The organism is Pseudomonas sp. KCJK8993, from assembly GCF_046230915.1.
Classification (GTDB): domain Bacteria; phylum Pseudomonadota; class Gammaproteobacteria; order Pseudomonadales; family Pseudomonadaceae; genus Aquipseudomonas; species Aquipseudomonas piscis.
The window spans coordinates 1-101208 of record NZ_JBJJLO010000008.1; the positions used below are offsets into that span (position 1 = coordinate 1).

General features: G+C 63.0%; 99 protein-coding genes and 3 pseudogenes. 42 read left to right on the forward strand and 60 right to left on the reverse strand.

Annotation, left to right across the window (positions count from 1 at the left end; translation table 11 throughout):
* The coding region (locus ACK6AU_RS04425; RefSeq protein WP_409297936.1) for a methyl-accepting chemotaxis protein at window positions 1-1650 on the reverse strand (1650 nt) is incomplete at its 3' end.
* Between the two features lie 440 nt (window positions 1651-2090).
* On the opposite strand from ACK6AU_RS04425, the gene ACK6AU_RS04430 reads away from it, so the two are divergent.
* Window positions 2091-2612, forward strand: coding sequence for a hypothetical protein (locus ACK6AU_RS04430; protein ID WP_185700935.1), 522 nt, complete (start codon window positions 2091-2093; stop codon window positions 2610-2612).
* A gap of 54 nt (window positions 2613-2666) precedes the next feature.
* On the opposite strand, the gene ACK6AU_RS04435 is transcribed toward ACK6AU_RS04430, so the two are convergent.
* Window positions 2667-3662, reverse strand: coding sequence for an aldo/keto reductase (locus tag ACK6AU_RS04435; RefSeq protein WP_409297939.1), 996 nt, complete (start codon window positions 3660-3662; stop codon window positions 2667-2669).
* A gap of 115 nt (window positions 3663-3777) precedes the next feature.
* On the opposite strand from ACK6AU_RS04435, the gene ACK6AU_RS04440 reads away from it, so the two are divergent.
* Complete coding sequence (locus tag ACK6AU_RS04440) at window positions 3778-4695, forward strand: LysR family transcriptional regulator (protein ID WP_185700933.1); 918 nt, start codon at window positions 3778-3780, stop codon at window positions 4693-4695.
* Between the two features lie 103 nt (window positions 4696-4798).
* Here ACK6AU_RS04440 and ACK6AU_RS04445 read toward each other — a convergent pair whose 3' ends face one another.
* Entirely contained in the window at window positions 4799-4930 is a 132-nt protein-coding gene (locus ACK6AU_RS04445) for a hypothetical protein (RefSeq protein WP_409297941.1), read from the reverse strand.
* A gap of 171 nt (window positions 4931-5101) precedes the next feature.
* On the opposite strand from ACK6AU_RS04445, the gene ACK6AU_RS04450 reads away from it, so the two are divergent.
* Window positions 5102-5290, forward strand: a complete 189-nt coding sequence (locus ACK6AU_RS04450; RefSeq protein ID WP_022644278.1) for a hypothetical protein — start codon at window positions 5102-5104, stop codon at window positions 5288-5290.
* A 14-nt stretch (window positions 5291-5304) separates the two neighbouring features.
* On the opposite strand, the gene ACK6AU_RS04455 is transcribed toward ACK6AU_RS04450, so the two are convergent.
* The gene (locus ACK6AU_RS04455) at window positions 5305-5685 is read right to left on the reverse strand and encodes a fe2+ zn2+ uptake regulation protein (protein ID WP_185700932.1); all 381 of its coding nucleotides are present in this window, start codon (window positions 5683-5685) and stop codon (window positions 5305-5307) included.
* A gap of 301 nt (window positions 5686-5986) precedes the next feature.
* On the opposite strand from ACK6AU_RS04455, the gene ACK6AU_RS04460 reads away from it, so the two are divergent.
* A complete protein-coding gene (locus ACK6AU_RS04460; RefSeq protein WP_409297944.1) occupies window positions 5987-8311 on the forward strand; it encodes an acylase in 2325 nt (774 codons plus the stop codon).
* A gap of 49 nt (window positions 8312-8360) precedes the next feature.
* Here the strand turns inward: ACK6AU_RS04460 and ACK6AU_RS04465 are convergent, their stop codons facing one another.
* Window positions 8361-9359 (reverse strand): FecR family protein, encoded by a 999-nt coding sequence (locus ACK6AU_RS04465; RefSeq protein WP_409297946.1) that lies wholly within the window; start codon window positions 9357-9359, stop codon window positions 8361-8363.
* 151 nt (window positions 9360-9510) lie between these two features.
* Between ACK6AU_RS04465 and ACK6AU_RS04470 the strand changes: the two genes are divergently transcribed.
* The gene (locus ACK6AU_RS04470; protein ID WP_022644282.1) at window positions 9511-9780 is read left to right on the forward strand and encodes a PepSY domain-containing protein; all 270 of its coding nucleotides are present in this window, start codon (window positions 9511-9513) and stop codon (window positions 9778-9780) included.
* Window positions 9781-9961: 181 nt separating this feature from the next.
* Complete coding sequence (locus ACK6AU_RS04475; RefSeq protein WP_185700929.1) at window positions 9962-11002, forward strand: Ldh family oxidoreductase; 1041 nt, start codon at window positions 9962-9964, stop codon at window positions 11000-11002.
* A gap of 50 nt (window positions 11003-11052) precedes the next feature.
* On the opposite strand, the gene ACK6AU_RS04480 is transcribed toward ACK6AU_RS04475, so the two are convergent.
* A complete protein-coding gene (locus tag ACK6AU_RS04480; RefSeq protein WP_185700928.1) occupies window positions 11053-11373 on the reverse strand; it encodes a YqjD family protein in 321 nt (106 codons plus the stop codon).
* Window positions 11374-11611: 238 nt separating this feature from the next.
* On the opposite strand from ACK6AU_RS04480, the gene ACK6AU_RS04485 reads away from it, so the two are divergent.
* A complete protein-coding gene (locus ACK6AU_RS04485) occupies window positions 11612-11866 on the forward strand; it encodes a hypothetical protein (RefSeq protein WP_185700927.1) in 255 nt (84 codons plus the stop codon).
* Here ACK6AU_RS04485 and ACK6AU_RS04490 read toward each other — a convergent pair.
* On the reverse strand, window positions 11838-12773 hold the full coding sequence (locus tag ACK6AU_RS04490; protein WP_185700926.1) for a LysR family transcriptional regulator: 936 nt from the start codon (window positions 12771-12773) through the stop codon (window positions 11838-11840). The genes ACK6AU_RS04485 and ACK6AU_RS04490 overlap by 29 nt on opposite strands.
* An 84-nt stretch (window positions 12774-12857) precedes the next feature.
* On the opposite strand from ACK6AU_RS04490, the gene ACK6AU_RS04495 reads away from it, so the two are divergent.
* On the forward strand, window positions 12858-13778 hold the full coding sequence (locus tag ACK6AU_RS04495; RefSeq protein ID WP_409297949.1) for a carbon-nitrogen hydrolase family protein: 921 nt from the start codon (window positions 12858-12860) through the stop codon (window positions 13776-13778).
* Here ACK6AU_RS04495 and ACK6AU_RS04500 read toward each other — a convergent pair.
* Both ACK6AU_RS04500 and ACK6AU_RS04505 read right to left on the reverse strand, forming a co-directional pair.
* Window positions 13771-14337: a GNAT family N-acetyltransferase gene (locus ACK6AU_RS04500; RefSeq protein WP_185700924.1), complete on the reverse strand. Its 567-nt coding sequence runs from the start codon at window positions 14335-14337 to the stop codon at window positions 13771-13773. The two genes, ACK6AU_RS04495 and ACK6AU_RS04500, sit on opposite strands and share 8 nt — an antisense overlap.
* A gap of 2 nt (window positions 14338-14339) precedes the next feature.
* Window positions 14340-15248 (reverse strand): LysR family transcriptional regulator, encoded by a 909-nt coding sequence (locus ACK6AU_RS04505; protein ID WP_185700923.1) that lies wholly within the window; start codon window positions 15246-15248, stop codon window positions 14340-14342.
* Between the two features lie 123 nt (window positions 15249-15371).
* On the opposite strand from ACK6AU_RS04505, the gene ACK6AU_RS04510 reads away from it, so the two are divergent.
* Window positions 15372-16898 carry an MFS transporter gene (locus tag ACK6AU_RS04510; RefSeq protein WP_409298035.1) on the forward strand — a complete coding sequence of 509 codons (1527 nt, stop codon included), beginning with the start codon at window positions 15372-15374 and terminating at the stop codon, window positions 16896-16898.
* Here ACK6AU_RS04510 and ACK6AU_RS04515 read toward each other — a convergent pair whose 3' ends face one another.
* Window positions 16899-18152 carry a ferric reductase-like transmembrane domain-containing protein gene (locus ACK6AU_RS04515; protein WP_185700921.1) on the reverse strand — a complete coding sequence of 418 codons (1254 nt, stop codon included), beginning with the start codon at window positions 18150-18152 and terminating at the stop codon, window positions 16899-16901.
* A 334-nt stretch (window positions 18153-18486) separates the two neighbouring features.
* Here ACK6AU_RS04515 and glsB point away from each other — a divergent pair, with 334 nt between their 5' ends.
* Entirely contained in the window at window positions 18487-19395 is a 909-nt protein-coding gene (gene glsB / locus ACK6AU_RS04520; protein WP_185700964.1) for a glutaminase B, read from the forward strand.
* Between the two features lie 6 nt (window positions 19396-19401).
* Here the strand turns inward: glsB and ACK6AU_RS04525 are convergent, their stop codons facing one another.
* Window positions 19402-19866, reverse strand: a complete 465-nt coding sequence (locus tag ACK6AU_RS04525; RefSeq protein WP_185700920.1) for an LEA type 2 family protein — start codon at window positions 19864-19866, stop codon at window positions 19402-19404.
* Window positions 19867-19998: 132 nt separating this feature from the next.
* Complete coding sequence (locus ACK6AU_RS04530) at window positions 19999-21438, reverse strand: nucleobase:cation symporter-2 family protein (RefSeq protein WP_409297953.1); 1440 nt, start codon at window positions 21436-21438, stop codon at window positions 19999-20001.
* 257 nt (window positions 21439-21695) lie between these two features.
* On the opposite strand from ACK6AU_RS04530, the gene ACK6AU_RS04535 reads away from it, so the two are divergent.
* The 7 genes from ACK6AU_RS04535 (at window position 21696) to ACK6AU_RS04565 (ending at window position 28887) form a co-directional block, all read left to right on the forward strand.
* Window positions 21696-22208, forward strand: coding sequence for an RNA polymerase sigma factor (locus tag ACK6AU_RS04535; RefSeq protein WP_409297955.1), 513 nt, complete (start codon window positions 21696-21698; stop codon window positions 22206-22208).
* Window positions 22201-23160, forward strand: coding sequence for a FecR family protein (locus ACK6AU_RS04540; RefSeq protein ID WP_260498071.1), 960 nt, complete (start codon window positions 22201-22203; stop codon window positions 23158-23160). Before ACK6AU_RS04535 ends, ACK6AU_RS04540 begins: the two co-directional genes overlap by 8 nt.
* Before the next feature lie 118 nt (window positions 23161-23278).
* Window positions 23279-25720 (forward strand): TonB-dependent siderophore receptor, encoded by a 2442-nt coding sequence (locus tag ACK6AU_RS04545; protein WP_409298037.1) that lies wholly within the window; start codon window positions 23279-23281, stop codon window positions 25718-25720.
* A gap of 165 nt (window positions 25721-25885) precedes the next feature.
* On the forward strand, window positions 25886-26602 hold the full coding sequence (locus ACK6AU_RS04550) for a YafY family protein (protein ID WP_185700917.1): 717 nt from the start codon (window positions 25886-25888) through the stop codon (window positions 26600-26602).
* 52 nt (window positions 26603-26654) lie between these two features.
* Complete coding sequence (locus ACK6AU_RS04555; protein ID WP_409297957.1) at window positions 26655-27014, forward strand: nuclear transport factor 2 family protein; 360 nt, start codon at window positions 26655-26657, stop codon at window positions 27012-27014.
* 104 nt (window positions 27015-27118) lie between these two features.
* The gene (gene zapE, locus ACK6AU_RS04560; protein ID WP_409297959.1) at window positions 27119-28237 is read left to right on the forward strand and encodes a cell division protein ZapE; all 1119 of its coding nucleotides are present in this window, start codon (window positions 27119-27121) and stop codon (window positions 28235-28237) included.
* A 158-nt stretch (window positions 28238-28395) separates the two neighbouring features.
* Complete coding sequence (locus tag ACK6AU_RS04565; RefSeq protein WP_185700914.1) at window positions 28396-28887, forward strand: GNAT family N-acetyltransferase; 492 nt, start codon at window positions 28396-28398, stop codon at window positions 28885-28887.
* 75 nt (window positions 28888-28962) lie between these two features.
* On the opposite strand, the gene ACK6AU_RS04570 is transcribed toward ACK6AU_RS04565, so the two are convergent.
* The 5 genes from ACK6AU_RS04570 to ACK6AU_RS04590 form a co-directional block, all read right to left on the reverse strand.
* Window positions 28963-30387 (reverse strand): heavy metal sensor histidine kinase, encoded by a 1425-nt coding sequence (locus ACK6AU_RS04570; protein WP_185700913.1) that lies wholly within the window; start codon window positions 30385-30387, stop codon window positions 28963-28965.
* The gene (locus ACK6AU_RS04575; protein WP_185700912.1) at window positions 30384-31058 is read right to left on the reverse strand and encodes a heavy metal response regulator transcription factor; all 675 of its coding nucleotides are present in this window, start codon (window positions 31056-31058) and stop codon (window positions 30384-30386) included. The genes ACK6AU_RS04570 and ACK6AU_RS04575 overlap by 4 nt, the downstream gene beginning before the upstream one ends.
* Before the next feature lie 427 nt (window positions 31059-31485).
* Window positions 31486-31725 (reverse strand): hypothetical protein, encoded by a 240-nt coding sequence (locus ACK6AU_RS04580; protein WP_185700911.1) that lies wholly within the window; start codon window positions 31723-31725, stop codon window positions 31486-31488.
* Window positions 31726-32001: 276 nt separating this feature from the next.
* Entirely contained in the window at window positions 32002-33744 is a 1743-nt protein-coding gene (locus ACK6AU_RS04585; RefSeq protein WP_409297963.1) for a phosphoethanolamine transferase CptA, read from the reverse strand.
* A 239-nt stretch (window positions 33745-33983) separates the two neighbouring features.
* The gene (locus ACK6AU_RS04590; protein WP_185700909.1) at window positions 33984-34163 is read right to left on the reverse strand and encodes a DUF6026 family protein; all 180 of its coding nucleotides are present in this window, start codon (window positions 34161-34163) and stop codon (window positions 33984-33986) included.
* 452 nt (window positions 34164-34615) lie between these two features.
* Between ACK6AU_RS04590 and gnd the strand changes: the two genes are divergently transcribed.
* The 3 genes from gnd to ACK6AU_RS04605 are packed head-to-tail and all read left to right on the forward strand — an operon-like array spanning window position 34616 to window position 37925.
* Window positions 34616-35596 (forward strand): phosphogluconate dehydrogenase (NAD(+)-dependent, decarboxylating), encoded by a 981-nt coding sequence (gene gnd / locus ACK6AU_RS04595; RefSeq protein ID WP_185700908.1) that lies wholly within the window; start codon window positions 34616-34618, stop codon window positions 35594-35596.
* Window positions 35593-37107 (forward strand): glucose-6-phosphate dehydrogenase, encoded by a 1515-nt coding sequence (gene zwf / locus ACK6AU_RS04600; protein ID WP_409297966.1) that lies wholly within the window; start codon window positions 35593-35595, stop codon window positions 37105-37107. The genes gnd and zwf overlap by 4 nt, the downstream gene beginning before the upstream one ends.
* Window positions 37104-37925, forward strand: a complete 822-nt coding sequence (locus tag ACK6AU_RS04605) for a Cof-type HAD-IIB family hydrolase (protein ID WP_409297968.1) — start codon at window positions 37104-37106, stop codon at window positions 37923-37925. The genes zwf and ACK6AU_RS04605 overlap by 4 nt, the downstream gene beginning before the upstream one ends.
* Before the next feature lie 46 nt (window positions 37926-37971).
* On the opposite strand, the gene nhaB is transcribed toward ACK6AU_RS04605, so the two are convergent.
* Window positions 37972-39474, reverse strand: a complete 1503-nt coding sequence (gene nhaB / locus ACK6AU_RS04610) for a sodium/proton antiporter NhaB (protein ID WP_409297970.1) — start codon at window positions 39472-39474, stop codon at window positions 37972-37974.
* A gap of 347 nt (window positions 39475-39821) precedes the next feature.
* Between nhaB and ACK6AU_RS04615 the strand changes: the two genes are divergently transcribed.
* Together ACK6AU_RS04615 and ACK6AU_RS04620 are read left to right on the forward strand one after the other, a co-directional pair.
* Window positions 39822-40808 (forward strand): adenylate cyclase, encoded by a 987-nt coding sequence (locus tag ACK6AU_RS04615; protein WP_409297972.1) that lies wholly within the window; start codon window positions 39822-39824, stop codon window positions 40806-40808.
* A 318-nt stretch (window positions 40809-41126) separates the two neighbouring features.
* A complete protein-coding gene (locus ACK6AU_RS04620; RefSeq protein WP_409297974.1) occupies window positions 41127-43274 on the forward strand; it encodes a phosphocholine-specific phospholipase C in 2148 nt (715 codons plus the stop codon).
* A gap of 206 nt (window positions 43275-43480) precedes the next feature.
* On the opposite strand, the gene ACK6AU_RS04625 is transcribed toward ACK6AU_RS04620, so the two are convergent.
* Window positions 43481-43747 (reverse strand): hypothetical protein, encoded by a 267-nt coding sequence (locus ACK6AU_RS04625; RefSeq protein ID WP_185700902.1) that lies wholly within the window; start codon window positions 43745-43747, stop codon window positions 43481-43483.
* Window positions 43748-44102: 355 nt separating this feature from the next.
* On the opposite strand from ACK6AU_RS04625, the gene ACK6AU_RS04630 reads away from it, so the two are divergent.
* Entirely contained in the window at window positions 44103-45428 is a 1326-nt protein-coding gene (locus ACK6AU_RS04630; RefSeq protein ID WP_185700901.1) for a sigma-54 dependent transcriptional regulator, read from the forward strand.
* Window positions 45429-45492: 64 nt separating this feature from the next.
* Here ACK6AU_RS04630 and ACK6AU_RS04635 read toward each other — a convergent pair whose 3' ends face one another.
* The 9 genes from ACK6AU_RS04635 to ACK6AU_RS04675 form a co-directional block, all read right to left on the reverse strand.
* Window positions 45493-46788, reverse strand: a complete 1296-nt coding sequence (locus ACK6AU_RS04635; protein ID WP_185700900.1) for a hypothetical protein — start codon at window positions 46786-46788, stop codon at window positions 45493-45495.
* A 47-nt stretch (window positions 46789-46835) separates the two neighbouring features.
* Complete coding sequence (locus tag ACK6AU_RS04640) at window positions 46836-47576, reverse strand: hypothetical protein (protein WP_185700899.1); 741 nt, start codon at window positions 47574-47576, stop codon at window positions 46836-46838.
* Window positions 47577-47621: 45 nt separating this feature from the next.
* Entirely contained in the window at window positions 47622-48308 is a 687-nt protein-coding gene (locus ACK6AU_RS04645; protein ID WP_185700898.1) for a C39 family peptidase, read from the reverse strand.
* A 63-nt stretch (window positions 48309-48371) separates the two neighbouring features.
* Window positions 48372-49340 carry a heme utilization protein gene (locus ACK6AU_RS04650; protein WP_185700897.1) on the reverse strand — a complete coding sequence of 323 codons (969 nt, stop codon included), beginning with the start codon at window positions 49338-49340 and terminating at the stop codon, window positions 48372-48374.
* Between the two features lie 63 nt (window positions 49341-49403).
* Window positions 49404-49982: an adhesin gene (locus ACK6AU_RS04655; RefSeq protein WP_409297978.1), complete on the reverse strand. Its 579-nt coding sequence runs from the start codon at window positions 49980-49982 to the stop codon at window positions 49404-49406.
* 1 nt (window position 49983) lies between these two features.
* Complete coding sequence (locus tag ACK6AU_RS04660; protein WP_185700895.1) at window positions 49984-50427, reverse strand: hypothetical protein; 444 nt, start codon at window positions 50425-50427, stop codon at window positions 49984-49986.
* Between the two features lie 321 nt (window positions 50428-50748).
* Window positions 50749-51273 (reverse strand): AAA family ATPase, encoded by a 525-nt coding sequence (locus tag ACK6AU_RS04665; protein ID WP_185700894.1) that lies wholly within the window; start codon window positions 51271-51273, stop codon window positions 50749-50751.
* Window positions 51270-51833: a nicotinamide riboside transporter PnuC gene (gene pnuC, locus ACK6AU_RS04670; protein ID WP_185700893.1), complete on the reverse strand. Its 564-nt coding sequence runs from the start codon at window positions 51831-51833 to the stop codon at window positions 51270-51272. The genes ACK6AU_RS04665 and pnuC overlap by 4 nt, the downstream gene beginning before the upstream one ends.
* Before the next feature lie 118 nt (window positions 51834-51951).
* On the reverse strand, window positions 51952-53586 hold the full coding sequence (locus ACK6AU_RS04675; RefSeq protein ID WP_185700892.1) for a methyl-accepting chemotaxis protein: 1635 nt from the start codon (window positions 53584-53586) through the stop codon (window positions 51952-51954).
* Window positions 53587-53870: 284 nt separating this feature from the next.
* On the opposite strand from ACK6AU_RS04675, the gene ACK6AU_RS04680 reads away from it, so the two are divergent.
* Together ACK6AU_RS04680 and ACK6AU_RS04685 are read left to right on the forward strand one after the other, a co-directional pair.
* Window positions 53871-54701 (forward strand): undecaprenyl-diphosphate phosphatase, encoded by an 831-nt coding sequence (locus ACK6AU_RS04680; protein WP_185700891.1) that lies wholly within the window; start codon window positions 53871-53873, stop codon window positions 54699-54701.
* Window positions 54698-55120 carry a DUF1294 domain-containing protein gene (locus ACK6AU_RS04685; protein ID WP_185700890.1) on the forward strand — a complete coding sequence of 141 codons (423 nt, stop codon included), beginning with the start codon at window positions 54698-54700 and terminating at the stop codon, window positions 55118-55120. Before ACK6AU_RS04680 ends, ACK6AU_RS04685 begins: the two co-directional genes overlap by 4 nt.
* Here ACK6AU_RS04685 and ACK6AU_RS04690 read toward each other — a convergent pair.
* Together ACK6AU_RS04690 and ACK6AU_RS04695 are read right to left on the reverse strand one after the other, a co-directional pair.
* Complete coding sequence (locus ACK6AU_RS04690; protein WP_185700961.1) at window positions 55117-55461, reverse strand: MmcQ/YjbR family DNA-binding protein; 345 nt, start codon at window positions 55459-55461, stop codon at window positions 55117-55119. The two genes, ACK6AU_RS04685 and ACK6AU_RS04690, sit on opposite strands and share 4 nt — an antisense overlap.
* Window positions 55462-55475: 14 nt before the next feature.
* Window positions 55476-56384 carry a LysR substrate-binding domain-containing protein gene (locus ACK6AU_RS04695; RefSeq protein WP_185700889.1) on the reverse strand — a complete coding sequence of 303 codons (909 nt, stop codon included), beginning with the start codon at window positions 56382-56384 and terminating at the stop codon, window positions 55476-55478.
* Between the two features lie 129 nt (window positions 56385-56513).
* Between ACK6AU_RS04695 and ACK6AU_RS04700 the strand changes: the two genes are divergently transcribed.
* Together ACK6AU_RS04700 and ACK6AU_RS04705 are read left to right on the forward strand one after the other, a co-directional pair.
* Entirely contained in the window at window positions 56514-57125 is a 612-nt protein-coding gene (locus tag ACK6AU_RS04700) for an FMN-dependent NADH-azoreductase (RefSeq protein ID WP_085597559.1), read from the forward strand.
* A gap of 253 nt (window positions 57126-57378) precedes the next feature.
* Window positions 57379-58410 carry a dienelactone hydrolase gene (locus ACK6AU_RS04705; protein ID WP_185700888.1) on the forward strand — a complete coding sequence of 344 codons (1032 nt, stop codon included), beginning with the start codon at window positions 57379-57381 and terminating at the stop codon, window positions 58408-58410.
* Between the two features lies 1 nt (window position 58411).
* Here the strand turns inward: ACK6AU_RS04705 and ACK6AU_RS04710 are convergent, their stop codons facing one another.
* From ACK6AU_RS04710 to ACK6AU_RS04720, 3 genes are all read right to left on the reverse strand, one after another.
* On the reverse strand, window positions 58412-59599 hold the full coding sequence (locus tag ACK6AU_RS04710) for an MFS transporter (RefSeq protein WP_409297983.1): 1188 nt from the start codon (window positions 59597-59599) through the stop codon (window positions 58412-58414).
* A gap of 177 nt (window positions 59600-59776) precedes the next feature.
* Complete coding sequence (locus tag ACK6AU_RS04715) at window positions 59777-61363, reverse strand: ABC-F family ATPase (RefSeq protein WP_409297985.1); 1587 nt, start codon at window positions 61361-61363, stop codon at window positions 59777-59779.
* A 12-nt stretch (window positions 61364-61375) separates the two neighbouring features.
* Complete coding sequence (locus tag ACK6AU_RS04720; protein ID WP_409297987.1) at window positions 61376-61837, reverse strand: tyrosine-type recombinase/integrase; 462 nt, start codon at window positions 61835-61837, stop codon at window positions 61376-61378.
* A 168-nt stretch (window positions 61838-62005) separates the two neighbouring features.
* On the opposite strand from ACK6AU_RS04720, the pseudogene ACK6AU_RS04725 reads away from it, so the two are divergent.
* Window positions 62006-62191 (forward strand): annotated as a pseudogene (locus ACK6AU_RS04725) (tautomerase family protein); the annotation flags it as partial.
* A 123-nt stretch (window positions 62192-62314) separates the two neighbouring features.
* Here ACK6AU_RS04725 and ACK6AU_RS04730 read toward each other — a convergent pair.
* Window positions 62315-62593 (reverse strand): annotated as a pseudogene (locus ACK6AU_RS04730) (winged helix-turn-helix transcriptional regulator); the annotation flags it as partial.
* A 334-nt stretch (window positions 62594-62927) separates the two neighbouring features.
* Between ACK6AU_RS04730 and ACK6AU_RS04735 the strand changes: the two are divergent.
* From ACK6AU_RS04735 to ACK6AU_RS04745, 3 genes are all read left to right on the forward strand, one after another.
* Window positions 62928-63533: a glutathione S-transferase family protein gene (locus tag ACK6AU_RS04735; protein ID WP_409297989.1), complete on the forward strand. Its 606-nt coding sequence runs from the start codon at window positions 62928-62930 to the stop codon at window positions 63531-63533.
* 217 nt (window positions 63534-63750) lie between these two features.
* Window positions 63751-64980 (forward strand): benzoate/H(+) symporter BenE family transporter, encoded by a 1230-nt coding sequence (locus ACK6AU_RS04740; RefSeq protein WP_409297991.1) that lies wholly within the window; start codon window positions 63751-63753, stop codon window positions 64978-64980.
* A gap of 851 nt (window positions 64981-65831) precedes the next feature.
* A complete protein-coding gene (locus ACK6AU_RS04745; protein ID WP_185699960.1) occupies window positions 65832-66143 on the forward strand; it encodes a hypothetical protein in 312 nt (103 codons plus the stop codon).
* Between the two features lie 248 nt (window positions 66144-66391).
* On the opposite strand, the gene ACK6AU_RS04750 is transcribed toward ACK6AU_RS04745, so the two are convergent.
* Both ACK6AU_RS04750 and ACK6AU_RS04755 read right to left on the reverse strand, forming a co-directional pair.
* On the reverse strand, window positions 66392-67024 hold the full coding sequence (locus tag ACK6AU_RS04750; protein ID WP_409297993.1) for a polysaccharide lyase family 7 protein: 633 nt from the start codon (window positions 67022-67024) through the stop codon (window positions 66392-66394).
* Window positions 67025-67405: 381 nt separating this feature from the next.
* The gene (locus tag ACK6AU_RS04755) at window positions 67406-68134 is read right to left on the reverse strand and encodes an XRE family transcriptional regulator (protein WP_409297995.1); all 729 of its coding nucleotides are present in this window, start codon (window positions 68132-68134) and stop codon (window positions 67406-67408) included.
* A gap of 96 nt (window positions 68135-68230) precedes the next feature.
* Between ACK6AU_RS04755 and ACK6AU_RS04760 the strand changes: the two genes are divergently transcribed.
* Window positions 68231-68476, forward strand: a complete 246-nt coding sequence (locus ACK6AU_RS04760; RefSeq protein ID WP_409298040.1) for a GNAT family N-acetyltransferase — start codon at window positions 68231-68233, stop codon at window positions 68474-68476.
* 89 nt (window positions 68477-68565) lie between these two features.
* On the opposite strand, the gene ACK6AU_RS04765 is transcribed toward ACK6AU_RS04760, so the two are convergent.
* The gene (locus ACK6AU_RS04765) at window positions 68566-68877 is read right to left on the reverse strand and encodes a hypothetical protein (RefSeq protein ID WP_185699957.1); all 312 of its coding nucleotides are present in this window, start codon (window positions 68875-68877) and stop codon (window positions 68566-68568) included.
* 170 nt (window positions 68878-69047) lie between these two features.
* Here ACK6AU_RS04765 and ACK6AU_RS04770 point away from each other — a divergent pair, with 170 nt between their 5' ends.
* Entirely contained in the window at window positions 69048-69671 is a 624-nt protein-coding gene (locus ACK6AU_RS04770; RefSeq protein ID WP_185699956.1) for a hypothetical protein, read from the forward strand.
* 24 nt (window positions 69672-69695) lie between these two features.
* Here the strand turns inward: ACK6AU_RS04770 and ACK6AU_RS04775 are convergent, their stop codons facing one another.
* Complete coding sequence (locus tag ACK6AU_RS04775; RefSeq protein WP_409297998.1) at window positions 69696-70262, reverse strand: GNAT family N-acetyltransferase; 567 nt, start codon at window positions 70260-70262, stop codon at window positions 69696-69698.
* A gap of 118 nt (window positions 70263-70380) precedes the next feature.
* Here ACK6AU_RS04775 and ACK6AU_RS04780 point away from each other — a divergent pair, with 118 nt between their 5' ends.
* Both ACK6AU_RS04780 and ACK6AU_RS04785 read left to right on the forward strand, forming a co-directional pair.
* Complete coding sequence (locus ACK6AU_RS04780) at window positions 70381-71217, forward strand: helix-turn-helix domain-containing protein (protein WP_221775294.1); 837 nt, start codon at window positions 70381-70383, stop codon at window positions 71215-71217.
* Window positions 71218-71374: 157 nt separating this feature from the next.
* A complete protein-coding gene (locus tag ACK6AU_RS04785) occupies window positions 71375-71800 on the forward strand; it encodes a hypothetical protein (RefSeq protein ID WP_409298000.1) in 426 nt (141 codons plus the stop codon).
* A gap of 245 nt (window positions 71801-72045) precedes the next feature.
* On the opposite strand, the gene ACK6AU_RS04790 is transcribed toward ACK6AU_RS04785, so the two are convergent.
* Entirely contained in the window at window positions 72046-72753 is a 708-nt protein-coding gene (locus tag ACK6AU_RS04790) for an alpha/beta fold hydrolase (protein ID WP_409298002.1), read from the reverse strand.
* 359 nt (window positions 72754-73112) lie between these two features.
* Here ACK6AU_RS04790 and lpxO point away from each other — a divergent pair, with 359 nt between their 5' ends.
* The 3 genes from lpxO (at window position 73113) to ACK6AU_RS04805 (ending at window position 75802) form a co-directional block, all read left to right on the forward strand.
* Window positions 73113-74012 carry a lipid A hydroxylase LpxO gene (lpxO, locus tag ACK6AU_RS04795; RefSeq protein WP_409298004.1) on the forward strand — a complete coding sequence of 300 codons (900 nt, stop codon included), beginning with the start codon at window positions 73113-73115 and terminating at the stop codon, window positions 74010-74012.
* A 195-nt stretch (window positions 74013-74207) separates the two neighbouring features.
* The gene (locus ACK6AU_RS04800; RefSeq protein ID WP_409298006.1) at window positions 74208-74573 is read left to right on the forward strand and encodes a hypothetical protein; all 366 of its coding nucleotides are present in this window, start codon (window positions 74208-74210) and stop codon (window positions 74571-74573) included.
* A gap of 77 nt (window positions 74574-74650) precedes the next feature.
* Window positions 74651-75802, forward strand: a complete 1152-nt coding sequence (locus ACK6AU_RS04805; protein WP_185699950.1) for a PQQ-dependent sugar dehydrogenase — start codon at window positions 74651-74653, stop codon at window positions 75800-75802.
* Between the two features lie 3 nt (window positions 75803-75805).
* On the opposite strand, the gene rimI is transcribed toward ACK6AU_RS04805, so the two are convergent.
* Window positions 75806-76918, reverse strand: a complete 1113-nt coding sequence (gene rimI / locus ACK6AU_RS04810) for a ribosomal protein S18-alanine N-acetyltransferase (RefSeq protein WP_185699949.1) — start codon at window positions 76916-76918, stop codon at window positions 75806-75808.
* A 94-nt stretch (window positions 76919-77012) separates the two neighbouring features.
* Between rimI and ACK6AU_RS04815 the strand changes: the two genes are divergently transcribed.
* Together ACK6AU_RS04815 and ACK6AU_RS04820 are read left to right on the forward strand one after the other, a co-directional pair.
* Window positions 77013-78599 carry a RimK family protein gene (locus ACK6AU_RS04815; protein ID WP_409298009.1) on the forward strand — a complete coding sequence of 529 codons (1587 nt, stop codon included), beginning with the start codon at window positions 77013-77015 and terminating at the stop codon, window positions 78597-78599.
* Window positions 78600-78606: 7 nt separating this feature from the next.
* The gene (locus tag ACK6AU_RS04820; RefSeq protein ID WP_185699948.1) at window positions 78607-79548 is read left to right on the forward strand and encodes a magnesium transporter CorA family protein; all 942 of its coding nucleotides are present in this window, start codon (window positions 78607-78609) and stop codon (window positions 79546-79548) included.
* Window positions 79549-79551: 3 nt separating this feature from the next.
* Here ACK6AU_RS04820 and map read toward each other — a convergent pair whose 3' ends face one another.
* Both map and ACK6AU_RS04830 read right to left on the reverse strand, forming a co-directional pair.
* A complete protein-coding gene (map, locus tag ACK6AU_RS04825) occupies window positions 79552-80316 on the reverse strand; it encodes a type I methionyl aminopeptidase (protein WP_185699947.1) in 765 nt (254 codons plus the stop codon).
* The gene (locus ACK6AU_RS04830) at window positions 80313-80513 is read right to left on the reverse strand and encodes a ParD-like family protein (RefSeq protein WP_011061386.1); all 201 of its coding nucleotides are present in this window, start codon (window positions 80511-80513) and stop codon (window positions 80313-80315) included. The genes map and ACK6AU_RS04830 overlap by 4 nt, the downstream gene beginning before the upstream one ends.
* 275 nt (window positions 80514-80788) lie before the next feature.
* Here ACK6AU_RS04830 and ilvA point away from each other — a divergent pair.
* A pseudogene (gene ilvA, locus ACK6AU_RS04835) lies at window positions 80789-81802 on the forward strand (threonine ammonia-lyase, biosynthetic); the annotation flags it as partial.
* Between the two features lie 42 nt (window positions 81803-81844).
* Here ilvA and ACK6AU_RS04840 read toward each other — a convergent pair.
* Window positions 81845-82150: an NIPSNAP family protein gene (locus tag ACK6AU_RS04840; protein ID WP_185699946.1), complete on the reverse strand. Its 306-nt coding sequence runs from the start codon at window positions 82148-82150 to the stop codon at window positions 81845-81847.
* Window positions 82151-82373: 223 nt separating this feature from the next.
* Between ACK6AU_RS04840 and ACK6AU_RS04845 the strand changes: the two genes are divergently transcribed.
* Window positions 82374-82640: a DUF1652 domain-containing protein gene (locus tag ACK6AU_RS04845; RefSeq protein WP_185699945.1), complete on the forward strand. Its 267-nt coding sequence runs from the start codon at window positions 82374-82376 to the stop codon at window positions 82638-82640.
* Between the two features lie 28 nt (window positions 82641-82668).
* Here the strand turns inward: ACK6AU_RS04845 and ACK6AU_RS04850 are convergent, their stop codons facing one another.
* The 17 genes from ACK6AU_RS04850 to ACK6AU_RS04930 all read right to left on the reverse strand — a co-directional run bounded on the left by ACK6AU_RS04850 (window position 82669) and on the right by ACK6AU_RS04930 (window position 101081).
* A complete protein-coding gene (locus ACK6AU_RS04850; RefSeq protein WP_409298013.1) occupies window positions 82669-83043 on the reverse strand; it encodes a hypothetical protein in 375 nt (124 codons plus the stop codon).
* A gap of 94 nt (window positions 83044-83137) precedes the next feature.
* The gene (locus ACK6AU_RS04855) at window positions 83138-83911 is read right to left on the reverse strand and encodes a carbohydrate deacetylase (RefSeq protein ID WP_409298015.1); all 774 of its coding nucleotides are present in this window, start codon (window positions 83909-83911) and stop codon (window positions 83138-83140) included.
* Window positions 83908-85035: a GNAT family N-acetyltransferase gene (locus tag ACK6AU_RS04860; protein ID WP_409298017.1), complete on the reverse strand. Its 1128-nt coding sequence runs from the start codon at window positions 85033-85035 to the stop codon at window positions 83908-83910. The genes ACK6AU_RS04855 and ACK6AU_RS04860 overlap by 4 nt, the downstream gene beginning before the upstream one ends.
* Window positions 85032-85733 carry an N-acetyltransferase gene (locus ACK6AU_RS04865; RefSeq protein ID WP_185699941.1) on the reverse strand — a complete coding sequence of 234 codons (702 nt, stop codon included), beginning with the start codon at window positions 85731-85733 and terminating at the stop codon, window positions 85032-85034. Before ACK6AU_RS04865 ends, ACK6AU_RS04860 begins: the two co-directional genes overlap by 4 nt.
* The gene (locus ACK6AU_RS04870) at window positions 85730-87655 is read right to left on the reverse strand and encodes a hypothetical protein (RefSeq protein WP_409298019.1); all 1926 of its coding nucleotides are present in this window, start codon (window positions 87653-87655) and stop codon (window positions 85730-85732) included. Before ACK6AU_RS04870 ends, ACK6AU_RS04865 begins: the two co-directional genes overlap by 4 nt.
* Window positions 87655-88962 carry an oligosaccharide flippase family protein gene (locus ACK6AU_RS04875; protein WP_409298021.1) on the reverse strand — a complete coding sequence of 436 codons (1308 nt, stop codon included), beginning with the start codon at window positions 88960-88962 and terminating at the stop codon, window positions 87655-87657. Before ACK6AU_RS04875 ends, ACK6AU_RS04870 begins: the two co-directional genes overlap by 1 nt.
* Window positions 88959-89957 (reverse strand): polysaccharide deacetylase family protein, encoded by a 999-nt coding sequence (locus tag ACK6AU_RS04880; protein WP_409298023.1) that lies wholly within the window; start codon window positions 89955-89957, stop codon window positions 88959-88961. Before ACK6AU_RS04880 ends, ACK6AU_RS04875 begins: the two co-directional genes overlap by 4 nt.
* A 1-nt stretch (window position 89958) precedes the next feature.
* Window positions 89959-91095: a glycosyltransferase family 2 protein gene (locus ACK6AU_RS04885; protein ID WP_185699937.1), complete on the reverse strand. Its 1137-nt coding sequence runs from the start codon at window positions 91093-91095 to the stop codon at window positions 89959-89961.
* Window positions 91088-92053 carry a glycosyltransferase family 2 protein gene (locus ACK6AU_RS04890; RefSeq protein WP_185699936.1) on the reverse strand — a complete coding sequence of 322 codons (966 nt, stop codon included), beginning with the start codon at window positions 92051-92053 and terminating at the stop codon, window positions 91088-91090. Before ACK6AU_RS04890 ends, ACK6AU_RS04885 begins: the two co-directional genes overlap by 8 nt.
* 107 nt (window positions 92054-92160) lie before the next feature.
* Entirely contained in the window at window positions 92161-93510 is a 1350-nt protein-coding gene (locus ACK6AU_RS04895; RefSeq protein ID WP_409298026.1) for an O-antigen ligase family protein, read from the reverse strand.
* Window positions 93507-94607: a glycosyltransferase family 4 protein gene (locus tag ACK6AU_RS04900; RefSeq protein WP_185699972.1), complete on the reverse strand. Its 1101-nt coding sequence runs from the start codon at window positions 94605-94607 to the stop codon at window positions 93507-93509. Before ACK6AU_RS04900 ends, ACK6AU_RS04895 begins: the two co-directional genes overlap by 4 nt.
* An 11-nt stretch (window positions 94608-94618) precedes the next feature.
* Entirely contained in the window at window positions 94619-96211 is a 1593-nt protein-coding gene (locus ACK6AU_RS04905) for a GumC family protein (RefSeq protein ID WP_409298028.1), read from the reverse strand.
* A gap of 10 nt (window positions 96212-96221) precedes the next feature.
* The gene (locus tag ACK6AU_RS04910; RefSeq protein WP_409298030.1) at window positions 96222-97250 is read right to left on the reverse strand and encodes a polysaccharide biosynthesis/export family protein; all 1029 of its coding nucleotides are present in this window, start codon (window positions 97248-97250) and stop codon (window positions 96222-96224) included.
* Between the two features lie 22 nt (window positions 97251-97272).
* Window positions 97273-97917 (reverse strand): CpsD/CapB family tyrosine-protein kinase, encoded by a 645-nt coding sequence (locus tag ACK6AU_RS04915; RefSeq protein WP_409298032.1) that lies wholly within the window; start codon window positions 97915-97917, stop codon window positions 97273-97275.
* A gap of 1 nt (window position 97918) precedes the next feature.
* Window positions 97919-98665 (reverse strand): sugar transferase, encoded by a 747-nt coding sequence (locus tag ACK6AU_RS04920; RefSeq protein WP_185699971.1) that lies wholly within the window; start codon window positions 98663-98665, stop codon window positions 97919-97921.
* Window positions 98666-98715: 50 nt separating this feature from the next.
* Window positions 98716-99732 carry an NAD-dependent epimerase gene (locus ACK6AU_RS04925; RefSeq protein ID WP_185699931.1) on the reverse strand — a complete coding sequence of 339 codons (1017 nt, stop codon included), beginning with the start codon at window positions 99730-99732 and terminating at the stop codon, window positions 98716-98718.
* Complete coding sequence (locus tag ACK6AU_RS04930; protein ID WP_185699930.1) at window positions 99729-101081, reverse strand: UDP-glucose/GDP-mannose dehydrogenase family protein; 1353 nt, start codon at window positions 101079-101081, stop codon at window positions 99729-99731. The genes ACK6AU_RS04925 and ACK6AU_RS04930 overlap by 4 nt, the downstream gene beginning before the upstream one ends.
* Window positions 101082-101208: the final 127 nt, after the last annotated feature.

A 101208-nucleotide genomic window follows, 5' to 3' on the forward strand; every position in this document is an offset into this window, starting at 1 on the left:
CGGATCACCCCCAGCGGGGTTTTGGTGCGTGCTGGCCGTGGCCCGTGCTGCATCGGCCACCACGGCGAATCCACGCCCCTGCTCGCCGGCCCGGGCCGCCTCGATGGCGGCGTTGAGCGCCAGCAGGTTGGTCTGCCCGGCGATGGCGCCGATCACCCCGAGGATCTCGGTGATGCGCTGGGCATCTTGCTGCATGGCCTCGACCTTGTGGGTGGCGCTGGCCACTTCGTCGATCAGGGCGATCACGCTGCTGGACGCTTCGCCCACCACCACCCGCGAGCGCTCGGCATGCTCGTTGGCGCGCTGGGTGAATGCCGCGGTTTCGGCGGCATTGGCCGCCACGCCGTCGGCGGTGGAGCTCATCTGGTTGATGGCGGTGACGGTCTGGTCGGTTTCCGAAGCGTGCCGGGCCAGGATCTGTCCGCTCTGCTCGCTGGTGCGTTGCAGCTGTTGCAGGCTGCCGGCCATGGCCTCGGTGGCCTGGGTCACCTCGCCGATCATGTCCTGCAGATAGATGATGAAGCGGTTGACCGAGTGGCCGATGGCCCCCAGCTCATCCTCGGCGCGGATGGTGATGCGCCGGGTCAGGTCGGCGTCGCCGGTGGCCAGGGTGTCGATGTTGGCCTTGAGGGCCTTCATGCGCTGCACCAGCTGGCCGATGGCATAGACCTGCAGCAGCACCAGCAGGATCACCATGGGCAGTTGCAGCAGGCCCAGGGTGCTCAGCACATCGTCGCGCTGGGCGGTGATCAGGCGGTTGGGCAGGGCACTGGCGAGGAACCAGGGGGTGCCTTCGATCGGCTGCATGAAGAAGGTGCTGGGTTCCCCGGCGTTGTCGAACTCCAGGCGCTGCAGGCCGCTGCCGCGATTGCCCAGGGCCTGCTGCACCTGGGCGACGAAGGCCGAGCTGCTGGCCAGTTCGGCGATGTTCTTCAGGACGATGGGGCCGTTGATCCGCGAACTGTTGCTGATGATCTTGCCGTCGGCCTCGACGATCAGCATCTGTGCGCCCAGGGCCTTTTCCCGGGCGGCCACCAGGTCATTGAAGAAGCCCAGGGTCACGTCGATGGTGGCCACGCCATAGGGCACGCCGTCGCGGCTGATGGCCATGGCGCAGTTGGTGCGCGGTTCGGCGCTGGCGTCGTCCTTGTAGGCGGCGGCCCAGGCACATTGGCCCGGGGCGGTGCGCATGCCGCCCTTGTACCAGGGCTGGTCGTAGTAGTTGGGCGCCGCATCGCTGTTCCAGAAGGTATTGGCCTTGAGCTGGCCCGAGGCATCGCGGTGCCAGAAGCTGCTGTGCTTGGCGCGGCCGGGAGTACGCTGGCCGGGCAAGGGCCAGATGCCGCCGCCGAAGACCTTCTGCTCTGCATACTGGTCCACCAGGCCTGGCAGGACCCGATCGATGCTGTCGCTGTCGAGCAGGGCGACGGTCTGGGTAATGCTGCGTTGCTGGGCCTGGACCTTGCTCAACTCGCCCTGAATGCGCTGCGCCACTTCGGCGATGCGGTCCAGGGCGACCTGTTCTTCGGTCTGGCGCAACTTGGGGGCCACCAGCTGGCCGATACCCAGCACCGTGAGTATCAGCATCACGGCTATGAACAGGACCAGAAAGAGCGTGTAGCGGGCTTGAATCGTGCGCAAAGCGGGCATGGGACCGGTCCTTACCGAGCGTTTCTTATTCTTTGGGAGAGCTGCGCCTTATGCAGGGCATTAAGAAGGTATCGGCGCCGGACATGCGCTCTTTAGGACGTTCGTCCAGAAAAATCGATTTTGTTTGCAAGGAGTTTGCCGAAGTGCCAGCGACGTCGGGAGCGGTAACCGGCAAGGCCCGCAGAAATGCTCCGAGAGTAGCCTTGAATATTGGTCAGGCCCTTTAAATCAGGGGCTCTTGGCGAATTTGTCGGAAATGTATAAAAAATGTAAATTTCCGAAATAATTCGTTGGCGCCAATTGTTTCGGCGTTGATACTTGCCCCCATTCAGATGTTTCACCATGGCTTGCGACCTGTTTCAGAGGTCTGCCCGGAGCTTTGCGAAGCTCCTATGGAGCAGGACAGGGGAATCGACAAGCCGGACTACAGGAGTTGCAGTATGGCAATCGGATACGTTGGCGGCAGCAGCATGGCAGGCCTGTTGCAGGGAGGCGGCGACGTCAAGAAGGCCCCGCAGAGCGCCAAGGTGCGCCAGATCCTGACCATGGTGGGGCAGAACGCCGCCGTGCTCGACGTGCGCAAAATGGATCAGTTGAAGTTGCACAAGCAGATCAAGGGCTTCGATCCGACGAATGTCACCATCAAGTCCTTGGGTGGCATGAGCACTTTCCTCAAGAACAACGGCTTGATCTCCGATGTCACTGCGCTGAACCTGCTCAATGCCGGTGACAAGTTCGACCGTTTCGGCATTCCGAAAAACCCCGAGGAGCCTTTCAACGCGCTGGAATACTTCGCGATGAAGATCGACGATATCCAGAACAACAACCTCAAGGGCAACAAGTACGCCAACTACCTGATTCCCGAATACAAGAAAGCCATCTACGTCCTGCAGAGCCTGCAAAGCTACGGCAAGGGCAACGGCACCACGGTGACCGACAAGAACACCGTCGCCAAGGCTTGATCCAGGCTTCGAGCCAGGGCCGGGGCGCTTTCCAGCGACCCCGGCCTTGTCGTTTCAGCGATCCAGCAGGGCCAGCACCTCTTCGCTGTAGCGAGTGCCGGCGGTGGCATGGGGGCTGAAAATGCGGTCCAGCGACGCCAGGTCATCGGCGCTCAGGCGCACGTCCAGGGCCGCTACGTTCTCCTCCAGATAACGCCGTTGCTTGGTGCCGGGGATGGGTATCAGGTATTCGCCCTGGGCCAGGACCCAGGCCAGGGCCAGTTGCCCAGCGCTGACCTCCTTCTGTATTGCCAGCTGTTGCACCTGTTCCACCAGGCGCAGGTTGTGCTGGAAGTTCTCTCCTTGAAAGCGCGGGTTGAAACGCCGGTAGTCATCGGCCGCGAAGTCGTCCGGGCTCTTCAGGGCGCCGGTGAGAAAACCCCGGCCCAGCGGGCTGTAGGGAACAAAAGCGATGCCCAGGCGCTGGCAGGTGGCAAGGCAGCCGTTTTCCTCGGGGTCGCGGCTCCACAATGAGTATTCGCTTTGCAAGGCGCTGATGGGGTGGACCTTGTGCGCCCGCTCCAGGGTCGCCGCCGAGGCTTCGCTCAAGCCCAGGTAGCGCACCTTGCCGGCCTTGACCAATTCGGCCATGGCGCCGACGGTTTCCTCGATGGGCACCTCTGGGTCGACCCGGTGCTGGTAATAGAGGTCCAGGGTATCCACGCCCAAGCGTCGCAGGCTGCCATCGATAGCGGCGTGCACATACTCCGGACGACCATCGACGCCACGGGCCGAGGCATTGGCGGGGTCGCGGACAATGCCGAACTTACTGGCCAGCACCAGCTGTTCGCGCTTGCCACGGATGGCCTGGCCGATCAGTGCTTCGTTGCTGTGGGGACCGTACATGTCGGCGGTATCCAGCAGGGTCACGCCCAAGTCCAGTGCCCGGTGCAGGGTGGCGATGGATTCCCGGGAATCGCTGCCGGTGGTGTAGAAGTCGCTCATGCCCATGCAGCCCAGGCCAATGGCGGAAACCTGTGGACCGTGCTGGCCCAGTTGTCGAGTGTGCATCGCTGGCTACTCCAGAGGTGGTGAGGCGCTCATTGTGCTGCTCGACAAAACACCGATAAACCGGCTAAAGACGCTATCACTATTAAGATTTTCCAAATAATCAAGGGCGCTTTCCATGGATCGTTTCAACGCGATGCGCGTGTTCACCCGGATCGTCGAGCTTGGCGGTTTTGCCCGGGCGGCCGATAGCCTGCAATTGCCCAGGGCTTCGGTGACCATCCTGATCAAGCAACTGGAGGCGCATCTGGGGGTGCAGTTGCTGCACCGCACCACCCGCCAGGTCAGCCCGACCCTGGACGGAGCTGCTTATTACCAGCGTTGTATACGCCTGCTGGCAGATCTGGAGGAGGCCGAGGCGGCCTTTTCCCAGGGACGGCACAATCCCCGGGGCATCTTGCGCATCGACATGCCGGCCGGTATCGGCCATCTGATCGTGATGCCGGCATTGCCGGAGTTCTGCGCGCGTTATCCATTGCTCGAGCTGGAGATCGGTCTCAACGACCGCCCGGTGGACCTGATTCGCGAGGGCGTGGACTGTGCCTTGCGTGGCGGTCCGCTACTGGACGAGAGCCTGGTGGCCCGCCCCCTGGCATGGCTGACCCAGGTGACTTGCGCCAGCCCCGGCTATTTGCGTGAGCACGGTGTTCCGACCTCCGTGGCGCAGTTGCAGGGGCATCGGATGGTGGAGTACTTCTCTGCCGTCTCCGGCAAGCGCTATGGCCTGGAGTTCCTGGTTGACGGGCAACTGCATGAGATCACTTTGCCCAAGCAGGTCGCCGTCAACAGTGCCGAAGGCTACCTGGCGGCCTGCGAGGCGGGCTACGGCTTGGTCCAGACCCCGTACTACCATGCCGCCCGGCAATTGCGGGCCGGTCTCCTGCAGGAGGTACTGGCGGCTCATGCACCGCCGCCCATGCCTCTGACGGCGCTGTATCCACCCCAGCGCCACCTTTCGACTCGTGTTCGAGTGTTCATCGATTGGCTGGTGGAACTGTTCGCCCGGCCGGACGAACTCATCCGGGGTCGCAATTGAGGTCGGCCCGGACAACAAAACGCCCGCGGCAGGGCGGGCGTGGGTGGTGGGGTGGTGCGTGAAGGCCGGTGGACTGGCCGGATGGTTCAATGCTGGCAGTCGCTCAACGGTGGTAGTAGTAGCCCGGGCCGCTGTCATGGTAGCGGTGATGCCAGCCATCGTGGGGCATGATGATACAGCCTGACAGGGTCAGCATGGCCAGCAGGGGAATCAACAACGTGATTCGACGGAACATTTATCAATCCTCAAGGACTTGGGGAACACGGCAGGGCGACAACGAAGAAAAAACTCCTTTGCGCCTGTACCATATGACCCCGATTCGACCCGCGCATCCCCGAATCCGGGTATGTGCTTGGCATCGGCCTCGATACACGGCGGATACAATTTCAGCTTCAGGATTCCCGCAATGACTCAGTCACAACGTTTGAAATATTCGATTCTGATTTCCCTGGCGGTCCTGGGAATCATGCTTGGCCTTTCCTACCTGCAGAACAGCGGTGTCATCGATGAAAAGACCTTCCAGTACATCGCCATCGCCGTGGCGGTCATCGTCGTGGTGCTCAACGGCGTGATGCGGCGCAAGGTCAAGCCCTGAGCCCGTGGGCGGCTTCAGGCCAGGCCGTCCAGCACCGCTGCAGCCTGTTGATGCAGGCTGTAGCTCTTGTCTGCGTTGAGGGTGATGACCCCTTCGCTGCACAAGCGCTTCAACACTTCGCGCACGCTGAGGAACGACAATGGGGTGTCCAGCTCCAGCAGTTGGCTGTGGATGCCTCGTACTCCCAGGGGGCGGCCGCTCTGGGCCGCGACCAGCAGGGCGTCGATGACCTTCAGGCGAATCAGGCTGGTACGCAGGCCGAAGCTCTTGAGCATCTGCTTGATCCGGTCGTTGCTGTTGCGTTCGACTTGCTTGCCGAAGACACCGGCGCCGGCGTTGAGGGAGGGCGTGCTGTTCACGATATTGCCGTCCGTTGGCAGTGGCTGGTTGTACATGCAGAAACTCCTTAATCAGAGCCTGACCAGGAAAAGAATGATGGGTGCTCTAGTGACTAGACGAACGAGCACGGCAAATCATGAGTCTCAGGATGTAGAAAATTTGTCGGTATCAAGTCGCTGACATGTGATGGTTCCAGCTGGCGGGCTACGCGCCGGTTAATTTTATTTCATCGATTTCGTCTGTATGGGCAGGCAAGCGCCGGTTCACTCGTGCGCGGCCGGACACCCAGGCTGGCGATCTTGCCAATTCCTTGCAGCTCTCCAGTCCTGGTTCTGTGTTTTCGTATCAGGAGTCGGCGTGATCATTTCCAGGCAGTTATCGAACGTTTGCCTTGCAGCCCTGTTTCTGAGTATCAGCTGCGGCGCCCAGGCGGAGCAGACCCGCGCCGAAATTCGCCGCACCAGCTTCGGCGTACCGCATATCCGCGCAACCGATGAGCGAGGCCTGGGCTATGGCATTGGTTATGCCTACGCCCAGGACAACCTGTGCCTGCTGGCCAATGAAGTACTGACCGTCAACGGCCAGCGTTCGCGCTACTTCGGTCCCGGGGGCCAGACCCTGGAGCAGCGGGACAACCTGAGTAGCGACGTGTTTTTCAGTTGGTTGAACACCCCCCAGGCGGTGGAGGCATTCTGGCAGGCGCAACCCGTGGCGATGCGCGAGCGCATGCAGGGTTATGTCGAGGGCTACAACCGCCAGTTGGCGGAGCGCCGTCCCCAGGGGCTGCCCGAACAATGCAAGGGCGAGTGGGTACGCCCGTTGACCCCGGCGGACCTGGTAAAGCTGACCCGACGCCTGCTGGTGGAGGGTGGGGCCGGTCAGTTCGCCGAGGCCCTGGCTGGCGCTACGCCGCCGGGGAGCCTGGCGCAGGCCGGGCTGTCGGCGCAGGCCTGGCAGCTGGCGGTCGCGCGCCAGCAACGCTTTGCCCTGGACCGGGGCAGCAATGCGGTGGCGATCGGCAGCGAGCGTTCGTTCAACGGCCGTGGCATGTTGCTGGCCAACCCGCACTTCCCCTGGGTTGGCGGCATGCGCTTCTACCAGATGCACCTGACCATTCCCGGTCAGCTGGATGTGATGGGCGCGGCCTTGCCCGGCCTGCCGCTGATCAATATCGGCTTCAACCAGCACCTGGCCTGGACCCACACGGTCGATACCTCCAAGCACTTCACCCTGTATCGCCTGAAGCTGGACCCGAAGGACCCGACCCGTTACCTGCTCGACGGTCGTTCGCTGCCCCTGGAACGGCAGGTGGTGACGGTGCAGGGCAAGGGCGCGGACGGTCAGTTGCAGGAACACTCGCGCACTCTGTACCGCTCGGTCTTCGGCCCGGTGGTGCAGTGGCCGGGCGAGCTGGACTGGGACCGCCAGCATGCCTACAGCCTGCGCGACGCCAACCTGGAAAATACCCGGGTGCTGGCCCAGTGGGCGGCGATGAACCAGGCCTCCAGCGTCGTAGCTCTTCAGGACAGCGTGCACCGCTGGCAGGGCATTCCCTGGGTCAATACCTTGGCGGTGGATGACCAGGGCCGGGCGTTGTACATGAACCAGTCGGTGGTGCCCAACGTTACCCAGGCCAAGCTGGCGCAATGCAGCGATCCACGGGCCGCTACCCAACTCATCGTCCTCGACGGCTCGCGCCGGGCTTGCGCCTGGGACATCGATCCGGCGGCGGCCCAGCCGGGTATCTTCGCCGCCGGCCAATTGCCGCAACTGGCACGCAACGATTATCTGCAGCACTCCAACGACTCGGCCTGGATGGTCAACCCGGCCAAGCCGCTGGAGGGCTTTTCGCCGGTCATCAGCCAGCAGGATGTGCCTCTGAAAATGCGCGCGCGCTTTGCCCTGGATCGCCTGAGTCGACTGCACCAGGCTCGGCCCAGCGACTTGCAGCATCTGGTCAGCGACGACCAGGTGTACCTGGCGGGCCAGGTCATGCCGGATCTGTTGCAGTTCTGCGCGCAGGAGTTGGGGGCGGATGCCCAGCGCCTGGATGCGCTGTGCCGGAGCTTGAAGACCTGGGATCGCAGCGCGGGCCTCCAGGCGGGCCTGGGGTTCGTGCATTTCCAGGGCATCATGCAGGCCCTGTTGCAAGAGCCCGATGCCTGGCGCGTGGCGTTCGATTCCCAGGACCCACTGCACACCCCGCGCGGGCTGGCCATTGGTCGCCCGGCGGTGGCCCAGGCCTTGCGCAAGGCGATGCTGGCCTCGGCGCAGCAGGTACAGGAATCCGGGCTGGCTGCTGATGTCCGCTGGGGCGATATCCAGCAGGTCAGCCAGGGCGGCCAGCCGACCCCGGTGCCCGGTGGGCCGGAGAGCCTGGGGATCTACAATGCCATGCAAAGCGTGCCCAGTGCCGCTGGCAAGCGCGAGGTGGTCAGCGGCACCAGTTATTTGAACGTCGTCAGTTTCGATGAGCAGGGGCCACGGGCCCGGGGGCTGTTGGCATTTTCCCTGTCCAGCGATCCGGCCTCGAAGCATTTTCGCGACCAGACCGAGGCCTTCTCCCGCAATCAGTGGAGTGAATTGCCCTTTACCGAAGCGCAGATCCGCGCCGATGGGCAGTACCAGGTGCAGGTGATCGAGCAAGCGCGCAAGGAGCCGGCGGCATTGGTCCACCGCTGAGTTCAAGCGTGGGGAAAAGCTGAAGGCCGCGCCGGCAACGGCGCGGCCTTCAGCTTTTTGGCGGGGACTGCGGCAGCGAGTTGATCACTGGATTGCCGTCACGGTTGCGGGTCAGGTACACCGGCAGGACCTTGGGCAGCGAGGTCAGCAGGCTCTTGATCTCGCGCGTGTCGTAGATGCCGCCGACGCGGATCTGGCCGGTGCGGCTGTCGGCCACCTGCGCGGGCATTTCCAGGTAGCGATTGATCAGCGGCAGGGCTTCGTTGAGGGGCAGGTTGTCCAGTACCAGCTTACCGTTGCGCCAGGCCAGGGAACTGTCGTTGCTGTGGGTCTGGCTGATCCGCGGTTCGTAGTCGCCACCCTTGTAGCGCGCCTGCATGCCTGGCTCCAGACGGAAACCCTCGCCGGGCAGGGCGGTGTTGCTACTCACCAGGACCGATCCCTGGAGCAGGGTGACCCGAACCTGGTCCTCGTACATCCACACGTTGAACTGAGTGCCCGTGACCTTGACCTGGCCATTGGCGGCCTTGACCACGAAGGGATGGTGGCTGTCATGGCTGACCTTGAAGAAGGCCTCACCCTTTTTCAGGGTTACCCGGCGCTGGTCCTTGTAGTTGCTGTAGACCAGGCTGCTGCCCAAGTTCAGTTCCACCTCGCTGCCATCGGCCAGGGTCACGCTGCGCAGGCTGTCGCCAGCTTCGAAGCGCTCATAGGATGACGGTAGCCAGCCCAGCTCCCAGCCGCTGTAGGCGGCCAGGGGCAGGGCGCACAGGGCAATGGCCGCCGCTACGCCGTAACGTTGCCAGGCCCGCCGGGTACCTTGGAATGGGGCTGGTGCGAGGGTGGTGGTCGGCAACTGGTCGGCCACCTCCCAGATTTCGCGCATGGCCTGGTATTCGAGGGCATGCAAGGGGTCGGCGTCATGCCATCGCTGGAAAGCCAGACGCTCGGCATCGCTGCAGTCCGGTTCATGCAGGCGCATGCACCATTGGGCGGCAGCTTGGGTGATGGCGTCGTATTCGGCTTCCGAGAGGATCTGTTCGCTCATTGACTCTTCCTGATTTCGCGCATTCTACCCTCCAGGGCAAGCCTTGTAGAACAGTCGTCATGGCGATTGAGCATCAAAGTGAACTTATTTTCATCCATCGCACCCTAAAAACACGTTGTGTATCGAAAGTTTCTACAAATGGAGATGGAACATGCTGAAGCACACTTTTGCCGCACTGTTTGCCTGCGCCACCCTGTTCGGCGCCTCTGCCGCGCTGGCCGATCATCCGCAGGCAGGCTGGATCACGATCGAGAAAGCCATTGAAACGGCGAAGACCAAGGCTGGCTACGTGGCCATCTACAAGATCGAGGCGGACAACGACGGTTACTGGGAAGGCGAGGGTCGCAAGTCCGATGGCAGCGTCTACGAGTTCCGCATCGACGGCACCTCCGGCAACATCCTGCGCGACCAGAAGGACTGACGACCGGCTCGGGAGGCAACTTGCCTCCCCTGCTTGCTTGGCGCCGCTGGCGGGGCCGCGCTGATTCGTGGGCGGGCGCACAAAGCGTCTGTGCTCGCGGTTGACAGGCCCGGGCTGCGCCGTTGTTTAATCTCCAGGTCATGCGCTGTAGCCCCCTCCAATAACTACACTGGAGCTTCAGATGTCTGCATCGTCCCTGGTTGCCGAGCCCCCTCGCGAATACCTGTCCCTGCCAGCCCTGGTGGAGTTGTTGGAGACCATTTTCCTGCGTCATGGATGCAGTGCCGAAGTGGCCCGCAGCCTGGCAGAAAACTGCGCCCTGGCCGAGTGCGATGGCGCCCAGAGCCATGGCGTGTTCCGTATTCCCGGCTATCTCTCGACCCTGGACAGCGGCTGGGTCGATGGCAAGGCCGTGCCGGTGGTGGAAGACGTGGCCCCGGCGTTCGTCCGGGTCGATGCCGCCAACGGTTTCGCCCAGCCGGCCCTGGCCGCCGGCCGGGCGCTGTTGGTGGACAAGGCCCGGCACGCCGGAGTCGCGTTACTGGCGATTCGTAATTCCCATCATTTCGCGGCGCTCTGGCCGGATGTCGAGCCCTTTGCCGAAGAAGGGCTAGTGGCCCTGAGCGTGGTCAACAGCATGACCTGCGTGGTGCCCCATGGCGCCGACAGGCCACTGTTCGGCACCAATCCGATCGCTTTCGCCGCGCCCCAGGCCCAGGGGCACCCCATCGTCTTCGACCTGGCCACCAGCACCATCGCCCATGGCGACGTACAGATCGCCGCAGCCAAGGGCGAGCGCCTGCCGCCGGGGGTCGGCGTCGACAGCCTGGGGCAGCCGACCCAGGATCCCAGGGCGATCCTCGAGGGTGGGGCCTTGCTGCCTTTTGGCGGCCATAAGGGCTCGGCGCTGTCGATGATGGTCGAACTGCTCTGTGCCGGGCTGACCGGTGGCAACTTCTCGTTCGAGTTCGATTGGTCCAACCATCCGGGAGCCAAGACTCCCCGCACCGGCCAGTTGTTGATCGTCATCGATCCGGGCAAGGGCGCCGGGCAAGGTTTTGCCGAACGTAGCCAGGAGCTGGTGCGGCAAATGCACGCGGTGGGTCTCAAGCGCCTGCCAGGGGATCGTCGTCACTGGCAACGCGAGCGGTCCCGGGAACAGGGTATCGCCATCGCCTGCCAGCAGCTGGAACAGCTACGGGAGCTGGCGCGCAAGGAATGAAACGGGGGCGGTCAAGGCCAGGCAGCCGGAGCCTGGCCTAGAGGGGGCACTCAGGAGCGCCGGCCGAGCAACAGGCCGACTACCAGGCCGACGCCGGCGGAGATGGCCACGGTCTGCCATGGGTGGCCGCCGATGTACTGCTCGGTGGCATCGACCACCGGCTTGCTGCGCTCGCGCACGTTGCTCACCGAATTCAATGCCTGCTTGAGCTTCTGGCTCACCTGGCGGCGCAGGCTTTCGCCTTCTTCGCCTACCAGGGCGGCGCTGCCCTTGAGCAGTTTTTCCGATTCTTCGATCAGCGCCTGCAGCTCGCTGAATGCCTGGTCCTTGATTTGATCGTTGTCCGCTTGCGCGGCGGTTTTACGAGCCATGAAGTGGTTCCTTGTCGATGTGGCCTGGTAGTGCAGTGTGCCATGGGCGCCCTCGAAGAGCGCCTGTGCTTCTTTGTCGCTCGCCCCTTGTGGTGGCAGGCGACTGGGCTGGCGAACAATGGAGTACGGCGCCGGGGCAAAAGTTGCAGCTGTTTTACCGCCCGACGGCCTTCGCAGGTAAAACCTGCCAGCCCCTACAGTGTAAGATGTCGCCTATTTTACGCAGCAGGAATTTCCCATGAGCTTCAACCTGGCTAACAAGACCCTGGCCGAGCGCGCCGCCATCGAGGACGAGAAGTCCCGCCTGTTCGAGCTGTGGCAGAGCAACCTGGGCAAGGCCAAGAGCGAGGCCGCACGCCTGTTCGGCGAGCGCGGCAAGCGCAAGGGCAAGTGGGCCGAATGGGTCCGCGCCGAGCTCGACGGCATGTCGCCACCGGAGTACTCCAATATGGTGCGCAGTGAAGTCAATCGCCTGATGGCGGCGAACAGGTAACGGCAAAACTCTCGACGATCGCTTCGCGGACTTTAACCAGCAACGGGTCGATCTGTGGCGTGGTGCGCCAGCCCAGCTCGATGGGATAGCGTGGCAATGCCAGGGGGCAGGGCAGCAACTGCAAGCCGGTGAACTCGGCGATGCGCCGGGCGGCATGGGCCGGGATGGTAGCCACCGCCTGGCTGCCCTTGAGCAGGAACGCCAGCGCGGCGAAATGCGTAGTCGAGGCGCATACCTGGCGGCTCAAGCCCAGGTTCGCCAGCCCCTCGTCGGTGATGCCGATGAACCCTTGCGAGGACACCAGCAGGTGTTCGCGTTCGACGAACTCCTGGATATCGATCCGTTGTTGCCCGGGAGCCAGGCTCGCCGGATCGGCCAGGCACAAATAGTCACCTTCCCCCAGTACCTGGCGGCTGAGCATGCGCTGGGCGAACCCGCCGGCGCTGATGGCCAGGTCGACGCTGCGCTGCAATAGCGCTTCGGCGACGATCTGGCTGTGGGTCTGGCGAAAGATCAGCCGCAGCTTGGGCGCCCGCCGGGCCACGGCCTCGATCAATTGCCGGCCATAGGCGATCTCGAAATCATCCGACAACCCCACGGTGACCGCCCGGCCCTGATAGTCGGCGCTGTCTGGCGCGACCATGGCCAGGCTCTGCCGGCACTTGTTCAAGGCCTCGCTGACCACCGGCTTCAACTGGTTGGCCTTGAGCGTCGGGGCCAGGCCGCGCCCGGTACGCACGAACAGCTGGTCGCCATACAACTCGCGCAGCCGCCGCAGGGCCGCGCTCATGGCCGATTGGGTAACCCCCAGGCGCAGGGCGGCGCGGCTGGCGCTGGATTCGTCATGCAGCGCTTCGAAGGCCTTGAGCAAGTTGAGATCGATGTCGGCGATATTCATCTGGTTCATATCATTAAGCACTGAGTTGGGGTTTATCGATGATCAACGGCGGCAGGAGAATGCACAACACTCGATCGCCGAAGGAGTCATCCCATGCCCAGATCCATAGTCGCTGCCCTGCAAATCGGTGCCTTGCCAGGCGGCAAGGCCGAAACCCTGGAACAGATCCTGCCCTACGAGGACGCCATCATCGAAGCCGGCGCCCAGCTGGTGGTGATGCCCGAAGCCCTGCTCGGGGGGTATCCCAAGGGCGAGGGCTTCGGCACCCAGCTGGGCTACCGCCTGCCCGAGGGGCGTGAGGCCTTCGCCCGCTACTTCGCCAACGCCATCGATGTACCCGGGATGGAGACCGAGGCCCTGGCCGGGCTATCGGCCCGTACTGGGGCCAACCTGGTGCTGGGGGTGATCGAGCGCAGCGGCAGCAGCCTGTATTGCACCGCGCTGTATTTCGACCCACAGCAGGGCCTGGTGGGCAAGCACCGCAAATTGATGCCCACCGGCACCGAGCGGCTGATCTGGGGCAAGGGCGACGGTTCCACCTTGCCGGTGCTGGACACCCAGGTCGGACGGGTCGGCGCGGTGATCTGCTGGGAAAACATGATGCCGCTGCTACGTACCGCCATGTATGCCCAGGGCATCGAGGTCTGGTGCGCACCGACGGTGGATGAGCGCGAAATGTGGCAGGTGAGCATGCGTCATGTGGCCCACGAAGGTCGGTGTTTCGTGGTCAGCGCCTGCCAGGTGCAGGCTTCGCCCGAGGCGTTGGGCCTGCAGGTCGCCAACTGGCCGGCGCAACGGCCGCTGATCGCCGGTGGCAGTGTCATCGTCGGCCCCATGGGCGATGTACTGGCCGGCCCGCTGGTGGGACGTGCCGGGTTGATCTGCGCGCAGATCGATACCGACGACCTGGTGAAGGCCCGCTATGACTACGATGTGGTGGGTCACTATGCGCGCCCGGACGTGTTCGAACTGACGGTGGACCAGCGCCCGCGTCCTGGCGTGCGCTTTACCTGACAGGTGCTTGCGGGCCGAGGCGGCGCCACTCTTCGCGGGTGATTTCCCAGATGTCCAGGGCAAAACGGCCGCTGACGAACTCCCCGGCCTCGGAACGCACCAGGCGCATCCCGCCGCGCTCGGAAATCCGCCGCGACCCCTGGTTGGGGGCGGCCTTGGGCACCCGCATCAGCGGCTGTTCCAGGACTTCGAACCAGTAGTGGTCCACCGCCTGGCAGGCCTCGCTCATGTAGCCGTGGCCCTGCCACTGCGGAGCCAGCCAGAAACCACGGTTGTTATCGGGCTCGCGCATCAGGCTGATGCTGCCGATCATTTGCCCTGGCTCTTCGCGCAGGCGAATGGTCCAGTGCCATTCCTCGCCGCGGGCCATGGCCGGCAAGGCCAGGTCACGGACAAAGCTCAGGGCGCCATCGGCCGGGTAGGGCCAGGGCACGTTGGCGTTGAGGTAGCGCACCACTTCCCACTGCGGGAACAGGTTCTGGATGGCACCGGCGTCCGCCAGTTCCAGCGGGCGCAGCAGCAGGCGCGGGGTGGTGAGCGGCGGTACGTGGCCGGTCATGGTCATGGCTCCTTGTGGGGTTTGCCGAGCACCAGGTGTTCGCTGAGGAAGTCGACGAAGACTCGCAATTTTGGCAGCAGCTGTCGACTGCCAGGCCAGAGGATCGAGAACTTGCCGCGCTCGTCTTGGTAGTCGTCCAGTACCGAGACCAGGCTGCCGTCGGCCAGGGCCCCGGCGACCACGAACTCCGGTACGTAGGCGATGCCCAGGCCCTGGGTCGCGGCGTGGATCAGCGCTTCGAGGTTGTTGCTGGTCAGGGCCTTGCCCAGCGCCAATGGCGGCGCGCCTTCGGGCAGGCGCAGGCGCCAGGCCTGTATCTGGGTGCCGGCGGGGAACCTGTAGCGCAGGCAGGCATGCTGCTCCAGGTCCTGTGGGGCCTGCGGCATGCCGCGTTGCACGAAGTAGCCCGGGGCGCCAACCAGCACGAAACCGAACGGTCCGAGGCTACGCGAGCGCAATTGCGAATCCGCCAACTCGCCACTGCGGATCACTGCGTCGAGGCCTTCGGCGATCACGTCGACCATCCGGTCGTTGAAATCCAGGTCCAGTTCGATGTCCGGGTAGCGCGCGGAGAACTCCGGGAGGATCGGCAGCAGCATGCGATAGCCGATCGCCGGCAGGCTGACCCGCAGCCGCCCCCGGGGTTTGTCGCTGATCCGCGCCAGCTCGGCTTCGGCTTCCTGCACCTCATCGACGATGCGCTGGCCGCGTTCGTAGAACAGCGTGCCTTCATCGGTCAGGCTGATCCGCCGGGTGCTGCGGTTCAGCAGGCGCACACCGAGCCGTTGTTCCAGGCGGGCCAGGGCCTTGCCCACCGCCGACGCGGATAGCCCCAGGCGTTCGCCGGCGGCTACCAGACTGCCGCTCTGCACTACGCAGACAAACACTTGCAAGCCGTTCAGGTTGTCCATGGCGACCTCGATTAGAGCCTTTTTGTCCGTAAAGACCGGAATACTGCCCTGTTTTTTGCTTATTGCGGCGCGCCTACCATGAATTTTTTAGCTGACCCTGGTTGCCAGGAGGTAGAGGTGTCCGTGAATCCTGAACTTGAATTGACCCTGGGCTCGCCAACCCGCAGCGGCGAACGCGCAGCCCAAGGCGTATTGGCCGCAGTCTGCCTGGCGGCCTTGATGCTGCCCTTGACCTTTGTCGGGGTGGCGGTGGCGACCCCGGCCATCGGCCGTGAACTGGGGGGTAGTCCGCTGGAACTGAGCTGGACCACCAACGCCTTCATGCTCAGCTTTGGCAGCGTGCTGATGGCTGCCGGCACCCTGGCCGACGAATTCGGCCGCAAGCGCCTGTTCAGCCTTGGCGTGGCCTTGTTCGCCCTGGCTTCCCTGGCCCTGGTGTTCGCCCCGTCGTTGTTATGGCTCAACCTGCTGCGCGCCGTGCAGGGGCTGGCTGGCGCGGCTGCCCTGGCCGGTGGTTCGGCGGCCCTGGCCCAGGCGTTCGATGGGCCGGGCCGGACCCGGGCCTTCAGTTTGCTGGGCACCACCTTCGGGGTCGGCCTGGCTTTCGGGCCGATCCTAGCCGGGGTGCTGATCGAGCATGCCGGCTGGCGCGGGATCTTCGTCTCCGGCGCCCTGATCGGGGCCTTGTCCCTGGGTTTTGGCGTACCACGCATGGTCGAGTCCCGCGATCCCGAGGCCCGGGGCGTGGACTGGCCCGGCACCTTGAGCTTCACCCTGGCCCTGGTGCTGCTGACCTGGGGCATCCTGCAAGCCCCACAAAGCGGGTGGGACAGCCCGCTGGTCCTGGCGTTGCTCGCGGGGGCGGGGCTGGTGCTATGGCTGTTCGTGGCCGTGGAGCGTCGGGCGGCGCGGCCGATGCTCGACCTGTCGCTGTTTCGCTACCCGCGTTTCGTCGGGGTCCAGGTACTGCCCATCGCTACCTGCTACTGCTACGTGGTGCTGCTGATCTTGCTGCCGATCCGCTTCATCGGCGTGGAAGGCTACAGCGAGATAGAGGCCGGGTTGCTGATGATCGCCCTGTCCGCGCCGATGCTGGTGGTGCCCTTCGCCGCTGGCTGGCTGAACCGTTGGTTCAGCGCCGGCAAGCTGGCGAGCCTGGGCCTGGTGGTGGCTGCTGGCGGGCTGTTCTGGCTCAGTTGCGGCAGCGTAGGACAGGCGCCCATGGAGCGTGCCTGGCCGTTGCTGGTGATCGGCCTGGGCACCGGGTTGCCCTGGGGCTTGATGGATGGGCTGTCGGTGAGCGTGGTGCCCAAGGAGCGGGCGGGCATGGCCAGCGGCATCTTCAGCACCACTCGGGTGGCGGGCGAGGGCATTGCCCTGGCCCTGGTGGTGGCTTTGCTGGCCGGCCTGTTGCAACACGCCCTGGGCCAGTTGCAGGTCCGGGGCGATACCGCGCTGCTGGCGGCCCGGCAGCTGGCCGGGGGCGACTGGGCGGCCAGTGCGGCCGCCTTGCCGGAGGTTGCCCGTGAACGCTTGCTCGCCTTGTATACCGTGGCCTTCAACCAGCTGTTGCAGGTGCTGGTGGGCATCACCTTGCTGTCGGCCCTGGTGGTGCGAGTGGCGCTGCATGAGCCGCGCCAGCGCGGCTGATCAGCGGAACTCGAAGAACTCGTAGTGCAAGTTGGCCTCGGGAATCCGGCATTCGTGCATCAGCTCACGGACCCGCCCCAACAAGCCCTTGGGCCCGCAGAAACTGATCTGGATCTGCCCCGGGTCGGTTTCCGCCGCCGCGCGCTTGAGGGTCTGGGCCAGGGGCTCGACACCGCCGCTGTTGGCGACGAAACCGACACCGCGAGCCTGGGCCATGCCTTGCAGGGCGTCGACGCTGGGAAAGGCCCGGGACGGGTTGTAGCAGTACACCAGGGTCGCCTGGTCGAGCCGGCTGGCGGCCTGGTCTTGCAACCAGGCAATGAACGGCGAGATGCCGACGCCACCGCCGATCCAGATTTCCCGGGCGGCCTGTGGCGGACGCTTGAAGCGGCCGTAAGGGGCATAGATATCGGCCAGCATGCCGACCTTGACCTGCTTGTGCAGCCGCTGGGTGTAGTCGCCCAGGGCGCGGATCACGAACTCGATGCGCCCGTCGTGGGCCTGGGCACTGGCGATGGTGAAGGGGTGAGGTTCGCGCAGGCCCTTTTCCTGCATCGCCAGGAAGGCGAACTGTCCGGCCTTGAAGGGAAAACCGCGACCCTGGGGAATCAGCTCCAGATGCAACGAGTTACGCTCGAGGCGCACGGAGGTCACCTGGTATTCACCGGCCTTGGCCAGGAATGGGTAGAGCAGCAGCTTGTACAGCGCCCCCAGGACGCCGAGCAGGCACAACAAGCCGAGCCAGATGCCTGACGGGTTGTCCAGGGCGATCGGCGACTTGAAGCTCAGCCAGTGCAGGATCACCACCAGGAACAGCGGCCCGGACAGCTTGTGCCACCAGCGCCATTGGCTGTAGGGAATGTTGCGGTTCAGGGCCAGGAGGACGATCAGCCCCAGGGCCACATAGCTCAACTGGCGCACCATGCGCGTCCAGTACTTGGACAGCTCGAGGATCGGCACGCTGCTCCATTCGTCCAGGTTGGCCTTGAACACCAGGTGATAACTGGCGAACGCCAGGGCCCAGATGCCCAGCCATTTGTGGGTCTCGTACACCCGATCCAGGCCGCCGAACAGCCGCTCGACCCAACGCCAGCGGCTCGACAGCAGGCACGACAGGGCCATGTAGGCCAGGGCGGCGCTGCCCAATACCAGGCTCAGCGTGGCGGACGTCAGCCAGGTCTGGCTGGGGATTTCCATTAGCAGGGTAAAAGTGGTGATCAGCAGGACGCCGACGATCGTATGCCAGGTTCTCAAGGGTGCATGACTCCGGTGAGCAAATGCCGTCATGGCGAAAGCATCGCCGCGACGGTACAGCGAAAAAACGACGATGCACGGAACGATTTGCTGTGCTACGACTAAAGTTGAATATGACAGTATTAGTCGCGCAGCAGCGGGCGATTCTAGCCGTTAATGCTGATTTCATGGTGATCTTCATCAGGAGTTTCGTTGTTTTAGTTGTTGAAAATGATCGACTATCAATCGCATTTTCATTTGTCCGCGCAACGGACTGTGCTGCGCAGGCCGCGAAGAGCGTCTAGCAGACCTTGGCCCCGCAGCCGTATCGGGACCCGTGACGATGAGCCAGACCATGCAAGCGTTGTTGAACCAGATTCTCGATGAAGTTCGCCCCCTGATCGGCCAAGGCCGGGTCGCCAGCTACATTCCAGCCCTGGCGGACGTACCGGCCAACCAACTGGGGATCGCCGTCTATGGCAACGATGGCCAGGTGTTTTGCGCCGGTGACGCCGATACGGCATTTTCGGTGCAGAGCATTTCCAAGGTCTTCAGCTTGGTGCAGGCCATCGGCCACTCCGGCGAAGCGATCTGGCAGCGCCTGGGACATGAGCCTTCGGGCCAGCCGTTCAATTCCCTGGTGCAGCTGGAATTCGAGCGGGGTCGCCCGCGCAACCCCTTCATCAACGCCGGCGCCCTGGTGATCTGCGACATCAACCAGTCGCGTTTTGCCGCGCCGGCCTTGTCCATGCGCGATTTCGTCCGGCGCTTGTCCGGCAATCCCCAAGTGATGGTGGATGGTCGGGTGGCCGAGTCGGAATACCAGCACCGTGCGCGCAACGCGGCCATGGCCTACCTGATGCAATCCTTCGGCAACTTCCACAACGATGTGGAGGCGGTACTGCGCAGCTACTTCAGCCATTGCGCCTTGCGCATGAGCTGTGTCGACCTGGCTCGGGCCTTCTGCTTCCTGGCCAATGACGGTTTCTGCAAGCACAGCGGCGAGCAGATCCTGAGCCGCCGGCAGACCCAGCAGGTCAACTCGATCATGGCCACCAGCGGCCTGTACGACGAGGCCGGCAACTTTGCCTATCGGGTCGGCTTGCCGGGCAAGAGCGGGGTAGGCGGCGGGATTGTCGCGGTGGTGCCCGGGCAGTTCACGGTGTGCGTGTGGTCGCCGGAGCTCAATACGGCCGGCAACTCGCTGGCGGGCATGGCCGCCCTGGAGCTGCTCAGCCAGCGTATTGGCTGGTCGGTGTTCTAGCTGGGCCTACCCATTGCCTGTGGGGCTGGCCAGGCTGATCTGTCCGCGTTCGATGAAGCGCTGGGTGCCGAACAAGCCGCCGGCCAGCTTGCCGCGCAGCACGTAGGGCAGGTTGTCCAGGCTCTGGGCCTGGCCCAGGCCCAGGGTCTGGCGCAACACGGAGAAGGCCGAGACGCTTACCGGGATCACCAGGAGGTCTTCGGCATAGCGGCCGATATGCCCTTGCTGGTCGCTGACCCCGGACGCCAGTGGCCGGCCGTTGACCTCCAGGTCCAGGGCCACGCCGTTGTAGTCGATGGGGGTTTCATTGGGATTCTGCAGGCGCAGCTTGATGGCGAAGCGCATCTCCAGTTCCTGGCTCGGCAGCGGATCGATGCCGACCAGGCTGATCGCCAGCGGATCGCGCTGGGGCAACAGGGCGCAGGCGCCCAGGCTGAGCAGGACCAGGGACAGGGCGATGAGTTTGCGCATGGGCTACCTACTGGCGATGGACGTGAATGACCAAGGCGTCGCTACGGGGCTTGCGCTCGACGCTGCTGTCGAGCCTGCCACAAGGCCCCTGGGGGCCTTGCTTGACGCACGCAGGATAGACGCCATTGCTTCTCAAGAGTTCGCCTTGGCGTCCCGGTCCGGGTCCTGCATGACCTTGAGGGTCGCGGCTTCAGGATCGAACTCGTCTTCTTCCAGCTCCAGGAACTCCTCGGGCAGGAAGATGTTGAGGAAGATCGCGCAGAAGGCGCCGACGGTGATCGGCGACTCGAAGATGTTGTGCAGGGCCTTGGGCAGTTCGCGCAGCACCTCGGGCACCGCCGCCACGCCCAGGCCCATGCCCAGGGAAATCGCCACGATCAGCACGTTGCGCCGGTGCAGGCCGGCCTCGGCGAGGATCTTGATCCCGGCCACCGCCACGGTACCGAACATGATCAGGGTCGCGCCGCCCAGCACTGGCTTGGGCATCAGTTGCAGCACCGCGCCGATGACCGGGAACAGGCCCAGCAGCACCAGCAGTCCGGCGATGAAATAGGCCACGTAGCGGCTGGCCACGCCAGTGAGCTGGATCACCCCGTTATTCTGGGCGAAGGTCACCATCGGCAGGCTGTTGAACACCGCCGCCACCGCCGAGTTGAAACCATCGGCCAGCAGGCCGGACTTGATGCGCTTGATGTACAGCGGGCCCTTGACCGGCTGCTGGGAAATCATCGAGTTGGCCGTGAGGTCGCCGGCGGCTTCCAGGGGCGAGATCAGGAAAATCACTGCCAGGGGGATGAAGGCGACCAGGTCGAAGGAAAAGCCATACTTGAACGGCACCGGCACACTCACCAAGGGCACTTCGGGCATGGCGGCCATGTCCACCCGGCCGAGCATCCAGGCCACCAGGAAGCCCAGGGTCAGGCCGATGACGATGGAGCCCAGGCGCAACATCGGGCTGTTGACGCGATTGAGCACCACGATGGTCAGCAGCACCAGCGCCGCGAGGCCCAGGTTGCTGGCCGCGCCCAGGTCGCTGGCGCCATAGCCGCCAGCCATGTCGGTGACTGCCACCTTGATCAGCGACAGGCCCATCAGGGTGATGATGGTGCCGGTGACCACCGGGGTGATCAGCTTGCGCAGCTTGCCGATGAACTGGCTGAGGAACATCTCGATGAAGGCGGCGACGAAGCAGATGCCGAAGATGGTCGAGAGGATCTCGTTGGTGTCGCCGCCCCGGCCCTTGACCATGAAACCGGCGCTGAGCAGCACGCTGATGAACGAGAAACTGGTGCCCTGCACGCACAGCAGGCCGGAGCCGATGGGCCCCAGGCGCCGGGCCTGGACGAAGGTGCCCAGTCCCGAGACGAACAGCGCCATGCTGATCAGGTACGGCAGTTCGCTTTCAAGGCCCAGCACCCCGCCGAAGATCAGGGTCGGGCTGATGATGCCGACGAAGCTGGCCAGCACGTGTTGCAGGGCGGCGAAGATCGCCGCGCTGAAGTGTGGCCGATCGTCGAGACCATAGATCAGGTCGGACTTGTAGCGGGGCGGGGAGTGTTCGGATGCGCTCATTGAGGAAGGCCTGCCAGTGGCACGTGGATGCAACGGGGCACGCGCCGGAAAGTGGACGGGACTTGGGGCGCCAATAGCGGCCAGTAGGCAGCGATTGCGGACCCGGTCTGAAAAAGGAGGCGCAGGATGCCAGAAAGGGGCGGCTGCCAGAAGGGCAGGCGGGCATAAAAAACCAACGTCCAAGGGATACGAAAGATACTGTTTCTCATTTGCCTTTATGGAATAATCCGCCTCCCCGATCTGCGGACCGCCCCTCGATGCTGCCGATACCCAGCCTGCTGCGCAGCTTTCAAGAGCACTACGACGACCTGCTGAAGTTTCTCACCCGGCGCATGAACGACCGCCAGCGGGCGGCGGACGTGGCCCAGGACACCTACCTGAAACTGCTCAAGGTCGAGCAGCAGGCGCTGCAGGTCCAGAACGACCGCGGCTTCATTTTCCGGGTGGCCGGCAACCTGGCCATCGACACTCTGCGTCGCGAACAGCGCCTGGCCGCCAACCTGGGTGAGGCCCCCGAGCATGGCGAGGCGGTGGATCCGGCCCCGGCACCCGAGGCGGTGCTGCTGGCCACGGAGCGCCTGGAGGTACTTGACCAGGCGTTGCAACAGCTGTCCGACAATGCGCGCCAGGCGCTGCTGCTCAACCGCCTGGAGGGCCTGACCCAGGCCCAGATCGCCGTGCGGTTGGGCGTTTCCGAAAGCATGGTGGCAAAATACATCGGCCAAGCCCTGCGCCATTGCCGTGACTGGCTGCAACAGCACCATGAATGAGTCCCACCTGCTTGCCGATGCCGCCATGACCGAAGATTCCGAGAACCTCGAAGACACCGCCATCGACTGGCTGGTGCTGCTGCACTCCGGCCAGGCCACCGCGGCCCAGCGCATGGCGTTTCAACACTGGCGCCAGCGCAGCCCGGCCCATGCCCGGGCGGCGGATGAGGCACAACGACTTTGGGCTGACCTGGGCCAGACCCGGGCTGCGCGGCAGCACCCGCAGGCCGCTCGTCCGGCGGCCAGGGGCCGTCGCTGGTGGCCGGCGCTGGCCGCTTCACTATTGCTGGCCCTGGGTAGCGTGATCGGCTGGCAGCAATGGCCGGCCTGGACTTCGGACTACCACACCGGCGTGGGGCAGCAGCAACGCCTGGTCCTGGCCGATGGCTCGCGGGTGATCCTCAACAGTGCCAGCGCCTTGTCGGTGGCTTTCTCGGCGGGGCAGCGGCGGGTGATCCTGGAGCAGGGCGAGGCGCTGTTCGAGCCAGTGGCCGATGGGCAGCGGCCGTTCGTGGTGCAGGTTCGTGGCCAGCACTTGCAGGGCGCTAGCGGAGCGTTCAGCGTGCGCCGCGATGGCGACCGGCTGACGGTGGTGGTGCGCGAGGGCCAGGTGCAATTCACCGGCGATCATGCCCCGGTGCTGTTGCAGGCCGACCAACGCCTGCAGTACCAGGCCGGCCAGCCGCTGCTGGCCCAACAGCAGGTGGACGCCGCCAGCCTCACCGCCTGGCAGCGCGGCAAGTTGATTTTCAATGGCCGGTCGCTGGGCGAGGTGATCGGTGAACTGGAGCGCTACCAGCATGGGCGCATCCTGGTTGCCGACCGGCAATTGGCGGACCTGGCCATCAGCGGGGTGTTCGACCTCAATGATCCCCAAGGGGCGCTGCGCACCTTGCAGCAACGCTATCCCATGCAGATCACCTACTTGCCGTGGCTGGCGCTCGTGCACTGAAATTTTTTTGCAGTGGGCGCTGCAAGTTCCTTTCGGGCCAATCGTCGTAGTGAGACTGAGAAGGCAATCATTCTCATTGACGTCATTTCAACGGGCTGGGAAGGAACACGTGAAAGCTATGTTCAAGCTGTCGATACTCGGGCGCGGTCAACACCTGGTGCGCCGTACATTACTGGCCCAGGCCGTGCTTGCCGGGGCCCTGGGCCCATTGTTGGCCCAGGCGCAACAGCCATTGCCGGCCAGCCAGGCCGGTGCAGCCCAGGAACGCCGCGTGTCATTGCAGTTGCCGGCCCAGCCCCTGGACCAGGCCCTGACCCGTTTCGCCGACCAGGCCGACCTGCGCTTGCTGTACACCACCAGTGATGTGGCGGGCCTGCAGGCGCCGGCCCTCGCCGGTGAAGTCACCATTGCCCAGGCCCTGCAAGCCTTGCTGGCCGGCAGCGGCATGGGCTGGTCGTTCAGCGATGGGCGCACGGTCATCCTGCGCCGTGCCGAGCCTGCGGCGAGCAGCCTCAATCTCAAGCCGACCCAGGTCACCGTGGCGTCGCGTACCAGCACCGCCATCAGCGAGATCCCCGGCACCGTCTGGGTGGTGGAGCAGAGCCAGTTGCGCGAGCAGTTGGAAACCGGGGTCAGCCTCAAGGAAGCCATCGGCAAGCTGGTGCCGGGCCTGGACCTGGCGCCGGAAGGCCGTACCAACTATGGCCAGAACATGCGCGGGCGCAACGTCCTGGTGATGATCGACGGGGTCAGCCAGAACAGCTCCCGCGGCTTGTCGCGGCAGTTCGACAGCATCTCGCCATTCAACGTCGAACGTGTGGAGGTGCTGTCCGGGGCCAGCGCGATCTATGGCGGTGGCGCCACCGGCGGCATCATCAATATCGTCACCAAGAAAGGCGAGCCGGGTCCGGCGCGTTTCGAGACCCAGATCGGTGCCAGTAGCGGCTTCAACAACAGCGACGACTTGACCACCCGTATCGCCCAGTCGGTCAGCGGCGGCAACGAAGCCATCAGCGGCCGCCTGGCCGTGGCCGGCGAGCAGAACCAGGCGTTCTACGATGGCGCCGGCAAGCAGATCTTCATCGACAACACCCAGACCGACCTGCAGTACAACCGCACCCTCGACCTGATGGGCAGCCTGGCCATGAACTTCAACGAGGAGCAGAGCCTGGACCTGTTGGCCCAGTACTACGACTCGGGCAACCACGGCAGCACCGGGATCTACTTTCCCAACCTCAAGACCCAGGCGCCCTCGAACCTGGAAGACGCCAAGTTGCGTGGCGGCTACTCCACCGACCTGGAACCGCGCACCCGGCGCCTGTTGCTCAATGCCAACTATCACCACGCCGATGTGCTGGGCCAGGATTTCTACCTGCAGGCCTCGTACCGCAAGGAAAACGACAATTTCTATCCGTTTCCCTACTACAACACCGGCAAGCCGACCGGTTCCAAGGGCGTGTACTTCGCCGCCTCGCAGCAGAACTTCGAGGTCAGCAGCCTCAAGGCGTTGTTCGCCAAGGAGTTCGAGACCGTCAAGCTGACCTACGGCGTGGACCTGGATCGCGAGCGCTTCAACGCCGAACAGAGCACGTTCGACCAGCGGGTGTCGTCAGAAAGTGGTGGCCTGGACCTGGTGACCCAGAGCAAGGCCGCGCGCTACCCCAGCTACCGGGTCGATGGCCTGTCCGCCTATACCCAGCTGGATTGGCACGCCACGGACAACCTGACGGTGTCCGGTGGTTATCGGCGCCAGCAGATGGACGTGGATGTCGGGCGGTTCAAGAACGTGCCGGGGGGCAACAACGATTACCAGGTCAACCTGTTCAACCTGGGCACCATCTATGACTTCAAGAACGGCCACCAGGTCTGGGTCAACTACGGCGAGGGCTTCGATCTGCCGGACCCGGCCAAGTTCTACGGCAAGCCGGGGCTGAGCGTCGACGACAACCCCCTGGCCGGGGTCAAGAGTCGCCAGGTGGAAACCGGCTGGCGTTTCTCCGATAGCGAGTGGGATGCCCAGGCGGCGCTGTACTACATCTGGTCGGACAAGGTCATCACCACCGACAACGCGACCCTGACCATCGACGTCAAGGACCAGAAGAGCCGCGACTACGGCTTCGAAAGCGCCCTGACCCGGCATTTCGAGAGCGGCTGGGAAGCGGGTGGCACCCTGCACCTGGTGCGCTCCGAGGAGGAGGGCAAGAACGGCGGCTGGATCAAGCGCGATGCGCGCTACGCCTCGCTGTCCAAATCCACGGCCTTCATCGGCTGGAAGGGCGATAGCCAAAGCGTGCGCCTGCAGGGCAACCATGCCTTCACCCTCAAGGACGATGCCGACCACACCATCGACGGCTACACCACCTTCGACCTGCTGGGCAGCCAGGACACCGGCTTCGGCACCTTCAGCGGTGGCATCCAGAACCTGCTGGACAAGCAGTACAGCACCGTCTGGGGCCAGCGCGCCAAGCTGTTCTATTCGCCAACGTATGGGCCCGAGTACCTCTATGACTACCAGGGCCGCGGCCGCACCTACACCCTGAGCTGGACCATGGCCTATTGAGCTGACTCACCCGCTGCGCGGGCATGCGCAGCCTTCGGCGGCTACACGGGGCTGTCGTAGCCGCTGCCGAGCATGCGAGGCCGCGCGGCGGCCCATGTCTGCTGACAATTTCTGTCAGGAGGCTCTGTTATCCTGCGGCGGATTTTTTCCGGGAGTCCAGCCAAGGTGTCGCGAGCCAGTCGATTACTCACTCTGTTGCAGATGCTGCGGGGCAAAAGCCGTCCGGTCACCGCTGCGACCCTGGCGGGGCAGCTGGAGGTATCGGAGCGAACTCTGTATCGCGACATTGCCGAGCTCACCGCCCTGGGGGCGCCCATCTACGGTGAGGCCGGGGTCGGTTATGTGCTGCGCAGCGGGCTGTTCCTGCCACCCTTGATGCTCAATGCCGACGAGACCGAGGCCGTGGTGCTCGGCCTGCGCTACGTGGACCAGCGCGGCGACGAGGAACTGAGCAAGGCCGCCGCCGATGCCATGGCCAAGATCGCCGCGGTGCTGGCGCCGGCGGCCCAGGATGCCTTGCGCAACCCGACGCTGCTTCCGGGGCCGGCCGGTTATGGCTTCCCCGACAATCCGGTGCCGCTGAACGTGTACCGCCAGGCGATCCGCCACCAGGCCAAGCTGCTGATCGACTACGCCGACGTCAACCGTACGCCCAGCCAGCGGTTGATCTGGCCCCTGGCCCTGGGATTTCTCAACGAGGCGCGAGTGATCGTCGCCTGGTGCGAACTGCGCGGGGACTACCGGACCTTCCGTACCGACCGGGTCGCTGTCGCGCAGGAGCAGGGCGAGGCCTACCCAGGCCGGCGCAGCGACTGGCTACGGACCTGGCGCAAGCGCATGCAGGGTGATGAAGACCAGCGTTTCACTCCTGACAAGAAATGACGCAGGGAGCTCTTAACATGCCGGCTTCGTCCACATGCAAGGAGCTTGCGTCATGTCAGTCATCAACCGATCCGAGCACCGGCACCGTCCTGGAGGCGGACCGCTGGCCCCGGCGATCGAGGCCTTCGTGGCCGCCACTCACAGTGGTGATTGCTCGCGGATAACCTCGATCTTCGCTCCCCAGGCCCAGGTCTTCGATGAGCGCGAGCATCGGGTCGGCCCGGGCGAGATCGCCCGCTGGATGGCGGACAACCCTGGCCGCCTGCGGATAGTCGCGGTCCAGCAGCGTACCGGCAAGATACTGCTGGACAGCCTTCTGTATGGCGACTTCCCCGGCGGCCCCCAGTCGTTGCGCCATGTCTTTCGCCTGGATGACCAGGGGCGGATCGCCCGGATGGACATTTCCCGCTGAGGTACCTGGCGCATTCCCCTTGGGCGCCTTGCGGGGCCGGCAGCGGATACGCCAGACGATGGGCGGTGGCATACTGCGGCCTTTTGCCGGGAGGCCGTGGCCCCATGTCGTTCGATTCACCCTTGAGTGCCTACCAACATGCCCTGGAGCAGCAAGGGTTCGTCGCCGATGAGGCCCAGGCCCGGGCGGTGCAAGCCTTGCAACACTGCCATGCGGCGTTGCACCAGGGCTGCGGGACGGTTGTCGGCGTCTATCTCTGGGGGGCGGTGGGGCGCGGCAAGACCTGGCTGATGGACCGCTTCTACCAGAGTTTGAAGGTGCCGGCGCGACGCCAGCACTTCCACCACTTCATGGGCTGGGTGCACCAGCGTTCCTTCCAGCTGACCGGTATCGCCGATCCGTTGCAGGCCCTGGCCCGGGAGCTGGCGGACGAGGTGCGGGTGTTGTGCTTCGACGAATTGTTCGTCAACGACATCGGTGACGCGATCATCCTCGGCCGCCTGTTCCAGGTGATGTTCGAACAGGGCGTGGTGATGGTCTGCACTTCCAACCAGCCGCCCGAGCAACTCTATGCCGATGGCTTCAACCGCGAGCGTTTCCTGCCGGCCATCGATGCCATCAAGCGGCACATGCAGGTGGTGGCGGTCGATGGCGCCGAGGATCACCGGCTGCATCCGGGTGCCGGCACCCAGCGTTACTGGGTGGCTGCCGAAGGCCAGGCCAGCGCCCTGGGGACCTTGTTCGAGCGCTTGAGTGCCGGGCAGCCGGCATCCGCGGAGCCGGTGTTGCTGGGTTATCGGCCGGTGGCGGTGGTCCGGGTCGCCGAGGCGGTGATCTGGTGTCGCTTCGCCGACCTGTGCGAGCAGCCGTTCTCGGCCATGGATTTCATGGCCTTGTGCGACCGCTATCGCGCCATCCTGCTTGGCGAGGTGCCTTGCCTGAGTGCCCGGCAACGCCCGGGGCGCATTGCCCGGGGCACCGAAGATGGTGCCGAGCGAGTGGTGGCGGGGGATCGCGAGTTGCCGCAGCTGTCGGTCCACGACGATGCGGTCCGGCGCTTCATCGCCCTGGTGGACGAATGCTACGACCGCAAGGTACCGCTGTACCTGGAGGCGCGAGTGCCGATGGAGCAGCTGTATACCGAGGGTTACCTGGAGTTCGCCTTTCGCCGGACCTTGAGCCGCCTGCGGGAAATGCAGTTGCAGCGTTTCGGCCAGCCCTGAGGGGGGAAGGGTTTCCGGGTGTGGTTCATCCTGGTCATTGGCTAGGATTTTTCTGCCACAAGGGAGTGAAAAATCTTCGTTTGGTCAAATCCGCCAGCCTACAATCGGAGCTGCCCGAGCCTTGAGCGCTCGTTCCGACACATTGATCGAGGATGAACATGGACGTTGCCGATGTCGTGGTGTTGCAAGCCAGTTACAGCAACCCGGTGCATGCCGAAGCCATAGGTGTGTTGCTCAGCCATTACGCAGCAGACGTCATGGGCGGTGGCCAGAGCCTCTCGGCGGACCAGCTCCAGCGCTTGCCGGAGGAACTGGCCAAGCGGCCCCAGGCGTTCAGCGTGCTGGCCTTCGCCGGCGGGCAACCGGTGGGCCTGGTGAACTGTTTCGAGGGTTTCTCCACCTTTGCCTGCCGGCCCCTGGTGAATGTCCACGATGTGGTGGTGCTCGACGGCTTTCGTGGCCAGGGACTGAGCAAGCGCCTGCTGCAGAAGGTCGAGGACATCGCTCGCCAGCGCGGCTGCTGCAAGATCACCCTGGAGGTGCTGGAAGGCAATGCCAGGGCCCAGGCAGCCTACCGGGCCTGCGGTTTTGCCGATGCGATGCTCGATCCCGCCCATGGCCGCATGCTGTTCTGGAGCAAGGTCTTGTAGTGCCCCGCGGCCCGCCAGCAGCCAGGTGGGGGGGGAATCGCGCTGAGCCCGGGTCGTGCTGGTGGGTTGTCGTGCCTAGAGATCGTGTTGCGCGGGATCGAGCTTGGGAAATACCAGGCGGAATTCGGTCTGGCCATCGATGACGCTGCTGACTTCGGCCTGTCCGTCATGCAGGTTCATGATCGAACGCACGATCGCCAATCCCAGGCCGGTACCGCCTTCGGCGCGGGTGCGGCTGCTGTCGATCCGGTAGAAGCGCTCGAACAAATGTGGCAGGTGGCAAGCCTCGATGCCAGGACCGGGATTGCTCACTGTCAGGCTCACCGTCTGCAACTGTTGTTCGACCCGCAGCTGGATACGGCCCTGGCTAGGGCTGTGGCGAATGGCATTGGACAGCAGGTTGGAAATGGCGCGTTGGATCATCAGCCGATCCCCCAGGACCCAGGCATCTCCGCTCTGTTGCAGTTCCAGTTGCTTGTCCTCGGCGCTCAGGGCGAACAGCTCCATGACTTTGCGTGCTTCCACCCGCAGTGAAATCCGCGCGAAGCGAGCCTGGGATGCCGGTTGGCTGACTTGGGCCAGGAGCAACATGTCGGCGACCATCCGCGTGACTCGCTCCAGCTCTTCGATGCTGGCCTCCAGCACCGCCTTGTACTCTTGCGGCGGACGCTCCCGCGACAGGGTCACCTGCGCCTTGCCCATCAGGTTGCTGATGGGCGAGCGCAGCTCATGGGCCAGGTCATCGGAAAATTGCGACAGGCGCTGCACGCCGCCATCCAGGCGTTGCAGCATGACATTGATCCCCTGGCCCAGCTCCGCCAGTTCACGGGGCAGTCGATCCAGATTCAGGCGGTGGGTCAAGTCCTGGGTGGTGACCTTGGCCGCTACCCGGCTGAACTGCTGCAGGGGCAGCAGGCCCCGTTGCACCAGCCACCAGGCGCCGATGCCGATCAGGCCCAGCAGCAGCGGCAAGGCAATCACCGTGGAGCGCAGATAGGCACTGAGCAGCGCCTGGTCGTTGCTGCGATCCAGGCTCAGCACGACCCGTACCTGTTCGCCATTGCGCATGGGCATTGGCTGTGAGGCGCTGAGCAACTGGCTGCCGCTTTTGTCGTTCCAGTCCAGGTAGGTACTGCCTTTGGCTTCCTTCAGGGCGCGGGGTAAAGGTTGCCGGCCGCCACCGACATCCAGCAGCGGCGGCACCCGCGGATCGCTGGCCAACACCGACAAGCGCAGGTTGTCGTGGCCCATCACCAGGTCCAGCAGGGAATGAGGGCGGGCTGCCAGGTCGCTGCTCTTGAGATCGCTGATCAGGCTGTGCTGGATCTGCTCCAGCTTGCTCTGCAAGCTCTTGCGGGCCAGGGTGTCCAACTCGTGGCTCAGGGACAAGTAGGCCAGGGTGGCCAGCAGCAGGACCAGGGCCGCGCCCATCAGGCTGACGGTCAGGCCCAGGCGCATGGACAAGCTGCTGTTGCCGGGCGGTGCAGGGGGTGTGCTCATTGGCGCACTTCCAGCACGTAGCCGACACCGCGCAGGGTATGGATCAACTTGAGCTCGCTGGCATCGTCGATCTTGGCCCGCAAGCGGCTGATGGACACTTCCACCACGTTGGTATCGCAATCGAAATTCATATCCCAGACTAGGGAAATGATTTGCGTGCGGGTCAGAACTTCACCCGAGTGCCGCATCAATACATGCAGCAGGGTGAACTCCTTGGTGGTCAAGTCGATACGGCGTTCACCGCGGTAGGCCCGATGGCGTCGCGGGTCAAGTTGCAAGTCGGCAACTTGCAGTACTTCCGGTTGAGCCACCGGTTCACTGCGCCGCATCAAGGTGCGGACCCGGGCCAGCAACTCGGGAAACTGAAATGGCTTGACCAGATAATCATCGGCGCCCAGGTCCAGGCCTCTGACTTTATCTTCCAGGCGGCCACGGGCACTCAGCATCATGACCCGTGCCGGAGATTGCCGGTGCATATGTTGCAATACTTGCCATCCATCTTTTCCGGGCAGGTTTACATCCAGTATCACCAACTCGTAGGGTTGTTGTTCAATCAGGTGCAGGCCATCCACGCCATTGTTGGCGCGGTCGACGATGTATCCACTCTCGGTAAGTCCCTGATGCAGATAGTCAGCGGTTTTCGACTCGTCTTCGATCACCAGAATACGCATTGCCTATTGTCCTCTTTAACTAACCGGATATTGTTCGATGGGCCGATGGTGAAGCCTGAAGTAACTATAGGGTCAATCGATCAGGTCTGATAATTCAAGGGATTAGCGGCTTGCCGACGGTCGGTAGAACATCCCGGGCGGGAAGTATGGCGGGGCTTCCAGGGCAATGGGCGATCGAGGTGTTGTGGGTTTGTTTGTTGTTTCAATTCTTTTCTTCGATGAAAAATTCGTTGTGTTCATATCGGGATGTTAAGCCAGTACATCTGGGCGATGTGCCATATGACAGCTTTGTAATGACCCGGTAATTGCCTTGAAAACATGGCCCGCAATCACTGGCCGACGTCAATAAAAAAGGCGCCCAAAGGGCGCCGAAATATCCAGCTCTGGTTGAGAAGCACTTATCCAGAGTGGTTGCACAAAGATTGAATCAGGCGCCGGGCTGCTGGATTACTTGTTTTTCTTGTTTGGCATCCGAGGCGGAATATGCAGGTTCAGATTGCTGTTTGTCGCTCTTGGCGGTATTGGCGTTCTGGTTTCCGGCAATTTGTTGCTGATTGACACGGAAGTTCTCGTAGAACTGTTGTACACGCTCGGAACCGCCTTCGGCGAAGGCTGCGTTGGAGCCGGCGAGAATCAGGCCGGTGAGTACAAGAGTTGAAAGTTTCATGCTGGTTTTCCTGCTTAAGAGTGTTCGGTTACTTGCTTCGTCCCTGTACGGCAAGTGACGGGAGGAAGTTAAACCGAATTCTATTAAGTGAGGGTTAACGCCAGCCTGAGGCAAAAATTACATTTTCGACATCATGTTGCGATGGCCATCGCGGGCTTCTACGGAAAATCGCAGGCGACCAGGGTCAAGAGGCGATGCGTGCCCTAGGTGGGCGCAGGCAGGGGCGGGACAAGAAGCGAGGCTGCCGCGGGAGCCGTGCGGCTCCCGGGAAAGCGATCATTTTTGCACGACGGAGGTGTCCACCGGCGCTTTGGGCTTCATCAGGCTGAAATCGATCAGCGGCTTGCTCTGGCGCGAGTATGGGTCGCCGATCAGCAGCGGACGAGGCTTGAAGCTGTCGCTGACCAGGCTGCGGCTGTGATCCAGTTGGTCGAAGCTCAGGCCCGCCAGGTCGGCCCAGGTATGCACCAGTTGCGAGCTCATGAAGGGCCGGTTGAGATCGGAGGCGAAGTTCCAGTCGTGGGTCTCCCGCCACTTGGGCGAGGCCCAGGCGATGAACGGAATGGTGTACATCGGCGCGGTGGGCTTGCCTTCGTTGCGCCCCAGGGTGTCGTGGCCGGCGGAGTCGAAGACGTCTTCACCATGGTCCGACAGGTACAGCAAGAAGCCGTTGGGGTCAGTCTTGGCGTAGTCCTTGATCAGGCTGGAAACCACGAAATCGTTGTACAGCACGGCGTTGTCGTAGCTGTTGTAGGTGGCCACCTGGTCGTCGTGCACGCCGGCCGGCACGCCCTGGCGGTCGGTGAACTTGTCGAAGCTCGGCGGGTAGCGGTACTGATAGCTCATGTGCGTGCCCAGCAAGTGCACCACGATGAACTTGCGCGGCGCGCTGTCGGCCAGGGCCTTGGAGAAGGGCTCGAGCACGTCGCCATCGTATTGGCGGGCGTTCTGGTTACGGTTGTTGTTCAGGTACACCTGCTCGTCGGCCTGCTCGGAGAAGGTGGTGAGCATGGTGTTGCGCTTGGTCATGGTCTGCTGGTTGGTAATCCAGTAGGTCTTGTAGCCGGCCTGCTTCATCACGCTGACCAGGGACGGGGTCTTGAGGTACAGGTCGGGGTTCTCTTCGTCGGCGAAGGTCAGTACCTGCTGCAGGGCCTCGATGGTATAGGGGCGCGGGGTGATGACATTGTTGAACACCGCCAACTGGTCCTTGAGCTTGTCCAGCTCCGGGGTGGTCTGGCGCGGATAGCCGTAGAGGCTCATGCGTTGACGGTTGGTGGATTCGCCGATCACCAGCACCAGGGTCGCCGGCTGGTTGGCCATGCTGTCCTTGAGATTGGTCAGGGGCGGGATCTTGCTGACGCTGTCGAGCATGCCCTGCATGCCGTCCAGCTGCTCGCGATAGCGCCGGTAGGCGACCACCATCTGCCATGGCACCGCCGGCTCGATGCGGGTCTCGAATTTTTCCAGGCCCTCGGCCAGGGTCTCGGTACGCGAGACTTGCTTGACCAGCGGGTAACCGACGATGGCCACCAGGATCGCCACTGCAGCCGCCAGCGCTTGAAGCTTGGGCAGGTAAACCGGGCGCAGGCGGGTCCACAGGAAGATGGCGAAAGCGGTGTGGGCCAGGAACGCCAGTAGCATCCACCAGGCAAAGTACTGGGTCAGGTATTCACCGGCTTCCGAGGGGTTGGACTCGAACATGATGAAAATGACGCTCTGGGAGAACTCCTGCTGGTAGATGAAGAAGTAGCCCAGGCTGGCCATGGAGCAGGCCCAGAGCACGATACCGATCACGGCGGCCAGCAGCCGGGTGCGTGCCGGGAACAGCAGCATCGGTGCCAGCCAGACGGCGCTCATCAGGAAGGCCTGGCGGAAACCTGCGAACCCGGAGGTATCGGTCAGTTGGATCAGCAACTGGGTAATGCCCGAGAAATACCAGAAGAACAGGAACAGCCAGAGCAGGCCCATCCAGTCGAAACCCTTCGCAGACGTATTGCCGCGTTTGAACAATGCCATTCGGCGCTCCCCAGGAAACCGTGATCATCGGGCGCCGGTCCGGCGCCAATGAAGGCCGCCCCTATGTAACAAGGCGGCCACAATGGCCGAGAGTATCGATAGGCAAGTGTGAAAAGTTCGTCAGCAGAACGTTGGCATTTTGTGCCTGGGTTCCTGGACCGGGAGGCTCGTCGATGGAGGCTGGGGAGGGGCTGCTGGCATCGAGCGTAGCGTTGGGTTGCGCTCGAGAACGGGAGGACTCAGTTCGCCCGGGAAAGAGGCGGGAGGGCGACCGATGGCCGGTCCTGATTTTGTAACAGGCGTATCTGCGCGAGCTCTCGTTGCAACTGGTCGCGCTCAGCTTTGAGCTGCTGCAGTTCATCACGACGAATGGTGACGTACAAGGTTTGTGCAGGTCGTGCCGGTAGTACTGTGCCCATTGCTTCACCTCGCAAATGGCGGGTCTTGACTATGCTTCGCGATTCCCATTCCTTGCACAAAGCGCTATCACAGGCGGCGCAGTTGCAGCGGGTCCATACCGCGTTGTCTCGCCTGGCGGGGGCAATTTTATTTATTTTTCACTCCAAGGGAACTTTTTTATTTTTCATGGTCCTGTGCCTTCGTGGCGATGGGCATCGTTATCCATCCATGGTTTGCGAAACTTCGCCGCAGGTGTTGCTGACTAATTTTCCATGAGCCCTGTTCCTGGGGGCGGTCGATCATGGTTGTGCGACGCCAGCAGGGACGGCCGGAGACGCGAACCGGTCCGCCAAGGTAAAGATTGCGCTGTCTTGAGGCGCCTTGCCTTGTATAGTTGCGCACCTTGAAGTTTCACCTGGCCCGTTGGGCTATATATTTTTGATCTGGATTTTGGCAGTAGGAGCATCAGCACATGCAACTGGGGATTATCGGACTGGGCCGCATGGGCGGCAATATTGCACGGCGCCTGATGCTCAATGGGCACGAGACCGTAGTCTTTGACCGCAACACCGACTTCGTCGGCACCCTGGCCGCCGAAGGCGCCAAGGGCGTCGCCGACCTGCCGGCCCTGGTGGCTGGCCTGCAACAGCCGCGAGCGGTCTGGGTGATGTTGCCCGCCGGCGCGCCCACCGAAGAGACCATCGATACCCTGAGCCAGTTGCTGGAGCCGGGCGACGTGATCATCGACGGCGGCAACACCTACTACAAGGATGACATCCGCCGTGCCCGGGACCTGGCGCAGAAGGGCCTGAAGTATATCGATGTCGGCACCTCCGGCGGTGTCTGGGGCCTGGAGCGGGGCTATTGCATGATGATCGGTGGCGACGCCGATGAAGTACTGCGCCTGGACCCGCTGTTCGCTGCCCTGGCCCCGGGAATGGGATCGATCCCCCGCACCAAGGACCGTGTCGCCAGTGACGACCGCGCCGAGCGCGGCTATATCCACGCCGGTCCCGCCGGTGCCGGGCACTTCGTCAAGATGATCCATAACGGTATCGAGTACGGCATGATGCAGGCCTTCGCCGAAGGCTTCGACATTCTCAAGACCAAGAGCTCGGAAAGCCTGCCAGAAGACCAGCGCTTCGACCTGAATGTCGCCGATATCGCCGAAGTCTGGCGGCGCGGCAGCGTGGTCTCGTCCTGGTTGCTGGACCTGACCGCCGACGCCCTGGCCAGCGATCCCAAGCTGGACGGTTTCTCCGGTTCGGTGGCCGACAGCGGTGAAGGCCGTTGGACCATCGAGGCGGCCATGGAGCAGGCGGTGCCGGTTCCGGTGCTGTCCAACTCGCTGTTCTCCCGTTATCGCTCGCGTGGCCAGGGTACTTATGGCGACAAGATCCTCTCGGCCATGCGCTTCGGCTTTGGCGGCCATGTGGAGACCGGGAAGAAATGACCGAGCGAAGGAAGTCCAAGGCACTGCCGGCCCCGGCGACCACGCTGTTCCTGTTCGGCGCCCGTGGCGACCTGGTCAAGCGCCTGCTGATGCCGGCGCTGTACAACCTCAGTCGCGACGGTTTGCTGGACGAGGGGCTGCGGATCGTCGGCGTCGATCACAATGCGGTGAGCGACAGTGAGTTCGCCACTTTGCTGGAAGACTTCCTTCGCGACGAAGTACTCAAGAAACAAGGGCAAGGGACCCGCATCGATGCCGACGTCTGGGCGCGCCTGACCCGGGGCATCAGCTATGTCCAGGGTGATTTCCTGGACGATGCCACCTATGTCGAGCTGGCGGCGCGAATCGCCGCCAGCGGCACCGGCAACGCCGTGTTCTACCTGGCCACCGCACCGCGCTTTTTCAGTGAGGTGGTGCAACGCCTGGGCGCCGCGGGGCTGCTGCAAGAGGAGCCTGGAGCGTTTCGCCGGGTGGTGGTCGAGAAACCCTTCGGTTCCGATCTGCAGACCGCCGAGGCCCTCAATGCCTGCCTGCTCAAGGTCATGGGCGAGAAGCAGATCTACCGCATCGACCATTACCTGGGCAAGGAAACCGTACAGAACATCCTCGTCAGCCGTTTCTCCAACAGCCTGTTCGAGGCGTTCTGGAACAATCATTACATCGACCACGTGCAGATCACCGCGGCGGAAACCGTCGGGGTGGAAACCCGTGGCAGCTTTTACGAAAACACCGGCGCCCTGCGGGACATGGTGCCCAACCACCTGTTCCAACTGCTGGCGATGGTGGCCATGGAACCGCCGGCGGCCTTCGGCGCCGATGCGGTGCGCGGCGAGAAGGCCAAGGTGGTGGGCGCCATCCGTCCCTGGACGCTGGACGAGGCCCGGGCCAACTCGGTGCGCGGCCAGTACAGCGCCGGCCAGCTGGACGGCAAGAGCCTGGCCGGATACCGCGAGGAAACCAACGTGGCGCCCGACAGCAACACCGAGACCTATGTCGCGCTCAAGGTGATGATCGACAACTGGCGCTGGGTCGGGGTGCCGTTCTACCTGCGTACCGGCAAGCGCATGAGCGTGCGCGACACCGAGATCGTCATCTGCTTCAAGCCGGCGCCTTATGCGCAGTTCCGCGATACCGAGGTCGAGCGCCTGATGCCGACCTACCTGCGGATCCAGATCCAGCCCGACGAAGGCGTGTGGTTCGACCTGCTGGCGAAGAAGCCCGGGCCGACCCTGGACATGGCAAGTATCGAGTCCGGCTTCGCCTACAAGGACTTCTTCGAGATGCAGCCGTCCACCGGCTACGAGACGCTGATCTACGACTGCCTGATCGGCGACCAGACGCTCTTCCAGCGTGCGGACAACATCGAGAATGGCTGGCGTGCGGTACAGCCGTTCCTCGACGCCTGGAAGCAGGACGCGAGCCTGCAGCAATATCCGGCCGGCACCGACGGGCCGGATGCGGGCGACCAATTGCTGGCCCGCGATGGCCGGGTCTGGCGCCCCCTGGGATGAGTGGCTCGAACGCCTATCCCATCGACTTTGTGCTGAGCGACATGGATGGCACGCTGCTGCGTCCGGACCACAGTCTGAGTCCACGAACCGTCGCCGCCGTGCGTGCCCTGCATGACGCCGGCATTGGTTTCAGCCTGGCCAGCGGTCGTCCGCCACGGGCCATGCGGCGGCAACTCGAAGAACTTGGGGTGGAACTGCCCAGCGCCGGATTCAACGGCGGCAGCATCGTCCACCCCGATGGCCGCTACCTGGCTCGTCATCATGTCCCGGTAGCGGCGGTCGTTACGGCGCTGCTGCTGTTCGCCTCCTATCCCCAGGTCGAGACCTGGGTCTTCGCCGACAACCAGTGGCTGGTGCGCGATCCCGACGGACCCTTGCTGCCGTTGGAGCAGCAGGCCCTGGGTTATGCGCCGCAGGTGGTGGACAGCTTCGAGGAGTACCTGCACTGCGTCGACAAGGTCGTGGCGGCCAGTAGCGACGGACGCTTGCTGAGGGAGCTGGAGGCACGCCTGCAACGCCAGACCGCGGGGCAGGCCCAGGTCTCGCGGTCGCAACCGCGGTTCCTGGATGTCACTGCCGTGCAGGCGGACAAGGGCCAGGCCTTGGCGACGCTCGCCGGATACCTCGGCGTGCCCCTTGCGCGCACTGCGGCCCTGGGTGATGGCGGCAACGATCCGGCGATGTTCCAGCGGGCCGGGTTGTCGATCGCCATGGGCCAGGCCGAAGAACAGGTCAAGCGCCTGGCCGATGTGGTCACCGGCACTAACCTTGAGGATGGCGCCGCCCAGGCGATCGAGCGCTATATCCTGCTGCGCTGAGCCTGCAACCGCTGCCAGGGGCCCTGGCAGCGTCGTCAATCCTTCTTTATAGCCAGTAGCTGACTGCGTACCAGCCCAGCACGCCCATCACCAGGGTGTAGGGCAGCGCCATCCATACCATGCGGCCATAGGACAGGCGCACCAGCGGCGCGATGGCCGAGGTCAGCAGGAACAGGAACGCCGCCTGGCCGTTGGGCGTGGCGACGCTGGGCAGGTTGGTGCCGGTGTTGATGGCGATGGCCAGGGTCTCGAAGTGTTCGCGGCTCATCTGCCCGTCCAGGAAGGCTTGCTTGACCTCGGTGATATAGATGGTGGCCACGAACACGTTGTCGCTGATGGCAGACAGCAGGCCGTTGGCGATGAACAGCATGCCCGGTTGGCGATCCGCCGGCAGCGCCAGCACCCACTGGATCAGCGGCGTGAACAGCTGTTGCTGGTGGATCACCGCCACCACGGCGAAGAACACCACCAGCAGGGCGGTGAAAGGCATGGCGTCCTTGAAGGCGTTGCCCAGCCGGTGTTCGTCGGTGATGCCGGTAAAGGCGGTGATCAGCACGATCACCAACAGGCCGATCAGCCCGACCTCGGCCACATGCAACGCCAGGCCGACGATCAATATCAGGGCTGCCAGGCCTTGCACCAGCAGGGCCGCGCGTTGGCGGGCCGTGCGCTGCGCATCGTCCTCGGCGGCGTAGTTGGCCAGGATCTGGCGGACATTGTCCGGCAGCAGGGTGCCGTAGCCGAACCAGCGCAGTTTCTCCAGCAGCACGCAAGTCACCAGCCCCGCCACCAGTACCGGCAGGGATACCGGGGCGACCTGGCGGAAGAAGTCGGCGAAGTGCCAACCCATCTCATGGCCGATCAGCAGGTTCTGCGGCTCGCCCACCAGGGTGCAGACGCCGCCCAGGGCAGTGCCCACAGCCCCATGCATCAGCAAGCTGCGCAGGAAGGCGCGAAATTGTTCCAGGTCGTCATGGTGCAGCGCTGGCAATTGCCGATCGTCGCCATAGCCGCTGTCCTGGCGCGGATCGTTGCCCGATGCCACGCGGTGGTACACCGAATAGAAGCCCACCGCGGCGCTGATGATCACCGCAGTGACGGTCAGGGCGTCGAGAAAGGCCGAGAGAAAGGCCGACAGGAAGCAGAACAGCAACCCCAGCAGCGCCTTGGAGCGCACCCCCAGCAGCAGCCTTGAGAACAGGAACAGCAGCAGCTCCTTCATGAAATAGATGCCGGCGACCATGAACATCAACAGCAGGATCACCGGGAAGTTGTGCACCAGTTCGTCGTACAGCGCCTGGGGAGTGGCCATGCCCAGCAACATCGCCTGCACCAGCAGCAGCCCGCCGGGCATCAGGGGATAACACTTGAGGGCCATGGCCAGGGTGAAGATGAATTCGAGCACCAGGCACCAGCCGGCGGCGGCCGGGCTGACCCCGAAGAACAGCAATGGGTTGAGTAGCAGGAACGCGACAATGCTTGCCTTGTACCAGCGGGGTGAGTGGCCGAGAAAATTATGGGCGAACGCCTGGGCCATTGAACCGGACATTGGCTGCTCCTTGTAGTGAGAAGCGCGCAAGTTGCCGCATGCGAGAAGGAGAATCAAGAAACGATGAAATCTTTTGCCACAATCTTTGGGGCTGTGTGCTTGCACCGTTCCCGGTTGAGGCGGGTGGCAATAACCATTGACCTGCCATTTTCTCCTGTTCTAGGGTCGCGCCAGGCTGGCGCATGACGAATGCGGCAGTGCTTCACAGGTGTTGCAGTTCCATGTCATCACCTCAATGTTCATCTGCTCGATATTCAAAGGGGGCACGGCCAGGCACCGGTATTCGGCCTTGCAGGGAAAGCAGGCAAATAAAGGGAATTACCATGAAGGCGATACGCAAACTTGCAATGAAACTTGGTTTGGGCGGTGCGTTGCTGGCTTCTGTCAGCCTGGCAGGCGCTTCGCAACTGGTTCCGGCGCTGGGGTTGGCCAATGAACAATTCGCCAAGTCACCTGGCCCCTACAAGGTAGCGACCAATGCGGTCTTGAGTGACTGCCGTGGCTTGTTGGGAGTGCTGGCGAAGATCCTGTTGTTGGACAACAGCCTTCAATGCAACCAGTCATTTCCCTACGGGTTCAGCAATCCTATTTCCACCAGCGTCTATTACCCGGCCAATATAAAGAGCCTGGACAAGTTGCCGGTAGTCAACTTCGTCGGTGGCATTCTTTCCAACCAGGGGCAATACACCGAACTGTTGAGGCTGTGGGCCAGCTACGGTTTCGTGGTGGTGGTGTCTTCGGACTTCATCAATACCGCGCCGAGCATGCACGTCCTGGGGGCGGTGGAGCTGAGCAGGCTCAATCAGGATCCGACCTCGCCGCTATTTGGCAAGGTCGACCTGGCGCGGACCATAGTGGCTGGGCATTCGGCAGGTGGCGGGGCGTCGATTCTCTCCTCCAGCCTCATGCCCCAGACCTTGAAGGCCATTGACCCGCAACTCCAGTACATAGGTTCGCTGCCGATCGAGCCCGGGCCCATCGGCCTGGGCTCCACGGTCCGTACGCCGACGCTGGTGCTCACCGGCGCCGCGGATGTGGTGGTACCGGCCTGGGCCTGGCCGCGGCTGTGGCAGGGCGGTTTGATCAAGGCGGTGCCGGGATGGAGCGCCACCGCCCATAACGCCACGCACTTCAGCCCGGTGCGAAGCCTCAAGGAAAACGAGTTCGCCGGTATCACCACGGCCTGGATCCTGTACCTGGCCAAGAACGATCCCGCGGCCAAGGAGTACTTCGTCGGTGAAGACTACAAGCTCGCGCGGGATCCGCAGTTCATTCGCCTGTTCTTCAATCCGTTGCGGGTCCAGCGCAACGAAGTGGCTGACGAGCTGCGATAGCCTACATAGCTTGCATACATGAAAGGCTCCGGGAACCTCCATGGGTTGTTCCCGGTTTTCAGGGACTTCAAGCCTTGTCAAGGCCGATCCAGGCGTGCAGCTACTGGCACTTTGCAGGCTCGGGAGTTTTATTCACCCAATATTCTTCCAAGGCCGTTCATATATAAGCCAGTGGCGACTTCAGTGTTGGTTGATAGGTTGGCTAATGATTGGAAATGGCATTCATTGCAATGTCAGTGTCACTGCATTGTTATTAGAAATGAATACCTTGCAGGCAGCGTTATAGACCGCGTTGCAACCACAAGGACTCATTGACCCATGCCCGATATTTCACGCAGGAAGCTCTTGCAAGCCGCCGCCATCGGCTCGTTCTTTTCATCTTTGCCGGTTTCCATTCGCCAGGCCCTGGCAATACCGGCGAACAATCGCACAGGGACGATCAAGGATGTCGAGCATGTAGTCATCCTGATGCAGGAAAACCGTTCCTTCGACCATTACTTCGGTACTTTCCCCGGTGTACGCGGTTTCAGCGACCGCTTCACCATCCCGTTGTCCGGCCAGCGTGAAGTCTGGGAACAGCAGGGCAAGGGCCGGGTGGTCATGCCCTATCACCTGGACAGTTCCCGGGGCAACGCCCAGCGGGTCAGCGGCACGCCCCATACCTGGAGCGATGCCCACTCGGCCTGGAGCGACGGCCGCATGAATGCCTGGCCGACCTACAAGACCAACACCTCCATGGGCTACTACAGCGAGCAGGAGCTGCCATTCCAGTTCGCCCTGGCCAGTACCTTCACCCTGTGCGATGCCTACCACTGCGCGGTGCATGCCGGCACCAACCCTAACCGGCTGTTCCTCTGGACCGGCACCAACGGGCCGACTGGCGGGCAAGTGGCTGCCGTGGTCAATGAGTGGGATGGGCCGGGGCCAGTGAATGTCGGTTACACCTGGAAGACCTATCCCGAACGCCTGGAAGAGCAGGGCGTGAGCTGGAAGGTCTACCAGCATCTGCCGGACAACTTCGGCGACAACCCGCTGGCAGGCTTTCGCCAGTATCGGGCCGCCAGCGTGCAGGTGGGCAACCCGGCCCAGCCCCCCAGCGGCTTCAATGCCTTCGTTCCCTATACCGACGCGCTCAATGCCGTGGCGCCGCTGTACAAGGGCAACGGCAATACCTTGCCGGCCAGCAGTGGCAGCAACCTGGAGGCCATCATCGGCGGCTTTCGCAGCGACGTGCAGGCCGGCAAGTTGCCCCAGGTCAGCTGGATCGTGGCCCCGGCGGCCTATTCCGAGCACCCGGGGCCGTCGAGTCCGGTGCAGGGCGGCTGGTTCACCCAGGAGATCCTGCAGGCCTTGACTAGCAACCCCGAGGTCTGGAGCAAGACCGTGCTGCTGGTGACCTATGACGAAAACGATGGCTTTTTCGATCATGTGCCTTCGCCCTCGGCACCTTCCCAGCGCAAGGACGGCAGTTTCGCCGGCAAGTCGACCCTGGCGTTCGACAGCGAGCTGTTCAAGCATCCGGCTCCGGCGGGCTCGACCCAGCAGCCGCGGCCGGACGGCGGGGTCTACGGACCCGGGCCGCGGGTACCGATGCTGGTGCTTTCACCCTGGAGCCGCGGTGGTTGGGTCAACTCCCAGGTGTTCGACCACACCTCGGTGCTGCAATTTCTGGAAAAACGCTTCGGCGTCCGTGAGCCGAATGTCAGCGCCTGGCGCCGCGCGGTATGCGGCGACTTGACCTCGGCGTTCAACTTCGTCGATCCCAACCACGAGCCACTGCCAGCGCTGCAAACCATCACTCGCCAGGCTGCCGACAGCCTGCGCCAGCGCCAGGAAAAACTGTTGCCGGTGCCGGTGCCGTCGACCAGCAAGCAACTGGTGCCGCAGCAGAAGCGCCTGGCGCGTCCTTCACGGGCCTTGCCATATCGCTTGCACGTCGATAGCCAGATCGACCATAAGGCCCGGACCTTGTCCCTGAGCCTGCAGAACACCGGCGCCCAGGGGGCCGTCCTGCATGTCTACGACGGCTTGCACCTGGCGGATATTCCCCGCCGTTATACGCTGGAGGCCGGCAAGGCGTTGCAGGACAGCTGGACAGTGGTCGAGCGCTACCAGCTCTGGGTTCTGGGCCCGAACGGGTTCCACCGCAGTTTCCACGGCCAGGTGCAACAACGTCAGCCGGAGCTATTGGTGACGTCCAGCCAGCACCAGTTGCAACTGACCCTGAGCAACCCTGGTGGGCAGGCCGCGACGGTCAGCATCGATCGTTGCCCTTATACCCAGCAGGGCCCGTGGACCTTGTCGATTCCGGCCGGGGGCGAGGTGCGCCAGGTGTTCCCCTGCGAGTCCAGCGGTGGCTGGTATGACCTGACCTTGCACAGTGATGGCGGCTGGTTGCGCAGGGTTGCCGGACGCCTGGAAACCGGCGAGCACAGCATCAGCGATCCACTGATGGGACGGCCATGAGCGAGGCCCAGGGAAAAATAATCGGAATGGCTGGAAACAGCAGTTCGTGGAGTACCGGAATGGTTTGCACGAGATGCTTGCTAGAACAACCAGGGCAACTAATGCCGCAACAGGGGCAGTTATAGGGAAGGTCAAGCGTAAAGCTTGCTTAGTTGCTGGCTTAGAACAGCGGATCACCCGTTCGGGTGATCCGTTAACAGCATCGCTTACTTGGGCATGGCCCAGGATTGCAGTGCGTAGCCTTCCTGGCTCAGTTCGGCACGTGCCTGGTTGAGCAGGGTTTCCAGCTGGGCTGGGTCGGAGTAGGCGCTGCTGGGGATTTGCGCATGGCCGATACGGGTGCTGGTACGGTCGATGACGGTCAGGCTCAACTCGCCGTTACCGTCCTGTGGAGCCCAGGCCACGCATTGGAAAGGCTTGAATGCGCGGTCGGCGATCAAAAGTGCTTCGTTGATACGGAGCGGGGCGTTCATGGGGTCTTCTCTCTATGGTGCCCAATCAAATGATGTGCCGTCGGTTGGGCTTACCGTTCGGCTGGTTATTTGTACTGATGCACCGAGGTGGGGGACGGGTCACACTGAAAAACAAGTTTTTACGTCTTTCGTGCGCAAGCCCCGGGGCAGAGCCCTTAGTTGCGGGGGGTTAAAAAAATAACTGCGACAATCGGTCGCTCAAGTGGCCCTCTCAAGTGGCACTTTAGTTCCTTTGGCAATCAGCGCTATAAGCAATCGATACATCCGTGCGTCAAGTTCTTGCTAATGTTACTGCCAGGTTTGCCAAACCACTGTTTCTAATAACTTTTCCTCACTGTGGCGGCAAGGAACAGTCATGCTCGAAGCTCCCGTGCAGCGTCGGTTGCTGGTGGTCGATCCCTGTGATGATTGCCACCGCTTGTTGCCTGGCTTGCGCACCATCGGTTGGGATGTCGACAGCTGTGACCTGGAGTCCGCCCGCGAGCGTTCCTGTGATGTCGGCTTGCTGCGCCTGCAACCTTTCCACTTGGAGCGCCCGGAAGCGGTCAAGGACCTGATCAGCCGCAGCGGCACCGAGTGGATCGCGGTGCTGAGCCAGGAAGTCCTGCGCCTGCAAAAGGTCGGTGACTTCGTCTGCGAGTGGTTCTTCGATTTCCACACCCTGCCGTTCGATGTGTCCCGGGTCCAGGTGACCCTGGGACGGGCGTTCGGCATGGCCCGCCTGCGCGGCCAGGGCTCGGTCCATGTGGATCAGCCCGAACACGAGCTGCTGGGCGACAGCCGTACGATCCGCGATCTGCGCAAGTTGCTCGGCAAGCTGGCGCCCACCGAGTCTCCGGTATTGATCCGTGGGGAGAGCGGCACCGGCAAGGAGTTGGTGGCGCGTACCCTGCATCGCCAGTCCCTGCGTTACGACAAGCCGTTCGTGGCCATCAACTGCGGGGCCATTCCCGAGCACCTGATCCAGTCCGAGCTGTTCGGCCATGAAAAGGGCGCCTTCACCGGTGCCCACCAGCGCAAGGTCGGACGCATCGAGGCGGCCAACGGCGGCACGCTGTTCCTCGACGAAATCGGTGACTTGCCCTTGGAACTGCAGGCCAACCTGCTGCGGTTTTTGCAGGAAAAACACATCGAACGGGTCGGTGGCAGCCAGCCGATTCCGGTGGATGTCCGGGTGTTGGCCGCTACCCATGTGGACCTGGAACAGGCCATCACCAGCGGACGGTTCCGCGAGGACCTGTATTACCGGCTCAATGTATTGCAGGTGATCACCGCCCCCTTGCGCGAGCGCCATGGTGACCTGGGCATGCTGGCCAGCCACTTTGCGCATTTCTACAGTCAGGAAACCGGCCGCCGGCCCCGCAGCTTCAGCGAGGACGCCCTGGTGGCCATGGGCAAGCACGACTGGCCGGGCAATGTCCGCGAGTTGGCCAACCGGGTGCGGCGTGGCCTGGTGTTGGCCGAAGGGCGGCAGATCCAGGCCGGCGACCTGGGGCTGCAGGGCTTGTCGACCCAGGATGCGCCCATGGGCACTCTCGAAGACTACAAGCACCGTGCCGAACGCCAGGCCCTGTGCGATGTGCTGAACCGCCACAGTGACAACCTCAGTGTGGCGGCCAGGGTCCTGGGGATCTCGCGCCCGACCTTCTACCGTTTGCTGCACAAGCACCAGATCCGCTAGGGCGGAAAAAGGCCAAGGCCCGCAGCGATTGGGGAGTCGCTGCGGGCCTTGGCTTTGGGGCCGTTCAGAAGTAGTAGGGGAATTTCAGGCTGAAGGTGAAGTCCGGCGCGTCCTGGGTCATGCCCAGCGACAGGTTGGGCACGATGGTCAGGTGATCGGTGGCGGCGATGGTCATGCCGACGTTGAAGTACGCGGCGTTGGCGTCGCTGGACTGCACCGATTGCCAGTCCTGGTTCTTGTACTTGATCTTGCTCTTGCGCTGGACCTGGTCGGAAACCGAGAAGGCCATACTCATCTTCTCGTTCAGGGCGAAGGCTACGCCGGCGCCGACCTGGAAGCTGTCGCCCAACTTGACCTTCCCTGGGGACTTCTCGACCGGATTGGGGCTGATGTCGCTGAACGAGTCTTCCATGTTGTAGGTGTAGGACAGGCTGCCGAACAACACCGCGGGGTCGAAGGTCTTGACCAGGGAAATCCCCGGGGTGATGGCCCAGACGCCGTTGCCGGTCGGCAGGCTCTCCGGTACGGCCAGGTTGCTGTTGTCCTCTTTCCTGACAAACTTGATGCCGAAAGGGTCCTTGCCAGTAGGGGCCTTGACCCGCAGGCTGACCACGGCATCGGGCAGGCTCTCGGACTCGTCGAGGAATTTATAGGCGACCCCGACGTTGACATCCCCCAGGGTCGGGTTGCGGGTGACGGTATCTTCCGAAATGCGCTGCCCAGAACCGCCACTGGCACCGGCGGACGAATAGGTGGATTCGCGGTAGATCACCGGGGCGTTGATATCGAACTGCCAGCGATTATCCAGGTTGTAGCGGGCGGTCAGGTCCATGGTCCAGGTATCGGACTTGATCCGGTCCAGGTTGATGCTGCCCAGGAAGATCGAATCCAGGGCCAGGAAGCCGTTGAGGGTTAGCTGGCGAGTGTCGTAGCGGGCGTAGGTCAAGCCGGTCTCGAAGCTGAACTTGCCGCCGCCGAAGAAGCCGCTGGCCTCGTCGTAGAGGTTGGTCACACTCTGGGCTGGAGTCGAATCATCCTTGAGCGACTGCCCATAGCTGGCGCCACCGCCAGCACCGCCGGAGGCTGCAGTGGCTCCGGTACCGGCTACCTGCTGGTTGCCCTTGAGATCGGCCGGGGATTTCACCAGGCGTCTAGGTGGTGGCGCAGCGGGCTGGTCCTCGACCTGCCGGACCCGCTGTTCCAGTACTGCCAGGGCTTTCTGCTGCACTTCATAGCGCTGCTTCAACTCCAGAAGCTCTCGTTTCAGGGCCTCTACATCCGACTCAGGCGCTGCTTGCAGCGCCATCGGCAGGAGAGTACTCAAACAAACTGCCGCGCGCAGTGAAACCGATCGATACATGAAATAAACCGTCCCTTGTAAACCCCAATGGTCGAGAGCAGCGTAGTTCAGAATTTCAAATTGCGTAGTCCGTTCAGCGTCGTTAAGTTGCAGTCCAGCGCGCCGGTGCTGGGACCGTTATTTTGTAGGACAACATTGAGTTGCGTGAGGTTGTTCACCAAGTTGCTGTTGCCCAGCAGTCGAGTGTTCTGCAGGACGTTGCCCTGGGCTACTTGTTGCAGGCTACTGCCCTGGTGGGCGCTGGCCTGGATGGCCATCTGGATGCCGCCGCTGAGCGCCGAGACCGAAACAGTGCCAGCGGCGTTGCTGCTGGTAATGGTCTGGCCACTGAGCAGGGCCTGGCCTGGATTGTTGACCTGGACCGGCGCCTGGTTGGCCTCGCTGACGTTGATGCTGACATTGTTGTAGGCGCTGTTGCCGTCGCCCGCGGCGCGCACCACCTGGGTCACGCCTTGGCCGCTGCCCAGGCCAGCACCGCCGATCACATTGCCGGTACCCTGGGCCGGCGCGCTGCCGTTGCCGGCCTGGTTGATGGTGGTCACGTAGAACTGTGGCTGGACGGTGGACTGCTGGATCTGCAGGGTGCTGCTGGCGCCGATCAGGTCGCCGCTGGCATTGCGCCATGTGCTGTTCATGACGATGCCGAAGCTGATGATGCGCCCGGGCATCACATAACGGCCGCGCAGTTGCGAGAGTTCCTGGTCCTGCACTTCGATGGGCTTGAAGCCCGCATGGGCCGGAAGAGCTGCTGCCAGGCAGGCCGCGGCCAGCCAGTATGAAGTCTTCATCTGCTGCTCCCGGAGCATCCTGCCCCTTTCTAGTTGTCTGGGCTTCTAGAAGAAGTCGCTTTGGATGAAACCGAAATCCATCAGCTCCGCATCTTTGACCGGGTAGAAGGCATCGAGCTTGTTTTTCGCGGTCAGCGGGACGGGTGGGTCGAGCAAAGCGTTGGCCTTGTCATAGCCGGGGCCGATGATGGCGAAGACGATGCCATTCCAGCCCTTGACGAAATCATCGCGGGTGTAGCGTTTATGGCCCAGGACCGGGTCACCGATGTATACCCAGTCTTTCTGGGTGCGCTGCAGCACCACGAAGTGCTTGTAGCCGCGGATCTCCATCAGCACGATCACCGGGATGCTCACGGCATCGAGCTTGTCGGGCGGGATCCGGTAACCGCGGGCGCGCATGCCGATACTTTCGGCGTAGCGCTTCATGTCGAGCATGGAAAAACCCTGGGTCTGGACCAGTTTCTGGTCCGAAGTCATCAACATGCCCTTGATCACATGCTCTTCGTCGACATCCAGCCAGTAGGCCTGGCGCAGGATGGTCGCCAGCGAGGCGGCACCGCAGCTGAAGTCGGTCTTCTGTTCGACGAGGTCGGCGAACTTGCGCTCGCGTACGCTTTGTACCTTCTTGAAGAGCAAGCCACCATCGGGAAGCCCGGCAAAGGCCATCTGCGCAGCCTGTACATGTACCGGACCACAAAGGCTGAGCGCCAGGATGAGAAGTGCAGTACGCATGATCGTTACGCCTGGTGAGACTGTGGAAAAGCCCCGTTTCCGGGGCTTTCGTTACGATCGCGACTACATGCAGGCTTTGCAGCCGGCGGCGATGGACAGCGAGTTGCTTTGTTGGTTGCCCACGCCAGCCGATACGTTGGCGCCGCCGTTGCCGGAGAAGCCGTTCATCGAGTTGGTCATGCTGGCGTTGTTGACCACAGGTGCTTTCCAGCCGTCTTTGGTCAGCACTTGCTGGGTCCAGTAGCCGGCCAGTTCGATGGAGCCTTGCTCCTTGAAGGTGAATTTCTGATCATCGTTGCCGTGGCCTTTGTTGCCATGGCCATGATCGTCGTCGCCTTCGATCTTGCCGGTACCGGTGCCTTTGTAGCTGCCGGAGGCTACGAAGCCACCGCTGAGGGTGTCTTTCTTGTAGGCCTGGACCCCTTTGTTTTCCACGACCAGGTTGGTTGAGGACTGGTTGGCCGAGGTGGCGGCGGTGGCTACACGACCCCCGGATACGGCGATCGCCAGGTTGTTTTTCTGTTGGTTGAAGTCGCCGGCGGTGACGTTCATGCCCAGGTTGCCCGAGCCGTTGTTGCCGGAGTTGTTGAGCACGGCATTGTTTTGGGTGGAAGAGTTCTTCACATAGTTGTTGTTGTTCAGCTGGGTGGCGCTGGAGACAGCCACTGCGCTACCGAAGATGAAGCGTTCATCGGCGGTGGCCAGGGCGGCGGCGTTGTCTTGTTGGTTGCCATCGCCGGCGGCGACGTTGGCGCCCATGTTGCCGTTGGAGCCGTTGAGCGAACCTTCGATCTTGGCGTTGTTGTTGGTGCCCTGGTTTTTCACCACGTTGGTGTTGCTGTCTTGCACATCGATGACTGCGGCACCGGCCCCGGCGGTGATTTGCAGCAGAGTGTTGAGATCCGGACCTTGGTTGTGGTGGCCATTGTCATGACCATGGTGACCGTTGTTGTTCCCACCTGCCTGGGCAGCCATTGCCATGACGGCGGCCAGGGCGAAAACCAGTGGTTTGAGAGCCATTGTTGGTTTCATGGTGTTTCTCCGGTGCTTATTAGTTGGTTAAGTGTTGGTACTTTCCAATCGCACTACGAAGGGTCAGTCTGCGACCCGGATGCTCAGGGTGTTAGCCATCTGGTTCCCCACCCCGGCACTCTGGTTCACCTGGACGACTCCCCGGCTGCCGGTGAAGGCCTGGTCGCTGGTAACGACCTGGCGGCTGCCTTGATGGGTATCAGGTGCTCCTGAGTTCGGTAACAGCGTGACGTTCTGCTGCGAGAGCGCGCTGTCGTCCATGCCCTGCGGATTGGCGCTGATACTGATCCGCAGGGCATTGGCCATCTGGTTGTTGGCGCCGGACGACTGGTTCACGCCCAGTGCGCCGTTGCCGTTGCTGAAGGAGTTGCCGCCGATGGTGCTGGTGGCGTTGACCGAGCGGTCGGCGGGCGTCGTGATCTTCTGGGTTACGCCGGTGCTGGCACTGGCATTGGTACCGATGGCGATGGCCCGCACGTTGGTCTGTTGTTGCTGGTCGCCGGCGGCCTGGTTGATGTTGAGGTTGCCTCTGTAGCCTGCGCCGGAACTGCTCAGGGTCGCGGTGTCTTGAACCGGGGCGCCGTTATCGGCCATGGCCGAGGTGCAGCCCAGCAGCGCCAGCAGGATCAGTGAGAGCTTCATCTCAACGACCTCCGATGTTGTTCAGCGGCGCCATGGCAGAACCCATGGAACGGTTGATCGAATTGGAGATCGACGCCCCGGAGCCACCGCCATGGCCCGCGCTCATGCCAGGCAGGCCGTTGGGATTGGTGACGATGTTCATGCCGGGCACCCCGTTGCCATTGGGCATCACCGCCCCGCGCACCAATGCGCCGCTGCTGATGCCGGCAAAGTCGTTGTCGCTGATTTCGCCATTGGTCATGCCGGTGACGACCCCTGAAGGGTTGGCATTGACGGTGGTGGGATTGTTGTCGAGGTTGCGGGCGCGGCCGATCGGCGTTGCGTACATCTGGCGTTCAAGGACGATTTCGCCATTGCCTGCCGCCAAGGCCGGAAGGCTATGCACTGCACCGATGGCGCAACCGATCAGCAACAGGCGGGTGAAACTTTCATGCAGAGTCCCCACGGCGGCATTCCTTCTTCTCAGTGCTGGCCCTAGTCAGCGTTGAGAGGGATAGAGCAGGAGCCGTGCCGCTTTTTATTTGTTTCGCCTAATCAAATACTTGGAGAAACAGCTCGATGCCGGCGCGGGCAGCTGTTTCAAATCTGAGACAGGACAGGGTCAAGGCCATTGGCCATAGCCGGGACGATGCTCTGGAATGCGGGTTGTCGAGGGGGTGTATCAGCGGTGCAACAGTTTTGCCTGGAAGCGGCAGCGCCCCCGGAAAATGGCGCTCCGCTCAACCCAGGAGTGTTTCAGAAGTGGACACTGGCAAGCGCTGGATGCTCAGCCCAGCAATTGTTGCCGGACCAGCTCGAAGGCCTGGCGGTGACGCATCGACCAATCGCCGCCGATGATCCTGTAGGCTTGCTGGTGTTGCTCCAGCCAGTGCCGCGTGGCCTGGAAGAAGGCCTGGCGTTCCTCTAGTTCCGGTTGGCAGCGCAGGCCGTCGGCGCTCCAGGGAACGTCCTCTGGCGACAGCAACAGATGCAGGTCGTAGTGCCGGGCCAGCAGCTGTTCTTCGAGCCAGGGCGGGCAATCGTCGAACAGTGCCCGGCTCCAGAGGATGTTGCTCAACAGGTGGGTGTCGAGGATCAGCAATTCGGGTCGTTGCGCCCGCGCCTGATCCTCCCAGGCCAGTTGGCCCCTGGCGATCCGGGGAATGTCCGCCAGGCAGGTATCGCGGCGTTCCTGCTCCATGAAGTGGCGCACGTATTCACCCACCAGCAGGCCGCCGAAATGGGCTTGCAGCTCGGCCGCCAGCCAACTCTTGCCGCTGGATTCCGGACCGGTCAGAACCAGTACCTTCATGGCTGCAGGGCCGGATCGGCGCGCCAGGTCCGCCAGCCCTGGATGGCCAGCAAGGTGAACAGGGCATATAGCGCGGCGGTGAGGTACAGCTGCTTATAGATGAACAGGCCGACGAAGATCACGTCCACGGCGATCCACAACGGCCAGCACTGCACGCGTTTTTGCGCCATCCACCATTGCGCAACCAGGCTGAAGGCGGTCAGGGCTGCGTCCAGCCAGGGTTGCGCGGCGTCGGTCCAATGAGCCATGGCCGCCCCCAGCACCAGGCTGCCGACCGCCCCCAGGGCCAGGCCCTGGAGCAGGGCGGGGAACTCTAGCTGGCTGACCGGGCGTCCCTGGTGCCGGTCGCCGCCGCGGGTCCATTGCCACCAGCCATAGAGCTGCAATGCGGCGTAGACCACCTGCAGCAGCATGTCGGAATAGAGCTTGACCTCGAAGAAGATCCAGCTGTAGAGCAGCACCATGACCAGGCCGATGGGCCAGCACCAGGGGTTTTGCCTGACTGTCAGCCAGACGGCGATGACGCCGAGCGCAGCGGCAAACAGTTCAAGCCCGGACATGATGGTTCCTTGGGAAGGGGAGGAGGGGGCGGATTGTACCCAGACTGGCCAGCGGCGTCAGGTGTTGGCCGAATCCACCGGCGGGATGCGCAGCGGCGGATTCGGATGGCCCGGCGGATCAGACGCGGAACTGGCGCAAGAGGCCGTTGAGCTGTTCGGAGAGCTCCCTGAGATGCCGGCTGGCGGTGCTGGAGTGCTGGGCCGCCAAGGCCGTCCCCTGGGACAGGCCGGCGGCCTGGCCGACGTTGTGGTTGATGTCTTCGACCACATGGGCCTGTTGCAGCGTAGCGCTGGCGATCGAGGCGTTCAGTTCGTTGAGCGTGTGCAGGACCTGGCCGATGGCATTGAGGCTGGAACCTGCCAGGCCGGCTTGTTCGATGGTCGCCTGGGAGGCCCGGCTGCTATCGCCGATGACCCGTACCGCGGCCTCGGAGTGGCTCTGCAGGCGCTCGATCATGCCCTGGATTTCCGCGGTGGACTGCTGGGTACGCTGGGCCAGCAGGCGCACCTCGTCGGCCACCACGGCGAAACCGCGGCCCTGCTCGCCGGCGCGGGCGGCCTCAATGGCGGCGTTCAAGGCCAGGAGGTTGGTCTGCTCGGCGATGGAGCGAATCACCTCCAGCACCGTGCCGATCTGGGTGCTCTCGGCCGCCAGGGTGCGGATCACCTCCACGGCCTGGTCGATGGTCGCCGACAACTGGCCGATCTGCTGCAGGCTGCTATCGATATTGACCTGGCCCTGCCGGGCCTGGCCCTCGGCCTCGCGGACCCCTTCGGCGGCATGCTCGGCGCTTCGTGCCACATCCTGGACGCCAGTGGTCACCTGGCTGATGGCGGCGGCCACTTGTTCCATCTGCAGGGATTGTTGCTGGCTGCGCTCCTGGGCCTGCGAGGCATTGCTGCCCAACTCGCTGGAGGCTTGTTCCAGGGCGGCGGCGCTGGACTGCAATTGGGTGACTACGCCACGCAACTTGGCGGTGAAGCCATTGAAATGCCGGGCCAACTCGGTCACTTCGTCCTGGCCATGGGTGTCGAGGCTGCGGGTCAGGTCGCTCTCGCCGCTGGCGATATTGGCCATGGCATGCACGGTCTCGCGCAATGGGCTGACGATGCTGCGCACGATCAGCACCACCAGGGCACCCATCAGCAGGGCGATCACCAGGCCCACGTAGGACGCCCGCAGCACCTGGGCCTGGAACTCCTGTTGCAGGTCATCGATGTACACCCCCGAGCCGATGATCCAGCCCCAGGGCTGGAACAGCTGGATGTAGGAAGTCTTCTGTACCGGTTCCTGGGCACCGGGCTTGGGCCAGCGGTAGTCGACCATGCCGGCGCCCTTGGCCTTGGCCAGGGTCACCATCTGGTTGAACACCTCGAAGCCGTCCGGGTCCTTGATCGATGCCAGGTTCTGCCCGTCGAGCTTGGGATTGGCCGGATGCATGATCATCACGGGGGTCAGGTCGTTGATCCAGAAGTAGTCGTTCTGGTTGTAGCGCAACCCGCGAATCGTCTGCAGCGCCTGCTGTTGCGCCTGCTGGCGAGTCAGGCTGCCAGCGGCTTCCAGGCCCTGGTAGTAATCGAGCACGCCAGCGGCGGTCTGCACCACATGCTGGGTTTTCTGCGCCTTGGCCTGGTACAGGTCGCCATGAATCTGCTGGAGCATCATCACGCCCAGGGTTACCAGGGTCAGTAGCGCCACGATCAGGATCAGCCACAGGCGCTGACTGATGGACATCTTTCGCAAGCTTTTCATCATCCGGTCACTCCAGGTTCTTGTTCTTGTCATGAACGATTTAGAGCATCCAAGCACGCTTGGCCCTGAGCGCCTACTCTACGGAAGTCCAATAACGCGACGACGCTTTTTGCGCCTGTCTGCTAGGATTTCGGCGCCTTCGCGCAAAACCTGAACAATTCTGGCTTTTTCACATAATTTTCATGGGCTTGTGTTGATCTTTGACAGGCCGGGTTCCCGGCCAATTTCACTGCAGTGAACATCTATAAAGAGGCATGCCACGAGCATTGCTTCATGGGGGATCGATGGACCTTTGGACCGCCTTTCAGGCATTGCTACTCGGGATTGTGGAGGGCTTGACCGAATTCCTGCCCATCAGCAGCACCGGACACCAGATCATCGTGGCCGACTTGCTCGACTTTGGCGGCGAGCGGGCGATGGCTTTCAACATCATCATCCAGTTGGGGGCGATCCTGGCGGTTGTCTGGGAATTCCGGGGCAAGATCCTGGATGTGGTGATGGGCCTGCCGACCCAGCCCAAGGCTCGGCGCTTCACGGTCAACCTGTTGATCGCCTTCCTGCCGGCCGTGGTGCTGGGGGTGATTTTCGCCGACCTGATCCACGGCTACTTGTTCAACCCCATCACCGTGGCCACCGCCCTGGTGGTTGGCGGCATCATCATGCTGTGGGCCGAACGCCGCGAGCATCAGGTGCATGCCAACAACGTCGATGAAATCACCTGGAAGGACGCCCTGAAGGTGGGGTTCATCCAGTGCCTGGCGATGATCCCGGGAACCTCGCGGTCCGGCTCGACCATCATCGGCGGCTTGCTGTTCGGCCTGTCGCGCAAGACCGCCACCGAGTTCTCGTTCTTCCTGGCCATGCCGACCATGGTCGGGGCCGCGGTGTACTCCGGCTACAAGTACCGGCACTTGTTCCAGCCCGATGACTTGCCAGTATTCGCCATCGGTTTCGTTACCGCCTTCATCTTCGCCATGATCGCCGTCAAGGGCTTGCTGAAGTTCATCGCCAACCACAGTTATGACGCCTTCGCCTGGTACCGCATCGCCTTCGGCCTGTTGATCCTGGCGACCTGGCAGTTCGGCTGGATCGACTGGGCGGCGGCCAAGGCGTGAAGGCTTCCCGATCCGAGCAACGCCAGGGCAGCTCCGGGCGGATCCAGCATCCCCGAGCCAAGCTGCTGGTGTTCATCCTGCTGTGCGCCTTGCCGTTGTATGGGGCGCTATCGCTGTGGTGGCGCGACGGCTCGGTCATTGCGCTGGCAGCCTATGGTGCGGTCAGCCTGTCGACGTTCCTGGCGTATTGGCATGACAAGCGCCAGGCCCGGGAGCAGGGCCAGCGCACGCCGGAGAACATCCTGCATGCCCTGGAGCTGGCCGGTGGCTGGCCTGGGGCGCTGCTGGCCCAGCAGTTGCTGCGGCACAAGACCCGCAAGCTGTCCTACCAGGCGCTGTTCTGGCTGATCGTCGCCTTGCACCAGGTGTTCTGGATCGACCGGTTGTTCTTGCAGGGCGGTTGGTCGAGGCTGCTCTAGAGCAAGAGCCCGACCTGGGTCCGCTTGGGCAACTTGGCCACCACTAGCTGGTGGGAACGTTGCAGCAACTGCTGCAGTTCGGCTGCGGCCAGCGGGTAGGGGGCCTGCATGATGATCCAGTGGGCGCGGGCCAGGTACGGTGCTGGCGCTATGCCTGGGCGATCCACATGGCCCAGGAACAGCTCCGGATCGACCTTGAACGCCAGTGACTCGCCCCGCAGGTTCTGCATGGCGAACATCTTGTTGCCGGCAACGGAAAACACCCGCACGCCACCCCACTTGTAGTCTTCCCGCGCACCTGGCAGGTCCAAGCAGAAACTCGCCACTTGCTCTTCGGTCATTCGGGTATTGGCTTTCACAGCGATCGTTCTCCACATTCTTCGAAGGCTTCCTGCAAGTGCTCGATCCAGGCCCGGACGGCCGGCAGCACACCGCGTCGATGAGGATAGACCGCTTGCAGCCAGCCACCGGGCAGCGACCATTGTGGTAGCAACTGCACCAGTTGACCGCTGGCCAGTTCTTCCTCGCAATACAGCATTGGCAGTACGGTGCAGCCCAGGCCGGCCAAGGCGCAGGCCCGGCGCACGATGAAATCGTCGATGCCCAGCCGCGCCTCCAGGGCCAGTTCGCAGGTGTTGCCTTGCTGGTCCAGCAGGCGCAGATGCACCAGGCGATCGGCTTCCAGGGCACCGAGGATCGGCAGGCGGCGCAGGTCCTCGGGGTGCTCCACGGGATGTGCGCCCAGGAAGGCGGGCGAGGCTACCATCGCCGTTTGCGCCGGACGCAGGCGGCGAGTCACCAGCAAGGGGTCCTCATCGCCTTGTTCCCGCACCCGCAGGGCCACATCGATGCCTTCGTTGACCAGGTCGACGCGTCGATTGACCAGCAACATCTCCAATTGGACCTGGGGGTACTTCTGCAGGAAACCGCTCACCAGGGGCGTCAGCAGCTCATGGGCCAGGCCCACCGGGCTCGAGACCCGCAACCGTCCACGAGGCTCGTTGGCCATGCTGGCCACGGCTTCATCGGCCATCTCCGCCTCCAGCAACATGGCCTGGCAATGCCGCAGGTAACGCTCGCCCACCGTGGTCAGTTTCAGTTGCCGGGTGGTGCGCTGCAGCAAGCGCGCACCCAGGCGCTCTTCCAGCTCGGCGATCCGCCGCGAGAGGCGTGACTTGGGAATGCCCAGGAGGCGGCCGGCCGCGGTGAAACCGCCGGCCTCCACCACTTTGGCGAAATAGTAGAGATCGTTGAGGTCTTGCACTGGATCGGCCTTATTGTCCTGCTGATGGGACTAACTATCGCATTTATGCTGACTAATCATCCATTGGTTTCATGGGTAGGATTGCCAACATTCGATCGCCAAGCGGCGGTCCTCACTTGGAGAATCCAGATGAAACTGTTGCATATCGATTCCAGCATTCTTGGCGACAACTCGGCTTCGCGTCAGCTCAGCCATAGCGTGGTGGAGGCCTGGAAGGCCGCCGAGCCGCAAGCGGTGGTGACTTACCGTGACCTGGCCGCCGATGCCATCAGCCATTTCTCCGCCGCCACCCTGGTGGCCGCCGGCACCGTCGCCGAACTGCGCGATGCGGCCCAGGAGCACGAGGCGCGGCTCAGTGCCCAGACCCTGGAAGAGTTCCTGGCTGCCGACACGCTGGTGGTCGCGGCGCCCATGTACAACTTCACCATCCCCAGCCAGCTCAAGGCCTGGTTCGACCGCATCGCGATATCCGGCAAGACTTTCCGTTACACCGAAGCCGGCCCGCAAGGCCTGTGCGGCGACAAGAAGGTGATCGTGGTGTCCACCTCCGGCGGCCTGCATGTCGGCATGCCTACCGGTGTCGGGCACGAGGACTACCTGAAGGTGATGTTCGGTTTCATGGGCATTACCGATATCGAGTTCGTCCGTGCCCATGGCCTGGGTTATGGCGAAGAGGTGCGCAGCAAGGCCATGGCCGACGCCCAGGCGCATATTCGCGGGTCGCTCTTCGCGGCCGCGTAAGGCTTGTGTAAAGACGCTTTCACGCACCCGCAGGGCCACTAGACTCTGTATTCTGGTCATCGCTTCAGGTGATCGGGGTACGGAGTTTTTTATTGGTTTTTCCAGGTTTTCTGGCTCGGGTTATGCAGGTTGAAGAGGGTTGCTTCTTTAGCCCGCGGTTCCGATTCCAGGACGAATCCCCTCCAGAGCCTTGGCGGCAAGGGATGGCACGGGCAACCGGCATTCTCGATCCTGCGACTAAGGTGGGTGTGTGATGAGCGGTCGTTGTGCAATGTTACTGATCTGCCTGTTCAGCGGCATGGTTTCGGTGCAGGCCGCTCCTCACCCGCATTGGAGCGTCGGCTTTCACGAGTTGAACTTTCTCGACCCCCTTGACCAGCAACCGATGCGCGCCATCGCTTTTTACCCGTCCACCGGTATCGAGCACTCCAGCCAGTTGGAGGGTTACCGGATCGGCGCCTCCCGCGATGCCAAGATCGCCATCGGCCGCTTCCCGATGCTGATGCTGTCCCACGGCAATACCGGAACGCCCCTGGCCCTGCATGATCTGGCCACCTCCCTGGCGCGCAAGGGGTTCGTGGTGGTGGCGGTGATTCATCCCGGGGACAACTCCAAGGACCATAGCCGCCTGGGCACCCTGAGCAACCTCTATGGCCGGCCGATCCAGATTTCCGAAGCCATCACCGCGACCCTGGCCGACCCGATGCTGGCCCCATTCGTCAATGCCGAGCAAGTCGGGGTGATCGGTTACTCCGCCGGCGGCGAGACGGCGCTGATCCTGTCCGGCGCCACTCCAGACCTGGATCGCCTGCGCCGCTATTGCCGGGAGCGGCCGACTGACCGGGATGCCTGCAATACCCAGGGTGAGTTGATCGTCGACCGCGACGACCTGCAGCCGGTGGCCGATCCCCGGGTGCACGCCTTGCTGTTGATGGCGCCGTTGAGCCTCAAGTTCGGTCGCCAGACCTTGTCCGGGGTGCATGTACCGGTGTTGCTGTACAGCGGCGACGGCGATCAGTTGGTCGCCCTGGACAAGAACGCCGCGGCCCTGGCGCGCAAACTGCCGGTGGCGCCGGACTTCAAATTGTTGGCCGGAGCCGGGCATTTCGTGTTCATGGCGCCCTGCAGCGCTGAACAACTGGCGGCCATGCCGTTGCTGTGCACCGACGCCGATGGCGTGGATCGGGTCGACATCCACCGCAACTTGATTTCCGAGGCGGGCAGGTTCTTCGCCCATACCCTGGGCAAGCCTAGCCGGGCTGGCATGCAGACTGCCGACCAGTGATTCAGGCCATGGCGCGATGCTTGAGCAGCAGGGTCAGGCCCAGGCCGGTGACGGACAGCAGGGCGGCGCAGAAAAAGATCCATGCATAGCCAAGGTTCAGCGCCACCGTGCCCATCAAGGGCCCGGCGACCGCCAGCGCGAGGTCGAAGAACACCGCGTAGGCGCTCAAGCCGGCACCCCGGCTGCTGTTGGGCACCTGCTTGATGGCTTCCACCCCCAGGGCCGGATACACCAGTGACAGGCCGAAACCGGTCAGACCGGCCCCCACCAGTGCCCAGGCGGGCGAGGGGGCGAGCCAGAGCAGGCCGAGCCCCAAGGTCTCGACGCTCATGCAGGCGATTGCCGAACGAAAGCCGCCAAAGCGGCTGATGCTGGAAATGAACAGCAGGCGCGAGCAGATGAAACACACGCCGAACACCGTCAGGCAATAGGCCGCACCGTCCCAGCCCAGGTTCAGGTAGAACAGGGTGATGAAGGTGGTCAGGGTGCCATAGCCGATGGAGGCCAGGCTCAGGCTCACGCCGAAAGGCGCGATTCGTCCGAACACCGCCCAGAACGGCAGGCGCTCACCCCGCACCACCGGTACCGATGGTTTGCTGCGGATCAACAATAAGGCCAGCAAGGCTAGGGTTGAAAGCGCAAGGCCCAGGCTGGCGAAACCGTATTGCTGGACCATCACCACTCCCAGCGGCGCGCCAATGGCGATGGCGCCGTAGGAAGCGATACCGTTCCAGGAGATCGACCGCGCGGTATGTTCCGTGCCGACCTGGCCCATGCACCAGCTGATGGTACCGACCCCGATCAGGCCCTGAGCCACCCCCAGCAGCAGGCGGCCGCCCAATAGCACCGCCAGGCTTAGCCAGGGCAATTCCTGCAGCCACACTGACACCAGGGTCAACATGCCGCTCAGCAGGATGCCCAGCAAACCGTAGACGATCGAGCGCTTGGTGCCGACGGTATCGGACATGCGTCCGGCCAGGGGGCGGCTGAGCAGGGTGGCCAGGTACTGGGAGCCGATGGTCAGGCCGGCGATCACGGCACTGAACCCCAACTGTTCGTGGACATAACCTGGCAGTACGGCAATCGGCAGGCCGATGCAGAGAAAGGCGATGAAGGTATAGAAGACGATGGAAACGATCTGCAGGGTGATCGCCATGGAGCTTTGCGCGGATGTCTGGGGCTCGGGCATGAAGGCTCGTTCGCGGGCGGCGGTTAGAGGGCCGCATCATCGCGTGCCGCGAAGTTAAAGGAAAGCAGGCTAACTATTCATTCCCATCCGGTCTCTTCTAGGCGGCAGTGCGGAAAACCAAAAAGCCCCGTCACGCTGGACGGGGCCTTGTCTTGCGACTCACCGGTTGCCGCTGTTTTAGAACAGCAAGCCCTGGCTACGCAGGTAGTCGTCGTAGGTGCCACTGAAGTCGGTCACGCCGTTCGGGCCCAGCTCGATGATGCGAGTGGCCAGGGACGATACGAACTCGCGGTCGTGGCTGACGAAGATCAGCGTGCCCGGGTAGTTTTCCAGTGCCAGGTTCAGCGCTTCGATGGATTCCATGTCCAGGTGGTTGGTCGGTTCGTCCATCAGCAGCACGTTGGGCTTCTGGCAGGCCAGCTTGCCGAACAGCATGCGACCCTGTTCGCCACCGGAAAGTACCTTGACCGACTTCTGGATTTCGTCGGAAGAGAACAGCATGCGACCCAGGGCGGCACGGATGTTCTGCTCGCCGCTGGTCCACTGGCCCATCCATTCGAACAGGGTTTCGTCGGTCTCGAAATCGTGGGCATGGTCCTGGGCGTAGTAGCCAGTCTCGGCGCTGTCGGTCCACTTCACGTTGCCCGAATCCGGGGCGAGCTCACCGACCAGAGTGCGCAGCAGGGTGGTCTTGCCGATGCCGTTGGGGCCGATGATGGCCACGCGCTCGCCGGCTTCCACGGTGAAGCTGAAGTCCTTGAACAACTGCTTGTCTTCGAAGCCCTTGGACACTTTCTCCAGGGTCACCGCCTGGCGGTGCAGCTTCTTGTTCTGGTCGAAACGGATGAACGGGCTGACCCGGCTCGACGGCTTGACTTCCTCCAGCTGGATCTTGTCGATCTGCTTGGCACGGCTGGTGGCCTGCTTGGCCTTGGAGGCGTTGGCCGAGAAGCGGCTGACGAAGGTCTGCAGCTCGGCGATCTGCGCCTTCTTCTTGGCGTTGTCGGCCAGCAGGCGCTCGCGCGCCTGGGTCGAGGCGGTCATGTACTCGTCGTAGTTGCCTGGGAACAGGCGCAGCTCGCCGTAGTCCAGGTCGGCCATGTGGGTGCAGACACTGTTGAGGAAGTGCCGGTCGTGGGAAATGATGATCATGGTGCTGTTACGCGCCGTGAGGATGTTTTCCAGCCAGCGGATGGTGTTGATGTCCAGGTGGTTGGTCGGTTCGTCCAGCAGCAGGACTTCCGGATCCGAGAACAGCGCCTGGGCCAGCAATACCCGGAGTTTCCAGCCCGGAGCCACTTCGGTCATGGGGCCGAAATGCTGTTCCAGGGGGATGCCCAGGCCCAGCAGCAGTTCGCCGGCGCGGGACTCGGCGGTGTAGCCGTCCATCTCGGCGAACTCGGTTTCCAGCTCGGCCACGGCCATGCCGTCTTCTTCGGTCATTTCCGGCAGCGAATAGATGCGATCGCGCTCGGCCTTGACCCGCCACAGCTCCTCGTGGCCCATGATCACGGTGTCGATGACGGTGAATTCTTCATAGGCGAACTGGTCCTGGCGCAGCTTGCCCAGGCGTACGTTCGGCTCGAGCATGACCTGGCCACTGGAGGGCTCCAGGTCGCCGCCGAGAATTTTCATGAAGGTCGACTTGCCGCAACCGTTGGCGCCGATCAAGCCGTAGCGATTGCCGTTGTTGAACTTGACCGAGACGTTCTCGAACAGTGGCTTGGCGCCGAACTGCATGGTGATGTTAGCTGTGGAGATCAATTACTTTACCTATCAAGGGTTTGCGAGCCGCGTATTTTGCGCTTGGGCCATTCCTGGGGCATTTAGGAGCTTTTCCATTTCGCCCCAATCGCCGCTGGAGTTGAGCCACCGGGCATAGGTCGAGAGCAGCATTTGGACGCTGTGTCCAAGCTGTTGAGCAATAAAGGCGGGGTTCATGCCAGACATTATGCATATTGTCGCATAAGTATGACGGCAGTTGTACGGCGGTCGATATCGGACGTTTAGCCGATCAAGTGCTGGACCCCATTGCTTGTGAGGATCTGAGGTCTGCCTTGTGCTGGCTAATCTTGGAAGGAGGAAAGACGTAGGGAAGTCCTTGAGGGATCCGCTCCCTGATTTCCGGCGCTCAACATACCGCTCAGCGAACTCCAGGGCGTGTAGCGCTCGATCATTGAGCAGCACGTATCGGTTCTTTTTTGTTTTGATGCGTTCTTCGATTACGGCCACTGCCATAGAGCGAGCGGCGCATGAACCTGGCGCTTCACTAGGCCAACAGCATCCCAGCGCAGTGCCGCGACCTCTGAAACGAAGAACTCGAGACTCCCACCGATCGTTACCAGAAGGGATTCGACAAGCTTCGCTACGATCTATGATCGTGGGTAGCCCGTAACCGGCGTAACCCAGTTGCTAAAAGACATTCTGGACAAAGACCCGGCCCTGACCTTCGTTGTGATCAATGAGGTCAACCTCGACAACTGGGGGAGGCTGGTGAATCTTCGAGTGAGCGTACCCGACGCAACACGCTGGAAACCGTTAACAAGAACACGCAGGGTGTATACGGTAGGCATCAATGGGTGTTTCAGGTAGGAAGCAGTAGCGCTGATCACATCAGAGATGGCCCTTGAATGGTTTTCTGGGGCATTTGCTGGCTGCCCCCGCTGCTCCTCAAATTGACCGCAAAGATGCTTTGGACATTTGTCCGTGCGCCCACTAGCCCTGGGCCATCCCCAGTTCCTTCAGTCGATGGCCAACGTTTGCGATTGCTTCAATTGCCGGCATCAGTTCCTGGCCGTGGAGCGAGAGGCTGTACTCGACGCTGGGCGGGGAGGTAGATAGTACTTGGCGGATGACAACGCCGTCCGTTTCGAGCTTCTTCAGGCGCGCGCTGAGAACTTTGGCTGATATTTCAGGGATATCTCCCCTCAACTCCGTGAAACGCCGGGGCTGTCGGCTCAAATACCAAATTATGTTCGGGGTCCAGGCCCCGCCGATGATGGCCAAACATACACTTAGCGGGCAGCCTTCGGGCGGCGGCTTAACGTGATTGCGACGTCTCTGAAGCATGACTGACATCCTCGAAAACATGGTTACCACCTGGTAACCGCTTATTCTTAAAAACGGCTGGATCTCGGTATACAAAGGAAACCGAAGGCGTCTAAAATTCGTCAAGTGGAACTTTAATCCATACGCAAAAATTTGGAAATACCAATCAAGTTCAGTTGGCAAGAGCCCCCACGGTTTCTACAAGTTAAACGGAGCGGGGTGGCATATCTTTCCACTTTCATTCATGAAGTATTAGTTCGCTTAAAATAAGGGAATATCTATGTATAAGCTATATTACATGCCCGGCGCCTGTTCGTTGGCCATCCACGCATTGCTCAATGAGCTGAAGCAAGACGTCGAAGTAATTGACCGTAGCAAGGTGGTTGACTTTGACAAGCTTGACTCCCGTGGAATGGTGCCGATTCTTATTGATAACGGACAAGTTATTCGCGAGGGTGCCGCCATCATCCTTTATCTTCTCGAGAAGCACAAAAATAGCATGTTGCCTGAAAGCGGCCTGGAAAAAGCCCGCTTCGTTGAATGGGTCATGTTTGCCAACGCAACTATGCACCCTGCGTATGGTCGCTTGTTTTTCATCGGTAAGACCCTGGCCGACGGTCCAGTCAAACAGCAGGCACTGAACGCGGCTAGTGAGGCGATCAATAGTCTCTGGCAAGCAGTCGAGCGTCAGTTGAAGAGCGAATCTTATCTGTTTGGTGCAAAAATTTCGGTTGTGGACATGATGCTGGCTGTTTATGCGGGCTGGGGTAAATACTTCCCGGTCGACATTGTCATGAGCGAAAAAGTGCGCAATATGATTGCAGCGGTTAACGCTCATCCTGCATTCATTAAAGCAATTCAAGAAGAAACTGCTGCCTCTGCATAAATGTCGCGCTGAATCGGAAAGCATTAGCTTGTGTAGTGCTTTCCGCGTTCAAGGTCAGTTTCAATTGCGCAACCAACTGAACTCAGCCGACATGATCGGGTGGGGCAATATGAATATTGTATCGGTCGGTCGATCGACTTGATGGCCGTATCAAAAATTTCCGTCTCTCGGACCGGGAGAGCGTTGAAGTTGCCGGCGGCTTCACACAGGACATTGCATGAGCTTTTTCAAAGATCTATCCCTATCGACCATTAACGCCGGATTTGTGACTGTCCTGGTCGGATTCACCAGCTCGGCTGTCTTGGTCTTCCAGGCTGCTCAATCCTTGGGGGCAACGCCTGCGCAGGTGGGTTCATGGATGCTGGCTCTTTGTATTGGCATGGGGGGCGCTGGCATAGCTCTGTCCTTACGTTTCAAAGCGCCAATAGCCATTGCCTGGTCGACGTCTGGCGCAGCCATACTGATAAGCGCTAGTGCAGGAGTATCTTTACAGGAAGCCACTGGGGCGTTCATCGTCTGCGGCGTTCTCACTGCCGTTTGTGGTTTTAGCGGGGGGGTCGAGCGGGTCGTCAAGCGCATTCCTGTCGAGATTGCCGCGGGCATGCTGGCCGGCATTCTATTACGCTTTGGCCTTGATGCTTTTGCTGCAATGAACTCCCAGTTCGCGTTGGTATTTCCAATGCTGGTGGCTTATCTGCTGGCAAGGCGTCTTATGTCTCGATATGCCGTCGTGATCCCTCTTGTTGTTGGAATCTGCCTCGCAGCCTCGAAGGACATGTTGAACTTCAAAGGTATAGAGCTGAATCTGGCTTTGCCTGAATTTGTCGTCCCAGTATTCAGCCTGAAGACAATGGTCGGTGTGGCGCTACCCCTGTTTGCTGTGACCATGGTGTCGCAAAACCTCCCGGGCTTAACGGTTTTGCGTGCAGCCGGGTATGAAACCCCAAGCTCTCCACTGATTGGCTGGATCGGCATCGTTACCGTTGTGCTTGCCCCATTTGGCGCTTATGCGTTGAATCTAGCGACTATCACCGCGGCCATTTGCTCCGGCAGAGAAGCGCATGAGGACAAAAAGAAGCGCTACATTGCTGCTGTAGCTGCAGGTTTTTTTTACTTGGTCGTCGGGATATTCGGCGCGACCGTTGCTGCACTCTTTGCTGCTTTCCCGCAAGAACTGATACTGGCCACTGCTGGCCTAGCGCTGATCGGTACTATTGGCAATGGCCTGGCCACGGCATTGCAGAGTGAAAAATACCGCGAGCCCGCACTCGTTACATTTCTGGCCACTGCATCCGGGATCACGATTCTGGGTATCGGATCCGCCTTCTGGGGCATGCTGGCAGGTGCTCTGGCTATGTTGCTACTGCATGCCTGTCCTGGACTCAAGATCTCCCTTCCAAGTCTGTTCGATCGCAAATCAGTAAAGCCGGAAGAAGAGTTGGAATAATCACTTGCACTCTGCGAAACCTGAGGTTCCGGCGTTTGCGTAATCGGTTTGCCGGGGGAGGGCGTTGCTAGCGAATGAGCAACATCGATTTCCTAAAACGAGGTAGCAAGCGTACGAGCACTCTGCAAACAGTCATGGGCGCGTGTTGGTTGCTGTACCTGGCTCCGTAGGCATGTTAGGGCACTCATCTGCCCATCGCGTAACCCTCATGTCATTTAGGTGCTCGCCGATAGTGTCGACACGCAGGCAAGTGCCTTTGTTTGAGTAGAACAAGATGCAGCGCGAACTATCGAGGGAGCAGGTGTCGACCTCGAAAAACTTGTGTGCAACCAGCTCCCGTTCCACGCCACTGTATTCATAAGCATCAGAGGTATGCATCAGTGTCGGTTGCCAACCTTGTTTGACTAACTGAGTCCTGGCCACGACAAAAGACTCACCGCTGGTAATGCCAGCGGGTCCCCCTTTGTCGTTCATCGGCAGCAAGCCACCGGCAAACGCTACACCGATACCGGTGCAGTAAAGTGCGACGAGTGCAAGGATCGAAGTCTCGATATCTCTAAGGCTAGGTGTCAACTCGGTGAGCTCCATCACTCCGGTATGCTTAGGCGACGGGTAATCCTGATCAACGTCGTCTGCCTCTCTGTCCCTGTGATCTGTTCAGCGTGCGTGGTACCGGCGTCCGCTTTCAAGGCGGGCTAAATTGTTTCGTAGCGATGGAGCGATGTGAAGAGCAGCCGCTTGATTGTAACCCTGCATCCCTTATTCTGAAGCGGCACAAGACTTTGGAGCCGCTGGTACATGAGCGAGCTGGATTGTCAATCTGACCGAACCACTAGTCACGGATGGCTTTTATGCTTACGAACTTGGGAAATCATGACCTCCAAAAAATTGAAGAGCTGTTCCTGCTTGCGGTCGACCACAAGGCATGTTCGATTTCAGGCAAGTCCGCTAAAACTCAAATAAAGAATATGACGGCGAGGCTCAAGGGGGCCAATCTTCTAACAGACGACAGCCTGATCACCTATTTCGATGATTTGGTTACCGATCCGAAAGTTGAAAATCTGGCTCGCCGCAAATCGGTATGCAGGGTAATCAATGCAGCTTATGGCGTAGGTACGCAACTGGCTGGAAACGCTGCCTCGTTGGAGATGTACTTGGTTTAACCGGAAAACTGATTGTGGAAAAACCCAGCAATGTGCTGGGTTTTCTATGTCTGTAAACGGGTTTCCAGACTTTCTAGGGACGGGAAGTTCAAGCGGCCTGTTTGGTCAGGCTGAACTTCTCGCCTCGGGAGGTGATTGCAAGAGTCGCTACGAATGGTATTGGCCACAGACTGATGTCCTGGTCTGGGGCAGTTCTCCATTCGAACTTGCGGGCATCCTGCACCTGCGGCGTTTTGAGGCTGTGGTCGTCAGCCTTGCAGCGCGCCGTTGTATACGTCAAAGGACTCGTAAACCACCCAGCCGCCTTCGGTTGCCGGCCCTTCGTTGTCGATCACATAAGAGCCCGCCTTGAAGTAGAACGGGTATTTATCCCAGGACTTGCCGACTGTCATGTTGGCGCTGAGGGTGTCGAGAGAAGCGCTCAGTTCGCCGTGGGCATCGACCTCAACGTGGTAGTCGAACGCCTGGCCCAGCGTGACAGGCTTCTTCAACAGAGTCTTGGCCAGGCCTCCCGGTGTGCTACGGGTCTCGATCCGTACGAAGCCGTCCCACCAGATCACCATCAGGAACGGATTGGGAGCGTTGAGGGCATGGATCTGCCCGACGATGACTTTGCCACTGGATGGAGCGGCCTCCACGCGGACTCGGCCGCTCATGGCGTGCCTGGCGCTGCCGCGCGGCCAGTTGAACGAGACAGGGGAGTCAGGGAGGGTCTGGCGACTCTCGGTGCGCGGGGTCTTGGAGGTTCCCGAGGTGCCGCCTTGGACCGAGCACCAGTAATTGGTGTGGCCGTTCTGGTCGATCCAGAACAGATTCTGTGGCGGACGCTCCGGATAGAGGTAGAGGGTGCCGTGGGCGATGATGCTGCCGAAATTATTCATGCTTTTCCTTATGGTCCTTGGATATGAAAACTCGCAGTTCTTTGCAGGTGCTGCGTGAGTGCCGAGCAAGCCATTGGCCAGAAATACGTGAGCTTCGCGTGACTTCCTTCCATGCCTTTCCCTAGCTCTCCGGACATGGCCGGGGCGATCCCCAGCTAGCCGTTGACGATCCGATGTGGCGCGCCTTGTTCAAGAGCAACGCAGCCTTCGCTATCGGGCCGAGGGTGAATCGGCACGGATCGAATATAGGCAAACCTGTATTCGTTGTAAATGGGTATTCCTATATTTTGTCGTGCAAAGAAACCCGCCTATGACGGGCTCACAAGAAGCTGGGGGGATGACGTTGGTCAAACGCCTGGAGGGATTGCAAAACAGCAGGTATCAGCGCGAGTACATCGCCCACCAGAACACATGGCCCAGGATCGAGATTTGCTGTTCCTGGATCTCGGTGAAGCCATAGTCTTCATCAGGGTGTTCTTCCCGGTTGAAGCTACGCAGGCGCAAGCCGCCAGGCAGGCGGTAGAGCTGTTTTACTCGCAACTGGCCGTTGTGATCGAGGGCATACATCTCGCCGTCGACCACATCCTTCAGCGTATGCCTGGCACAGTTAACGCCAACCGTGGCGCCATCACGCAGTACCGGGATCATGCTGTTCCCGCTCACCGATACGCATCTTGCATGGCTGAACTGCACGCCGTTCTGACGCAGGTCCTTCTTGAAGAAGCGCAGGTGGGCGGTGGTGCTGGCCTCGATCACGAAACGTCCGGAACCGGCAGCCAGTTCCACTTCCCGGAGGAAGGGGACATAGACCTCATTGTCAGCAAGGGGAGTGTCTTCGTCCCAAGTCTCGATAGCGTCCAGTTCGATCTTCGGTGCCCGCGTTACGGGACTCTCCCGGTCGGCAACCAGCATCTGGCCATCACCTTCGGCCAGCCACAGCGCGGATACGCCACAGGCAGAGGCAATTTGCGCCACGAAGGCCGTGGCCTTGGACTTTCCTCGCTCCAGATCGGAGATCGAGGTCTGTGTGATACCTGCGCGTGCAGCCAGTTCAGTCTGATTGAGCTTGGCGTGGCGGCGGGCGGTCTTGAGGCGATCTTTGAATTCCATGGCGGGAGTATTACGGCGTCTCCCATATGTGGCAAATCGGTTTTCCTATAATTCGATGGACGGCCTCTCAGGTACCTGTCCGAGCAGCATATCAACCTGGGATCGCGCTCCGCGGTCGAAGCTTGGGGCAGGGGCTATGCCACCCAATTGGGACTCGCTGCGCTGGAACACGCATTCAAGCCACTGGGCCCGCCGGAGGTCTACAGGCTGGTCAGGCCCGGCCATGGAGCGTCGATCCGGGTGCTGGAGAAGATTGGCGTGCGGCTATGCGGTGAACTGAATGATGTGTCGGACCAGCCTCCAAGCCGGGTATTCAAGGCGCAGCGCGATGCTCCGAGCTGATCCGCACGAAGAACCAGGTGAAAGGCCCAGCGTCTCGATGCATCAATTACCGAGGTTGGGCGATCGTCAGTGCACAGCCGGGCTTTTCGTCAGGAATGGAACTGCTCGAAGGCTTCAGCCTCGATCTCGCCGCTTCCTGAAATGAGGCTTCCGCCTTCCTCTCGCAGTTGATAGTCATGCTGTTCGCCGCCAATGGCCGCGGCCCCATCGAGGCCCAACAGCAGGCTGTAGAAAATATCGGTCAGCGCCGTATCCATGGCCTCCCACAGCTTTTGCGACTGCCCTTCATCCAGCTCCAGGGCCCTGAACTGTTGGGCGGCGGTTCCAGTCCCATGACGGAGCTCCTCCTGGACCAGGCGTTTCTCTGCTTTCCAAAGGGCTACGAATTCTTGTGCATCCATGTGGCCATTCCGCTGAGTGGTTCAGCCGCGAAGTATGCCAGTTCTCTTCAGTGGGTTTGTGTTGGGTGCTGATAGCCATCAACGCGCCATTATTTTTTCCGGCGAGTACAGTTTCGCAGGGCATCTTGGGTATGCTGCGCGCGCCCGTTTTCGTTGCTCATGGAGAGCTCATGTTCGCTCGCAATGCCTTCGTCTTGACCCTGATATCTACCTGCCTGCTGGTTTCAGGTTGCGCCGTTCCCCCGGCCTCCGTGACTGCCGAGGCCGTGACGCTCGAACCTCTGGGCCAACCCTTGCCCCAGAGCGCTGCCCGGAGTGCCTTGATCGAGCGGATCATCGCCAATGACGCGGTCGTCGTATCCGCGGGCAAGCCGGTGTTGGCAGCCGACACCAACAATGACGCACGTATCGCCGCCCTGAAGAAAGCGGATTCTGTGCGCTTGCCCGAGGCTTACTGGGCGCTATACAAACAGAACCTGGAAGCCATGCAATACGATCTCAACCATCAACACGATGCGGCCCGAGACCAGTACGTCGCGGCTTACCGCGACGAATTGAACCGTGTCGACGACGGTGTACTGCAGAAGCTGGCCAGTGGGCCGCAAGCCCTGGATGACAAGAGCCGGCGCCAGTGGGGTGCGCGCATGGCGCAAAGGACTTCGCAGTACATGATCAAGAGCGATGAGTCCTTTCGTGCGGCCACCAAGGCGCACCTGGATCGCATGGCATTGATGGATCGCCGGTACGATGTCTGCTCGCGCAAGGCCGATTGCTGGGATGCGCCCGCCAAGTAGCGAGCCTGGACTCCTGCAACGTCCTCAGCCGGGGAGCGATGGTGAGCTGTGCCGCTGGAGCATCAGCCACTCCTGCTTGCCGATGTGGCTGATGTGTTCGTCCCGATAGTCGTTCATGAACGGGTTGAATTTGCCGCTTTCGCTGTGGTGGTACTTGAAGCCGCACTTGGCCTGGGCCCGGAACGATTGTTCGTTCCCGGCAAAGTAGCCGCACCAGAGGGCGCCGAGCTCCAGATCGACGAAGGCGTGGCGCATCAGTTCCCTGACCGCTTCCGGAATCAGGCCCTGGCCCCAGAACGGCACGCCAATCCAATAGGCGATTTCCGCCTCGTTCTCGGCGATCTCGAAATGGCTGTCCTGGCCAACGAGCAATCCCACCAGGCCGATGGCCACGTCGTCCTGCTTGCGCGTCACGGCGTAGACGTGCGGACGTGAAAATAGCGTTTGGATGATTTCCAAACTCTGCGCTTCGCTTTCATGCACTGGCCAGCCGGCGATCGGACCCACTCGCGGGTCGCTGGCGTACTGGTAGAGGCTGGACGCGTCGCTGGCCCGCCAGGGCCGCAGGACAAGGCGTTGGGTGTTCAACATGAGGTGTTTTCCTGAAATTTGTGGCGCAAAATGCCCAGCGCCATTGTGGAAATCCGTCAGGACAGGGGCAATGCATGGGCTGGGGCAAAAAAAGTAATTTTCAAAACAGCAGACGCACTTGGAGGCCTGGGCAGTGGTATCGGACCTGACGGTGAACGGTTGCGAGGATTTCTTCATCGGCTGCTGCCGGTTCGACGGGGACCAGGGGCTCCCCCTGGCCTTGGCCTATGTGGTGGTGCTGGTCTGCCAGCAGGGCAGCGCTGAACTGGAAGTGAATTTCCAGCCGTACAAGGTGACGGAAAACGACTTTCTGGTTCTCGCCGAGGATTCGATCGCCTGGTTCAGGCACAGATCGGATGACTTTGCCTGTCGCTGCTATCTGCTCAATCGCGCCATCGCGGCAGAGGTGGCCGCCGCGTTGCCCAACAGCCTGTTCGTGTTCTTGAGTCGTTCGCCGTTCTTGCGCGCCAATCGACAATTTCAGGCCTTCTTGCAAGCCTGGGAGCGTCAGGCGGCGATCATCCAGGAGCAGGTCGCGAACCATCGGCGAGTGATGCTGGTCAACCATTTCCAGAACCTGTTCTTGTGGCTTTGCGAAAGAGTCGACTTGCAGAGCGTGACCAGCAATGACTTCAGCAGGCCGGAAGCGCTTTGCTGGCGCTTCTGGGAGTTGATCGCGCTGCACTGTCGGCAGCAGCGCGAGGTGGCGTTCTATGCTGGCCTGTTGCATGTGACCCCCTATTACCTGGCACAGCTGTCGCGAAGGTATTTCAACGACGCGCCCAAGACGCTGATCGACAGGCAGGTGGTGCTGGAGATCAAGAAACAGCTGGCCCAGCCACGCAAGCCGGTGCGGCGGATCGCTGAAGAGCTCAATTTTGCCGATGCGTCCTACCTCGGCAAATACTTCAAGCGCCATACCGGCCTGGGCCTGAGCCAATACCGCAAAGGCTGAGCGAGTTTGGCGGTTGTCGGGGGCAAGTTCATTTGGCATCATTCGGCCCTCATTCCCGGCCCGATCCTCCACCCCTCTCAATTGGGGACCGGGTCGAGGAGTGACCTGAACCTGAAGGTCCGGCCAGGTTTCCTTGCATGGAACAACTGGTCTTGCGATGGATATGCAGCACGAACATTCCTCCCGCGTCGAACGCGCTTCACCGATCAAACGCAACAAATGGCCATGGCGCGTCCTGTTCTTCGGCACCTGGCTGATTGCCGTTTTCCTCTTCCTGCTCCTGCTGGGCCTGGGTGTTGCTGCGGTGATTGCAGGTTTTGCCCCGGATCTGGACTGGCCATGGCGTTGCCTGGCCCTTGTCGCGGGCACAGCGATCATCCTGCTGTGCCTGGCGATGCTCAAGGCCGCCTTTCTCGAGCGATCCTCCGCCCAATCCTGTCGGTCACGAGCCCGATCTGCGCGTGGGTCTTTTCATTGTCCGGGCATGCAGCCGCTCTATGGTGCGCGCGCTGGCTCCCAGCCGCCTGGCTCACGGGGTGGTGACGCAATAGCCTGGCCCGGTGCACGCTCCGCGGATCCGTAGGGAAGGGCAGGTCCACCGGGGAGCGATCCAGGGCCATCACCTGCTCGATCAATACGCGGGACAATCGGGCCAACATGCACGGGACCCAGGTGCAGGAGAGCACCAACGACCCGCTGATGTCATTGTTCCCCGGGCTCTACCATCGGTGGCCTGCCGAGGGCTGTTTCGGGCTTCCTGGCATCGCTGTCGGGCTCATACCCTGGACCATTGGCGTTCAGCGGAACCGAAGTCGACTCCTGGTGCGGTTAGCCCGGCAAGGCCTGGATGAAATGCCGCAGAGGCCGCGCGGCTTCTGCCGGCGCGGCCTGGAGCAAGCAATGGGGGCCATCGATCTCGATTACCTGGGCATCCTGGCGCAGCTGCAGGATCAAGGCCGCTGCCGCCGCGGGCACCAGTCGATCCTGGCGGGCGCGCAGGTACATGAGCGGCAACTGCGATGCGGCCAATGCCGCGCTGCAGTCCACATCACGCACGGCCAGCAGGCGCGCCCGCAGCACCGATGGCGCTACCTGGGCTATGGCCCCGGCCAGGGCTGTACGCAGTCCCGGGGTGGAAAGCCTGCCCAGCAGCAGTGCCGCCATGGGCCACGACGGCAAATGATGCAGGGAGATGAGCTTGAGCAGCCCCATCAGGGGACTCAAGGCGGGGCGCGGGTTACGTACGAAACTGGCGCACAGCACCAGGCCCAGCAGGCCTGGTGGCTGGCGTGCGGCAAGGGCGACCGCCACCGGGCCGGAAAAAGACTCCCCCAGGAGCACGAAGGGCCGATCCTTGGGCAACTGCTCCCAGACCCGTTCTTGCAGGGCGGGATAATCCAGCGGCAGGTTGGCGGGATAGTCCAGCACCTGCACTGGCACGTCAGGGCCCAGGGTCTTGAGCAGTGGTTCGAACAGGCGGCCAGTGCCGTCCATTCCGGGCAGCAGTACCAGCGTCGGGAAGCGTGGCGGGAGCATGGTTCGGGCGATCCTTGCCGGGCGAGGGAAGTCAGTGGCGCGCAGCATACGCCGTCTCATCCCTCGCACACAGCCGTCGCGAGGCTGAGGAGGCAAAGTGCCTGTCCATTGAGCTGCATCAATACCTGCGGCAATAGCGGAGCGCGGCTACAAAGCCCCCGCAGCTTTTCACAAATTTGGATTAACCCTTGGTTACAAACTGTGGCTAAAATGCCTGCCGACGGCCAGATGCCGAGAGCCGGACTGGCGACGGAGAGTATCGCCAGTCACGCTTTTTCAATTCAGACGCTGCCATTTGCCTCCGGACCAGCGGGTTTGTGCAGGCGCAGCATGTTCCCTTCTGACGTGTGACGATTTCCGTGAAACTCATCATTGCCGCTGTATACGTTCTATCCATTGCATACGTACACCTGCGGGGGCGAGTGCGCCACAAACTGGGTCGCCAGCTCAGTGACCACTCCACCTTCCTGGCGCCGATCAACTGCTTCCTCTACCTGTTCTCCAAGCATCCCAACCGGCCGTACCTGGACCCGGCGGACTTCCCGGAAATGGAAATGCTCAAGGAGCACTGGGAAGAGATCCGCGCCGAGGGGCAGAGCCTGCTGCAGGCCGGCGAGATCAAGCGCTCCGACCAGTACAACGACGTGGGTTTCAACTCGTTCTTCAAGACCGGCTGGAAGCGCTTCTATCTCAAGTGGTACGGCGACAGCCATCCTTCGGCGATGAAGCTGTGCCCGCGCACCACCGAGCTGGTACAGAGCATCGGCTCGATCAAGGCCGCGATGTTCGCCGAACTGCCCCCCGGTTCGAAGCTGGTTCGCCATCGCGATCCCTATGCCGGTTCCTATCGCTATCACCTGGGGCTGTCCACGCCCAACAGCGAGGGTTGCTACATCGAGGTCGACGGCGAACGCTACCACTGGCGCGACGGTGAAGCGGTGATGTTCGACGAGACCTATATCCACTATGCGGAAAACACCACCGAGCAGAACCGCATCATCCTGTTCTGCGACGTCGAGCGACCGATGAAATACCGCTGGGCCGCAGCGTTCAATGGCTGGTTCAGCCGTACCGTGATGTCGGCGGCCGGCTCGCCCAACGACGCGGGCGACAAGACCGGCGGCCTGAATCGGGCCTTCAACCGGTTGTACAAGATCCGCCTGCGGGGCAAAGAGCTGAAAAAACGCAATCGCGCGCGCTACTACCTGGAAAAGTGGGCGATCTTCGCCGCGTTGCTGTTGCTGTTCATCTATATCTGATGACCCCCGCCTGTATGCGAACTCTTCAGCGGTCAGCCATCCGCCGACCCTGAGGAGGCCCGCCATTCCCGGTGCCCACATCCTCCCGTGGATACCGGGCGTTACATCTGCCTCAAGATTATTTGATTAACAAAGCCGAACCCCGGGCGTAGCGTGGAATCGAATCCGATACCTTCGCTCCCGAGGAGACCTGCCATGAACAGTCCGGCTCGCGGCCTTGCCGCATTCCTTGTCCTGGCCTGGGCCGCCGGCACCGCCTGGGCCGCCCCGGAACCCTACAGCCAGGTGGCGGACACCTGGCGACTCGCGCAGAACCTGCCCAACAGCGGCAATAACGATCCCTACAGCAACCCGATTCGTCGGGCCAATCCCAACAGTATGCAAGGGACCCAGCCCGCCAACCCGCCGGTACGCGTCCCCGGGACTGTGCCCTCGAGCCCGGCGCCCACCCTGGAGAACGGCGGGATCGGCAACGGCTATCCTCGTGGAGGGGGACAACGGCCCAACCCCGATCCACGCTTGCCAGCCCCCAGCTACGACGCCAATGGCAACCGGCGCTGAGACGCCCACGGCCTTGCCAGGGAGCGCTGTACCAGCGGCCACCAGGGAAGCCCCTCGATCCATAGAAGGAAACCAGTATGTTGCGTAGAAGCCTGTTCACCACCTTGTGCACCAGCGTCCTGTTGGCCAACGCCACACCGGCCCTGGCCGTCGAGAAGCAGACATTCGCCAGTGAACACGGCACCTTGAGCCTGGCCCCGGTGGTGCAAGGCCTGGACCATCCCTGGGCCCTGGCGTTCCTGCCGGATCGCCAGGGCATGCTGGTCACCGAACGACCGGGCAACCTGCGCCTGGTGAGCCCCGAGGGCAAGCTTTCGGCGCCCTTGAATGGCGTACCGACGGTGTGGGCCCGAGGCCAGGGCGGCCTGCTGGATGTGGCGTTGTCGCCGGATTTCGTCCAGGACCGCCTGGTCTACCTGTCCTACGCCGAGGGTGGTGGCCAGGGCGACACTGCCGGCACCGCGGTGGGCCGTGGCCGACTGGCCGAGGATGGCAGTGGGCTCAAGGACTTCCAGGTGATCTTCCGCCAGGAGCCGAAGCTCTCCACCGGCAACCACTTCGGCTCGCGGCTGGTGTTCGACCACGACGGCTACCTGTTCATCACCTTGGGAGAGAACAACGTGCGGCCCACCGCCCAGGACCTGGACAAGCTCCAGGGCAAGGTCGTGCGCCTGTACGCCGATGGCCGGGTACCAGAGGACAATCCCTTCGTTGGCCAGGCCGGTGTGCGTCCGGAAATCTGGAGTTACGGCCAACGTAATCCCCAGGGGGCGGCGCTCAATCCCTGGAGCGGGACGCTGTGGGAAGGCGAGCATGGCCCCAAAGGTGGTGACGAGCTGAACATCATCGAGCGGGGCAAGAACTATGGCTGGCCCCTGGCAACCCATGGCATCGACTATTCGGGCCAGCCGATCCCCGAATCTGGCGGACAAACCGCCCCGGGCACGGTGGCGCCGCGGCATGTCTGGGAACAGTCGCCGGGCATCAGCGGCTTGGCTTTCTACACTGCCGATCGCTTCAAGCCCTGGCAACACAACGCCTTCATCGGTGCCCTGAGCAGCCAGCAACTGATCCGCCTGCAGTTCGATGGTGACCGCGTCGTGCATGAGGAACGTTTGCTGGGCGAGCTCAAGGCGCGCATCCGCGACGTGCGCCAGGGGCCCGACGGTTATCTGTATGTCCTCACCGATGAAGACTCGGGCGTGCTGTACCGGCTCGGCCTGGAGTAAGCCTCAAGCACCCTGGGCGGACTGGCGTGGGTAGAGCACCACGGCGGCCCGCAGCTTGCTGCTGCCGAAGCTGCACATCTTGTCGAACTCCCGGTGGCTCACCGGCAGATGCTGGCAATCCATGGCCTGGCGGTGCTGGCTATGGTCGACATCGGGGTCGTGGAGGTAGACGAAGTCCTGGTCGCAGTCGGTGACCATCACCCAATGGGGCGCCTTGGAGCGGGTCAGGCGATAGCTGCTGATCAGCACCAATGGCTGGCCGCCGTCATCCAGCAGGCGCGGCAGCTCCAGCGGCCCGCCGAGCACCTGTTGCACGTCGCTGGCGTCCAATGCCTTGCAGAACTCGTCGTGGACCAGGCGCATGACGTCTTTTTTATGCTCGTCGCGTACGCCGTTGAGAAACAGCGGCCCGGCGCTGTTGACCTGCAGGCGCACGCCAAAGCCCCGGCGCCAGGCCGCCAGGGCCAGGCCCTGGGGGCTGCAGCCTCCGTGGCCGGCGGTCATGAAGACCGTGGTCGCTTCGCGCCAGATCTGCAGCTCTTCGCGACGCTCCAGCGGCCGCGCCGGTTGCAACGCGGCCATGGCCATCAGCAGGCAGGCCGGTCCGCAGGTGAAGTCGGTGGTCTGCTGGTAGTAGGGCACACGGATACTGCGGGTCTCCCGAGGCTCGCGGATGCGCTTTTCCAGGCGCAGGGCGTCGGCATGGTCCTCGTAGTAGTCGTGGAGCCTGGCGAAGCGTCGATAGCCGTGGCGTTCGTAGAGGGCGATGGCCGTGGGGTTGTCGCTGCGCACCTCCAGGCGCAGGTAGGCGCAGTCGTGGGCCAGGGCGCAGTCCTCGATGCGTTGCAGCAGGCGCTTGCCCAGGCCCAGCCCCCGGGCATCGGCAGCGATGGCGATGGAGTACAGGCGCGCCAGGGAGGTGCCGCGGTGAAACAGCACCAGGGCGTAACCCAGCAACCGCTCGCGGTGCTGGGCCACCAGCAGTTGCCCGTGGGCGCGGCTGATCATCCATTGGAAGCTGCGCGGGGTCAGGCGGTCGCTGGTAAAACATTGCTGTTCCAACTCCACCAGGGCTGCCAGGTCGTCGGGGGTTGCAGTGCGAAAGACAAGATCCATATGACCGCCGTAAAAGTTGCGTAATGAAACGAGACTTCAAAAAAAGTTCGTGCTTAATAGAAAGGGTCAGGTTTCTTCAGCGAGATCGAACTTTATGTCAGCGGTACAAAATCATTGGCCAGAAGTATCCGGGCAAAGTTTGCCGGCGGCAATCACTTCGACAAGTTATTTGTCGGCAATCGATAAAGTCTCCAGCCAAGTCATCATCATTGTCGAGCGCAAGGAAGACTGGGCCTCGTATTTCCCCAGTGAAGATATCCTCACCGCCCAGGAGTACCTGGAACATAGCTGCGCAAGCACCCCGGGCAAGCGGGTCCAGGTCATCAACCTGTGCCGCAGCTACAAGTACCTGGGGCATGGTTATTATTGCTCGCTCCTGGCCGAGGCCCGTGGTCACCGGGTGATTCCTTCGGTTCGGACCATCAGCGAGCTGACCCGCAAGGCCCTCTACGGCCTGGCGCTGGACGATCTGGACAAGACCCTGGAAAAGGCCTTGAGCCATCATCTGTACAGCGATACCGAAGGCTTTACCCTGACTCTGTATTTCGGCCGGACCCATATAGAACCCCTGCAGGATTTGGCCCGGCAGATATTCGAGTTGTTTCCATGCCCAATCTTGTTAGTTGAGTTCAAACGAACTAACAGCTGGCACATCGAGGGTGTGAAGTGCGGCGCCCTGCATAAGTTGCGAGAAGACCAGGAAGATCAGTTCGCCAACTCCCTGGACAGTTTCAGTCGCAAGGTCTGGCGTGTTCCGCGCTCCCGGCGCCTGGCCCGTTATGACCTGGCTATCCTCCATGATCCCCAGGAAGCCTTGCCGCCTTCCAATGCCCGGGCGCTGGAGAATTTCATTCGCGTCGGCAAGGGGCTGGGGATCGATGTGGAGCTGATCGAGAAGAAGGACTACACGCGCCTGGCCGAATACGACGCCTTGCTGATCCGCGAAACCACCAGTGTCGACAATCACACCTACCGCTTCGCCAAGAAGGCCGAGAGCGAAGGGCTGGTGGTGATGGACGATCCGGCTTCGATCTTGCGCTGCACCAACAAGGTCTACCTCAGCGACCTGCTCAAGGGTCACCAACTGGGGATGCCGGCTACCGAGATCCTGTACAAGGAGCGACCGCAGGACTTCGAGCGGGTGGGCGAGCGCCTGGGCTTTCCCCTGGTGCTGAAGATCCCCGACGGTTGTTTCTCCCGGGGGGTGATCAAGGTCGAGAGCCAGCAGGCGCTGCTGGAAGCCACCGCCGAACTGTTCGAGCATTCGGTCCTGCTGCTGGCCCAGGAGTTCTTCTACACCGAGTACGACTGGCGCATTGGTGTGCTCAACCGCAAGCCGATCTTTGCCTGCCAGTACTTCATGTCCAAGGGCCATTGGCAGATCTACAACCACAAGGCCAAGGGCCAGGACATCAACGGCGAATGCCGGACCCTGGCGATCCACGAGGCGCCACGGGCGGTGGTGGAACTGGCGGTCAAGACCGCCAGCCTGATTGGCGACGGCCTGTATGGGGTCGACCTCAAGCAAGCCGGCGACAAGGTGGTGGTGATCGAGGTCAATGACAATCCCAACCTCGATGCCGGCATCGAGGATGCCTACCTGCAGGACGACCTGTATTGCCTGGTGCTGGAGGAATTCGTCCGTCGTCTCGAACTCAAGCGGCGGGGCCAGGCCTGGTGAGGTTGCGATGATCCAGAGCTATCGGCTGAGCCATGGCGGCCTGTGCCCGGTGCCTGGCCTCGAGGCGCAGGTCATGCTGTTCAGCGATCCGGACCTGGCCGAGCGCGACCTGCTGCACAGCGCTTTCAAGCTCGATGCCCATGCCCTGGACTCGGCGCTGGACCCGGACGAAGTCTCGCGCATCGAGTTTCACCCCGATTACCTGTTCCTGATCTGGAAGCGCCCGGAGAACTATTCCGGCGCTGGCAGTCTGTCTTTCGAGGTATCTTCCTGCGGCTTGCTGTTCGCCCCGGAGCGATTGCTGGTGATCGCCGCTGACGACACGCCGCTGCACGGCCTGGGCGCCAGGCACGACCTGCACACGCCGCAGGACGTGCTGCTGGATTTGCTGCTCAACAACATCCATCACTACCTGGGGCACCTGAAGGTGATCAAGCTGGTGGCCCGCGAGCTGCAACAGAAGTTCAACCAGACCCTGGAGAACCGCCACCTGCTGCAGATGTTCAACCTCAGCGAAAGCCTGATCCACTACCTCAATGCCCTGCGCAGCAACGGCGCGGTCCTGACCCGCTTGCGCAACCACGCTGCCAAGGAGCGTTTCTGTGGCCAGGCCATCGGCCTGATCGACGACCTGATCATCGAGAACGACCAGTGCTACAAGCAGGCGGAGATCTATTCCACGGTGTTCGCCGGGTTGATGGATGCCCGGGGCAACCTGATGAACAACAGCAGCAACCAGCTGTTGCGCAAGCTGACCCTGATCAACGTGGTGTTCCTGCCGCTGAACCTGATCGCCAGCATCGGTGGCATGTCCGAATTCAGCATGATGACCGCCGGCACGCCCTGGTGGTTGTCCTATTCGCTGCTGTTGCTGGCGATGTTGCTGGCCGCGGTTGGCATGGCCCTGGGGTTGCGGCGGCTGGGGGGCCGCCGCGAGCGGGCTGGCTGAGGCCTATTGCGGTTGCAGGGTCAGCACTTCGAAGCCGTCACGGGTCACCGCCACGGTGTGTTCCCATTGGGCGGAGAGGCCGTGGTCGCGGGTGACCACGGTCCAGCCATCCTTGAGACTGCGAACCCGGGCGCTGCCCTGGTTGAGCATCGGCTCGATGGTGAAAGTCATGCCCTCGCGCAGTTCCAGTCCGGTGCCGGCCCGGCCGAAGTGCAGGATCTGCGGTTCTTCATGCATCTGCCGGCCGATGCCGTGGCCGCAATATTCACGGACCACGCTGTAGCCGTTGGCCTGGGCATGGCTCTGGATGGCATGGCCGATATCGCCGAGCCGGGCGCCGGGCCGTACCAGGCGGATGGCGTTCCACATGGCCTGGAAGGTGGTATCCACCAAGTGCCGGGCCCGTGGGCCGACATTGCCGATCAGGTACATCTTGCTGGAGTCGGCGATGTAGCCGTTCTTCTCCAGGGTGATATCGATGTTGACGATGTCGCCATCCTTGAGCACGGCCTCTGGATGGGGCATGCCATGGCACACCACTTCGTTGATCGAGGTGTTGATGCAGTAGGGATAGTTGTACTGGCCCTTGCTGGCGGGGCGGGCCTTGAGCTGGTGGCGGATGAAATGCTCCACGGCAGCGTCCAGCTCCAGGGTCGACAGGCCCGGGCCGACGAAACCGTCGAGGTAGGTGAACACCTGTGCTAGCAGGCGCCCGGACTCACGCATCAGTGCCAGTTGATCGGCGGTCTTGATCAGGGCCTGGGTCATGCGCGGCCCCTGAGCAGGTCGGGTTTGTTCAACAAGAGCTTGTTGATCAGGTCGTTGTAGGCCAGGTGCGGATTGAGCTCGGCCAGCAGGCCGATCTTCATCCAGAACTCGGCCTGGGCGTTGATCGAGCGATCCATGGCGGCGCTGGCCACGCGGATCTGTTCGTGCAGTTCATCGGAGATCTTGACGATACCCATGTCGCGCTAGGTTCTCTGAGGGGGAATATACGGATCATATATGTTTCGTATATTTCACCTCAAGTGGCCGGTGCGATTGTTTTTCCGGATGCTTGCGACAGGTCGATTATTTCGCTAGTTTTGCGTCCATGACTTTTTCCGCCATTCGTCCCCAGCCAAGCATTATTACCGCCATTACTCATTGGCGGGCTTGCTGACGACTGCACCCAACCCGCCCTGGAGGCGGGTTTTTTCTCTCTGTCTCCCGGGCTTCGCACACAGCCAGGAGATCCATCATGAGCCGCCCCAGCCCAACGCCCACTCCGAGTGCCGACATGGCCCTGCTGGAGCGCTATGTGAAGATGATTCTTGCCGCGCCGGTCTATGACCTGGCCATCTGCACGCCGTTGCAGGCGGCGCCGGCGTTGTCCCAGCACCTGGGCAACCAGATCCTGCTCAAGCGCGAGGACCTGCAACCGACCTTTTCCTTCAAGATCCGCGGCGCCTACAACCGCCTCGCGCAATTGAGCAGCGAGCAGAAGCAGCGCGGGGTGATCACCGCCTCCGCCGGCAATCATGCCCAGGGCGTGGCCCTGGCGGCGCGGGAGCTGGGGATCCAGGCCACCATCGTCATGCCCGAGACCACCCCGCAGCTCAAGGTCCTGGGGGTGCGCAGCCGTGGCGGTGACGCGCTGCTGCACGGCCCCAGCTTTCCCTTCGCCCTGGCCCATGCCCTGGAGCTGGCCGAGCGCAGCGGGCGCACCTTCGTACCGCCGTTCGACGATCCCCATGTGATCGCCGGGCAGGGCACAGTGGCCATGGAAATCCTGCGCCAGCAACAGGGGCCGCTGGATGCGATCTTCGTCCCGGTGGGCGGCGGTGGGCTGATCGCCGGGATCGCCGCCTATGTGAAATACCTGCGGCCGGAAATCCGTATCGTCGGCGTCGAGTCCGAGCACTCCAACTGCCTGCAGCAATCGTTGGCCGCCGGGGAACGGGTGACCCTGGCCTCGGTGGGCACCTTCGCCGACGGGGTCGCGGTGGCCCAGGTCGGCGAACATGGCTATGAAATCTGTCGGCGGCACGTGGACCAGGTGATCAGCGTCAGCAATGACCAGCTCTGCGCGGCCATCAAGGATATCTACGACGACACCCGTTCGATCACCGAGCCTTCCGGAGCCCTGGCGGTGGCCGGGATCAAGCAGTACGTGGCCATGACCGGCGTGCGCGGCCAGACCCTGGTGGCCATCGACTCGGGGGCCAATATCAATTTCGACAGCCTGCGCCACGTGGCCGAGCGTGCCGCCCTGTGCAATGGGCCGCAGCCGGCCTGAGCCGGACGCCGCCTGGGTTCAGGAGAGCAGGGGACGCAGGAAGCTGCGCTCGTAGCTGAGGATGAACTTCTTCTCCATCACCGAGGCCACCAGCGCCACGCTTTGCGGATCGCCCAAAGCCTCCTGGCGGTAGGCCTCGTAGGCCGCCAGGGAGGGAAAACTGAACAGGCAATAGGCGATATTGCTGGCACCCTCGCTGGGCAGGAAGTAGCCATGGTGGCTGCCGCCCAGGCGCTGCACCACGCTGATCCAGGCTTTGGCATAGGCTTCGAACTCGGCCAGTTGATAGGGATCGATCACATATTTGACGTGGCAGGTAATCAAGGCGACTGCTCCTGGTGGCGTGTGGGAAGGACATCGAGTCGGCTCGAAAAAGCCGCTGCTCAGAGCCAAATCGAATTTAACAGACTCGGCAAAGCCGCATAGTCTGTAGCGTGGACCCGTCTGTAAGGACAATCAGGATCGGGCCTGGAACCCTCGAACACGGACGTCGTCCGCAGGCAGCCTGCCTGCCGATTGGCCGCCTCGAACAACGGAGAGAGTCGCCATGTTTCTATCTGCCCTGGAGCTGCGCAATATCATCGAAAGCAGCTTCTTGCCCAAGCGCTGTCAATGCACTCTGAGCCCCGAGCTGTCGATGACGGTAAAGGTATTCGGCGAACATGAACCCGATCGTGTCGACCTGCTGGTTACCGGCATCGACGCCGCGCAGCTCAATGGCTGTCGTGAAATCAACGAGCTGATCGCCGGGCTGCGCCATGACCTGGCCCAAGGTTCCGGACATGGCGTACCGCTGAGGCGGGTGCATTACTGAGCTTCGGGCCGCTGGCTACCGCGCTCGTTCAAGGAAGCCTGCGGGCCTGGACGAACCCCAGGCCCAGCAGCAATTCCGTACCCACCGCCAGGAAGATGCCCGGCCCGGCATTGCCATTGAGCCACTCCAGGGTCCCCAGCCCGGCAAGGGCGAAACAGCTGGTCGCCATGCCATTGCCCAGGGCCTGGCGGGCAGGGCTGTGGCCCACGTCGCGAAACTGCTGGAAGATCACCGCCAGCCCCAGGAACAGCAAGGCGTTGCGCCGTGCGACGAATCCCGCGACCGGGTTGTAGTCCAGGCCCCAGAGGGCCAGCAGCAGTCCGGGGGCGAGCCCCCAGGCCAGGGCCAGCAACAGGCAGATCAGGGCGGTCAGGCTGCACAGACGACGAAACGACCAGGACATGGCGATTCCTTGCACCAGGAAAAAGGGCGCCAAGGGTAGCCCGCCGCGCAGCCTGGGAAAACCGTCCGTTCAGCGCAGTCCATTAACGTTTCTCCTAGAGCTCGCTGTAGGCGACCCGCCGATATCCGGGCAACGCCCGGGCCAGCAGTCGCTCCAACGATTGCTGCGCCGGCAGGTAGTCGTCGCCGAAATCGCCATCGGCCAATTGCGTCGGGTGCGCCACCACCTCGACCACGCCCCGTGGGCGCAAGCCGTCCAGCAGATCCCTGGGCGTGCACACTGAGTCGGCACTGGCGCCGGACAACCCGCGGATGCGCCGGTTCAGCGCGGTCTTGAACAGCCATTTGGCGAGTCCGATATTGCTCCCGACATTCCGCGCCAGGCGCACCGGCACCCCTTGCCGGGCGGCGAAGCGGGCGACGATCGCCGCCACCGGCCACAGGTTGTGCACGTGTTGGTGGGAGTCGATATGGCTGGGCCGCAGCCCCTGGGCGAGGCAGCGCTCCCACTGCGCTTGAAGCTCTTGCAGCACCGCGGCGGCGGCCGGTCGCGGCAGGCGCAAGGTCGAGCGCGGCAGGTTCAGGTCGAACTGGCCCTGGGCGTCGCAGAACAGCGGTTGCCCGCGGATCGCCTGGCTCAGGGCCGGGCCGTAGGTCAGGTTGAAGTGCAGGCCGATGCGCCCCAGCAATTCATGCCGGTGGGCCAGTTGGCAGGCATCTTCGAAGGCCGGCATGTTGGCCATCAAGGTGGCGGAGCTGATCACGCCGCTCTTGAAGGCTCGCAGGGTCAGCTGGTTGTAGTCCGGGTCGAGGCCGAAGTCGTCGGCGTTGACGATCACTCGTGGCGCATTGGCCTGGAAGTCCTTCATGGGCGCACCTTCGCAGGGGGGGCGGCCTGACGTCGTTCGCGCCAGGCCTTGAGATGAGGTTTGAGTCGTTGCCAGAGGCGTTCGCCCAGGCCCGCCAGCAGGCCCAGGGGGCGCCAGCTGTAGAAGCTCCAGCGCTGCTGTTCCACCAGGCCGCTCAGGCGTTCGTGCAACTGGTGGCTGGAGCGGCTGAGGCTGACCCGCGAGGCGTCCACCCATTGCCAGCCATCCTCCAGGCCCCAGCGGATCCATTCGTCCAGCAGCAGGCGACCGCTGCCCAGGTTGGCGTAGTCGGCCAGGAAGGCGATGTTGTAGTCGTACAGGCGGCCCCGTTCCAACAGGCCCAGGCGATAGCTGATGCAACGTCCCTGGTGCTCCAGCAGCACGATTCGCACGCAATCTTCGGCGGCCAGCTGGCGCAGGGCGCTGAACATCCATTGGCGGCGTGGTCCGCCGGAGAAGATCCCCAGGCCGTCGGTGCCTTTCCAGCTGGCCTGCTCGACTTCGCACAGCCTCTGCAGGATTTCATCGATCCCCTCGGGCTTGGGCGCTACGCGGATGATCCGCGCCTCGATCTCTGCGCAGCGCTTCCTGGCCCGGCGCAATTCGTAGCGCAAGGTGCCACTGGCCTCCTCGGCATCGGCGGGCATAATCAAGTGCTCCGGTACCCGGCAGGTCAACGCGTGCTCGGCGTAGCTGCTGGCCTGGCGCCAGGGCGCCAACAGCTCGTTGGCCGCTACCAGTTCGTGCAGTTGCAGCAGGTCATGGGGCAGGTGCCGACGGATTTGCCGCAGCGCCTCGGGCATGGCGTGCCGGGCGCTGTCGGCCACCAGCAAGGCCAGGCGATCGCAAAGCGGATGCCCGAGGTGGCGCACCACGCGCAGCGGCAGCCCCCCGCGGGATTCGCGGGCGGCCACCAATGGCAGGCACAGCACCAAGCGCTGTTCCTGCCAGCCCAGCAGTATCTGCAACCCCTGGCCCGGGGCCAGGGCCTGGGCGGCGCCGCGTAGCCAGCCCAGGCGATTGAACGGCGTGGCGCGCTCGTTGGCGGCGCGCAGTTGCTCATAGGCGGCCTCGGGGAACTGCGCCGTCGCGAGGTCGCTGCACCATTGCCAGCGCAGAGTCATGGCCGCTCCTGGTCGATCTTCGTGCCGGCTTGCTGATCCAGCAGGCGCCCACGTCGCAGCTGGTGCAAGCGGGTCTGGTGATAGGGGCGGCGGTGATGGAAGTGCAGGCAACGAAACAGGCAGTAGACATGCAGGGATTCGCCGACTTCCTGGAAGCCCAGGCGCATGTGCATCTTCAGCGCTGGTTCGTTGCGCACGTTGACCAGGGCCCGGGTGCTCTTGAAGCCTCGCTCGCGGTACTCCTCCCAGAGCAGTTTCTGCGCCAGGATCACCACCCCCGAGCCCCGGTAGGGCTGCGCGCACTCGCCGGCGAACTGATACAGGCAGCCCGGTGGCACGCGCATCCAGCAGCGGTACAGCTGGTCGTCGTAGTAATCGCGCTCGCTGATCCACACCATCATCATCACGTTGCCCTGGTGATCCAGGTGCGCGCTGCCCCGGCTGCCCTTGTCCAGCAGGCCGCGAATGGCCGGTAGCTGGGCCTTGAAATACTTGTCGAAGGCTGGCAGCAGCTCCCGGGTGATGGGCACCTGGGGCCAGCGTGCAGGGTCGATGGGGCAGGGCACCGGCAGGGCCAGGGAGCGCTCCAGGGTCAGAAGCTCCCAGTGGTAATAGAAGAAGCGTTCGCGCAGCACTCGCAGGCTACCGCGCAGGCCCTTGCGGCGGATCTTGGCCAATAGGCCGGTCAAGCGACTCATAGGGTTGTCCAGGTCAAGGCAAACAGGGTTTCGCCGGGCAGCTGGAACACCAGCCGGTCCGAATCGCACTGCACGTTGGCGGGGCGGGCCTGGCCATCGGCGCCCAGCAAGGTCAGTTGCGGTTCCGGCGGGCAGTGGTGGGTTGGCATGGGGACTTCGATGGTCTGCTGGCGCGCAGTCTTGGCCACGCCCAGCAGGCTATGGCGCGGACCGTCGCGCAGGGCCAGGGCATCGACCTCGAAGGCCGGGTTGTCCAGGACCTGCACCTGGGGCAGCCAATGCTGCTGGAGGAACTGCTGGACCAGGGCCACCGGCTTGAGGCTGAAGTGCCGGGCGCCATGCTGGGCCAGCATGCCCTTGGGATACTCCGGCTCGTCGGCGGCCTGGAACCAGTTGAGCATGTCCAGCAAACCATCCTGGGACGCGTTGAACACCACCGAGGCCCACCACAGGCCGGCGTAATGCGTGTCCTGCTGGTAGGGGCTCAGGTCCGGGCCGCTGGAAATATTGGTCTGGCTCAGCAGCAATGCCTTGCGTGGCCGGCCCTGGTCGTCCAGGCCCACCAGGTCGGCGGCGGCGCGCACGCTGGCGCGGTAGCGGCGGGTGGCCAGCAGGTCGCGCACCATCCATTCGTGCCAGGCCAGGGCGTCGATGTCCGGACCATGCTCGGCCAGCAGCTGGCGTGCCCAGTCGATCCCCCGGCGTTGCCCAGCGCCAACCCGGAACGGCCCATCCAGCAGGCGCGAGCTCACCGGCATGGCGATGCGCACCCCGGCGGCCCGGGCCTCGGGATGGGCCTTGGTGCGTTCCAGCATCTGGCTGAAATAGGCGGCGAAGGCGGCGTAGCTCGGATAGTTGAGGTTGGGTTCGTCGGCGAACGCCAGGTAATGCAGGCCCTGGTTGCCCAACCGTGTGCTGTCGTCCAGCCAGGCGTCGAGGCCCGCCAGGGTTTCAGGGCTGGCTTCCAGTACCGGCCTGCGCCCGGTGCCCGCCAGCAGGGTGATATCGCGGTCGACGCCAAAGGTCTCGCGGTAGAGCCTGCGAAAGGCGATTTCCCGCTCGGGCTCGGCCTTGATCACGTCGACGAAGCTGTAGAAGTTGGCGGCCCGGGGGCCCAGGGCTCGCAGCAGTTCGAAGGTCGACTGCGGCGGTTGCGCGTAGGGCAGGGCCACGCCCAGGTGTGGACTGGGGCCGGCCAGTTGTGGGTGCAGGTTCAGTTCCACGTGCCCCGGGGTCCATTGCAAGGGGTGCAGTTGGCGCAGGTCCTGGGCGAATAGGTTGGCGGTACCGTCGAGCCAGAAGCCGACCTTGCCGGAGCCGCCCATGGACAGGCGCCAGACTTCGTCGCGCTCGGCCACCGGCAGTTCGGCCTGGTCGAATTGCGGGTATTGATCGTGGTTCTCGAGCCCCAGCCGGACCTTCGCCCCGTCGCTCAGGCGCACTGCTTGCAACACACTCACGCCACCGTGGTACTTGCCTGCGAGCACCGCTCGTTCACCGGCGGCAACGCGAAAGTACAGCTCGGTGCCGTCGGGTACGTCGGCGCTGAAATGCACCTTGGTGGGCTCGAACTGGGCCTGGGTGGCGCTGTCATGGCCGATCCTGAAGTTGCGGAAGCTGTAGCCGGGCACTTGCAGCCGGTAGTCGCCGCTGGCGGCGGGCAGCAGGATGCTGTCCTGGCCGTAGGCCTGGTCGGCCGGGATATCCACCTGCTGGCGCAGCTGGCCGTCGGGGCCGACCAGGTACAGCTGTTCCTGGTTGGCGTCGCTTTGCCAGGCCGGGCTCCAGCGCAGGTGCAGGGTATCGGCGACGTTGGCCTGCAGGTACAGGCTGCCATCGCGGATATCGCCCCATTGCATGGGGGCCGCCTGCAGGGAGGGCGCCGCGAGTAGCAGCAGGACGATCAGGGCATGGGATTTCATCAGGCCTTTTCCTTGGGGCGCAGTAGCTGGTGTACGTAAGTCACGTCCGCGGGCAGCAGAATCAGGGTGCGATACCAGGCCACGCCGCTCAGGCGGCAATACAGGCCGAGCATCACCAGGCTCACCGCCAGGTAGGCGATGGACGAGGCCAGGCCGGCACCGACGATGCCCAGCCGTGGAATCAGCAGCGCGTTGAGCACCAGGTTCAGCAGGGCGCCGCCGCCCATCAGCAGCGACAGGCTGCCTGGGCGCTGCTTGCCCAGCAGGTCCAGTCGCAGGATGCTGGCGTAGCACAGGCCGAACAGGCCCGGCAGCAATGCCAAGAGGGCGCTGTAGGCCGGGGCATAGGCGGCACCGAACAAGGTCACGATCAACCATTGGCCGATCAACGCCATGCCCAGGCAGGCCAGCAGCATGACCGTGGCGGTCAGGCGCAGGGCCAGGGCGGTCAGTTGCTCGATGCCGCTGCCTTGTTGCAGCAGGCGTTTCATCAGCGGGGTGGTCACCGCCTCGGGAATGATCAACAGCAGCTCGGCAGCGGCACTGGCCATGGCATACCAGCCCAGGGCCGCCGGATCGAGCAGGGCGCCGATGAACAGGTAGTCCGAGCGCAGCATCAATTGCTGGGCCAGCACCCCGGGATGACTCTGGGCGCTGTAGCGCAACAGCTCGCGTTGCTGCCCGGTCTGCCAGCGCAGGCGCACATCGTGCCAGCGCCGCAGCCAGCACCAGCCCACCACGACCACCAGCAGCGTACCGCCCAGCCAGCCGCCCAGCGCCGCGGCCAGCGGTTGCTCGCGCCAGATCCACCACAGGCCGACGAACAGCAGCAGCGGCACCAGGGATTCCAGCAGCCGCAAGGCATTGAAGGCTTCGACCCGGCCGTCAGCGTTGTGCAGGGTCAGCAACCCGCTCTTGAGCACGGTGAGCGGCACCGCCAGCAACAACAGCCAGGCCAGGTCGCCCAGTTGCAGGCTCAGTTCCCACTGGCTGCCCAGGGTATTGACCAGCGCCAGGCCGGCCAGGGTCAGCAGGCTGGCCAGCAGGCAGCCATACACCAGTACCTGGGTCAGCAACAGGCCCATGGGCCGCTGGCGTGCCGCCTCATAGCCCACCGCGGTGTTGAGACCGCCGCTGGTGAGCGCAGCGATCAGGTCCGGCAGGGTGCTGAGCAGGGCGAACAGGCCGCGGTCCGCCGGGCCCAGGAGGCGTGCCAGCAGCACGTTGCGCAGCAGGCGCAGGCCGATCATCGCCAGGCGGGTGCCCATGCTCAGGGCCAGGTGCCAGAGATAGCCGCCGCGCTTCATGCCCGGGCGCCTTGCCACAGGCGCCAGGCCAGGAGCCCGGGGTGGGCGGCGCTGGCATGGCTGACGTCGATGCGGGGCAGGGCCAGCCAGGCGTTGCCACTGGCCTCGATCAGGCCGGGCCGGGTGCCCAGGGCGTAGCGATAGCCCAGCGCGGATACGGCGGCCCGCACCCGGGGATCGTGGTCGCCATTGGGGTAGCAATAGACTGGCAGCGGCGCCTGGCAGCGTTTGTGCAGGGTGTCATGGGAGCGTTGCAGGTCGGTGCGCAGGGCCGCGTCCTCGAGCTGGGTGAGGATGCCGTGGCTGGCGCCGTGGGGGCCGAAGGACACCAGCCCCGAGCGCTCCAGGCGCTTGACCTGGGGCCAGTCCATGGCGTGCGGCGCGGCGCCCGCGGGGCAGGTGTCGGCCAGTTGCTGCAGGGTGGTCGCGGGCAGTCGCTTGAGGCGTTGCAAATAGCTGCCGAGCAGGCGGCTGCGGGCATCGCTGGCGCCGGGCTGCAGCAGCTCCAGCGGTGGCGTCAGTTGCAGCTCGCGCAGGCGCTCCAGCAATGGCCGGCCAGCAGCGGCGTCGGCCTGTTGCCACAGGGTTTCGCCGATCGCCTCCCACCAGAAGCCCTGCTGGCTGCCGATGAAGTCGGTGGACAGGAAGATGCTCGCCGGCACTTCGTAGCGTTCCAGCAGCGCAAAGGCTACTTCGGCGTTGTCGCGCCAACCGTCGTCGAAGGTCAGCGCCATACGCGGCCGGTCGCCACCAGGCAACTCCAGCAGCTGTTGCAGCGGTACGCAGTCGAAATGCCGGCGCAGCCAGCGCAGCAACTGTTCGAACTGGGCCTGGCCGACGCACAGGGGCGCGCGATGGGGCTTGGCCGCGGCGTTGGAGTCGGCCAGCACCCGGTGCAGCATCAGCACCGCCCCGGCCTCGCCCAGGCGCGAGCGCCCGGCGCTGTGCAGGTAGGCGCTGCCCAGCAGGCGCTTGAGGACTAGTTTGAAGGTCATGTCAGCGATTCTGTTGTGGGTTCCACAGGGCGTAGCGCTGCCCGCGGAGAAATTGCCAGAGGCCCATGCTCATGCCGGCCAGGGTCACCAGGACGAAACCGGCCAGGCGAAACACCTTGGGCAAGCGGCCGTGGCGGTCCAGAAGACCCATCACGCCAGCGCCGTAGCCCAGCAACTGGGCGATGAGGCACAGGCTGTAGAAGGGCCCGGCGTTCCACAGCAGCAGGTTGGCCAGCAGCAGCGGCAGCAGCAAGATCGGCGCCAGGCGGCGAATCAGTTTGTGGCTGATCAGGGCGATGGCATAGGCACCATGGCGCCAGGGGTTCATCAGTTGCCGACGCTGGGCCAGGCTCTGTAGGCCGCCCACCGTGACCCGCAGGCGCCGGCGGTATTGCTTGCCGGCCTCGTCCACGCCCTGGTCCAGGACCTGGGCTTGTTCCACATAGACGATGCGCTTGCCCGCCACCGGGGCGCAGGTGCTGATGAAGAAATCATCGTTGACCTCCGCCGGAATGCTCTGGAACAGCTCCCGGCGTAGCGCCAGCAAGGCGCCGTCGGCGGACACCATGCAGCCGGTGCGGTTTTCCGCCTGGCGTATCCAGGCTTCATAGTGTCGGTACAGGCTGTCGCCCAGGCTCAGGTTGTGCCCGGGCCGGGGGATGATCATGTGCCCGCCGCACGCGCCGACCTGCGGGTCGGCCAGGGGGGCCAGGAGCTTGCCCAGGGTATCGGCGGACCATTGGTTGTCGGCGTCGGTGAACACCAGGATATCGTTGCGGGCCAACTCCACGGCGGCGTTCAAGGCTCCGGCCTTGCCCACCCGGGGCAAGTCCAGGACCACGATCCGCGGGTCGCGCACGGCCAGGGCGATGGCTACGGTATCGTCGCTGGAGCCGTCGCTGGCGAGGATGATCTGCAAGTCGGGAGCCGGGTAGTCCTGGAGCAGCAGGGTGCGCAGCTTGTGCTCGATGTGCGGGCCTTCGTTGTGGGCGGCGATGATCACGCTGACCGACAGTGGCTGGCCGGGCAGCGCCGGCCTTGGCCGCACGAAGCGGCTGAGCAGGGCCAGCAGCAGCGGGTAGCCGATCCAGGCGTAGATGGGCAGCAGCAGGCAGAGCCAGAAAAGAGTCTTAGCCACGGTCGGGCCTCACGACAAAACGGTTGAACAGACCCTGCACCAGGGCCAGGGCCCCCAGGTGCAGGCGTGCCCAGTGCAGCACCCAGAGCTGCAGGACGAACAGCGGATCGCGCTGGCGCAGGCCCTGGCGCAGGGCCAGGGCCAGCGGCGCCAGCGCGCCCACAGCCAGGTACGACAGGGCGCTGTCGGGCCGCCCCAGGAGCAGGGCGCCCAGCGCCAGCAGGCTGAGCAGCGCGCAGGCCAGGCACAGCAGGGGGAAGCGCAGCAGGCGCGGGCTCGCTCCGCCGGCCTTGAGCAATTGCACATGGCTGCCCTGGCGCCAGCGTTCCTTGGCGGCCCATTCGCGCCAGCTGCCCTCGAAGCCCCAATGCAGCACCTGGGGCTGGGGCAGGCTCAATTGCCGGGCGCCGGCGGCGTGCAGGCGCAGGCCGAAGTCCTTGTCTTCACCGGTGCGCAGTTGCTCGTCGAAGCCGCCGACGCGCTCGAACCAGGCCCGCTCCAGGCACAGGTTGGGGGTGGGCATCCAGTGCAGCAGGCGGGCCTGGGTCCCGGCGGCCAGGCTACGCCGTTGCCAGGCTCGGGCGAACCACGGCGCGCTGCTGGGCGCGGCGCAATCCAGGGCGAAGACTTCGGCGGTCCGTTGCCCCTGGGCCAGTTGCCAGAGTTGCAGCCAATCCTCGGGCACCTCGATGTCGGCATCGAGGAATGCCAGGCAATCGCCACTGGCGACCGCGGCCCCGCGATTGCGCAGGGCGCCGATGCTCAGGCCCGGGCACAGCAGTACCCGGGCGCCCATTTCGCGAGCCTGTTGCGGGCCCTGGTCGATGGAGCCGTTGTCGACCACGATCAGTTCGCAGTCGACACCCGCCACCCGGGCCGCGCGCAGCACGCTGGCCAGGGTCCGGCCTATGTGCCGGGCCTCGTTGTACATGGGCACGATCACGCTGATCCTGTGCATCTTTGCCTCCCTTGGCCGGATGGGGTTGAAGTCAGGCTCGCCTTGCCGGCGAGCCTGGCGAACGCCGTTGCCCGGGGGCCTGCGGCGTTCTGGCCCGCGGTAGCGGCTCATTGGTCGTCCTCGGCTTGGCGGCGCAGCACGCTGGACAGGGCGAGGAAGATCCACAGGTACTTGTGGTTCGGCGCACTGAGAAACAGCAGGAACACCGCCAGCGCGAGCAGGCTCAGGCCCAGGTGGGTGGCGAGGTCGGCCTGTTCCTGGACGCCCCGGGCGAGGAAGGCCTGGCGCGCGCGCTCGAAGTTGCGCAGGCCCATGAGCATCAGCGCGACGAAGCTCAGGCCCGCGGGTATTCCCAGCTCGCTGAACAGTTCCAGGTAGGTGTTGTGGGCGCGGCGGTACAGGTCCGGCTCGTTGAGGTTTTCCGAGAAGCCGCTGGCGAAGCCGGTCTGCGCATAGTGCACGGGGAAGGTGCCCAGGCCCGAACCCAGCAGCGGGTTGTCGCGGATCATCTGCCCGCCCACCACCAGGTACGAGGTGCGCCGGCCCAGGGAGGTGTCCTCGGAATGGGCACCGGACTTGAGCATGCCCAGGGATTTGATCCGCGCCACGTAGTCCGCTGGCAGGGCGGCGATGCCCAGGGGCACGACGATCGCCACGGCGAACATGGCGAACCCCAAGTGCTTGGGGCGCAGGCCCTTGAGTCGGTCGCGGTAGTGCCAGGCACCGATGGCGACGGTGAACAGCACTACCAGCAATCCGGAGCGCGAGTCGGTCTTGGTCATGCCGGCCATCAGGGTCAGGCCAATGGCGATCCAGAACAGCCGTAGCGGCCAGCAGGGCGCGCGCAGGGCCAGGAGGATCGCTAGCGGCACGGCCATGGCGATCAGCAGGGCAAAATAGTTGGCGTCCTGCAGCAGGCCGATGGCCCGGCCACCGACCTGGTACTTGGCCGAGACCAGCGCGATCACGCAAGTGATGGCCACGCTCACCGCCAGCAAGCGGCAGAGCATCAGCAGGTTGGTGTCCCGGGCGATGAGCAGGGTGACGAAGAACAGGACCAGGCCCACCGCCAGTTCTCGCAGGCTGTCCAGGGATACGGCCAGGTTCTCGCTGTACATGAAGCTCAGCAGCAGAAACAGCAGGAAGGGCCCCAGGGCCCGCCACAGGTTGCTGCCCAGGCGGGTATCGGGAACCTGCCGCAACAGCAACTTGAACAGCATGATCAGGATCAGCGAGGCGCCCAGCAGCTTGGCTCCGGAAAACGCGCTGTCCTTGAACAAGCCTTCGAACGGCACCAGGGCGCAGATGCCCAGCAGGCCCCAGCCCGGGCGCCGATACAGCACGGCCAGGCCCGCCAGGCCGACCACCACCAGGGGCGCCAGGAATGGCCAGGGGCTGGCCAGCAGGGCCAGGGCGGCCAGGCCCAGGAACAGGCCGAGAACAGGGGCGGCGATCATGCTGGGTTGGCCTCCCTGGCCTGGCGGTACAGTTCGTCCCAGCTACGGGCCAGGGTCGGCAAGTGGTAGTGCTCGCGCTGGGTGACGCGTGCGGCTTCGGCCAGGGTGTCCGCCAGGGCCGGATCGTCCAGCAGCTCGCCGATGCACCGGGCCAGCTCGGCACTGTCCAGTGGCTTGGCCAAAAGACCGTTGTGCCGGTGCTGCAGGACATCGGGAATGCCGCCCACGGCGAATGCCACGACCGGAGTGCCGGCTTGCATGGCTTCGAGCAGGATCATCGGCGTGCCCTCGGTGCGCGAGCTGATCACCAGGACATTGAGGCGTCGCAGCCAGGGTTGCATGTCTTGCTGGTAACCCGGCAACAGGATGCGCAGCGACAGGCCTTCGGCGTCGATGCGCTGGCGCAGGACCTGGTTCTGCTCACCGTCGCCCAGCAGCACCGCCTTGAGCTGCGGGCGTTGCCGGCACAGGGCGACCAGGGCGTCGAGGAACAGATCCGGGCCCTTTTCCTCGCTCAGGCGGCCGACGAAACCCACCAGGGGCTGCATGTCGTCACGACGCACCGGGGCTTCACACAAGGGCGGCCCCTCGTGGCTCGCCGGTCGGGCCGGCAGCGGTTGCGGCAGGCCGTTGGCAATCACTTGCAGCTTGCCTGGAGCCACCCCGGCCGCCAGGTGCAGGCGGGCGATGCTCTGGGCGACGCAGGCCACGCGGCTTACCTGGCGGCTGCGGCACAGGCGCAGGCTGGTCCAGGTATAGAGCTTCTGTTTCAGGCTCCTGGGCGTGAAGCCATGCTGGGTCAGGACCAATGGCAAGCGCAGGCGCCGGGCACAGATCCAGGCGAACACCTGGGCCTTGAAGTTGTGCGCGTTGAGCAGCCCGGGCTGCTGGCGCAGGTGCGCCAGCAAGGCCTTGAGGTCGTGGCAGTTGTGGCAGGTCACGCCGGCTTCGGTGAAACGCTGCAACAGCGCTGGTGGGGCGTCGAGGAACACCACCCGGTGCTGCCCGGGGGTAGCCAGGCAGTGATCCAGCAACATGCGTTCGGCACCGTAGAAACCGCCGCTGTGGATCAGGTGCACGATGGGCTGCGCGGCCATGTTCAGGTTGCTCACTGCTTGGCCCAATGCCAGGCCCAGCGCCAGGTCCAGCGCGGATAGGGGTTGACCTGGGGGGGCTCGATCGCGTTGAGCACCATCAGCACCGGCAGGCCGAGGTGGTCGTTGACCTGGGCCGGGTGCTTGAAGCGATGGTCGAAGAATTCGTAGACATAACCCAGGGCGATGGCCAGCAGCAGGCCGGTGAGCAGGCCCAGGGGAATGATCAGCATCGGCTTGGGAAAGGCCGCTTCGCTAGGCTCGTAGGGCTGGCTGAGCACCCGGGCGTTGGACAGTTCGCCGCTGATCAGGCGTTCGCCGCGGCTTTCTTCATAGCGCTGGGTATAGGTGAAGAACGCCTTGTGCAGGGCGTCGATCTCGGTATCCAGCTGGCGCAGCTTGCTCAGCACCTCCTGCAGGTCGCGCACACGGGCCTTGTAGTCGTTGATGCGGGTGGTCTTCTGGGCGATCACCGATTGGGTGATCTGCAACTCGCTGCTGCGTTCGCGAACGCGATTGTCCACCACCTTGAGGAACTGCGCCCGGGCCCGCACGATCTGCTCGCGCTGTTGCTGCATCGGTACGCTGTCGGCCCGGTAGGTGTCGGCGGTGACGCCGTACTGGCCCACCAGGTTGGTCAGCTGCTCGCCCAGTTGCTTGATCTCGCGGTCCTCGTAGGCCACGTTGTCCACGGTGTTGGCGAAGGCGAAGGGGAAGGTGTAGTCGGTCAAGCCGGCCTTGCGCGCGGCGGCGAGGCTCTTCTGCAAGTAGTCGAGGCGACGCTGGTTCTCCAGGGCCTGGTCGCGATAGCCGTTGAGCGACTGCTCCTCGGTGTTGATGGCGTTCAGGCGAAAGGTGATCTCCTCCTTGGGGTCGGAGGCGTGGGCCGCTTCCAGCAGTGCCTGGCGCTTGCCTTCCAGATCATCCAGGCGCGACTGGTACTGGGCCTTCTTCTGCTCATAGAAGGCTTCGGGCAGTTCGTTGGATTGCAGGTCCTGGCGGTTCTTCAGGTAGTTGGCCAAGAGGCGCTCGACGAAGCGCGTGCCTTCGGCCGCGGACGGGCTGCTGTAGACGATGGAGATCACGTTGGAGCCGGGCAGGGTGCCGATCTTCAGGTCCTTGACCGCCTGGTTGGTCAAGGCGTCCAGGCTGGTATCGCGCACCGGGTCCACCGCCAGGCCGAAGAAGCCGCGCACCGGGTTGATCACATGGTTGCGCAGGGGATTGATCACGCCATCGCGCAGGGGGTTGAACAGCAGCCTGGCGAGCAACCCTTCGTTGCCGCCGAACAGGCCTTCGTCGCGCAACTGGCCGATGGTGTCGCGGATCAGGGTCGGCGAGCGCAGGATGTTGCTCTCGGTCTCCATGTCCGCCAGCGATGGCGGGATGAATTTGTCGTTGTCCGGGGTGAGCACGGTATTGGCGTCGGTCTGCGACAGTTTTTTCGACTGCACGATGACTTCCGCGGTGATCTCGAAGCTTTGCTTGAGCACCAGCGGCAGCAGCAGCGCCAGCAGGGCGAAGCCCAGGAATACCCGCTTGATCAGGCGTCGATTGACGAAGAACACGAGGAGGAACTCGTGCAGGTAGTTTTCGATCTTGGTCATCGGGACAAGCTCATTGTTTGGATTCTTTGTTGTCGACGCGATAGCCGAAGCTGAAGCCGACACCCTGGAACATGATCACGTCGGCCAGCTGCTTGCTCAGTGCACCGGCCTTGGCCAGGCGGGTCTTGGGCACGTAGAGCATGTCGTCCGGCTGCAGGTAGGCGAATTGCAGCGCCTTGCCGTCCAGCGCGGCGTTGGCATCGTAGACCCGGGCCTCCACCTGGTTGCCCTTGCGCCGCATGATCACCACCGAGTCCAGGCGTGCGGTGGGGCCTGCGCCCTTGGCCAGGGTCAGGGCTTCGAGCACCGAGATCGGCCGGCGTACCGGGTAGGCGCCCGGCTGGCCGACCTCGCCCATGACGAACACCTCGTTGGCGGCGGTGGTCTTGAGCAGCACGTCGACGCTGACTTGCCCCACCTCCTTGGCGTAGCGCTGGTTGATCAGGCTCTGCAGCTCGCTCAGGCTCTTGCCCTGCAGCGACAGGCTGCCCAGCAGCGGGAAGCTGGCGCGGCCATCGGAGCCGACCACGATCTCGCGGCTCAGGCCGGTGGCCGGGTTGGTCAGGCTGGTGCGCAGGTTGTCCAGCTGGGCCATGGCGTGGGAGATCGAGAAAGTGATCTGCGGTTTCTTCAGTACCTTGGCGTACTGCGCTTGCAGGGCCTGGCGCGCCTGCTCGGCGGACAACCCGGCGACCTGGATGTTGCCGATATAGGGCATGTCGATGCTGCCGTCGGGCAGCACCAGCTTGTTGCCGCCCAGCTCCGGGGCGGAGAGGAAGCTGATGTCCACCTGGTCGCCCGGTTGTACCCGGTAGCGCTGCTGGCTGGTGGTGCCGATATGGAAGATCACGTCCAGCACGTCCTGGGGCCGCAGCACCTGTTCGATGGGCATGACCTCGGTGAGCTGGGCCTGGTCGGCCGGGGCGCTGAGGATCTGCACCGGCATTTGTTGCAGTGCCTGCTGTGAATCACGCCCGGCACAGCCAGCGAGAGCCAGCAGCAGCGACAGGCTCAGCAGGGAAAGTCTTGGCTTGTTCATGGTTACACGGTCCTTGTGCCGGTCAGAGGCGGTCGTAAACCCACTTGGGCATGTAGTACTTGCGGGCGTTGAACACGCTGCCGATCAGCTTCGCCTCGGCCTGGATCAAGCGTTGCGCGGCGGCCTGGGCCACTTCCCAGCGGGTTTCCTCGCTGCGCACCACCAGCACCACGCCATCGACCTGGGTACTCAAGGTGAGGATGTCGCCGCTGCTGTACACCGGATCGCCATCGACGATCACGAAGCGGTACTGGCCGGCCAGGGCATGCAGCAGTTCGCGCAACTGGTCGGCGGTCAGGCGCTCGCTGTATTGCTGGCGTCGGCCCAGGGGCAGCAGGTCGAAATCCAGCTCCGCGCTGGACTGGATGCATTCGCCGAATGCCGGCGGGGTTTCGGCCAGGGCCAGGTCGAGGAAGCCCGGGCGTTGTTCCAGGCCCAGGCGCCGGGTCAGGCTGTCATCCGAAAGGCTGGTATCGACCAGTAGCACCCGGCCGCGGCTGGTGCGCGCCAGTTCGCTGGCCATGCTCAGGCTGCTGCTGGTCACGCCGCTGCCGTGGTTGGCCGCGGTGAGCAGGACCACTCGCAGTTCCTGGTCGAGCACGGTCACCGCCAGGTTGCTTTCACTGGGACGCTGGATCTTCAGACTGGCAAGGGTTGCTGCCGCCATTTCAACTTGCTCCGTGGCCATTGAGGACCTTGAAAGGGGTTTTCATCAGGATCTTCAGGTCGAGCCAGGGGCTCTGCTGGAAGATGTAGGTCATGTCGAGGGTTACCCGACCGTCGAAGTCCACGTCGCTGCGCCCGGATACCTGCCACAGGCCGGTGATCCCCGGGTAGATGCTCAAGCGCCCCAGGTGGTGTTCCTTGTAGGTCTGGGCGTGGAACGAAGTGGGGCGCGGGCCGACGATGCGCATCTGGCCGAGCACCACGTTGATCAGGTTCGGCAGTTCGTCGAGGCTGGTACGACGCAGGAAACCGCCGATCCCGGTGATCCGTGGGTCGCGGTCGATCTTGAAGTCCACCGAATCCGGGCCGTGCTTGTTCAAGTGGCGCACCGAGTCCTTGAGGGCCTCGGCGTTGACCACCATGGTGCGGAACTTGTACATGCCGAAACGCCGGCCACGAAAGCCGGTGCGCAACTGCACGAAGAACACCGGGCCGGGACTGGTGAGCTTGATCAACAGGGCCACCGCCAGCAGCAACGGCGACAACAGCACCAGCAGCAGCGCGGCCAGCAGGGCCGAGGTCAGGCGCTTGGTGCGCGACAGGGTCCAGGGCCGTCCACCTTGGCGGCCGCTGAGCCAGCCATGGTGTTGCAGGTCGATGGCGGCCTGGACCTTGCGCCGGAACGGGTCGTTGCGCCGGTCTATGGGCGAGGGGGCGGCGCTGGCGGGCGACGAGACAGGTCTTTCCATATCCACCGGGAATACTTCCATTGCAAAGGTTCGGAAAAAGGGGGCGCTGTTCAATTGCTGCCGCGGTAGTAGTCCTGGTACCACTGGACGAAGTTCTTCAGTCCATCCTCCAGGGGAACCTGGGGCCCGAAGCCGGTGAGGTTCTCCAGGGCGCTGACGTCCGCGTAGGTGTTGAGCACGTCGCCGGGCTGCAAGGGCAGGTACTCCACCCGGGCCGTGCGACCGAGCAGTTTCTCCAGGGTCGTCACGTATTCCTTGAGCTGCACCGGGCGCTGGCCGCCGATATTGAACAGGCGCCAGGGCGCCATGCTGGTGGACGGGTCCGGCTGCTCGCGGTCCCATAGCGGGTCACGTGCCGGTGGCTTGCCCAGCAGGCGTACCAGGGACTCGACGATGTCGTCGATATAGGTGAAGTCACGCTGGTGCATGCCGTAGTTGAACAGCTTCAGCGGGCGCCCCTGGCTGATGGCGTCGGCGAACAGGATCGGCGACATGTCCGGCCGGCCCCAGGGACCATAGACAGTGAAGAAGCGCAGGCCGGTGGCCGGCACGCCGAACAGGTGGGCGTAGCTGTGGGCCATCAGCTCATTGGCCTTTTTGCTGGCAGCGTACAGCGACAGTGGATGATCGACGTTGTCGCTGACCTTGTAGGGCGTTTGCTGGTTGGCGCCGTACACCGAGCTGGAAGAGGCGTAGATCAGGTGCTGCACCGGGTAGCGCCGGCACATCTCCAGCAGGTTGAGGAACCCGCCGAGGTTGCTGTCCAGGTAGGCCTTGGGATTTTCCAGGGAATAACGCACCCCGGCCTGGGCGGCGAGGTTGATCACCACCTCTGGGCGAACTTCGGCGAACAGCCGGTCCAGGCCCGGGCTGTCGGCCAGGTCCAGGCGTTGCAAGGGAAAGTGCCCCACCTGGCGTTCCACCCAGCGCACTCGATCGTGCTTGAGCCGGGGGTCATAGTAGTCGTTGAAATTATCCAGCCCGGTGACCTGGTGCCCATCCTTGAGCAAACGCAGTGCGGTATGGGCGCCGATGAAACCGGCGGCCCCGGTGATCAGGATATTCATGCGCAAAGTGCCCCGGGTACGCGATAGGGCAGGCCGATGCTCAGGTAGTGCAGCCCGGCATCCGCTGCCTGTTGCGGGTTGTAGAGGTTGCGCCCGTCGACGATCAGGCGGTCCTTGAGGGTCTCGCGCAGCAGTTTGAAGTCCACCACGCGAAAGGCTTTCCATTCGGTGCAGATCACCAGCGCGTCGGCACCCTGCAGGGTGTCGTCGCGGGTCGCGCATAGCTGAAGGTCATCGCGATAGCCGTACAGGCGCCGGCATTCGGTCATGGCCTCGGGATCGAAGGCATGGACCTTGGCCCCGGCTTGCCACAAGGCTTCCATCAGGTAGCGGCTGGTGGCTTCGCGCATGTCATCGGTATTGGGCTTGAACGCCAGGCCCCACAAGGCGATGACCTTGCCCCGCAGGTTGTCCCCCAGGTGCGCCTTGAGCTTGCGGAACAGGACATGACGCTGCTCTTCGTTGACGTCGCGCACGGTCTTGAGCATGTGCGGTTCCAGGCCATGGCTCTGGGCGGTGTGGATCAAGGCGCGCAGGTCCTTGGGGAAACACGAGCCGCCAAACCCGGCTCCGGGGTAGATGAAGTGGTAGCCGATGCGCGGATCGGCGCCGATGCCCTTGCGCACGGCGTTGATGTCGACCCCGAGGCGTTCGGCCAGGTTGGCCATTTCGTTCATGAAGCTGATGCGAGTGGCGAGCATCGCGTTGGCCGCGTACTTGACCAATTCGGCACTGCGGTTGTCCATGAACATCAGGCGGTCGTGGTTGTGGTTGAAGGGGGCGTACAGCTCGCTCAACTGGTGGCGCGGCAGATCGTGGGCGCAACCGATGATGATCCGGTCCGGGCGCATGCAGTCGGCTACCGCCGAGCCTTCCTTGAGGAACTCGGGGTTGGACACCACATGCACTTGCAAATGGGACTTGCCCAGGTCCGCCAGTTGCTCGGCGACGGTTTCGACCACCAGGTCGGCGGTGCCCACCGGGACCGTGGACTTGACCACCAGGGTCTTGTCGCTGGACATCAGGCTGGCGATCTCGCGCGCCACCGCCAGGACATGGTCCAGGTCGGCGGAGCCGTCTTCGTTGGAGGGGGTGCCGACCGCGATGAAGATCACTTGCCCATGGTTCACGGCATCGCCGGGGCGGGTGGTGAAATGCAGTCGGCCAGCCTTCTGATTCTCTTCGATCAGCGTGGCGAGGCCCGGTTCGTGAATCGGAGGAATGGAACGTTGCAGTTGGGCGATCTTGTGGCTGTCTATATCGACACAGACCACGTTATGCCCGACATCAGCCAGGGCGACGGCTTGTACCAGACCGACGTAGCCAGTACCAAAAACGCTGACTTCCAAGGGAACGACCTCGTCCATGATGAGTGTATGGCGAGGGAATGCCTCACCTTCTGAAAAAAGCGTATGGCCTATAGCCTTCATTGCGCGCTTTTTTTGACACTACCACATGTTGGAGACATTTAATTGG

Excerpts from the sequence above, each read along its gene's own strand:
- ACK6AU_RS04430 (WP_185700935.1), top strand. The coding sequence starts at position 2,091 with ATGGCAATCGGATACGTTGGCGGCAGCAGCATGGCAGGCCTGTTGCAG.
- ACK6AU_RS04435 (WP_409297939.1), bottom strand. The coding sequence starts at position 3,662 with ATGCACACTCGACAACTGGGCCAGCACGGTCCACAGGTTTCCGCCATT.
- ACK6AU_RS04440 (WP_185700933.1), top strand. The coding sequence starts at position 3,778 with ATGGATCGTTTCAACGCGATGCGCGTGTTCACCCGGATCGTCGAGCTT.
- ACK6AU_RS04445 (WP_409297941.1), bottom strand. The coding sequence starts at position 4,930 with ATGTTCCGTCGAATCACGTTGTTGATTCCCCTGCTGGCCATGCTGACC.
- ACK6AU_RS04450 (WP_022644278.1), top strand. The coding sequence starts at position 5,102 with ATGACTCAGTCACAACGTTTGAAATATTCGATTCTGATTTCCCTGGCG.
- ACK6AU_RS04455 (WP_185700932.1), bottom strand. The coding sequence starts at position 5,685 with ATGTACAACCAGCCACTGCCAACGGACGGCAATATCGTGAACAGCACG.
- ACK6AU_RS04465 (WP_409297946.1), bottom strand. The coding sequence starts at position 9,359 with ATGAGCGAACAGATCCTCTCGGAAGCCGAATACGACGCCATCACCCAA.
- ACK6AU_RS04470 (WP_022644282.1), top strand. The coding sequence starts at position 9,511 with ATGCTGAAGCACACTTTTGCCGCACTGTTTGCCTGCGCCACCCTGTTC.
- ACK6AU_RS04475 (WP_185700929.1), top strand. The coding sequence starts at position 9,962 with ATGTCTGCATCGTCCCTGGTTGCCGAGCCCCCTCGCGAATACCTGTCC.
- ACK6AU_RS04480 (WP_185700928.1), bottom strand. The coding sequence starts at position 11,373 with ATGGCTCGTAAAACCGCCGCGCAAGCGGACAACGATCAAATCAAGGAC.
- ACK6AU_RS04485 (WP_185700927.1), top strand. The coding sequence starts at position 11,612 with ATGAGCTTCAACCTGGCTAACAAGACCCTGGCCGAGCGCGCCGCCATC.
- ACK6AU_RS04490 (WP_185700926.1), bottom strand. The coding sequence starts at position 12,773 with ATGAACCAGATGAATATCGCCGACATCGATCTCAACTTGCTCAAGGCC.
- ACK6AU_RS04495 (WP_409297949.1), top strand. The coding sequence starts at position 12,858 with ATGCCCAGATCCATAGTCGCTGCCCTGCAAATCGGTGCCTTGCCAGGC.
- ACK6AU_RS04500 (WP_185700924.1), bottom strand. The coding sequence starts at position 14,337 with ATGACCGGCCACGTACCGCCGCTCACCACCCCGCGCCTGCTGCTGCGC.
- ACK6AU_RS04505 (WP_185700923.1), bottom strand. The coding sequence starts at position 15,248 with ATGGACAACCTGAACGGCTTGCAAGTGTTTGTCTGCGTAGTGCAGAGC.
- glsB (WP_185700964.1), top strand. The coding sequence starts at position 18,487 with ATGCAAGCGTTGTTGAACCAGATTCTCGATGAAGTTCGCCCCCTGATC.
- ACK6AU_RS04525 (WP_185700920.1), bottom strand. The coding sequence starts at position 19,866 with ATGCGCAAACTCATCGCCCTGTCCCTGGTCCTGCTCAGCCTGGGCGCC.
- ACK6AU_RS04530 (WP_409297953.1), bottom strand. The coding sequence starts at position 21,438 with ATGAGCGCATCCGAACACTCCCCGCCCCGCTACAAGTCCGACCTGATC.
- ACK6AU_RS04535 (WP_409297955.1), top strand. The coding sequence starts at position 21,696 with ATGCTGCCGATACCCAGCCTGCTGCGCAGCTTTCAAGAGCACTACGAC.
- ACK6AU_RS04540 (WP_260498071.1), top strand. The coding sequence starts at position 22,201 with ATGAATGAGTCCCACCTGCTTGCCGATGCCGCCATGACCGAAGATTCC.
- ACK6AU_RS04545 (WP_409298037.1), top strand. The coding sequence starts at position 23,279 with ATGTTCAAGCTGTCGATACTCGGGCGCGGTCAACACCTGGTGCGCCGT.
- ACK6AU_RS04555 (WP_409297957.1), top strand. The coding sequence starts at position 26,655 with ATGTCAGTCATCAACCGATCCGAGCACCGGCACCGTCCTGGAGGCGGA.
- zapE (WP_409297959.1), top strand. The coding sequence starts at position 27,119 with ATGTCGTTCGATTCACCCTTGAGTGCCTACCAACATGCCCTGGAGCAG.
- ACK6AU_RS04565 (WP_185700914.1), top strand. The coding sequence starts at position 28,396 with ATGGACGTTGCCGATGTCGTGGTGTTGCAAGCCAGTTACAGCAACCCG.
- ACK6AU_RS04570 (WP_185700913.1), bottom strand. The coding sequence starts at position 30,387 with ATGAGCACACCCCCTGCACCGCCCGGCAACAGCAGCTTGTCCATGCGC.
- ACK6AU_RS04575 (WP_185700912.1), bottom strand. The coding sequence starts at position 31,058 with ATGCGTATTCTGGTGATCGAAGACGAGTCGAAAACCGCTGACTATCTG.
- ACK6AU_RS04580 (WP_185700911.1), bottom strand. The coding sequence starts at position 31,725 with ATGAAACTTTCAACTCTTGTACTCACCGGCCTGATTCTCGCCGGCTCC.
- ACK6AU_RS04585 (WP_409297963.1), bottom strand. The coding sequence starts at position 33,744 with ATGGCATTGTTCAAACGCGGCAATACGTCTGCGAAGGGTTTCGACTGG.
- ACK6AU_RS04590 (WP_185700909.1), bottom strand. The coding sequence starts at position 34,163 with ATGGGCACAGTACTACCGGCACGACCTGCACAAACCTTGTACGTCACC.
- gnd (WP_185700908.1), top strand. The coding sequence starts at position 34,616 with ATGCAACTGGGGATTATCGGACTGGGCCGCATGGGCGGCAATATTGCA.
- zwf (WP_409297966.1), top strand. The coding sequence starts at position 35,593 with ATGACCGAGCGAAGGAAGTCCAAGGCACTGCCGGCCCCGGCGACCACG.
- ACK6AU_RS04605 (WP_409297968.1), top strand. The coding sequence starts at position 37,104 with ATGAGTGGCTCGAACGCCTATCCCATCGACTTTGTGCTGAGCGACATG.
- nhaB (WP_409297970.1), bottom strand. The coding sequence starts at position 39,474 with ATGTCCGGTTCAATGGCCCAGGCGTTCGCCCATAATTTTCTCGGCCAC.
- ACK6AU_RS04615 (WP_409297972.1), top strand. The coding sequence starts at position 39,822 with ATGAAACTTGGTTTGGGCGGTGCGTTGCTGGCTTCTGTCAGCCTGGCA.
- ACK6AU_RS04620 (WP_409297974.1), top strand. The coding sequence starts at position 41,127 with ATGCCCGATATTTCACGCAGGAAGCTCTTGCAAGCCGCCGCCATCGGC.
- ACK6AU_RS04625 (WP_185700902.1), bottom strand. The coding sequence starts at position 43,747 with ATGAACGCCCCGCTCCGTATCAACGAAGCACTTTTGATCGCCGACCGC.
- ACK6AU_RS04630 (WP_185700901.1), top strand. The coding sequence starts at position 44,103 with ATGCTCGAAGCTCCCGTGCAGCGTCGGTTGCTGGTGGTCGATCCCTGT.
- ACK6AU_RS04635 (WP_185700900.1), bottom strand. The coding sequence starts at position 46,788 with ATGTATCGATCGGTTTCACTGCGCGCGGCAGTTTGTTTGAGTACTCTC.
- ACK6AU_RS04640 (WP_185700899.1), bottom strand. The coding sequence starts at position 47,576 with ATGAAGACTTCATACTGGCTGGCCGCGGCCTGCCTGGCAGCAGCTCTT.
- ACK6AU_RS04645 (WP_185700898.1), bottom strand. The coding sequence starts at position 48,308 with ATGCGTACTGCACTTCTCATCCTGGCGCTCAGCCTTTGTGGTCCGGTA.
- ACK6AU_RS04650 (WP_185700897.1), bottom strand. The coding sequence starts at position 49,340 with ATGAAACCAACAATGGCTCTCAAACCACTGGTTTTCGCCCTGGCCGCC.
- ACK6AU_RS04655 (WP_409297978.1), bottom strand. The coding sequence starts at position 49,982 with ATGAAGCTCTCACTGATCCTGCTGGCGCTGCTGGGCTGCACCTCGGCC.
- ACK6AU_RS04665 (WP_185700894.1), bottom strand. The coding sequence starts at position 51,273 with ATGAAGGTACTGGTTCTGACCGGTCCGGAATCCAGCGGCAAGAGTTGG.
- pnuC (WP_185700893.1), bottom strand. The coding sequence starts at position 51,833 with ATGTCCGGGCTTGAACTGTTTGCCGCTGCGCTCGGCGTCATCGCCGTC.
- ACK6AU_RS04675 (WP_185700892.1), bottom strand. The coding sequence starts at position 53,586 with ATGAAAAGCTTGCGAAAGATGTCCATCAGTCAGCGCCTGTGGCTGATC.
- ACK6AU_RS04680 (WP_185700891.1), top strand. The coding sequence starts at position 53,871 with ATGGACCTTTGGACCGCCTTTCAGGCATTGCTACTCGGGATTGTGGAG.
- ACK6AU_RS04690 (WP_185700961.1), bottom strand. The coding sequence starts at position 55,461 with ATGACCGAAGAGCAAGTGGCGAGTTTCTGCTTGGACCTGCCAGGTGCG.
- ACK6AU_RS04700 (WP_085597559.1), top strand. The coding sequence starts at position 56,514 with ATGAAACTGTTGCATATCGATTCCAGCATTCTTGGCGACAACTCGGCT.
- ACK6AU_RS04705 (WP_185700888.1), top strand. The coding sequence starts at position 57,379 with ATGAGCGGTCGTTGTGCAATGTTACTGATCTGCCTGTTCAGCGGCATG.
- ACK6AU_RS04710 (WP_409297983.1), bottom strand. The coding sequence starts at position 59,599 with ATGCCCGAGCCCCAGACATCCGCGCAAAGCTCCATGGCGATCACCCTG.
- ACK6AU_RS04720 (WP_409297987.1), bottom strand. The coding sequence starts at position 61,837 with ATGGCAGTGGCCGTAATCGAAGAACGCATCAAAACAAAAAAGAACCGA.
- ACK6AU_RS04735 (WP_409297989.1), top strand. The coding sequence starts at position 62,928 with ATGTATAAGCTATATTACATGCCCGGCGCCTGTTCGTTGGCCATCCAC.
- ACK6AU_RS04740 (WP_409297991.1), top strand. The coding sequence starts at position 63,751 with ATGAGCTTTTTCAAAGATCTATCCCTATCGACCATTAACGCCGGATTT.
- ACK6AU_RS04745 (WP_185699960.1), top strand. The coding sequence starts at position 65,832 with ATGCTTACGAACTTGGGAAATCATGACCTCCAAAAAATTGAAGAGCTG.
- ACK6AU_RS04750 (WP_409297993.1), bottom strand. The coding sequence starts at position 67,024 with ATGAATAATTTCGGCAGCATCATCGCCCACGGCACCCTCTACCTCTAT.
- ACK6AU_RS04755 (WP_409297995.1), bottom strand. The coding sequence starts at position 68,134 with ATGGAATTCAAAGATCGCCTCAAGACCGCCCGCCGCCACGCCAAGCTC.
- ACK6AU_RS04765 (WP_185699957.1), bottom strand. The coding sequence starts at position 68,877 with ATGGATGCACAAGAATTCGTAGCCCTTTGGAAAGCAGAGAAACGCCTG.
- ACK6AU_RS04770 (WP_185699956.1), top strand. The coding sequence starts at position 69,048 with ATGTTCGCTCGCAATGCCTTCGTCTTGACCCTGATATCTACCTGCCTG.
- ACK6AU_RS04775 (WP_409297998.1), bottom strand. The coding sequence starts at position 70,262 with ATGTTGAACACCCAACGCCTTGTCCTGCGGCCCTGGCGGGCCAGCGAC.
- ACK6AU_RS04785 (WP_409298000.1), top strand. The coding sequence starts at position 71,375 with ATGGATATGCAGCACGAACATTCCTCCCGCGTCGAACGCGCTTCACCG.
- ACK6AU_RS04790 (WP_409298002.1), bottom strand. The coding sequence starts at position 72,753 with ATGCTCCCGCCACGCTTCCCGACGCTGGTACTGCTGCCCGGAATGGAC.
- ACK6AU_RS04800 (WP_409298006.1), top strand. The coding sequence starts at position 74,208 with ATGAACAGTCCGGCTCGCGGCCTTGCCGCATTCCTTGTCCTGGCCTGG.
- ACK6AU_RS04805 (WP_185699950.1), top strand. The coding sequence starts at position 74,651 with ATGTTGCGTAGAAGCCTGTTCACCACCTTGTGCACCAGCGTCCTGTTG.
- rimI (WP_185699949.1), bottom strand. The coding sequence starts at position 76,918 with ATGGATCTTGTCTTTCGCACTGCAACCCCCGACGACCTGGCAGCCCTG.
- ACK6AU_RS04815 (WP_409298009.1), top strand. The coding sequence starts at position 77,013 with ATGTCAGCGGTACAAAATCATTGGCCAGAAGTATCCGGGCAAAGTTTG.
- ACK6AU_RS04820 (WP_185699948.1), top strand. The coding sequence starts at position 78,607 with ATGATCCAGAGCTATCGGCTGAGCCATGGCGGCCTGTGCCCGGTGCCT.
- map (WP_185699947.1), bottom strand. The coding sequence starts at position 80,316 with ATGACCCAGGCCCTGATCAAGACCGCCGATCAACTGGCACTGATGCGT.
- ACK6AU_RS04830 (WP_011061386.1), bottom strand. The coding sequence starts at position 80,513 with ATGGGTATCGTCAAGATCTCCGATGAACTGCACGAACAGATCCGCGTG.
- ACK6AU_RS04845 (WP_185699945.1), top strand. The coding sequence starts at position 82,374 with ATGTTTCTATCTGCCCTGGAGCTGCGCAATATCATCGAAAGCAGCTTC.
- ACK6AU_RS04850 (WP_409298013.1), bottom strand. The coding sequence starts at position 83,043 with ATGTCCTGGTCGTTTCGTCGTCTGTGCAGCCTGACCGCCCTGATCTGC.
- ACK6AU_RS04855 (WP_409298015.1), bottom strand. The coding sequence starts at position 83,911 with ATGAAGGACTTCCAGGCCAATGCGCCACGAGTGATCGTCAACGCCGAC.
- ACK6AU_RS04860 (WP_409298017.1), bottom strand. The coding sequence starts at position 85,035 with ATGACTCTGCGCTGGCAATGGTGCAGCGACCTCGCGACGGCGCAGTTC.
- ACK6AU_RS04865 (WP_185699941.1), bottom strand. The coding sequence starts at position 85,733 with ATGAGTCGCTTGACCGGCCTATTGGCCAAGATCCGCCGCAAGGGCCTG.
- ACK6AU_RS04870 (WP_409298019.1), bottom strand. The coding sequence starts at position 87,655 with ATGAAATCCCATGCCCTGATCGTCCTGCTGCTACTCGCGGCGCCCTCC.
- ACK6AU_RS04875 (WP_409298021.1), bottom strand. The coding sequence starts at position 88,962 with ATGAAGCGCGGCGGCTATCTCTGGCACCTGGCCCTGAGCATGGGCACC.
- ACK6AU_RS04880 (WP_409298023.1), bottom strand. The coding sequence starts at position 89,957 with ATGACCTTCAAACTAGTCCTCAAGCGCCTGCTGGGCAGCGCCTACCTG.
- ACK6AU_RS04890 (WP_185699936.1), bottom strand. The coding sequence starts at position 92,053 with ATGCACAGGATCAGCGTGATCGTGCCCATGTACAACGAGGCCCGGCAC.
- ACK6AU_RS04895 (WP_409298026.1), bottom strand. The coding sequence starts at position 93,510 with ATGATCGCCGCCCCTGTTCTCGGCCTGTTCCTGGGCCTGGCCGCCCTG.
- ACK6AU_RS04900 (WP_185699972.1), bottom strand. The coding sequence starts at position 94,607 with ATGGCCGCGCAGCCCATCGTGCACCTGATCCACAGCGGCGGTTTCTAC.
- ACK6AU_RS04905 (WP_409298028.1), bottom strand. The coding sequence starts at position 96,211 with ATGACCAAGATCGAAAACTACCTGCACGAGTTCCTCCTCGTGTTCTTC.
- ACK6AU_RS04910 (WP_409298030.1), bottom strand. The coding sequence starts at position 97,250 with ATGAACAAGCCAAGACTTTCCCTGCTGAGCCTGTCGCTGCTGCTGGCT.
- ACK6AU_RS04915 (WP_409298032.1), bottom strand. The coding sequence starts at position 97,917 with ATGGCGGCAGCAACCCTTGCCAGTCTGAAGATCCAGCGTCCCAGTGAA.
- ACK6AU_RS04920 (WP_185699971.1), bottom strand. The coding sequence starts at position 98,665 with ATGGAAAGACCTGTCTCGTCGCCCGCCAGCGCCGCCCCCTCGCCCATA.
- ACK6AU_RS04925 (WP_185699931.1), bottom strand. The coding sequence starts at position 99,732 with ATGAATATCCTGATCACCGGGGCCGCCGGTTTCATCGGCGCCCATACC.